Genomic DNA, 115,343 nt, shown 5'->3' with positions numbered 1-115,343 from the left:
CCGCAGCGGTCCGCCGCTATAGTGCAAAGTAACCCGCTACTGTCTGCCGAAGCCCCGTAGCAGTGCGGTCTTTTTCGCATAAATCCCCCGACTTTGGCACAACCTTCCTGCATGGATGTCATTTGTTCAGGGAAGGTGGATGGGGCTGATGATGTGGCTCTTTGTTTTGATTGCTTTTGTGGTGCTTCTGGCGGTTGGATGGGATTTATTTCGGAAGCTGTACCCGCCTTTTGGAGGGAAGCCGTCGCCTGCAGACCTGCAGCGCTACCGGCAATCTCCGAATTATAAAGGAACGAAGTTCGAGTACCCCTTGGAAACAAAAATATATAAGCCGTCACTGGGCAGTTTCTTTACGGCGATGCGCGAATATGTGCAGCGGAAACCCGAACTGAAGCCAAAGCGGCCATTGCCCCAAGTCAAGCTCGACCGGGAGGTGATGGAAGAGATCCAGGAGGATACGGTGATCTGGTTTGGCCATTCGGCGCTGCTGTTGCAGATCGGGGGAACCCGGCTGTTGTTAGACCCGATGTTTGGCCAGACTTCGTCGCCGATTGGAGGCGGTAAAAGATTCAACCGTGAGCTGCCCTTCGGCCATTTGAACGAGCTTCCTCCGGTGGATGCTGTCGTGTTGTCTCACGATCACTATGACCATCTGGATTACGGGACGATCCGGCGAATTAAGGATCGGGTCGGGCAGTTCATCGGACCTCTGGGCATCCGTTGTCATCTGGAGCGGTGGGGCGTCAAGCCTGCTCGAATCAGCGAATACGATTGGTGGGAGGAGCTGGAGCTTCATGATGTCCGGTTGGTCTGCACGCCGGCTAGGCACTATTCAGGCAGAGGGCTGCTTAGCCAAAACGGCGGGCTCTGGTGCTCCTGGGTCATTACCACGCCGGAGAAGCGGGTTTATTTTAGCGGGGATAGCGGGTATGGCCCGCATTTTAAGGAAATTGGCGACAAATACGGCCCCTTCGACCTCACTTTGATGGAATGCGGTCAGTATGACGACCGATGGTGGGATATCCATATGCTGCCGGAGCAAACGGTACGGGCTCATCAGGACGTGAAGGGGAACGTGTTGCTTCCCATTCATTGGGGGACTTTCTCGTTGGCGATGCACAGTTGGTATGATCCCATTCGCCGGCTAAGTATAGAAGCTAGGTTGCGGGAGATATCGTTAACGACGCCTAAAATCGGGGAGCCGGTCCGGATTGGGAGTTCGGAATACCCGACCGAGGTTTGGTGGCCAGCCGTCAGCGCAGCGCGAAAGACTCCCAAGTTTCGTGGGGCTCGTCCCTCCGGTACAATGGAGTAGGGAACGATGAACGTCTTGCGGGGAGATCCGTCAGGGGTAACCTTGCAAGGACGATGAGAAGGAGAACGTGATGAACGAACCAAGCGCAAATCCGAACGCCGGATGGAATTTCGATCATAGTTACGCTAGGTTGCCGGAGTTTTTCTACACGAAGCAGGAGGCCAAGCCGGTTCGGGCCCCCCAGCTGATCGTGCTCAACGACAAGCTGGCGGCAGAGCTTGGGCTGAATGCGGAGGCGCTGCGAAGTGAGGAGAACGTGGCCGTCTTTGCCGGCAACCGGCTGCCGCCGGGGGCGGAGCCGCTGGCCCAAGCTTATGCGGGCCACCAGTTCGGGTATTTCACGATGCTGGGGGACGGCCGGGCCCTGCTGCTCGGGGAGCAGATCACGCCTGGCGGCGATCGCTTCGACATCCAGCTCAAGGGCTCCGGCCGGACGCCGTATTCGCGCGGCGGGGACGGGCGTGCCGCGCTGGGGCCGATGCTGCGGGAGTATATCATCAGCGAGGCGATGCACGCGCTGGGCATTCCGACGACCCGCAGCTTGGCGGTGGTGACCACCGGCGAGACGGTGGTCCGCGAACAGGACTTACGCGGGGCGATTCTCACCCGCGTGGCGTCCAGCCACGTGCGCGTCGGCACGTTCCAGTACGCCGCGCAATTCGGCGAGCTGACGGACGTCCGCACGCTCGCCGACTACGTGATCCAGCGCCATTACCCGCAGCTGGCAGAGCTCGCCGACACCGGCGAGGCTGGCCGCTACCTGGCGCTGTTACGGGAGGCGACCCAGCGCCAGGCCGCCCTGATCGCCCAGTGGCAGCTTGTCGGGTTCATCCACGGCGTGATGAACACCGACAACATGACCCTCAGCGGCGAGACGATCGACTACGGGCCTTGCGCCTTTATGGACGCGTACGACCCCGCGACCGTGTTCAGTTCCATCGACCGTCATGGCCGCTATGCCTACGGCAATCAGCCATCCATTGCGGTATGGAACTTGTCCCGGTTCGCCGAAAGCCTGCTGCCGCTGCTGCATGACGAGGAGGAGCAAGCCGTCCGGCTCGCCGAAGAAGCGCTGAAGGGCTTCGCCGGACAGTTCGAAGCGGCATGGCTGAAGGGGATGCGGTCGAAGCTGGGCTTGTTTGGCGAACAGGCGGAGGACGCCGCCCTGATCCATGATCTGCTTGGCCTGATGCACCAGCACCATGCCGACTACACCAATACGTTCCTCGCTTTGACCTTTGGCCGGTTGGAGGAGCCGCCGATGGCGTGCACGCCGGAATGGGCGGAATGGCTGGAGCGTTGGCGGGCACGGCTCGCAGGACAGCCGGAAACGGACGACGCGGTCCGGGAGCTGATGCACCGCAGCAACCCGGCGGTCATCCCGCGTAACCATCGGGTGGAGGAAGCGCTCGAAGCCGCCGTGAAGCGGGAGGATTACAGCGTGATGGAGCGGCTGCTCCAAGCGTTGGCACAGCCTTTCGCCCATACGCCGGAGCAGGCGGACTACGCCGAGCTGCCGCCAGCCAGCGACCGGCCGTACCGGACGTTTTGCGGGACATAACCGTGCGGCGGGTACGCAACTTTTTTACGTTGAGGAGTGATTTTTTTCGTTATGAGCCTGATTGCGAAACTGGATAAATCCGATGTCAAACAAGCGATTCTGGAGGCTTATCACTTCCGTCATGCCTGCAAGCAATTCGATCCGGACCGAACCCTTCCGGAGGAAGATTTCCGGTTTATCCTGGAGGCAGCCCGCTTATCCCCCAGCTCGGTTGGCTTAGAGCCGTGGAAATTCGTTGTGCTGCAGAAGCCGGAGCTCCGCGAGAAACTTCGCGCCGTCTCCTGGGGGGCTCAAGGGCAACTGCCGACCGCCAGCCATTTTGTCGTGATTTTGGCTCGGACGATGAAGGATCTGAGATATGACGCCCCTTACGTCACGCATATGATGAAAGAGGTCCACCACATCCCCGACGAAATTGTGGACCAGATGCTGATGGGGAATTACCGGACCTTCCAGGAGTCCGATTTCCGGCTGCTCGAAAGTGACCGTGCGATGTTCGACTGGGCGTGCAAACAGGCTTATATCGCCCTCGGCAACATGCTGACAGCCGCGGCGCTGATCGGCGTAGATTCCTGTCCGATCGAAGGCTTTGATCGAGACAAGGCAGAGCAGATCCTCCGGGAGGAAGGTCTGTTGGAAGATGACCGGTTTGGCATTGCTTGCTTCGCCGCCTTTGGCTACCGCGTGAAGGAGCCGCGTCCCAAATCGAGGCAGGCGCTGGACGACATCGTGACCTGGGTGCGGTAACCGCCTATCCTTCGTCTACGCCTTGTATAAGTTCGGCAGGATTAGTAACATTATCTACAAAGAAAAATCAAGAATAGAAGCAGAAAGCTTAGGAGGCGGCTAACATCCTCGGCTCTGCACACGAATTACGCCTATCGGCGTTCGGCTTCCTTCTTGGTGCTGTACGATCAGAAATAGACCGTTTCCTTGGTGAGTGGGCGGTCTATTTCTTTTTTAAGTAGCCTCATACCCCCCATTTGGCAACGCCCCCCGCAATGCAGTATACTCTGCTTGAATCCTTCGATCATCCACTCTTCACATAGGAAAAGGCGGTATCCTACATGTATATCACTTTAGGTATTTTACTTGTCATCTTCATCGGCGTTACGCTCTTTCTCCGACTGCACCCGGCCTTTGGCGGGAAGGCCTCTCCTGCGGAGCTGGCGCGTTACTCGCAATCTCCGAACCGGCAGGGAAGGAAGTTTGTGTACACCGCACCCACTTCCTTGCTCCAGCCTGCTTCGGGCAGCATGGTTTCGGTGCTGCGGGATTACCTGCGGGGGAATCCGCGGGTAAGGCCGGATCGGCCGCTTCCGGTCGTGCAGCTGACGCCGGAGACACTGGGGAACCTGGACCGCGACATGGTCGTTTGGTTGGGCCATTCGGCACTGCTCCTGCATTTCGGAGGTAAGCGTCTCCTGCTTGACCCGATGCTCGGCCCGTCGCCCACGCCGGTCCCTCCGTTTGGCGGCAAGCGGTTTAACCAGCAGCTGCCGTTTGATCTGGAGGACTTGCCGGCCGTTGATGCGGTGATCTTGTCCCATGACCATTATGATCATTTGGACTATGGGACCATCAAGAAGTTGAAGGATAAGGTGGGGCGGTTTTTCGTCCCGCTAGGGGTGGGCAGTCACCTGGAACGCTGGGGCGTGGATCCGGGGCGGATCAGTGAGCATGACTGGTGGGAAGAGCTGGAATGGAACGGCTTGAAGCTCGCCTGTACGCCAGCTCGTCATTTCTCGGGTCGGGGCCTTGCGAATCGGAACGGCACGTTATGGTGTTCCTGGGTGATTGCGTCGGCGGAGCGTAAAATATTTTTCAGCGGGGACAGCGGGTATGGTCCACATTTCAAGCAGATTGGTGAGAAGTATGGGCCGTTTGATTTGGCTTTGATGGAATGCGGACAATACGATCCACGCTGGATCGACATCCATATGCTCCCCGAACAGTCGGTGCAAGCCCATGTGGACGTACAGGGCGGCTTGCTCCTCCCGATTCACTGGGCGGCGTTCACGTTGTCGCTGCATGATTGGAACGACCCTATTCGCCGTGCGACAGCAGAAGCCGAACGCCGGAACGTGCCCATCGCCACGCCGAAAATCGGCGAATCGGTCTATATCGGAGACCCGGCCTATCCCAAAGAGGCCTGGTGGGCTTAATGCAGGCCATAACGAACATGAGGCTTTCCCGAGGTGGCGGCCATTCGGAAAAGCCTCTTTTTGCTAAGAATCTACTTATACCCCCGGAACGTCTGCTTCATGATCTTCTCTTCCAGCCGAATGCGGTTGAACAAGGTGATCAGATGCAGCACGAACAAAGGTGTAAACACGACCCAGCCCTGCGAAATGATCGCGAAGCTAAGCACCTCCGGGATGATGTTCAGGTAATAATTGGGGTGCTTGACGCGCCTGAACAGCGGGGTTTCAATCAACTGATGGCCCTTGGCAATATAGATTTTGAAGGTCCAAAAGCGTCCGAGCGTTCGCCTGAGGGAGTGGATGCCGTCAGCCGGTTGGTCGCGGCCTGTACAGCGCTGATCAATCCGCATACTATAGTGTTCTGCCATGATGAGGTGAGTGTCTCTTTGTTGAACGAAATCAAAGTGCAAAGCGCGCAATACGTGCCGGCCGAGCATCTGCCCCGGCTGATGATGAGCGACTGGCGGCGGGATTATTTGACCGGCTTGCAGCAGTTGGGACTTCATCTGATGATATCAACCCGTGGATAGGAGAAGGAGATCCAAACAGATGGCAACATTCTTTCTATTGATCATTTATTTAGCTTTCATCAGCTTGGGGCTGCCCGACTCGCTGCTCGGCTCGGCCTGGCCGATCATTCGCGGCGAGTTCGGCGCTCCGCTGGGGACTGCCGGCGTCTTATATATGATCGTTGCCGCCGGCACGATTGTATCCAGCTTGGCCAGCGGCTCGTTGCTGGGCCGGTTCGGCACGGGCAAGGTGACTCTGGTCAGCTGCCTGATGACGGCGGCGGCCTTGCTTGGTTATTCGGCGGCACCGTCGGTGGTCTGGTTTGGCGTCTTTGCGATTCCGCTGGGGCTGGGCGCTGGGGCGGTGGACTCCGGGCTCAACAACTATGTGGCTGCGCACTACAAAGCGCATCATATGAGCTGGCTGCACTGCTTCTGGGGCGTTGGCGCAACGCTGGGGCCGGTCATCATGGCCGGGTTTATCTCCGGCAGCGGGCACTGGCGCAGCGGTTATTTGACCGTGTCGATGATTCAATTCGCGCTGGTGGTGATTTTGCTCTCCTCCTTGCCGCTCTGGGATCGTGTGGCCCGGATCGCCGGCGATTCACGGAAGGAAGAGTTGCGTGAGATGGAAGCCGAGCAGCCGGACGAACGCCCGGTGAAGCCGCTATGGATTCCCGGCGTCAAGCTGGCCCTCGCATCGTTTCTGTTCTATTGCGGGGTGGAGTCTACGGTCGGCTTATGGGGCAGCAGCTATCTCGTTGGCATTAAAGGAGTGGATGCGGCGACGGCAGCGAGCTGGGTTTCGTTGTATTTTGCCGGGATTACGGTGGGCCGCTTCATTGCCGGGTTCGTCACGTTTAAATTAAGTAACCGTGTGATGATCCGCGCAGGCCAGATTATCGCTTTGTTCGGCGCCGTTGTGCTGGTGCTGCCGCTCCCTGCGGCTCTGTCTCTGGTCGGCTTACTGATCATCGGCCTTGGCCTTGCTCCGATCTTTCCTTGTATGCTGCATGAAACGCCGGTTCGCTTCGGCAAGAAGCAATCTCAGAAGATCATGGGCTATCAGATGGCCATGGCATACACCGGCAGCACGTTTATGCCGCCGTTGCTTGGGTTCCTGGCTTCACATTCCACGATTGGCGTGTTCCCGGTGTACATCGTGCTGTCGGCAGCAGCGATGTGGCTCTTCTCTGAGCGGTTGAACGTTTTCTTGAAAACAAGAAGCCATGCCCCGCAAGAGAGTGTGGCTTCTCCGCAATAGTCTGTCTTATCAGAAGCTAGCTTCGTTAGGTACGTATAACCTATGAGCTAGCTTCTGGATTCTCATTGTTCCCAGCGGGGAATAGGGACAAACCCGTATTTTTCCGTCAACCGGCTTTCTTGGCTAGAAACACGCCATAGGATAAATGCTTCCGGTAACGTTGCAGGAAGGCTTCATTTTCTCTGAAAAATATGCCCACGGCGGGATCCTGCAGCGCCTCTAAATCAATGATACGGTACGGATCCAAAGCGTTCTGCCAATCGAAGGACATCGCTCCGTCTGCGTCCCCTTTCTCCTGCTGCTGTCCGCTTGGGTCTATTCCGGTTTCCGGTCCCCACTGCCGAACGTCCTGAAAACCGGCATCCCGCAGCATCCGCATCCAGGCAGCAGCGTCAGGCAAACGCGGATTGCCGTACAGCTCGCGCATCTCCCGCTCCAGCGCCGGATGAGGCTGCGTCCGAAACAGCTCACGGTCCCACGCTTGCCCGCCCTTACGCAGGACGCGGTGATATTCACGGAACGCCTTCACGGGATCGGCGGCGAACACCGTCACCGACTCGGCGATGACCGCATCATAGGTGTCCGAGCGCAGCGGGATGGCGGTGATATCTCCTTGAATCCATTCGATTTGCAGTTGCTGCTGCTGCGCTCTGTGCTCGGCTTTCTCCAGCATCACGATACTTTGATCCATCGCCGTGACCTGCGCTCCCATCTGGGCTAACAGGCAGGCCGTTCTGCCCGTTCCGCAACCAACCTCCAGCACGCGCATTCCAGGTGCAATGCCAACAAACTGAATAAAATCGAGGGTTCCCTGAAATCCCCCCGGATGTGCCGAGCCTTCCCCAACGGCGGCGATGATTTCGTGATAATTCATCCTATAGCTGCCCCTCCTTTATCAACTTCCCCCACTTCTCTCAACAGCAGAATATGCCGCCGCGTCTCCAGCGCGATTAAGATAGGCTTTCACCTCGGGAGGAGGCCTCGGTTTTGAAGATTTGTTTCGTGAGCAGGACATTCGCCCTGTACAAATATCCGGGTGGTGAATAGGATAAATGAGCATTCGAGAGGGGAGGCACGAGTCTATGCAACAGATCTATCCGCTTGGCGTAGAAACCTGCAAGCCGCATATCGGCAAAACCGTATGCGCTGTACTTCGGGACGGCCGCTATTACATTGGTACGATCACCGATGTGAACGAAAAGGGCATTCAGCTGAACGGAGGATACGCTTCGGGGGCCAACGTTCTCTCTACCCAACCCGCCAAAGCCAAGAAGCAGATCCAGCAGCTGAAATCCAAATCCAAAGGCAACCATAAAGCTTCAACCAAAGCGGTCCCCCAAGCCAACGACCAGGCACAAACGAAGGCGTACGGCTATGGGCCGGGGTTTCCGGTTTATGGAGGATATCCGGGGTACGGTTTTCCGGGCAATCCTTATGGCGCCTATGCGCTGGATTGGGCGGCGATCGCTTTGCTGTTCCTTATTCCGTTTTTGTTTATCTGATGAAGCCTGTGCCGTCATGCGGCGATCCGAGTCAATTTCGTCTTTACGCGAAAATTGGCTCTTTTTTTATGCGCGAAGCAGAAGAAAACGCTTCATAAAAGGGCTTTCCGATGTATAATGAACATAGTTGTAGACAAGTAGACAAGATTACGCGGAAAAGAGGTTGAACCATGTTCAGAGCCACGGAGGACCAGGAATTCTACGAGTTGCTAAGTCCTACACTTCTGCCTAAAGCGTCGGGATTCCTATGGAACGAAACGATGATGATTCACATGAACTGCCGGGGATATGCTGTTGCCCAATTCATGCAGCCGGAGCCGGCCAAGTATTCGCATGCCCCGAATCTGGAAGCGAAGACGTTTATGCAGCCGGAACAGCCATATTATGCGCATCATCCGGGCCGTTTCGTGTTTGTGAAGGACGAGGAAGATCAAAGTCTGTTTTCTGCGCCGTATGAACCGATGCGGGTCAAGACCGACAGCTATGCCTTTGCCTTGGGACAGAGCCGGATCGTCTGGAAGGTCGAGCATCAGGGCGTGTTGATCGAAATGAGCCTCAGCTTGCCGAAGAAGGATCCGCTGGAGCTTTGGCGGGTGAAGGTGACGAATGTGTCGCAGCGGGCGCGGAAGCTGAGTATCTACCCTTACTTCACTGTGGGTTATATGTCTTGGATGAACCAATCCGGCGAATACCATGAGGACCTGCAGGCAATCGTCTGCTCTTCGGTGACGCCGTATCAGAAATATCAGGATTACGATAAGATCAAGTTTTTCCGTGACAAAACGTTCCTGATCGCCGAACAACCGCCGGTGTCCTGGGAAGTGAATCAGGAGGCGTTCGAGGGAGAAGGCGGGATCACCCGTCCGTCCGCCTTGGAACAAGCGGAGCTCGCGAAGGGAGATGCGCGGTACGAGACGCCAGTAGCCGTTATGCAATACCGGATGGAACTGGCGGCAGGGGAAACGCGGGAATACCGCTTCCTGTTCGGCCCGGCCCGGGATGAGCAGGAGATTGCGCAAATTCGGGAGACATACTTCGGCAAGGCTGGCGATCTGAGAGAAGACGGATTTCTGGCTGCCGAACGCGAATACGACCAGTATATTCGGGAAGGACGGGGCTGCCTGACAATCTCCACCCCCGACAAGGATCTCGATCTGTTCGTCAATCGCTGGCTGCCGCGGCAAATTTATTATCATGGACAGACGAACCGCCTGACCACCGACCCGCAAACCCGGAACTATTTGCAGGATCACATGGGCATGAGCTATATCAAGCCGCAGGTGGCACGGGCATCGTTCTTGACGGCGCTGAGTCAGCAGAAAGCAAACGGCGCCATGCCGGACGGAATCGTGCTGCATCCGGACGCTGAACTGAAATATATCAACCAGGTGCCGCATACGGACCACTGTGTCTGGCTGCCCATCTGTCTCAGCACGTATTTGGATGAGACGGGAGACTACTCGATTCTGGAGGAAAAGGTGGCCTATGCCGACAGTGAGGAAGCCGAACCTGTATATGTCCATGTCGATAAAGCGATGCGTTGGCTGATGAACGACCGCGACGAGCGGGGGCTGAACTACATCAACCAAGGCGACTGGTGCGACCCGATGAATATGGTTGGCTACAAAGGGAAGGGCGTGTCCGGCTGGCTGACGATCGCCACGGCGTATGCGTTCCAGGTTTGGGCCGGCATTTGCGAGAACAGCGGACGGCCTGAGGCTGCACGGGATTACCGTGCGGCGGCGGAGGAGACCAACGAAGTGGTGAACCGCTACTTGTGGGACGGCGAATGGTATGCACGGGGTATCACCGATGATAACGTCGTGTTTGGGATTAGCACTGATGAGGAAGGCCGGATCTTCATCAACCCGCAGGGCTGGTCGATGTTGAGCGGCGCGGCCGACGCCGACAAACGCGAGAAGCTGATGCGTGCGGTGCGCGAGCAGCTGGAGACGCCGTACGGCGTTGAGAAGCTCGCACCTTCCTACACGAAGATGCGCGAGGATGTCGGCCGGGTCACGCAGAAGCACCCGGGCTCGGCGGAGAACGGCGCGGTGTACAATCATGCCGCTGCCTTCTACATCTACGCGTTATATACGGTGGGTGAGCGGGACGATGCCTTTCGGCTGCTGCGCAAAATGCTGCCCGGCCCGGATCTCGAGGATATCGTGCAACGGGGACAGCTGCCGGTGTTCATCCCGAACTACTACCGGGGAGCCTATCGGCAATTCCCGCGGACGGCAGGACGCTCCAGCCATCTGTTCAACACGGGCACGGTGCCGTGGGTGTACCGCTGCTTAATCGATGGGCTGTTTGGCGTGCAGGGCACGAAGGACGGCATCCGCGTGAGCCCGCAGCTTCCGTCCCATTGGAACGAAGCGGCGATCACGCGCGAATTCCGGGGTGCCACGCTGCACGTAGATATCCGGCGGGACGCAGCGGTAACAGAGACCGAGGTTTACGCGGATGGCGAGCGGCTGCCGGAAGGCGTGCTGCGGAATGTGCAGCCGGGCAAGACTTACCGCGTGCAGGTGAAGCTGCCAGCCGGAGCGTAAGCGAAAGCGGCGGAAGCAAGAAGAAGCAAGAAGCGCAAGCGTGTCGGGGAAGATCCCCTGCGCTTGCGCTTTTTTTCGCGTTGCCTGTGTTTCATGCGTCTCCCTCCTGCAATTTAAGAAAAACTTTATTTTTTCCTCCCATTCTTCTTAAATTATAAAAGTTATCCTAAGGGGGAAGAAAAGCTAGGGGGAAATCGACGTGAAAAAGTGGATAATTTGCCTAATGCTCCTGGTGCTGCTGGGATACGGGGTTTCTAAATTTAAGACCGAAACGGCCCGATCACCGCAGGATTCAGCGCCGCCCGTAGAGGACGTTGAGCCGAATGAGGTTTCGGATTCGTCGCTGGCTGCAGAAGGAATGACGATCCACGTCACCAAGGAGATGATATATCAGGGCGATTTGCTGCTGGTGAACAAGGACCATCCGGTTCCGAAGGGGCTGCACCCCGATAAGGAAGCCGTTAGTCTGGTGAAGAACCCCGAATTGATCGACGGATTTGGAGTGTTGGATAATAAAGTGCTGTTGTCGCCGCGCATGGCGGAACGTTTTGCAACGATGGTGAAGGCCGCCGGGGAGGAAGGAATCAACCATTTCCTGATCAGCAGCGGGTACCGGGACGAAGAGAAGCAGGACGAGCTGTACCGCCAAATGGGTTCCAAGCTGGCGCTGCCTGCCGGATACAGCGAGCATAACCTGGGGCTGTCGCTGGACATCGGGTCGTCCCAAGCGGAGATGAATGTCGCCCCGGAAGGCCGGTGGTTGAAGGAGAATGCATGGAAATATGGATTTATTTTGCGATACCCGGACGACAAAACGGCGATCACAGGCATTCAGTTCGAGCCTTGGCACTTCCGGTACGTGGGTCTGCCGCATAGCGCCATCATTCACGAAAACGGGTTTGTGCTGGAGCAATACTTGGATTATCTGAAGGAGCAACAGTCGGTGAGCATCACAGTACAAGGCCAGAAGTATCACGTCTTCTACTATCCGGTATCCAAAGATCGGACCATTGAGGTGCCGGCGCAGGGCAGTTATGAGATTTCCGGCAACAACATGGACGGAGTTATTGTGACCGTTCGCGAGTAATCCGGCAGCGAGGCAGGAGATCATGAAAGCGAGGGGATCCAATGGGGCCAATGGGAACGATTGCAATATACAAGAGAGGGCTGAATATGGGAATACCGGGGGCGATGATCGTTCCCTTTCGAGAGCTGCCGGATTCGGCGGCCTTTGGTTTGTTCGGCTTGTTTCGCGTGTTTGGTGAGAGCATTTGTTTTGCAAACTTTTTGTAAGTTTCTTGACAAAAGGAATCTTGGTGACTATCATTAACTCAAGTTTGATTAATTCAAATAAAGGATATTGGAGAAGTTCGGAATCGTACCTGATGGTGTAACAGCATTGTTTTGGGGCAAAATAATGTCAGGTGGATTAACGAAGCCAAGAAATCAATCGAGGAGGAAAATAGCCATGTCTAAATTGAACATCGGGATTATCCTGGGAAGTACCCGCGATGGGCGCGTGAGCCCGCAGGTCGGAGAATGGGTGAAGAAGCATGCGGATGCTCGCGGCGACGCCAATTATGAAATCGTTGACATCGCGGATTACAAACTGCCGTTGCTCGGCGAAGCCGATGCCAGCGAGCAAGCAGCGGCTTGGAATAGCAAGCTGAACAGCTTGGACGGTTTCGTATTCATCGTGCAAGAATACAACCACAGCATCACAGGTGCCCTGAAGAACGCGCTGGACTATGCGCGTGAAGCGTGGAACAACAAAGCAGCCGGGATCGTCAGCTATGGTTCCGTAGGCGGCGCTCGTGCAGCAGAACACCTGCGCGGCATTCTGGGCGAACTGCTGGTTGCGGATGTGCGTGTACACGTTGCCCTGTCGCTGTTCACCGATTTCGAGAACTACAGTGTCTTCAAGCCGGCAGACCTGCACTTGAAGAACCTGAACGACATGCTGGACCAAGTGCTTGCTTGGAGCGGCGCGTTGAAGACGCTGCGTTAAGATTCATTTCCGACTTCGATTTTGAAACCCCTGTGCCTAATGATATGGCGCGGGGGTTTTTTGCATGATTGCCGGTGCAGGTAATGCCTCGTATAACGATATCGATCTCCTGAGGCGCGCTATTGCTGTGACGTTTGTCATATCGATGAGACGGTACGTTTGCTAATTGTACCTTAGGAGGTGGACGACGCATGAAAGTCAATTATCCCTTGAAGGGAACTCCGGATCTCAAAGAGATCAAGGAATCCCTCAAACCGTTTGGCGGTCGCTGCGCAAAAATTGTCGATGGTACGTTGGAATATCAGATTAAGAATGAGAATGAGAAAGCCGCTTATGAAGCCATGAAGGAACAAGGCTACATTGAATAATTAGCAGCAATGAAAAAAAGGGTGTTCCCTGTCACGAAGTGACATGAGGGGCACCCTGCTTTTTAGTATAGATGTACATAAAATGTGGTGGATTCACCCAGCTTACTTTTGGCATAAATTTTTCCCTTGTGCTGTTCGACAATCGATTTCGCGATGGCCAGCCCAAGTCCATAACCGCCTTCTTTGCAGCAGGATCATCACCACCTGCGGAAAACGTATAGAACCTTCCGGGCTGTGACATCCAGGAAGACGAGTATATATCCGCTGTCCGTAGAGCGTACGTTGTAAATCCAGCGGCTTCCGTCCAGGCTGAATTGCCCGCTACTCTGGCGCTTGTCCACCGCCTTCTCCAACGCTTCGTTGTAAAAATCCTCATCCATGTCAAATTTGGACATGTAGGAGATCAACTCGAATTCTTGATCCGTTTGCAGCATAAATGAAATGGACCGATCAGGCGGTGCTTCTCCGGAACGATCCAGGGGCCGGTTTTTGCCCGGTGCGCCGCTTTCGACACTGCTGCTCCCGATTCCAGCGCCTATGGGGGGGCGTTGCGGCCGGGGGATTTTTCATAGGAATCCATGACTTTGTGTAAATCCATATTGATGTCGCTGTTCACGTTACCTTTAATCAACCTTAAGCTCAGATTTGGATGCGGTTGCTTCATTAATGAGCTGCGAATGATCTGATCTGCTAATGGGCTGCTTGTAGACACTTGTATGTACGTATGCGTTTGTATACACTTGTAGGCGCTCGAATGGCACGTATACGCTTGTATGCACTTGATTGTATGCCCTAACGCTGATGAGAAGCGCTAATGTGACGAAATCGAGGGTTTGGAAATTTTAACGCTGCTGAGGAGCACTATTTCAACAAAATCACTACTATTTAGTCGCAAAAAGAGGAAATAAGCACGTTGATCAGCGTTAGAGTCATAAAAAGAGCATTTTAGCCAATTTAAGCGCTGTGGCAAGCGTTAGATCCTTCGCGGTAAAGTGTCGAGGACGAATAAATTACGCCTCTCTGAGGTCCGTTACGGCTATGCTCCGCGCCGAATAGCTGTTGCTTGTCTTGCCCTTGTGCCCGGAGTAGCCGAGGTGGGGAGAGCATTTTAAACATGCCTTTCACATCTTTAAGGTTCGTTAAAGGTTAGGGGGCTATGATACAACCATGGCAAGCGGGAGATCACCTGCTGCAAGGCCGATAGCACTAGGAGAGAAAGGAAGGAACTGAAGTGTATGGCGATCAAGGTTTTCAATCGATACGAGAACAAATACCTGCTCGACGATGCGGCTTACCGACGGTTATATGCAGAGCTGCTGGAATATATGGAACCGGACGATTACAACAAACAACATGAATTTTACTCCATCAGCAACCTGTACTTCGATACCAAGGATGACACCTTGATCCGCACGAGTCTGGCCAAGCCCAAATATAAGGAGAAGCTCCGACTGAGAGCTTATGGTGTCCCGGACCCGAATGCGAAGGTGTACCTGGAGATCAAAAAAAGGTGTACGGGCTGGTGAACAAACGCCGGACGTCGTTGAGGCTGCAGGAGGCCTATGAGTTTGTACGGACGGGCATCGAGCCGGAGTACAAGGACTACATGCGGTGGATATCTCTATGTCGATGCGATGACCTTCTCGCAAACGCAGAAAGCAGGGACATTGGTCCATCTGGAGGATAAAGCAGGCAACGAAATCCTGACGTTTGCCCCGACGAAGAATTTCCAAAACGTCGTGATCAGCTCGCCGAAGTTGAAGAAAGGTAGCTATAACCTGTACACCGGCGGGACATCGACGGGCAGCGCGAAGGACGGACTTTATACAGATGGAAAGTACTCGGGTGGTACTGTTTTTGTCGAAAAATAGGGATTGACGGATTTGTATATACAAGTTAAAATGAAAACGCAAACAAAAAACATGTATATACAAGTTGAATAAAGGCGGTTTGGCATCATGTTCTATCGTTTGCTGCAAAATAAATTGATCATCTTTTAGGACATCAAGAAGGAGGAACCATCCATGAGTAACTACACGCAACCGGCAAACGATTTGCTGAAGCATGTCGGCGGCCGCGAAAATATTTCGGTTGTCACCCACTGTGCGACCCGCATGAGATTCGTGTTAAATGACCCGAAGAAAGCGGACGTCGAACAGATTCGGGCGATCAAATTGGTGAAAGGCACGTTTACCCAAGCCGGTCAGTTTCAGGTCATCATCGGTAACGAAGTGGCTTCATTTTATAACGAGTTCATTAAAATCGCCGGCGTCAGCGACACCTCGAAAGAGGAAGCGAAGGAAGCCGCCAAGCAGAACATGAACTTCCTGCAGCGGATGATTGCGCACTTGGCGGATATTTTCACCCCGCTGATTCCAGCCATCGTAGTTGGAGGTCTGATCCTCGGCTTCCGCAACATTATCGGGGACATCAAAATGCTGGACGACGGTACGAAAACCCTGGTCGAAGTATCGCAGTTCTGGGCCGGAACCCATGCGTTCCTCTGGCTGATTGGTGAAGCGATCTTCCACTTCCTCCCGGTCGGCATCACTTGGGCCGTCGCACGGAAGATGGGGGCTACGCCGATTCTCGGTATTGTGCTGGGGATCACGCTCGTCTCGCCGCAGCTGCTTAATGCTTATAGCGTTGCCGGTGCAACGGACATTCCGTTTTGGGACTTCGGGTTTGCCAAGGTGGAAATGATCGGTTATCAGGCACAGGTCATTCCGGCGATTCTGGCGGGACTGGTGTTGTCCTTCCTGGAGTTGAAGCTGCGTAAAATCGTGCCGCAATCGATCTCGATGATCGTTGTTCCGTTCTTTGCGCTGGTGCCTACCGTTCTGCTTGCCCACACGGTGCTTGGGCCGATCGGCTGGCATATTGGTTCGTTTATCTCGAATGTGGTTTATTCCGGTCTGACTTCGTCGTTCGGCTGGCTGTTCGCCGCGATCTTCGGATTCGCGTACGCGCCGCTGGTCATCACGGGGCTGCATCACATGACCAATGCGATTGACTTGCAATTAATGAGCGAACTCGGTGGGACAAACCTGTGGCCGATGATCGCGCTCTCGAATATCGCGCAAGGCTCGGCCGTGCTGGCCATGATCTTTATCAATCGAAAAAATGAAGAGGAGAAACAGATCTCCATTCCGGCAACGATCTCTTGTTACTTAGGGGTTACGGAGCCGGCGATGTTCGGGATCAACCTGAAATACGGGTACCCGTTCCTCGCGGCGATGATCGGGTCGCTGGTGGCGGCGGTCATCTCGGTTGGCACGGGCGTCATGGCCAATTCCATCGGCGTTGGCGGCTTGCCGGGCATCTTGTCCATCCAGCCGCAGCACATGGTGACCTTCGCTTTGGCGATGGCCGTAGCGATCGTTATCCCGTTTATCCTCACGATGGTTTTTGCGAAAGCAAACATCGGCAAAGTATCGTTCAAGAAAAATTAAGCTCATGGCGGAGGAACAGGATTGTTCCTCCTTTGCGATTTTTGTGGGAAAGGGCAGGTGTTGGAAATGACGGAACCTTGGTGGAAGAAAGCGGTCGTGTATCAGATCTATCCGAAGAGCTTCAACGACACGACGGGCAATGGAGTCGGCGACCTGCAAGGAATCATTCGCAAGCTGGATTACCTTGCGGAGCTGGGCGTCGACGTGATCTGGCTGACGCCAGTGTACGACTCACCGCAACGGGACAACGGATATGATATTCGCGACTATTATCGGATCTTTGAGCCCTACGGCACGATGGAGGATTTCGACCAGCTGCTGGAGGAAGCCCATCGGCGCGGTCTCCGGATTCTGATGGATATCGTCGTCAACCATACGTCAACCGAGCATCCGTGGTTTGTCGCTGCCAAGTCGTCCAAGGACAACCCCTATCGGGATTACTATATTTGGCGGGACGGGAAGGAAGGCGGGCCGCCAAACAATTGGGTGTCCAAATTCGGCGGGGACGCTTGGCAATACGACGAAACAACGGACCAATACTATCTTCATCTCTTTGATGTGACCCAGGCGGATTTGAATTGGGAGAATGCCCGGATGCGCCAGGAAATTTACCAGATGATGAAGTTTTGGCTGGATAAAGGGGTAGATGGCTTCCGGCTGGACGTTATCAATCTGCTTTCCAAGGACCAGCGGTTTCTGGACGACGACGGATCGGTGGCTCCCGGAGACGGGCGGAAATATTACACCGACGGCCCGAAAATCCACGAATATCTGCAGGAGATGAACCGCGAAGTTTTTGCCGGGTACGATATGATGACCGTCGGGGAAATGTCGTCCACTTCGCTGGAGCACTGCATTCGCTATACGCATCCGGAACGGAAGGAACTCGACATGACCTTCAGCTTCCATCATTTGAAGGTGGATTATCCGAACGGGGAGAAATGGGCGAAAGGCGAGCTTGACTTCCTGCGGTTGAAGCAGATTTTGGCCGAGTGGCAGACCGGAATGTACGAAGGCGGCGGATGGAATGCGCTGTTCTGGTGCAATCACGATCAGCCCCGCGTGGTGTCACGGTTTGGAGACGACGGGAAGTATCACCGGGAATCGGCGAAAATGCTGGCCACAGCGATGCACATGCTGCAAGGGACCCCTTATATTTTTCAGGGGGAAGAATTCGGGATGACGAATCCAGGCTTCGAGCGGATCGAGGATTACCGCGACGTGGAGTCGCTCAACATGTACCGCATCCTGAAGGAGCGCGGCATGTCCGAGGCCGACATTCTGGAGATTCTAGCGCAAAAATCGCGGGACAACGGCCGAACGCCGGTGCAATGGAATGACGGGCCCAACGCCGGGTTTACGACCGGTACGCCGTGGATTCACCCGGCGAACAATTACAAGGAGATCAATGCGGAGCGGGCGCTCGCGGATCCGGACTCGATTTTTTATCATTATCAGAAGTTAATCCGGCTGCGCAAGGAATATGAGGTGATTACAACCGGGCGGTTTGAACTGCTGGCCGAAGACGACCCGGCGGTGTTTGCTTATGTGCGTGACGGCGGGGCGGAGAAGTTGATTGTGGTGAATAACTTTTTTGCGGAGGAGACGGAATTTCGGTTGCCTGACGGAGACGGCTGGGACGAGTATGAAAGCCGGTTGCTGCTGTCCAACTACGCAGATTCCCCGGCGGACCCGCAACATCTTCGGCTAAGACCCTACGAATCTGTGGTATATTATCTTCATAGAACGTAAAAAAGTTTGGGGTCGGAAGCATGACAAACAAGTATTTGGCGATTCACAACGACATTGCGCGGCAGATCGAAGCCGGGGAGATTGCGCCCCACTCGCTGCTCCCGTCCGAGCATGAGCTGAAGGAGCGTTACAACACGTCGAGGGAGACGATTCGCAAAGCCTTAACCCTGCTGGCACAGAACGGGTATATCCAGAAGGTGCAAGGCAAGGGCTCCATTGTGATCCGCAGCAGCATGGTGGATTTTCCCGTATCCGGGCTGGTGAGCTTTAAGGAGCTGGCCGGCAAGATGGGCGAGAAGCCCCGGACCCTGGTGCATGAGCTGTCCCGGGTGAAGCCAGATGCCTACGTGAAGCAGCAGCTCAATATCTCCAGTAAGGACGAGGTATGGAAAGTTGTGCGCATCCGGGAGTTTGGCGGGGGGAAGGTCCTGCTTGATAAGGATTTTTTGAACGCGAAGTACGTGCCGTCCTTAACCCGGGAAATCTGCGAGAACTCGATCTACGAGTATTTGGAGAAGGAGCTTGGGCTGAAGATCAGTTTCGCCAAAAAAGAAATCGTCATCGAGGAGCCTACCCACGAGGACAAGCAGCTGCTTGACCTGGAAGGCTTCCACAACATGGTCGTCATCCGCAGCCATGTCTATCTGGAGGACGCCAGCTTGTTTCAGTACACGGAATCCCGGCACCGGCCGGACAAATTCCGCTTCGTGGACTTCGCGCGGCGGATCCATTCCAATGGTTGAGCGTTACCCGCGCTAAGTCAGAAAGATAGCAAAGTTTGGAGCGTAAAGTAAAGACCGCCCTGAAATGGGGCGGCCTTTTTTGATGCAGTTGGACATTCAAATCAGCTTATGCGCATACCACTTCTTCCCGCGGAAGCGCCAGAGGAAGATGGCCCCGCGCACGCCCCACTCGCTGCACATCGCCACCCAAACTCCGAGGATGCCGAAGCCAAGCGTGATGCCAAGAACGTAGCCGAGAATGACACGGAACAGCCACATCGTCAGCATCGAAGTGATTGAGGTGAAGCGCGAGTCGCCCGCCGCCCGCAAGGCGGATGGCAGAATGAAGCTGATCGGCCAGAGCGGAACCTGGGCGATGGAGCTCACCAGGAGCACGAGAAAGATGTCGCCAACGATATCGGACGGCGGCGAGAAGATGCTCACGAGCGGTCGGAACAACGGCAGCAAAATTAAGCTAATCAAGGCCAGCGATCCGGACCCCAGCCAGAGGAAGGACTTAATGAACTTCCGCGCATCACTAACGCTGCCGCTGCCAATACATTGGCCAACGACGGTGACAATCGTCAGCGAGAGGGCGCCGGCAGGAATTTGGAACACCCCGGCCAGGGAACCGCCAATCGCATTCGTTGCAATCGCATAGGTGCCAAGGCTGACAATAAACACCTGAGTCAGCAGCTTGCCGCCGTTAAAGAATAGCTGTTCGGCGGCGAACGGGATGCCAATGAAAAGAATTTTTCGCAGTATCTCAATCGGGAAGTGGAACAGGTCGATCAGATGCAGGTGAAGAGAAGCCTCCATTTTGAACAAATAATAAAGTGCACAGGCCGCACCGGCGAACCGGGCGATATTGATCGCTAGAGTCATCCCGAGAACGCCCATGTCCAGAAGCGTGATCAGCAAGAGGTTCAGCAATACGTACAGCAGGTTCATGATCAGGGAAAGGGTTAAGGACGCCCGAGTTTTACCGATGCCCCGAAGTGCGGAGCAGACGGCCTGAACGACGGCCAGCCCGACGTAGGAGATGCTGCTGCCGATCAGATAGACGCGAGCATTGTCCAATACATCGGCCGACGCGGCGCCGAACAGCAGCTTGAGCAGCGGATTGTGAAAGCCGATCAACAGCAGCCCAATTACGACGGCGAGCAGGGTTACCGCCGTAACCGTAGCCGCAGAAGCGCGGGAGACGTTACGGTCGTTGCGGCTGCCTTTGTATTGGGCGACCACCACGGTTCCCCCGGTCGCGACAGCGACAAACACGCTGATCAGGAAGATATTCAGCGAGTCCACGATGTTCACCGCGCTGACAGCGGCGACGCCGGACGAGCTGATCATGGCGGTATTGACCAGATTAAGGCCAACGATAAAAGCCTGATCGATTAGAATAGGCAGAAACAAGGCAAAGATCTGCCGATAGTCCATGGACTCGCCGGACAGATGCTTTTCGAGGAAGGCGTTATTTTGCAGACGCGAAAATAGGGGCTTCAATCGTCATCACATTCTTTTCTTTAATAATTGGTAGATCAAGCCAACACATTAATCTTATTATCGGATAATTCGTAATCAGGCTAAAGCAACTAAGCAACTAACCCGGATATCGCCGGGCAGGGTTGAAGATACCATTTCCGAAGGAGCCATGTCAATGCATTTCAGCGATCCTTGTTGCGGGGGGAGTTGGCGAGACGGGGGACATTTGGAAATTGCGGTTAGAGGTGGTACGATGTAGGGGATTGGGTGAATTTGACTTGGGAGGGGATTATTTTGAAAGCGCTATTTATTGGAGGCACGGGAACGATCAGCTCGGCGATTACCCGACAATTGGCGGAGGACAACTCCTGGGAGCTGTATCTGCTGAACCGGGGGACTCGCAATAAGGATTTGCCGCCGGGCGTACATGTCATTGAGGTTGATATTCATCAGGAAGCCGAGGTGGCGAAGAAGCTCGAAGGTTATACCTTTGATGTGGTGGCGGATTTCATCGCGTTTGAACCGGCGCAGCTGGAACGTGATGTGCGCTTGTTTGCCGGGAAGACAAAGCAGTTTATCTTCATTAGCTCGGCTTCGGCGTATCAAACCCCTTTGTCGGATTACAGAATCACCGAAGGGACGCCGCTGTCCAATCCATATTGGGCTTACTCCCGCAACAAAATTGCCTGCGAGGAATATTTGATGAAGGAGTATCGCGAGAACGGCTTCCCCATCACGATCGTGCGGCCGAGCCACACTTATGATGAGCGTTCGATCCCGTTGGGCGTTCACGGCAACAAAGGGTCCTGGCAAGTGGCCCAGCGGATGCTGTTGAACAAGCCCGTTCTGATTCATGGGGACGGTTCGTCGCTGTGGACGTTAACGCATAACAGCGATTTTGCCAAAGGCTTTATCGGGCTGATGGGCAACGTTCATGCGATAGGAGAGTCGGTGCATATTACATCGGACGAAAGCGTGACCTGGAACCAAATTTACGAAATCATTGCGGATGCGCTGGGCGTGAAGCTGCGCGCGGTGCATGTCGCTTCTGAATTTTTGGCGGAGAACGGCCCGTACGACTTCCGCGGCGGACTGCTGGGTGACAAGGCCAATACGGTTGTCTTTGACAATAGCAAGCTGAAGCGGCTCGTGCCTGGCTTTACAGCTACGGTTCGCGTGGATCAGGGGATTCGGCGAACCGTAGAGCATATTCTGGCGCACCCTGAGCTTCAAGTGGCTGACCCTGAATTCGACGCCTGGTGCGACCGCGTGGTCGGGGCGATGGAAGCCGCCGCGAAGTTCATGAAGGAATAGGCGAGAGGCCATCGATGAGTATCGTACGTCAACCTACGTTCGTGTTGGCGCCGGATTCGTTTAAGGAGAGCATGACCGCCAAGGAAGTGTGTGAGGCTATGGAAAAAGGGCTTCGCAAAGCGTTCCCCGATGCGCATTACGTCCACATCCCGATGGCCGATGGCGGGGAAGGAACCGTTCAAGCCTTGGTTGACGCCACGGGCGGCAGGCTGTGCTCGCTGGAGGTGACGGGCCCGCTGGGGGAGCCGGTCCTGGCACAGTACGGCCTGCTGGGCGACGGGGAGACGGCGGCCATTGAGATGGCCTCGGCCAGCGGGCTCCACCTGGTGCCGCCGGATCGGCGCAATCCGCTGCAGACCACGACGTACGGCACCGGCGAGTTGATCTGCGCCTGCCTGGATCAAGGCGTGCGCCGGATCATCGTCGGCCTGGGCGGCAGCGCGACGAACGACGGCGGCGCCGGCATGGCCGAGGCGCTGGGCGCGCGCTTCCTGGACGCGGCGGGCCGGCCGTTGGCGCGCGGCGGAGGCCGCCTCGGGGAGCTGGCGCGGATCGACGTGTCCGCGCTGGATCCCCGCCTGCAGCAGGCGCGCCTGATCGTGGCCTGCGACGTCGACAACCCGCTCTGCGGCGAGCGTGGCGCGTCCCGGGTGTTCGGGCCGCAGAAGGGCGCCACCGCCGCAATGGCGGAGCAGCTGGACGCCGCGCTCGCGCATTACGCGGAGGTGGCGCGGCGGCAGCAAGGTGCCCTACGGTGTCGCCCGAATCGCCAAGGCTGCCGGCAAGCGCGTGATCGCGATCGCCGGGACGATCGGCGACGGCGCAGACGCGCTTTACGCCGAAGGGATCGACGCGATCTTCGGCATCGCCCCCGGCGCGGCCGCCCTGCCGCAGCTGCTCGCTGACGGGCCGCGCAACGTGGAGCGCGCCTGCGAAAACATCGGCCGCCTGCTGCGGCTTGGCAGATGAGTGCACGGGCAGCGTCGTCGCGGCCTGCGGGGACGTATGCCGTCCACTCTCTTTGGACCATTATCCCGTTGCATCAGGGGATGGAGAAGATATCCATTCCCCGTTTCTGAACGAAAGGGATAATCGTGCAAAGAGGCGCGAGAAGAACCTTCATGCCGCCGCCCCCGCGCAGCAGCTCAAAGGGGAGAAATGTTGTATGGCCTACCTACAACATTTCTCCCTTTTTTAATATTTCGAGGTTGGAGGGGATACCAATGCAATCCGCTCTTTTTGACGATTATCCCGTTGCATCAGGGTGGAGAAATCCAACCTCCACTTCTGAATGAAAGGGATAGTGGTGTAAAGAGGAACAAAAGGGATAATCATGCAAAGAGGCGTAAGAAGGGGCATCCCCCAGGCTCCTCCAAAGGCTCCTACAAATACAGCTCAACCAGCTAGTGGACGAGTTCAGCAGTTTTTCTTTTGCTCTAATGAAAAAAGTATAGTAAAATACAAAAATATAGTTAATAAACGAAGACGAAGCGGAGGAACGAAACATGGAAATCGGGATCAGCACGTTTGTGGAGACGACGCCGGATGTTGTCACGGGTGAAACGATCAGTCATGCGCAGCGGTTGCGCGAGGTGGTAGAGGAGATCGTCCTGGCCGACAAAGTCGGATTGGACGTGTTTGGCGTAGGGGAGCATCACCGCCAGGATTATGCGGCTTCCTCGCCTGCGATGGTGTTAGCTGCAGCTGCTCCGCAGACGACGCGTATCCGGCTGACCAGCGCCGTAACCGTGCTGTCTTCCGATGATCCGGTCCGCGTGTTCCAGGACTTCGCGACGCTGGATGGCCTCTCAAACGGGCGCGCGGAGATTATGGCTGGGCGGGGCTCTTTTATTGAGTCGTTCCCGCTGTTTGGATACGATTTGAACGATTACGAGGAATTGTTTGAAGAGAAGTTGGATCTGCTGCTCAAGCTGCGCGAGTCGGAAAAAGTAACCTGGCAAGGCAAGCACCGTCCAGCGATCAACAATCTAGGCGTCTATCCGCGTCCTGTACAAAACCCGCTCCCGGTCTGGATCGGCAGCGGCGGCAATACCGAATCCGTCATTCGAGCCGGTGTGCTTGGTTTGCCGCTGGTGCTGGCGATCATTGGCGGCCGGCCGACTCAATTTGCGCCGCTTGTTAAGATTTACAAGCGTGCTGCAGCCCAAGCCGGGCATGATGTCTCGAAGCTGACCGTGGCTTCCCATTCGCACGGCTTTGTCGCCGATCGGAATGATGTGGCCGTAGAGAAGTTCTTCCCTTCGACGCAGGCGGTGATGAACATCATCGGGCGCGAACGCGGCTGGGGCCATTACAGTCGAGCTACCTACGATTCGGCTCGCAGCCTGGAAGGTGCGCTGTACGTCGGCGATCCGGAGACCGTGGCAAATAAGATCATTTACTTGCGCAAAAATGTCGGCATCACCCGCTTCTTCCTGCATTGTCCGCTTGGCACCATGCCGCATGAGGATGTGATGCGGGCCATCGAGCTTCTCGGTACGGAGGTTGCGCCGCGCGTCCGCGAGGAAGTTGCGCGCTGGGAAGCCGAGGGCGGAGATCTTCAGTAAGATCATTAGTAAAGGGGCTAGAGGATAACGGCTGCATTCCCCCCCTCGTACCTCCGCCCGAAACGTCCTCCCCAGCGGCTCCCCGAGCCCGAAGTAGTTCGAAGAATACAAACGAGTTCCCTCCCTGGTTTTCAGTGGTTTCTCGCTCATTGTATAATGGGAACATTACAATGAGGATCGAAATATGGATAACATCCTCAAAAAGGAGGAATCAATCGCCATGAGAGTTGCATCCATGCCTACACAAGCGGCGGTTATCGCCTCGCTCGTCAGCGACCCCAGCCGGTCGGCGATGCTGACGGCCATGCTGGACGGAAGATATCACGCGGCCGGTGAGCTGGCCCGGATGGCCGGGATTCAGGCGCAAACCGCCAGTTTTCATTTGGCCAAGCTGACGGAGGCCGGATTAGTTGCCGTCGAAAAACAAGGCCGTCACCGCTACTACGGGATTGCAAGCCCGGAAGTCGCCCGGGTGTTGGAATCGTTGTTGTCGATTGCACCGCCGGCCCCGGTCCAATCCTTGCGACAGGCGACGGAGGACCAGGCGCTGCGGTATGCCCGAACCTGCTATGATCATTTGGCAGGGAATCTCGGTGTTCGCCTGACGCAAAGCTTGGTGCGCGCTGGGATCCTTGCCGAAGGAGACGGCGTATTTGAAGTTACCGCAGAGGGCGAAGCCGTGCTGAACCGATTTGGAGTCGATATCGACCGAGCGAAGAGCAAGCGCCGTTCTTTTTCTCATAAATGCCTGGATTGGAGCGAACGCCAACATCACCTGGCCGGGGCGCTTGGCAACGTGATCTTGGAACGGCTGCTGGAGCTGGGGTGGGTGGAACGAAGTCCGCAGAGCCGGGCCGTTAAGCTGACCGCGAAAGGGCGGGCAGGGTTAAAAGAAACCTTTGCTCTAGATATGGACACAGAGGAAGGGATCGGCTAACGCATACAAGCCGGTACAGGCGGTACCGGCTTAGTCGTTCCAAAGGACCCTCGATGCTGGCTTATTTTATCCGCCTAACTAGGCTCCACGCATCAAAAAACGGGCTGCCCAGCCGTATTCGGCCGAGACAACCCGCTTCTGTTTAGATTTTGTCCTGCAAAAAAACCTTAATCTTCGCCAGCGTCTCGGCGGGATCGATGTTTTGCAGTAGATAGTCGGATTCCTTCTTGTAAATCACCTGCTCGGAGTAGTTCCTTAAATACTCTTCGACGACCTCGGGTGGCGCCCCTTCCCGTTCCTCGCGCAGTCGAATGTCCTCCTTCGTCACGTAGAGGAAAATCCGAATCGCCTGCGGGCCAAACCGTTTCCGCAGCGTCTGCATGCCTTCATGATTCACGACGACGACCGCCGCGCCATACTGCTCCAGCGCTTCGCTTAGATCGCGCTCCGCGATGCCGTAGCTGCCTCGCTCCAAGCGAACGCTTTGGCTGAACTCCTGTCGGCTGGCCATCGCCTGAAAGTCCGCTTCCGCAATAAAACGGTAGTGCTCGCCGTCCCGTTCCCCCGTACGTATAGCACGGGTTGTATAAGGCAGCACATAAGGAAGGCCCAGGTCAGTGCTCAGCTGCTTGGCGATGCTCTTGCGGCCGGAGCCGCTTGTCCCGGTAATAATGATGACCTTGGGCTGCGGGGGGAGATCATCCGTCAGGGGCGCGTCAGCTTGGGTTGCCGCGGCGGCTTCGCTGCGGGCAGGATCAGAGGTTGCTTTCGAGCCTTTCAGCCATTTCCACATCGCGTCTCCATGCGCCTTATCCGGCTTAATTAGTTTGTACGTCGCCGGCAAAACCGCACGGATTCACCTCCTTTGCCAACTCTTTAATTATTATGTCGGCAAACCCGGAGGAAAACTGAATGTACTCGATCTAGAACCAGCAGACGTCTAGAGCACCCGCCGCGCGGTCACAAACCGCTTTTTCCACTGGCCGTCAAACGCTTCGATATGGACGCCTTTCTCTTTGGAGTAGGTGTGCAAAATTTGATTATCCCCGATGTAAATGCCAACATGGCCGATGTCCAGCCCGCGTGCGCTGAAGAACAGCAGATCCCCTTTGCGCAGTTCGTCTAGACTAACCTCCTTGCCCTCTTTGGCTTGGCGGATACATAACCGGAGCGCCCGTCGGGGGTACGCACCTCCAGCCAGAGCGCGCTGGCCTCACGAACGACATGCAGCTTGCTGCCGGCAGGAAGCAGTTCCTCGCTGACCGTAGCGCTGCTCACATCCTGTATAGCATGGTTTCGTCATCATAAATCACCTATTTTCTGGATGGATTTATATAGTTGGACGAAACCCAAGCGGATATGTTTTGTGGAAAATGTTACCTATCCCTGCAGGTCCAATGGTGTCAGGCGTTCTAGTCCATTCATATATTTACGAAGCGCCAGCGGAATCCGGATGCTGCCGTCTTCTTCCTGATGATTTTCCAGCAGCGGGATCAAGATTCGCGGCGAGGCCACCATGGTATTGTTTAATGTGTAGCAATATTGCAGCTTACCGTTGCGGTCCTTGAAGCGGATGTTCGAACGCCGTGCCTGAAAATCCAATAGCTGCGATGACGAATGGGTCTCCCCGTAAGCGCCGCGGCTAGGCATCCACGTTTCGATGTCGTATTGTTTATACGTTTTTTGCGACATGTCGCCGGTACATACCGCCATCACCCGGTAAGGCAGCTCCAGCAGCTGAAGCATCTCTTCGGCGTTTTGGGTGATTTCCTGAAACAGCTGCTCCGACAGATCCAGATTGTTTTCACAGAGCACCACTTGCTCGACCTTCGAGAACTGATGCACGCGGTATAAGCCATGCACATCTCGGCCTGCCGAGCCGACTTCGCTGCGGAAGCATAACGAGGCCGCTGCAAGCTTGATCGGCTGGGTGAGTTCAACGATTTCGCGGTCGTAATACGACACGAGCGGAACCTCGGCGGTGCCGACCAGCCAGCGGTCGTCCTCCGCCATCCGATACGTCTGATCCGCACCCAGCGGGAAGAACCCGGTGTTCACGAGCGCCTCCGAGCGCACCATTAACGGGACCTCCAGCAGGGTGAAGCCTTTGGCTGCGAGGAGATCCATCGCGAGCTGCTGCACCGCCCGGTGGAGCAGGACTCCTGCGCCGCTCAGGTAGTAGTTGCGTGCGCCAGCCGTTTTGACTCCGCGCGGGATGTCGATCATCCGGTGGAGCTCGCCTAAAGCGACGTGGTCACGCGGTGTAAATTCAACATGAAATCGGAATGTGGATAACTCAGGCCTGTGGATAACCCGCCATCGCACTACGGAATGCCTGTTTCAATGCGTTTTTGGAGCCGGGCTTTTAAGTCTTCTTACGTTCTGATGTGATCCTGCGTTTTTTTGCACAACCCAAAGAAGACCTGATTTTTACAGGTCGAAATGCCGTTATGGCCAGGGATGAATCGAACCGTTAGGCCGCATGTAGAGTCGGAATGAAGCTTATGGCCAATGCTCTGAGCTTTTGCTGCATCGCATCGACGATTCCAGCGAGCGTCGGATTCGGCGCAAGCCGGATATGCTGGTAGCGACCGGAGCCGACCACATTGCCGGGTACCCGGATCACCGCTCGGCGAATCGTTTGGACTTCGCACCGCTGCAAGGTTTCCGGCATCAGCGTCTGTTTGAACCAGACCATCACGTTGTAGGCAATGGCCTTGATCCAGCTGAACAGCAGGTTGCGGAGCATGGAATGTTGGCTGTTTTGTTCCACCGCATAACCTTCTTTCAATTCATCGATGCGATTCTCGATGTTGGCACGCTTGTTGTACGAGCGAAGCAGCATGAGCGGCTTGAGATCGGTATTGGTGACAATGGCTTGGAAGGAATAGGTCGTGAGAGCCATCGTCAATTGGCCATCGGTTGTACGCTCGGTTTCGTGGGCTTCCCGGTAGATGACACAGCGCCTGGCTTTCTCCCAGTTGGTAAGGAGAATCGGGATGTCGGCAGCAGCCCAACGATCATCCTCGTCTGCGAACGTAATGTGCTCTTCCTTTTCGTTCAGCGTCTCCCAAAAGGCGGGATGCTGCTGCAGATAAGCGATGGCCTTCTTGACGGTCGCTTTCTTCGGGAGCTTGAAGATGTACTGCCAGCCGCGTTCTTCGGCGTACGCCATGACAGCTTCGTCGGCAAAACCGCAGTCGGCCCGGATGCCTTCGACGATCCATTCCGGCGGCAGCATCGCTTCGACTTCTTTAACGAACGAGAGCAAATCCTTCATGCCGTTCATGTTGCCGGGATTCAGTTGCAAGTGGATCAGCTCGCCGCTTCCGGCGATGAAAGCAACCCGGATCTTGTACGAGGGACGTCCGTGGTAACGCGGATTGTAGCCGTTTGTCGCGCCTTCCTGCTCCCCGAACAGCGTGATGACCGTGTCGTCGATGTCGATCCAGACCAGGCGCTTTTCGCCCGTCCGCGCCTTATGTGCCAGCAAATCCCGGTTTAACGCGACAAGCTGAATCAGATGGCTCCAGGTGAGTTTGCCCAGGAAATTGCGAAAGGTGCTTTCGTCAGGAAAACGCTCGATGCCGGTAACGATCTGGTAACCAGGGTCCGACTGCAGGGCATTCATATGTGAAAAACGTGTGTGGCCGAGTAGCGCGCAGTCCAGCAGGTGATCGACGAGCTTTTCGGCCGTGTAGACACAGTTGGCTGTTTGTTCCAGATGAACGTGACTCTCGATAAGGGTGTCCAGACCGATGAGTTCCTTGAACCTGGCAAGGAACTGGAAGTTCCCGGCTTCCGTGACGGTGTTGTTGTCGAATGTGACCGGTCTCAACTTCTTCATGATCTGCTTGATTCGGCGACGCTCCGCAAGAATTTCAATTCGGCGTTCGCGGCGTGATTTTCGTTCTGGCGCATGGTTCGTTGCTTGTGGTACCATGTTGCTAGGGACACTTCCTCTCGTTGGTTATTCGTGGTGGTTTAACCTTTGACAAGAGGCTTGCAGTGTCCTGTTTATTTTGCAAAAAAATTGGCAACTTTTTATGACGAAAATGCCTTGTCACAACGTGAATCTCTCAGATTTTGGCTAGGCTACATTCCGAATTCATGTTCAAATGTTGGAGGTGCGCCGACCCGCTTCACCTCAACATTGTCGAGATCCGACCGGCCCTTGGGCGTATCGGGAGAGACCCGGTTAGGGACGAGCAGCATCAGTCGTCGATACTCGTGTTCGGCTTCCTCCAGCTCTTTCTCCAATCCGTTCAACCGCCGGTTCAGCTGCTTGACTTCGTCTTTTAATGCGGCGGCGGCCTCCGGCTCTTGCTCCCGAATTAGTGCCTCTATTTGCGGCGTCAGCCGGTTGCGCTCCTGGCGCAGCCGCTCCGTCTCCTGCAGCAACGCCCGGCGTTGGTCGTCCCAGCGCAAGAGCTCGGGAACCGACAACTCGATGCCCTTTTCCTCCGCCACCGTTTGAACCTGTTCTTGATGCTCACGAATCCATTTGATGTCTAACATAGGTGATCCGCTCCTTTTTTCGATATGAATACAAAAAAGCGCCCTTCGTCCGATTGGGACGAGGAGCGCTTATCGACTCGCGGTGCCACCCAAATTGATCAAACCGGCAGGTCCGGTTCAATCCCCTTTAGTTCCGCGGTAACGGGCGGACCCGGTTAGCTTAGGGGGAAGGGCTTACGCATTTAACGCGATGTTCCCCTTGACGAAAACGCCTCCGAGTTGGATGCTCTTCATAGGCATGATTCCGAGATTTGATTTGTTTAGCAGTATAACGTAAGCGACCATCGGTTATCAAGAGGGAGAGGAAGATCCAATGAAAAAATTATTGCTTACCGGCTTCGAACCCTTTGGCGGCGAACCCGTCAATCCGGCGGTTGAAGCGGTGCGCCGGCTGCAGGGCCGTGTGATCGGCTCCTTTGAGATTGTAGGTCTGGAGCTGCCCACAGTGTTCGGACAATCCACCGAGCGACTGCTGACCGCCATCCAGCAATACGAACCCGAGGTGGTAATCGCGTTGGGACAGGCCGGCGGCCGAGAGGGGATTTCGTTCGAACGGATCGCCGTCAACTTAAACGACGCCAACATCGCCGACAATGCCGGATACCAGCCGGTTGACGAGCCGGTCGTGCCAGTGGGCCCGGCGGCTTATTGGACCACGCTGCCGGTCAAGCGCATGGTCGACCGTCTACGGGGCGAGGGGATTCCCGCGTCGCTTTCGCTTTCGGCCGGTACCTTCGTGTGCAACCACCTTTTTTACGGGCTGATGCACCACCTCGCCGTCAGCGGGAAGTCAATCCGCGGCGGGTTCATCCATGTCCCTTACCTGCCGGAGCAAGCGGAACGGCATCCCGGCGCCCCCAGCATGTCGCTGGAACAGCTGGTTATCGGCTTGGAACGGGCGATCGAAGTGTTGGGGGAGTAACGTTTAGATCACCCTCTGCGTTTACGGCCGTGTTTCTTATGGCGTCCGCGACCGTACTTGTTCGCAGCCACGCTGCCGCTGCCGCCGCCGACGGCGTGCTGCTGGCGCGTCCCGGGGCTGCTGATGGCGGAGTTGGTGCCGCCCGTGCTATATCGTCCGCCGCCGCTGGCCACCTGCGTGGCGGCGGCGCTTTGCTGGCCGCGGGGCAGCTTGACAACTTGGTCGTTCACCACGATCACGACCTCCTTGCCGCGGTGGATCAAGCCTCGCCCATCGCGTTGGCTTCTGTGGTACCACCCAGGCGGGTTGGCGCAGCCCCCATCATGCGGGAGAACGCATCCCGGAAGCCGCTGCTCGATTCATATCCCGTGGAGAGCTGAGCATCGATGACCGGCCGGCCAGCGCGAATGTTCCCCAGGGCTAGTCCCATGCGCCGGGCACGGGCGTATTCCACGAAGGTCATGCCGAAGCGCTTCTTGAATTGGCGGCGCGCTGTGGACGCATCGACGGAGAGCTGCCGAAAATCCTCGTCCCTCCAGCGCTTCTCCGGATTCGCTTCTACAGCTTCCACCAGCATGCGGACCCAATCAGACACGTGGTTTGGATGGGACAACGGGCGGCAGAAGACGCCGGTCGTTTTAACGCCGACGTAAAAGACTCCTTCATACTCCGAGTTTTTCTCCAGCAACGCTTGATAATATTCTTCTTTTCGCTCAGCGGGAATCATGCGGGACGAAAGCCTCCTTGACGTGTTGATTGATGCCCCCATTATAGCGCTTGCGACGAGACGATGTCGCCGAAAATCAGGCATTGATTTTTCGGACAACACTTCCATTTGTAGGCGCGGAAAATTTGTTATATGATATCATGGTAAATTGGGTGAACGCGCTAGAATTTCAGGGTAATCCGCAAGTCTAACGCTTGCCGCAGCGCTTAAGTCGGCTCAAATCGCTGAGATACCATTTTAACGCTGCTCACCGCGCTTAAATCCGATTTTTCGAGCCGGAATCAAGCGGTTTGATGAAAATAGCGATCCACAGCATCGTTAGAAATTGAACAACGCGAAAATCCGTCCAATAGCGTTTCTCATCCGCGTTAGGGCATGGGAAGCAGCACCCATGGGGGCATCTCATGGAGAAGCAGCGATGAGGACAGTCCCGGATTTAGCTCGAAAACGATAAATTATTTTTTAGTGGAGGAAACGATGTATCCAAAAGATTTGAACTATAAAATGCCGGCCGAATGGGCGCCGCATGAACGTACTTTTATCTCCTGGCCGGTGCAGGCGTCGATGGTCTATCCGGATCGGTATGCCGAGGTATGCGACGGATATGCCGAATTTATTACGGCGATTGCTGAGTTTGAACCGATCACCGTGGTTGTGAATCCGAACGATTTACCTCAGGTGAAGGCTCGCTTTGCGCAGGATCCGAACACGGAACGGATCTCTTTTATGCCGATCGAGCATAACGACGCCTGGCTGCGTGACAACGGCCCGACGTTCCTCGTGAATCCGGAAGGCGAGCTGGCCGGGGTCAACTGGCGCTTTAACGCTTGGGGCGGCAAATATTCGCCATGGGATCTGGACGATGCGGTAGCGCCGCAAATTCTGGAAGCCCTGAACGTCAAGCGGTTTGATGCCCCGCTGGTGCTGGAGGGCGGATCCATCCATACGGACGGGGAAGGTACGCTGCTGACGACCGAGGAGTGCTTGTTAAACGAGAACCGGAATCCGCAGCTGAGCCGGGAAGAAATTGAGGCCGCTGTGAAAAACTATGTTAACGTCGACCAAATCATCTGGTTGAAACGCGGTCTAGACGGGGATGAAACGGACGGTCACATTGACAACGTGGCCTGCTTCGCCGCACCGGGTAAGGTCATTTTGCAGGTATGCGATGATCCAAGCGACGAGAACTATGCCATCACCCAGGAAAATATCGCCATCCTCAGCGCAGCAACGGACGCCCAAGGCCGCAAGCTGGAGATCATCCCGATCCCGCAGCCGCCGAAGGCTTTTTATGAGGATAGCCGGCTGACGCTGAGCTATTTGAATTTCTATTTCGTCAATGGCGGCATCATCTTGCCGATCTTTGGCGGCGCAGCGGAGGCAACCGACCGCAAGGCCATTCAGGTGCTGAGCGACACCTTCCCGGATCGCAAGATCCGCACCGTCGACGGGATGGCGATCATCCGTGAAGGCGGCAACGTCCACTGCACAACGCAGCAAATGGCGGCAAGACGCGCATAAACGAGAATGAAGGAGGTTCGACCAACGACATGAGAAACGTAAAAGTTGCGGCTACGCAAATGAGCTGTTCATCCAATAAAGAAGAAAATATCGCAAAGGCGGATCGACTGGTCCGGGAAGCGGCCCGGCAGGGGGCACAAATTATTTTGTTGCAGGAGCTGTTTGAAACGCCGTATTTTTGCCAAAAAGAAAAGTCTGACTACTACGTCTACGCAACTGAACTGGAGGAGAATGCCGCGATTCAGCACTTCCGCAAGGTCGCCAAGGAGCTGGAAGTGGTTCTGCCGATCAGCTTCTATGAGAAAAAAAACAACGCACGCTACAACTCGCTGGCGGTGATTGACGCGGACGGCGAAGTGCTTGGCCTTTACCGCAAAAGCCATATCCCGGACGGCCCGGGGTATGAGGAGAAATTTTATTTTAATCCGGGAGACACCGGGTTTAAAGTGTGGAAGACGCGTTATGCCAAAATCGGCGTTGGCGTATGCTGGGATCAGTGGTATCCGGAAGCTGCCCGCTGCATGGCGCTGATGGGCGCCGAGCTGCTGTTCTATCCGACGGCGATTGGTTCGGAGCCGCAGGACAGCTCGATCGACTCCAAGGATCACTGGCAGATGTGCATGCTTGGACATGCCGCTTCCAACCTGGTGCCGGTGATCGCCTCGAACCGCGTTGGCGTTGAGTCCGACGAGGATTCGAGCATCACGTTCTATGGCTCGTCCTTTATCGCCGGGCCGCAGGGCAACAAAGTTGCAGAAGCCAACCGTACGGAGGAGACGGTGCTGGTAGCGGAATTTGACCTCGATCAGCTGGAGATCCAGCGTATTGAGTGGGGGATTTTCCGCGACCGCCGGCCGGACCTCTACAAAATCATTACCTCTTACGACGGCGAGCTTCGCATCGACTAAACCACATAAGCAACGCTAGATGAGATAGCCCCCAATTGCATCGTACTTTGTGATTGGGGGCTTATTGCTGATGTGTCGGGTTCGGCGAGTCAAGCCGAGCCGGGTTTGATAGCGGGGTTGGCGTCCACGATGGCCTGCGCAACGGCCATGAGGCGGGGGAGATAGCGGAGCACCTCATCTGCTCGCTGCAGTAAGGCCGCCGTGGTTCCGACGCCAAGGTCGGCCAGCAAGGCGTGGAAATCCGGGGCGAGCCGCTCCCCTTCCTCCGGTGCGTCGGCTGCCAGCATCTTATGGCAACGCGCAAACGTGGCGGTGATCCAGAACACCGCCTCTTGATGGCGGCCGCGCTCAATCAGCTCGCGGCTGCCGTCAATGGCGACCGAACGCGCGCCGGGTGTGATGTCGCTTAAGAAGGGGAACGGCGTGGCAACCCGCGCTGCCGCCGTGTCATACGTACGCTCCAGCGCCTTCAAATGCTCCTCCGTCCTTTGGGCGGTGAGCTGTGAGCAACCCAGGAGCGGCAGCAGTTCGGCATAGGTCTCGCTATGCCCATACGCCTCGAGCACCTCGCGGGCCGCTAGGTAACGAAGCCGTATGGTGGGGTTGCGAAGGGCCGCGGTCAGCAGCACATGGGTTGTCACCCCGGTTGGGAACAACCATCCTAAGACTTGGTCCTGCCGCGGCGCCTCGGGATCGATACTGCGGAGCCCGCGTTCGATCCGATCGTGCGCATGCTTGCAGCGTCGCAGGACCCAAGGCTTCTCGGCGAAGCGGGGGGCCACTTCCGCTTGCAGCCGGCGTAGCCGCCCCGTAGGGTCGGCGATGATCGTATCCGTCCGGAAGCTCCCGGCCAGATGATAATCTGATAGTACCGCTTCCGCCGATGCCAGCTGGCTCCAGGACAGGTAGGTTGCTTCAAGTAATGCTTGCTCGTAACGGAATTTTCCCAGTTTCGGCGGAGGCTCTGTCGGCTGAGTTACAACGATCAGATCGATGTCGGAGCTTTCCGGCAGATCTGCTTCTCCCGGTAATCCCACCGTGGAGCCGCTGAAGTAAGCACCTAGGAAACCGGCTTCCCGGCTGGCATGTTGGTCGACCCATCGGGCGGCAGCCTTTCGAGCTTCCTCGACTTTCATCCATACCTCCTCAAATTTGCAGGCATGCTTCGATGAACATCGAGGCATCCTCGTGATACAATCAAGATCATTAGAGATCCGGGTTACGTTATTAGATATGCCCGAGAGATCCTAGAAAGAAGGGATAAGAGTGGGACGTACGCTGTATTTTGCCTTAATTATGCTTAGTTTAATTTGGGGCGGTTCGTTTTTCTTCATCAAAATCCTGCTGCCCGACTTCGGCCCCTGGACCGTAGCGTTCCTGCGATCTGCCTTCGGGCTGGCAACGATTACGGGCGTCATGCTCGTCTTGCGCAAGCCGTTTGGGTTCCGCTCGATTCCTTGGCTGGCGATGGTCATCATGGCGCTGATCAACACGGCGATTCCGTGGGCGTTGATCGGCTTCAGCGAGACGCGGCTGACGAGCAGCCTGGCGTCGGTGCTCAACGCCACGACTCCGCTGTGGACGCTGGTGGTAGGCGTCATCTTCTTTCGCGTTGCCACGAGCCGGATGCAGTGGGCCGGGATGGGAATCGCTTTCCTCGGCTTGCTCGTACTTGTAGGCGTCAGCCCAACTTCGCTTGCCTCGGTAGACATGCTTGGGTTCGCCTGCATGCTGGCGGCAACGTTGTGTTATGCCGTCGGCACGCACCTGTCCAAGCGCCTGTCCGGCGGGTTGTCGATGTATCAGGTGACCTTCGGCACCTTGATCAGCGCGATGGGCGGCAGCGGTCTTATGACGCTGATCGCCGAGCGGGACTCGCTGGCCCCGCTGGCTAAGCTCCCTACGCTTGGCGCGGTGATCGGGCTGGGCGTGTTTGGCTCGGGGGTGGCGTATATTTTGTTCTACTTTATGGTCCAAAAAGGAACCCCGCAATTCGCCACCACCGTCACGTATCTCGTTCCGGCGAGCGCGATTATTTGGGGGTTCACGCTGCTGAACGAGCCGGTGAGCTGGCGCTTGCTGGTCGGGCTGGTGTTCATCCTCGGCGGGGTGTACTTGGCGAACCGAAGCGGCTCGGGCAGTGCCGGGCAGGAGGCCAAACGCCAGGAGCTGCCGGTGGTCTCCGACCCGGATGCAGCAAGCATCCCTGATGTACCGCGATCTTTATGAAGGAGGAGAAGCGATGCTGCATGTGGTGAACGGTCTTGGCTGCGTTGAGCAAACGGTGTTGGAACTGGTCGCGCAAGGAGCCGAATACCCCAAGGACCTGTTCCGCCAAGTTGAACATCTTCTGAATCGCCTTGGCTTAGGGGATGTGAAGTTCCGCTATCGTTTGGCGGGGTTCATCTGCAAGGATTCCCTTGCCCTTGGCGCTGGGATCCGGCAAGCGAAACCATTCGTCGAGGTTGATCCGCGGTTCTCCGCGCCGATGGGACCACTCATTGGTTCGGGGATCGTAGCTGTAATCTCTAGCCCAATCTTGGCCTCGGGCGGCCACCTGACGGAGCGCGTATCCGATAAAGGCGACCTCGTCGGCCGTCATGATCGGATGCAGGGAGATCCGGATCCAGCCAGGTTTTGCGGTGAAATCGCCGCTAGCGATTCGGCGGGCGATCCGTTGCGAGGTAGCCTGATCGATGCCCAGCAGATAATGGCCATACGTTCCCGCGCAGGAGCAGCCGCCGCGGGCCTGGATGCCAAAGTGGTCGTTCAGCAGCTTGACGGCCAGGTTATAGTGAACCTGATCCAGGGTGAACGAGACGATCCCCAGACGCTCGCGGCTAGGCCCGCCCAGGATGGTCAGCCCTGGGACGGTTTCCAGCTCCGACAGCAACCGGTCGGTTAGCTCCCGTTCCCGGCGGAGCAGGCGGCCTGCGCCCATCTTCTCTTTGAGCCGCAGGCATAGCGCCGTGCGTGCCGCCTGCATCACCCCCGGCGTCCCGCCATCCTCCCGTGATTCGGCGTCGGATAGATACTGGACTAAGCCCCACGGGCTGGTCCAGGACACCGTGCCGCCGCCCGGGCGGTCCGGCGACGCCCCCGCGCTGAGCCCCGCATTCATCACCAGCACCCCGCTCGTGCCGGGGCCGCCCAGAAACTTATGCGGGGAGAAGAGGATGGCGTCAAGCCGCTCCTCCGGCGCTCCCGGCGGATGCATATTGATCGGGACGTAAGGGGCGCTGGCGGAGTAATCCGCCACGCAGATGCCGCCGTGCCGATGCATCACCCGCGCGAGCTCATGAATTGGCGTCACGAAGCCGGTCACATTGGAGCAGGCGGTAAACGCGCCGATTTTGACGCGGCGCTCCCGGTAGCGGCGGAGCAGGAAGTCCAGCCAAGCCGGATCCACGCGGCCGTCGGCCCCCGGCGGGAGGCAGACGACCTCGCCGATCGTTTCCGCCCAGGAGATGTGGTTGGAGTGATGCTCCATATGCGTGATGAAAACAACCGGCCGCTCCCGTTCGGCCATTCCGCTCCGGTAAGCTGCCCGCCAAGCGGCGGGGACCTTTAATCCAAGCAGGCGCTGCAGCTTGTTCACCGCCCCCGTCATCCCCGTTCCCTCGAATAACAGGATGTCGTTGGGGCCGGCGTGGACATGGTGCTTGATGATCCGCTTCGCCTCCTCATAAGCGGCGGTCATGGCCGTGCCGGTCAAGCTGGCGGCGGTGTGGGGATTGCCCGCCAGCGGGCCGATCTCCTGGGCTAGCTTCTGTTCAATCGGCCGATATAGGCGGCCGCTGGCGGCCCAATCGGCATAGAGCAACGTTTGCGTCCCGTACGGCGTAACAAAAGGATGGCGGTAGCCGATCGTATTTTTCCGGTAAACCTCAAATTCCAATTCCTCTATCTCCAGCAAACCAAGTCTCCCCCTGTTAGGTTACTGTAATAACGCTTTAGGTTATGTGCATTCGCCTAGGGGGGTTAGGGCTGCGGGGGAAAGTTCAGAAAACCTCCACAAAGCGGACAGCGGCGCGCCTTACGTAGGCTTCGTCTTCAGATAAACAGCTGAATATCCGATTCCAAGGCATCGCGCAGGTACGTTTGGGCATCGATGATCTCCACCTCCGGGAGGAATTCCTCCGGCTTAAAGCCCATAATCTCCACCGACAGCTTGCAGCCGTAGAACTTGATGTTTTTCTTGCGGGCTCCTTTGAGAAAGTGGATCAGACGGGGGGCCTCCTGGTCCTCGATCATCTCATCCAACATCCATTTGCCCAGCCCGCTGTAATTCATTTTGGAGAGCGGCAGCTCGTCCGGCCCTTTGGGGGTCATCCAAGTCATCAGCTTCTCATACAGCGTTTTGTCCTCCAGCGTCATCTTCTCCGGATCGCGCACGAGAAACAGGCCCCAGAAGGCAAAAAACATCGTCACCTCCACACCGATATCCCGCGCGCTGTTCGCCAGAATCAGCCCGGCCATTGCTTTGTCGTAATCCCCGCTGAACATCAGCAGATTCATTCTTTTTTGCGCCATTACGGTCCAGCCTCCATCGTTGATGATTTGGATAAAGCTGGTATTAGTATGGTTCCGGGAAGGCAGCCTATCCTCGGTTCACAAATCGCTCAAAAATGGCGGTTGTCCATGCGCGTTCATCCGCGGGCTGACCGAGGGTCCTTGATTTCGAGGGTGCCTTTAGGGTACCCTTTCTTTAAGATTTAAGAACGTCCTTCTGCAACAAAACAGGCGGGATGTCGTCTTTCATTTTGAGGTGATGCGGATTGAGGAAATACGCGTTAGGTTTGACCGTGATGCTATTGGCGCTCCTGCTTGTCGGATGCGGCACCTTCGATCCGGTGAACAAAGCGATCAATAAGCTGAGACCGGCCGTACCCGAAGATCCAGCGCAGGATGCGGAAGGTCCTTTTACCGTAGAGTTGTCTGTTCCGAAGCGTGCTGGGATAGACGAGACCTTTACGTTAATCGCCAGCCTGCATAATTTGTCCAAAACCGAATATGAGCTGATGAGTCGCCCTCGGGTGTTCCATTACCTGATCGTGGACAGCTTGGGCAACCGGGTGAACACGATCACCCAGGTGGACAGTGCGGTGGTTCGCAGCATGGGGGGAGAAACGGATATTAACGAGTTTTTCGAGACCCGGATCGATCGGATCGGAACGTATGAAATATATGCGGTCGCCGAATTTTCGATCAAAGAGAATGGAAAATACAAGAGTCTCACCTATGAGACCGAGCATCATTACATCGAAATCGGTCCCTACAGCTGACAAAGAGCAGACCCGAAGGATCCAGCGGATCCACGGTATCTGCTCTTTTTTGGTAGGCTTAGAAATCAAAGTTGTCGGGGTCCGGACCCACGCGAAGGTTCTCGTTAAGCGCGCTGATCCGTGCCATATCCTCTTCCGTCAACGCGAAATTAAACACGTCTGCGTTCTCGGCAATCCGATCCGGCTTGGTCGATTTCGGAATCGTTACCACGCCGTTCTGAAAATCCCAGCGAAGGATGATTTGGGCGACCGATTTTCCATATTTACGGGCAAGCTCTTGTAACACAGGATGATCCAGCAGTTGCCCTTGCATGAGCGGGGACCATGCCTCCATTTGAATGCCGTGTTCGCGGCAGAAGGCTTGCACTTCCTGCTGCGTCAGACGAGGATGGTATTCGACCTGATTGACCATCGGCACGATTTCCGCGTCTTCCATCAAGTCCTTCAGATGGTGAACTTGGAAGTTGCTGACGCCGATCGCCTTGACCTTTCCGGCTTGGTAGAGCGTTTCTAACGCACGCCAAGCTTCTTTATATTTACCGGCGACGGGCCAGTGAATCAGATACAGGTCCAGATAGTCTAGTCCCAGCTTCTGCAGGCTGGTTTCATAAGCAGCGAGCGTCTCTTCGTATCCGAGGTCGGCGTTCCATACCTTCGAAGTGACAAACAGCGCTTCACGCGGGATACCGGCTTCCTGCAAGCCTTCGCGGATGCCTTGTCCGACGCCTTTTTCATTCGCGTAGATTGCTGCGGTATCGATGCTGCGGTAGCCGTGGGTAATTGCGAACTTCACCGCGTCTACCAGCTCCTGTCCTTCCTCGACCTTGAATACGCCAAGGCCAAACCAAGGCATCTTCACTCCGTTGTGCAGGGTGGTGGTATCTTGCAAATGGGTAATCATATCAAAATAGCCTCCTATGAACTTTGAAGTTGAGTTTGGTGATGAAATAGATGATTAGTTATGTTGAAGCGATGGTTGTGAAATGATCGTCTCCTGCCGGTCTTTTCTTTCCAGAGCACGGCTCCAGCCCGTGAGAAGTACGGCAGCTGCGACCATCAGTGCGCCAATCCACGAGGTATGGATCAGACCCAACGAATCGGTGATGACCCCGCCCAGGTAAGACCCCAGGGCAATCCCGGCGTTAAAGGCCGCGATGTTGATCGCGGAGGCCACGTCGACGGCGGACGGGACAAACCGCTCTGCCAGCATCACGACGTAAACCTGCAGCCCCGGAACGTTCATGAAGGCCAGCAGTCCCATGAGGAAAATGGTCACCAAGCCGGCGACTTTGAACGGAGCCGTGAACAGCAAGGCCAGCAGGATCAGCGCCTGTACGATAAACATATAGAACAAGGCCCGAATTGGCTGACGATTGGACAACTTGCCGCCCACCATGTTGCCGATGGCAATCGCGATGCCGTAGACCAGCAAGATGACGGCGACCGCGCTTTCCTTGAAGCCTGTAATTTCAAGAAGGATCGGCGATAAGTAGGTATAAACGACAAAGGTGCCTCCATACCCGAGGGCCGTGATCAGGAACAATAGCAGCAGCCGTCCGTTCGTCACCAGCTTCACCTGGTCACGGAACGCGGTTCGCCCCCCTTTCCGCAAGCCGGATGGCACCAGCAGGCTGTTGGAGATAAAGCCAATGAGCCCCACGACGACGATCAGGATAAAGGCGGCGCGCCAGCCGAGCTGTTGACCGATGAAGGTGCCAAGCGGCACGCCGGTGACCGTCGCAACGGTCAAGCCGGTGAACATGATGGAAATCGCGCTGGCCCGGCGGTGTTCCGGCACTAAGTCAGCGGCAATCGTTGAACCGATCGACATAAACACGCCGTGTGAAAAAGCAGAGATCACCCTTGCCGCGAGCAGCATGACAATGCTAGTTGCCGCCGCAGCCAAGGCATTGCCGATCATGAAGACGACCATGATCCACAGCAGCAGTGTTTTGCGCGACATTCGTGCGGTTAGCGACGTGAGTACCGGTGCTCCAAAAGTGACGCCTAACGCATATAAGGAAACCGTCAGCCCTGCGGTGGTCGTAGAAATGTGCAGGTCCTCGGCGATCAAAGGCAGCAGACCGACGCTGATAAATTCGGTTGTCCCGATGGCAAAGGCACTAATGGCCAAGGCGAGCAGCGCCAAGGTGCTTCTTTGATGATTCATGAGTCAATCTACCTCCCAAAAGATAATGGTTTGCAGGTCGCCGCTGATCTGCCGGGGAATGATGCAGAAGCGAGCGACAAATGCTATTATGGGAGATAGGGTAGTTTTTGAGAAGTACGCACTTTGAAGTAATATAGGAACCTAAAAGTAATGTAGGTACTTTTTTGTGCCTATTAAAAAGAAGGAGCAATCTCAATGAAAGAGAAGAAATATAATATCTCCGTAGAAGCGACGCTTGAGGTGATCGGCGGGAAGTGGAAATGCGTGATCCTGTGCCACTTGACGCACGGTCGGAAACGAACCAGTGAATTAAAACGCCTGATGCCCGACATCACTCAGAAAATGTTGACCCAACAGCTTCGCGAACTGGAGGCCGACGGCGTTATTCGCCGGATCGTCTACCAGGAGGTCCCGCCTCGGGTCGAGTATGAGCTAAGCGAATACGGGGAGAGCTTACGGGGAATTTTGGATGCGCTGTGCGCCTGGGGAGAGCAGCATATCCACAAGGTGTATGGCAGCTATGATGTTCTGGAAGAGAACGTGCTGAATGAACATTTGAAATCGTAAGGTCTCTTCGGTTATGCTGTCCATGAAAAGGAGCGATGATCGATGAAACCTATCACGGTATTGATTGCGGACGATGAGCCGGAAATCGCCGACTTGATCGAGCTGCACCTGGCCCGGGAAGGATACCGCTGCATCAAAGCGTCCAACGGGCAGGAGGCGCTGGATGTCATCCAGACGCAATCCGTGGATCTTGCGATCTTGGACATTATGATGCCGAAGATCGATGGGTATGAAGTGACCCGGCAAATCCGGGAGAAGCACCATCTGCCGATCATTTTCTTAAGTGCAAAAGCAACCGATCTGGATAAAATCACCGGCCTGGTACGCGGGGCGGACGATTATATGACGAAGCCGTTTAATCCGATGGAGCTGGTGGCCCGGGTGAACGCCCAACTGCGGCGCTTTATCCAGCTGAACCCGTCGGTTGCCGGTCCCCCGGATGAGCCGGTGCTGGAGGCCGGAGGGCTTGTGATCCATCCCGAGCACCGGACAGTGTTCCTCTACGGCGAACCGGTAGAGCTGACGCCGAAAGAGTTTGATATCTTGGTCCTGCTGGCCAATCATCCGAAGAAGGTGTTCAGTTCGGAGCATATTTTTGAGAAGGTCTGGGGCGAGGCTTATTATGAAGGCGGGAATACGGTCATGGTGCATATCCGAAGCTTGCGCAAGAAGCTGGGGGAAGACCGGCACAAGAACAAGCTGATCAAAACCGTCTGGGGAGTAGGGTACACGTTCAATGGATAATCACACCGACAAACCGAAATTTCGCAACTTTCGCTTCCAAATGATCCGGTTGTTCGGGCTGAGCATGATATTGTCTGCAGGGACAACCTTTCTGACTTATCTGGCGCTGCGGGAGTATTATCATACGCTGCTGCGTGAAGACCCGTTGTATAACGTCCGCCGGATGATGCGTGAGATCGGTGACATCAACGTGTTTCTAATTATCTTTATCCCGCTCTCGTTCTTATACTTCTATTTGCTGACTCGGCGTTATGTCGCGTATTTCCGGGAAATTTCCCGGGGAATCAATCAACTGGCGGGAGGAGACTTCACCCATCGGGTTCATATTCCTTCCGGCGACGAGTTCGGAGAGATTGCACGGGACATCAATTTGGCCAGCGAGAAGCTGCAGCAAGCCGTGGAACGGGGCGACTTTGCCGAGAACAGCAAGGAGCAACTTGTGCTGAACCTGGCCCATGATCTTCGAACCCCGCTAACTTCTGTGATTGGATATCTGGATTTCATCCTGCAAGGGAAAGACCTCACCGCCGAGCAGATGAAGCATTACACCACGATCGCCTACACCAAATCGCAGCGTCTGGAGAAGCTGATCGACGAGTTATTCGAAGTTACGCGAATGAATTACGGTAAGCTGAACATCCATCGCCGGCCGCTTGATTTGAGCGAGCTGCTGAGTCAATTAACCGAAGAGATGTACCCCGTGTTTGAAAAAAATGAGCTGGCCGTTCGCCTAAAAACCGAACCGCAGCTGATGATCTCCGGCGATGGCGATCTGCTTGCCCGCGTCTTTGAGAACTTGCTGTCCAATGCCGTTCGTTACGGCAAAGACGGGGAGTACGTTGACGTCCATGGGAAGATGGACGGGGAAGAGGTTGTCGTGCGCGTGACCAACTACGGGGACTCCATTCCGCCGGACGAGCTGCCGCATGTGTTTGATATGTTCTTCACCGGCGATCGTGCGCGTACGTATCAGGAAGGCAGCACCGGTCTTGGCCTGTTTATCGCCAAAAATATCGTGGAGCAGCACGAAGGTACCATCTCGGTGCAAAGCGATCTGATTCGGACCGAGTTTGAAGTGAGGTTGCCAAAGCTTAGAAACTTATGAGTTGAAATCCTGTCTCGTTGTGAGGCGGGATTTTTTGTCGTTAGGGCCTCCGTAGGGCACCTATGCCAGCCGCCTTCCCTTGATGATTATCCCGTTGCCTCAGAAAGTGCGCATCTCATTACCAGTCACCAGGTAACCTTATCTTGCCCTCCCTTGCTCTCCTCATTTTTCCGCTGAACGAAAGGGATAATCATGCAAAGAGGCGCGAGAAGGACCCCTTGGGGAGACGACACACAGTATACGAAAAATAATTTCCTTGATCACGCAGCTCCGTCGCGGAACGTTGACCTTGGCGGTGCTAAGCCAGTTGCGAACGCCGCAATACGGGTATTCGCTCGTTCAACGGCTGGATCAATCCGGGATCACCATTGATCAAAGCACATTGTATCCGCTGCTGCGCCGGCTGGAGAAGCAGGAACTTACTCACCGGCTGCCGGAACGGAGCCGGGAGGACATCGCGCTGGAGCTGCGCTCCACGATTGAGAATATGCTGGCGGAGGAACCCAGCGAAGCCGAAGTGAAGGAGGCGCTGACTCAATTGGGCGATCCGGCCGTGTTGGCCGCTCAGTATCGGGACCAACCAACGTTTTTGATCGGGCCTCGCTTCTATGAAACTTATGTTCAGGTCTTGAAAATGATTGTCCCGATCGTGGTCGTAATTACCCTCCTTTCGCTGATTGCCAACCAAATCATTACGTATTCTGGTGAAGTCGTTCCGGCGGAGGCCGCGGCAGTCCTGCTCAGCAAAGCTATAGGGACGGTGTTTAGCACGGGGGTGCAGACCGTATTTTGGATTACCCTGGCGTTTGTCATTCTGGAACGGACGGGAACCGGCAATGAACTGCCGCTGAACGGCAAGTTCAAAGCTTGGACGCCGGATGATTTGAAGGATACCCGATATGTCCCTGCGAAGAAAGTGATCAAGAAAAGCGAGGTATTCGCCAGCCTCATGTGGACGGCGATATGGGGAAGCGTCTATTTTAACGCAGATCGGTTGATTGGCGTATATGAGAAAGGCCGAAACGGCATAGAAATGACGACTCCGATCTTTAATCAGGAGGTACTGCTTTCGTATTGGCCGTTTATCGCGGTGGTTCTTGCGCTGGATGTTGCTCTGGCGATCTACAAATGGATCGTTGCCCAATGGAACGTGAAGATCGCGTTCCTGAACGTGGCCAACCACGTCCTTTCGTTGGTGGTGTTCGGCACCATCATCGGAAATGCAGAGCTGCTGTCCCCCGGTTTTATCGCGAAGTTGGAGGATATTTTCGGATTGGGAGTTTCCGGCTTCAACTCCGGATGGATCATGTGGGTGGTGTTGTTTGCTTACATGTTGTTCGCAGCCTTGGACAGTTACTAAGGGTTCCAGAAAGCTAACCTTTCCAAACCGGCAAAATAAACAATCGTCAAAAAATCCCCACTCTCTTGGTGAAAGAGGGTGGGGATTTTCGTTTAGAAGCTCACTTAGGCGGTCGTTTTCCGGGACCGGTACAGCAGCAAGCCCGTCAGAATCGCGAAATACAGGAATAGGGCGCCAAAGGTGTACAGGTACATCACCGGTTGATTTTGCAGATACCCGACGATGGGGATGTTCAAAATCAGCAACAGTGGAAATCCGAACATAATTGCGGACGCGCTGCCCATGACCAAGTTGTCCGTCGTATTCGACTGAAATTTCGAATCGACGGCTTTGACGAGCGCAAGCCCGGTAGAAATCGTTCCGGTCAGCATCCCGTAAAAACCGAGAACGTTTGGCAATTTGTCCTCCGGCAACACCCGCGGCACTAACCAAACTATAAACCATACCGTTACTAACCCGCCGACTGTCGTTAGGATGAGTACCGGCGTCAAGTATTGCTTCAACGCGTAGATCGAGATCGCAGCGATCGAGGCGGCGATCATGTAATCGAAGGAAAATCCGGAGATCCGCTGCAACAGGTAGTTGTTCGGGGAATGCTCCAACTGGAAGCCCGCTTGCTTCCAACGGTTGAGAATCCACCGGAACAACATGGCGTACAGGCTGCCGATGAGGAAGTGGAAGCCAATCAGCAGTTGGGCCAATGTTTCCCCATAGGTCCCGAGTGGAGTCAGCACCGCCTCCAGTCCACGTAACGTCAAGTAAGTGACCAGGTAAATAAAGCCGATCAGCGCGATTTGGTAGGTCAGCTTGTCGATCGCGTCACTGAGCGGAATTTCGCCTTCTTCTGATTTTTCCGTGACCTCGGTGCGTTCTTTGAGTGGGCGGGATGCCGCCTGTTTAAATTTCGGATGGCGGATCAGGAAGTTCATCAGAATGATTCCGGGAATCACGGCCCAGATGAAGCCGAACCCGGCAATGGTTAGGCCGAGGTTCCCGCCGCCTTCAAGCCCCAAAGCCTCCCAACGGCTGCCGATCGAATAGGCTTGTCCCGGACCTTGTCCATACCCGAGAGGGAGCAGCAAGCCGATGCCTGGGAACATGTCGGGATAGAAAAGCTCTGTCAGGATCAGGAGCAGACCAAATCCCACCAGCCCTTGGATAAGGTACGTCGAGACGATGAGCATCCCAGATTTCATGACCGCCGGGCTGTTGGACACCTCCCGTTCTTTGAGGGAGAGGGCAATGAATCCGATCGCCATCAGATGGTAGACCAGTTGCCCCAGACGATCGAGGTTGAAATTCAGCCACCCGAGCAGCTCCGGACCCACGATCAATCCGAGGATGCCGGCGACCATGGAGGTGGGGACGATGATTTTGCGCAACAGTGGAATGCGCGCCTTGAGGACGGCCGATACGACCATCAGCAGCGAAAGCAGCGTAAAGTCGATCACGAAAGACCATGAATTATCCAAAGGGAGAACCTCCTATTTTCTACCGGAGTGCACGCTGTTTCAGCGCGGTCATAAATTTGAGCCATTTGTAAGCCGAGGTTCGCGGTTGGTAAAACAGGAACCGATACAGCTTATCGCCGACATAAAATTCAAACTTGTGGTGAAGCTGTACGTTGATCCCCTCCAACTCGGTAAATGGGAAGGAATACGGCTGTCCGTTATCCCCTTGAAACGTAAGAGAATCTTCGTGATCAGCGTTCCAGCGCAGTTGTCCCGTTCCCAGCGATTGAAAGGGCTGCTCTCTTTCCGACACATACATATGCACGGGATCCTGCATGACGGATTCCCAGGAGGTGAGCTGTTCCGGTTCTTGTATTACTTGATTCAGCCGTTCCAGCTGCCAGCGATTCCAGTCCCGCGTAGTCGAGAAGCGCAGCGGATGGGTAAACTGCGCGAATTTGCCCTGCGGCGTGTAGCGAACGGTATAGCCGCAGGCCGTGCAGCCGAACAAGTCTTGTTCGGAGCGGAGGCGGCCTGGTACTTCGCAGTGCGGGCAGATAAACAGCAGGCGCTCCAGGTAATGCGCCGGGGCTTTACCGTAATAGGCAGCCCCGGTTTGGGATTGCCACTCTGCATCGTCATGCGCCAACGCCTCCGTCAGCAGGTGATGGATCTCATCTGGGGTATGGTTGGCGAATGCGCCAGCGTCCCATTTTTTCTCGAAGGAGAGGTGAATGGGTCCCCTGCGATGGTTCTCCGCCCAACGGGGAGAGGACAGATGACCGCCGGAAATGGTGGCGATGACCACCGGAACATCCAGCAACTTCACCAGCTTGGCCGTGGAATAGAACAACGGCTCGGTCGTCCCGTCCCAGTTCCGGTTCCCTTCCGGGAAGAGACCGATGACGCGTCCGCTCTGCTTGGCTTTGATCATGCTGCGGATCGTCCGCGTATCGTTTTTATTTTTCATTTTGGGGATTGCCCCGGTGTAATTCAGCAGCTTGGCCAGCAACGTGTTCCGGAACAGGGAAGCTCCGGTCACGAAGCTGATCGGCTCGTCCACGTAACAGTTGATATAGAACGGGTCCCAGTTGGTTACATGGTTCGCCAAAATCAGATACGGCGGCTTCAAGCCCACGGTATCGTTGCGCTCCACCTTGATCTGGGAACGGCTTTGGAGGAATGCGCGTAGGGCCGACAACACGAGCCGCTGCGCGATTTTTCCCGGTTTTTTCTCAATGCTCACAGAGTCACATCCTGAAGGATTAATTTCAAAAAACACATTAATATTGTTATATCATATTTTGGATAAATTCGTTGGCGGGAACTTGTTGGTGTAGAAAAAAAGAACGGCCAGGGGGCCGTTCTTGGGGTGGGGCTTTGAAAGATTAGCCTTCAAGAGGCTCGGAATCAATAAATTCGACGGGGAGACGCCGCTCCTCACCCACTGGAAGGCATAATCGGCAATCTCAAATTTTCCGTCTCCTTTTCCGTTAATGATCCCCTTGTTGACCAGCTCCATAATGGCATCTTTCGCATAGGAACCGTCAATGTCCGACATTTGAGTTGCTGCATGCAATCAAATTTTGAACTATTGATTTGGGAACATAATAAAGCCCTTGCTGCCAAAGACAGAAGGGCCAAAAGGGAAGTATAGCAGGATGAGGTATCCACTTACGCGGCGTCACCGGAAATCCGGCGGAATGCGCCGGGACACACCGGTGGCAATGGCCGCGTTGATGACGGCTTTGCGCACGAGCGGGACGACCTGATCATTAAAAATACTCGGGATGATATACTGCTCGTTCCGCTCCTCGTCAGTAACGGCGGAGGCGATAGCTTGTGCTGCGGCCAGCTTCATCGCTTCGTTGACCACGCGGGCCCGACAATCGAGCGCGCCGCGGAAGACGCCGGGGAACACAAGCACGTTGTTGATCTGGTTCGGATAGTCGCTTCGGCCGGTCGCGAAGACAGCTGCGTGAGCCAGCCCTACCTCCGGATCAACCTCCGGGTGCGGGTTGGCGAGGGCAAACACGATCGGCTGCTCGTTCATCGTCCGCAAATGTTCACCGGTCAGCAGATTCCCCGCAGAGACGCCGATGAACACGTCAGCACCAGGCAGGACATCTTGCAGCGAGCCGGGCTGACTTTCCACCTGCGGCTGCTCCGCGAGCCACTGCCACATCGGGTGGCTGTACGTTCCACCGCGGACAATCGCTCCCTCCTTGTCCACCGGCACAAGCTTAGTTACGCCTGCGGACAGCAGCATTTTGCAAATGGAGACACCCGCTGCCCCAACACCGCTTACCACGACCCGCACCTCGGACATCGATTTGCCGACGACCTTCAGCGCGTTAATTAACCCGGCGATCACGACCACCGCTGTTCCGTGCTGATCGTCATGGAAGACCGGGATGTCCAGTTCCTCCGCCAGCCGCTGCTCAATTTCGAAGCACCGGGGGGAGCTGATGTCCTCCAGATTGATGCCGCCAAAAATCGGACTGATCGCTTTAACGGTACGAATGATTTCTTCCGTATCGCTCGTATCCAGGCAGAGCGGAAAAGCATCAACCCCGGCCAGCTGCTTAAACAGCATCGCCTTGCCTTCCATCACCGGCGCCGCGGCGTACGGACCGATATTGCCAAGCCCCAACACGGCGGTTCCGTCCGTGATGACCGCCACAGTGTTGCGTTTAATCGTCAGCGAAAACGCCTTGTTTCGACTTTCGTGGATCGCCGTGCAGATTTTGGCGACCCCTGGCGTATACACCTGCGACAGATCGTCGCGGTTGCGAATTGGCATCGTTGGCTCGATGGCGATTTTACCGCCGAGATGCATGAGAAACGTGCGATCGGAGACGTTGATCAGCCGGACACCATGCAGCTTGCGAAGCGCCTTGACGAACGCCGTTTCGTCTTGGTCGCCCGTATCGACGGTAATGTCGCGTACCGAAGATCCTTTAGCCGAGGAGATCACGTCGATCGACGTAATGTCGCCTCCGGCACCGCTCACCGCAGCAGCGACATCGCCGAAGCTGGCCTTCTTATGGTCGAGCTCCAATCGGATAATAATTAACGTACGTGCCATAACTTAAATCCACCCCCGCCATTTTACCGCCTCGGTCATTCGCTTCAGCCCCACGATATATGCGGCAAGACGCATGTTCACCCGGCGTGTCACCGAAGTCTGATAAACCTTGTGAAAAGCGTCCACCAACAGCTGCTCCAGCTTCGCGTTCACTTCCTCCAGCGGCCAGTAGTAACCCTGATTGTTTTGCACCCACTCAAAATAGGATACGACCACGCCGCCCGCACTCGCTAGGACATCCGGCACAATCAGAACCCCGCGCTTGGACAAAATTTCCGTTGCTGCATACGTCGTTGGACCGTTGGCCGCTTCGACGATCAGCTTAGCTTGGATGTGCGGCGCATTTTCCTCGGTGAGTTGGTTTTCGATCGCAGCCGGCACGAGGATATCGCATTCCTTCACAAGCAGTTCCTGATTTGTGATCCGGTTGGAGTAGAGGTGGGTCACCGCGCCAAAAGAATCCCGCCGATCCAACAGCTCGAGGATATCGAGCCCGTTTGGATCGTACAGCGCGCCGCGCGCATCCGCAATGCCAACGATGATGGCCCCGGCGTCATGCAGAAACTTCGCCAGGTAGCTGCCGGCATTGCCAAAGCCTTGGATGATGACCCGCGAGCCTTCCACCGCCATGCCGGCCATCTTTGCGGCCTCCTTCAGCACGATCGTGACGCCAAGGGCTGTCGACGATTCCCGTCCGTAGGAGCCGCCGAGCACCAGCGGTTTGCCGGTGATGAAGCTGGGCGAATCGAATTCGCGGATCCGGCTGTACTCGTCCATCATCCAGGCCATCACCTGCGAATTGGTGTACACGTCAGGCGCCGGGATATCCTTGGTCGGCCCAACCAATTGGCTGATCGCCCGGACGTACCCGCGGCTTAAGGCTTCCAGCTCGCGCATCGACATCGTCCGCGGGTCGCAGGCGATTCCGCCTTTACCGCCGCCGTAGGGCAGCGACACGATGCCGCATTTGATGCTCATCCACATCGACAAGGCCTTCACTTCCTCCGCCGTCACGTCGGGGTGGAACCGCACGCCGCCTTTGGTCGGCCCGACCGCGTCATTGTGCTGAGCGCGGTAACCGGTAAAGACCTGGACCGAGCCGTCGTCCATCTTCACCGGAATCCGTACGGTCAGCATCCGCAGCGGCTCCTTGAGCAGGTCAAACATCGCCGGCGGCTCGTTCATCGTCTGGAGCGCCATGCGAATGACCTGTTGGGTGCTGGTCAAAACGTCCATATTTTCCGAAAGTGTTCGTTTCCCGTTCATAATCATGGGTTACCCTTCTTCCGTCCGTATTGGAGAAATATTTGAAGTCTGCTAAGTTCGCTGCCGCAGCTCTAACGCTTGCCACAAACCTTATTGCAGCAAAAATCGCCTATTTGCGAATCTAACGCTGATCACGGAGCTTATTTCACCATTTTTCGGGTGAATTGAGGTGTTTTTGCCCAAATAGCGTGGCTCAGCGTCGTTAGAATTTTTGACATGCCGTTTTTGCAACAATAGCGTTCTGTATCAGCGTTAGAGCAGGGAGCACCGGCCTCGCGATCAACGAGCAAATGACCAAACGAGCTAGAGAGCAAGAGACCAAACAACCAAGCGACCAAGCGAACAAGAGAGAAAATTATCGCGAGCAAAAGAACAAGAGAGTAAGAGATCGCGAACAAGAGAGCAAAAGAGCATCCAGCAATCGTGCATCGCCTACAGCTTCCGGGAAGTCAGCTTGGCTTGGGTGAACAGCAGCAGGTAGTCATAGCCGCCGGCTTTCGAGTCGGTTCCCGACATATTAAAGCCGCCAAACGGGTGGGCGCCGACCAACGCCCCGGTGCATTTGCGGTTCACGTACAGATTGCCGCAGTGCATTGTTTCCAGCGCTTCGCTGATGCGATCCTCATCCCGGGAAAAGAACGACCCCGTCAGCCCAAACTCAGTATCGTTGTACAACGCGATCGCTTCGCGCCAATCCTTCGCTTTGCCGATCGCCAGCACCGGCCCGAAAATCTCCTCCTGCATAATCCGCGCCTTCCCATCAACGCCGGCGAACACGGTGGGTTCGATATAATAGCCGTTGCCTTCGGCTTGCTGTCCGCCGGTAAGGAGCTGCCCTTCCTGTTTGCCGACCTCAATATAATCGAGGATTTTGCGGAAAGAAGCCTCGTCGATCACCGGTCCAACCGCTTTATTGTGCTCGGGGAGGCCAATCTCCAGCTGCTTCGTCAAAGACACGACTTTCTCCACCACTTCGTCGTAGACGGACTCTACGATGAAAGCGCGGGATCCGGCGGAGCATTTTTGTCCCTGGAACCCAAAAGCTGAGGTCACGATGGCCTGAGCAGCCGCATCCAGATCTGCAGTTTCATCAACGACGATGCCGTCCTTGCCGCCCATTTCGGCGACCAGCCGCTTGATCCAGATCTGCCCGGGTGCCGTATCGGCTGCCAACTTGCTGATGCGCAGTCCGACCTCCTTCGAGCCGGTGAAGCTGATGAACCGGGTTTTCGGGTGCGTGGTCAGATAATCGCCAACCTCAGAGCCGCTGCCGGGGATGAAGTTCAGCACTCCGGCCGGCAAGTCAACCTCCTCCATCAGCGCAGCGAACTTGTAGGCGATGACCGGGGTGTTGGAGGCGGGCTTGAGCAGCACGGTGTTGCCAGCCACAATCGCCGCCGAGGTCATGCCCACGCAGATCGCCAGCGGGAAATTCCATGGCGGAATGATGACACCAACGCCGAGCGGGATGTAGGTCAGCCGGTTTTGCTCCCCCGGGACTGGCGTCAGCGGCATCGTTTCGTTGATCTCGCTCAGGCGGATCATTTCCCGTGCGTAAAAATTCAGAAAATCGATCGCCTCCGCCGTATCGGCGTCCGCTTCAGCGTAGTTCTTGCCGGCTTCGAGCACCATCAGGGCGGAGAACTCATGCTTCCGTTCGGTCATGAGCTTGGCGGCTTTCAGCAGGTACTGTGCGCGTTCGCGGGGCGGCACCTTTTTCCACGATTCAAACGCCGTAAGTGCAGCCTGCATCGCTTTCTCGGCCAGCTCCTGATCGGCTTTGCTGACCCAACCCATCGTTTCATCGAGATTGCCGGGGTTGATTGAACGGATTTTGGCCTCCGTAAAAATCTTCTCACCGCCGATCTGCAGCGGAATCTCCCGTCCCAGCTCCGATTTCACTTGGGAAATCGCGGCTTCCATGGCCTGGCGGGCCGATTCCTGACTAAAGTCGGTAAACGGTTCGTTGCGGAAAGCTTCCAGTTTTGCGGTTGTGCTCATAGGGGCGCGCTCCTTACGAATAAGATTTTGGATATTTACTTAAATAAGTTCTTTAAGACAAACCATACATTGGCGGGACGCTCCGCGAGGCGGCGCATAAAGTAGCCAAACCAATCGCTGCCAAACGGGACGTACACCCGAACCTTGTAACCTTCGCGAACGAGCGCAAGCTGTAAATCTTCGCGAATGCCATATAACATTTGAAATTCGTAGCGGTCCGGCGGAATGGCTAAATCTTGAATTGTTTTCTTAGCGTAGTCGATAATCTGGGAGTCATGGGTTGCTATGGCGGCATAACCGCCGTTCATCAGGTGGGTAGAGATGAGGCGTTTGAAATTTTCGTCGACGTCCGGCTTGGCCGGGTATGCGACTTTCGGCGATTCCTTGTAAGCTCCCTTCACGAGGCGAAGGTTCGGCTTAAGGGGCTTCAGATCCTCGACGTCTTCCAGGGAGCGATAAAGGTAAGCTTGGATGACGATGCCAACGTTGTCGGTTTGTTCGCGCAGTTGCTTGTAGATCGAGATGGTTTTTTCACAGTGGGCAAAATCCTCCATGTCGATGCGCACAAACAATCCGTACATTCGGGCCCGGTTCAGGATCGTGGTCAGGTTACGTAAGCAGATTTCGTCGCTAATCCCAAGCCCCAGCGAAGTGAGCTTCAGCGAGAGATTGGCTTCGACTCCGGCTTCGTTGATGGCGTCCAGCGTCTTGAGGCACATCCGCATGGATAGTTCTGCTTCGGCTTCCGTGGACACGAACTCGCCGAGATGATCGAGGGTGGCTACCCGACCAGTCGCATTTAATGCGCGTACAGCTTCAATTGCACCATCAATGGTTTCTCCGGCCACAAACCGACCGGCACCAAAGCGCAGTCCGTATCGGCGGGCCATACGTCCCACGGATTGGCTTTTGGCGAAGGATTGAAACAGGGTGCGGAGTAACGCGTCCATAGGCATCCATCCTTTTCCATTTCTCATTGTACACAAAATATACAATATTTTAGATTTTTGAACAATATAAGTTGAAAAAATAAACAAAAAAATTTTAATTTAAAGAAAAAATGTTCAATATTGAACAGTTCCAGGCTGAGTGAAGGTCCAATCTTTATGACGGGAATATTGAACCTCGCCTGCTTTCGTGTTAGATTTACAAGTAAAATTTCATTACGCGTGAGGTAATTATGTTTAATCATGAACGGATATCCTTCCGGCAGGACTTGACCCGTTTCAAACCGGAAGAAAATACAAGTGCATTACTTGCAGCGTTACAGGGCGGTCAGGCGGCGGCAGTCGAGCTGGACGGAGCGTTGTATCTGTTGACGCCGGATGATGCCGGGCGGCTTGAAGCTTTTGGCGAAGGGAGTATCGGCAAAGGACTGCGGCTTGACGGGATGAAGTTTGTCGTTTCGGTTGTGTTCAAGGAGTCGGAGCTGGCGCTTCCGATCAGCGAACTGGCATCCCGATGGTCCGGCGCAGATACGAGCGGGCGGCCGGCGTTGGTGGTCAATGATGGACAGGAGCCCGTTGGGTATCTTCCGATGATCGACCTGCTTAAAATAGCGGCGGACCGGCAGCAGCGGGCGGAGGCGTATTTTGACGCCCTGCTGGAGACGGTCAGTGATGCGGTAACGGTCGTGGACCGCAACGGTACGGTGATCGGCTGGAACACGGTGGCGGAAGAAGTGTACGGGATCGCCAAAGCGGACATCGTTGGCCGCACGATCGGTGAGCATTTTGATCCCGACGCATTGGTTGTGCTGGGGATTCTGGATGAAGGCCGGCGGCTGCGCGGGGCCTACCATCGTCCGCGGGAAGGCACGCATGTGCTGATCAATGCGTCGCCGATCGTGGAGCCGGGCGGGGGGATTATCGGCGGCGTGGCGACCGAGCAGGATATTACGCATCTTGTGAAGCTGAACGACGAATTGACGGTAGCGACGTCCCGTCTGTTGACCCAGCGGATCGGCGACGAGGATCCGTTTGGCTTAATCAGCGGGCGTGGCGAAAGCATGGGCAAAGTGATCAAACTGGCCAAAAAGCTGGCCGAAACCGACTCCACCGTGCTCCTGATCGGGGAGACTGGAGCGGGCAAGGAGCAGCTGGCCAGGGTGATCCATCGCGCCGGCGCGCGGCCGGAGGGGCCGTTCCTGTCGCTGAGCTGCGGGGCCGTCCCGGCGGGATTGGTCGAAGCGGAGCTGTTTGGCTATCAAGGCGGCGCCTTCTCGGGACAGCCGTCGGGTCAGGCTGGTCGGCTGGAGGCGGCGGACGGCGGCTCGATTTTTTTGAATGAGATTGAGTGTTTACCTTTAGACGTACAGGAGAAGTTAGCTCATTACATCAAGCACCGGACGATCACGCGGATTGGGGCCGCGGAAGCCGTGCCGGTATCGGTGCGAATCTTCGCCGGCACCAGCCAGGATCTGGGCCAGCTCGTGCGGGAGGGCAAATTCCGTGCGGATTTGTATTACGCGCTGAACGTGGTGTCGCTGAAGGTGCCGCCGCTGCGTGAGCGTCGGGAGGACCTGGGGCCGTTGGTGCAAATGTATTTGCGCGTGTATTCGTTGCAGTATCAGAAGCCGCTGCCGGCCGTTTCGCCGGAGGTGATGCTGGCGTTTGCGAATTACGACTGGCCGGGAAACGTAAGCGAGCTGCGGGCGGTGATCGAGCGCTGTGTGATTTTAAGCGAGAACGAACAAATCACGCTGGAGCACTTGCCGGAGGTGTTGCAGCAGCGGCAAGCTCAGCTGGAGTTCGCAGCGGCGGACTCTGCGGTGGGCATGCCGGTTGGCAGCGGAGCCGTTGCCGGTTCCGACTTCGGGCGGGGAACGAAGCTGTCCTCTGTGGAACAGGCGGATCGTCTTGACAAGATGCTGCGTCCGCGCATCACCCCCGAAGAGGAAATGGAGCTTATGAAGGAAGCGCTGGAGCGAACGGCGGGGAATAAGAGCAATGCAGCCAAGCTGCTGGGTATTTCCCGTGGGACGCTATATAAAAAGATTCGAGATTATAATTTGGTATAGCCATTTTTTCAGAACAGGCGGGGCCTTTGTGATAGAACACAAAGGCCCCGCTGCTTTGAGTAATCTATAGAGTGTATTCCTCATAAAAGGCAATTTTTGGCCTTAGTAAACATTCCCTCAATATTATATACATGGTACTATTACCTTGGAATATTATACTAAATGGGGGATTCTATCAATGAAAAAGAAAGTGTTACTCAGTTCTTTTTTACTATTATTTGTTTTGTCTAGCACTGTAGCTAATGCACATCCAGGTCGAACGGATGCTAATGGCGGTCATACGTGTCGGACAAATTGCGCAAAATAGGGATTAACAACGGGCGAATATCATTACCATAATGGGGGAAGCTCTTCTTCTAGTTCTAGTAAGAAATCCTCTTCTTCCTCCTCATCCTCTAAAAGTTCTACCAAACACTCTTCCAAAGGTTCCTCTGCCCCCAAATCGACAGAGCCAACCTATAAGAAATCTAAACTGACTGTATTTATTAATGGGGAGAAAGCAAATTTTAATAGTGATTTAATCATTTATCAAAATACAAACATGGTTCCTCTGCGTGAAATTTCTGATCTACTAGGTGCAACCTTTAATTATGATGCCAAAAGTGGTGTCATTACTGTAAGTAAAAATTCTAATAAGGTCACATTTACAATAGGAAGCAAAAAAGTGTATTACAATGGGGAAGCTGAAACGATTAATGTGGCTCCAATGATTGTCAAAGGAGTCACTTATGTACCGTTGCAAAGCCTTGTTAAAGGTCTTGAAGCGAGCTTAAAGGCGGATAATTCTAATAAACTTAGTATCACAATTAAGTAACATGTAAAGTAGCCATGAATCGGTTGCTCTATACCTCGACATGGGCCGAACCCTTGCTTGGGCTCCTGCATAGCATATAGCACACTTGCAGGAAGAGGGGCGTGACTCCATGATAGGGATAGAGTTGTCGGCGATTCACTATGTGTATCTGGCGTTTATCGTCTTCATCATGGCGTTGTTGATCAAGCGGCGCGATACGACGATGATTTGTGTGGCGGGGATTTTTACGTTGGGTCTGCTTGCGACACAAACGCTCAGCGGCTCGGTTTCGGGCATCTTTAATTCGTTTATTTATGCGACCAAGGAGCTAATGGGGACGATCATGATCATCTCGATCATCGTGGCAATGAGTCGGGTGCTGATCCGCACGGGCATCAATGAAACGATGGTGTCCCCTTTGACGCGGTTTATTCGCACGCCATCGATGGCGTATTGGGGCATCGGGATTATCATGCTGGTGACTTCGCTGTTTTTCTGGCCCTCGCCTGCGGTTGCGTTGATCGGCGCCGTTTTGCTGCCCGTAGCGATTCGCGTTGGGCTGCCGGCGTTGGGGGCGGCGATGGCGATGAATTTGTTTGGGCATGGCATCGCCTTGTCCGGCGACTATATCATCCAGGGAGCGCCGAAGCTGACGGCGGACGCCGCGGGCCTGCCCGTCTCCAGCGTGATGTCGGCCAGCGTGCCGCTGGTTCTCGTCATGGGCCTGGTGAGCACGGTGACCGCTTTTTGGATGATGCGCCGTGATCAGCGGAACGGCACGTGGCGCGACGGCCTGGTGGCCGGAAAAGGCACAGGTGGTGTGCTTAGCGAGGATCGTCCGACGAGCAAAGAGGATCGCGCAGCCATTTCCCCTCAAGCGAAAAAATGGCTGGCCCTCCTGATCCCGCTGCTGTTCGCCGCCGACGTCGTTGCCATGTTCCTGCTGAAATTGCAAGGCGGCGATGCGACGGCGCTGGTTGGCGGCACGGCGGTGCTGATCCTGATCGGCGTGACGCTGCTGGCACACCGGAACCGGGGCCTGGAGAAGGTCACTTCGTATTTGATCGAAGGGTTGACCTTCGGCTTTAAGGTGTTTGGCCCCGTGATCCCGATCGCCGCGTTCTTTTATCTTGGCGACGCGGCGTTTCAGGAGCTGTTCGGGCAGGTGCTGCCCGAAACGTCGCATGGGATCGTGAACGACCTCGGCGTGGCATTGGCCGACGTCGTTCCGCTGAACGGCATCATCGGCGCCGTGACCCTCGCCGTTACCGGAGCGATCACCGGCCTGGACGGCTCCGGCTTCTCGGGCATATCGCTGGCCGGCTCGATCGCCCAGCTGTTTGGCACCGCCATCGGCTCCGGCACGGCCGTGTTGACGGCGCTGGGGCAGGTCGCCGCCATTTGGGTCGGCGGCGGCACGCTGATCCCGTGGGCGCTCATCCCGGCCGCCGCCATCTGCGGCGTGAGTCCGTTCGAGCTGGCCCGCCGCAACCTCAAGCCGGTGCTCATCGGCCTCGTCGTGACCACCGTGGTGGCGATGTTCCTGGTGTAACACCAGGGAGAGTATTTGGTTTGTGCTCGGTGAAGGAGGCGGGGGCCGCCTCCTTTGCTTTTTTGGCGGGGATAGTCCTTCTCCAACCTGTGCCGACATCCCGTAAACTAATTTAGCTCCAAAACCTACCGTTAATTTCGCAAGTTTGAGCTCTCCGCACAAATTACATGTAAAACCCACCGTTATTTTCGGCATATTTGCCCCATATCGCGGTTTTTGGCTAAATTAACAGCAGGATTTACCGCTAATTGTGACAAAACCCCGCGATCCGCCTAAATTAACAGTAGCTTTTACCGTTAATTCATTTAGCCCCATCCCCCCGTCCACTTTATCCCGCCACATTACCTCCTAATCACTCACTAATCACTCACTAATAACTTTTTAGCCACCCCCTCACTGCCCCTCATTCCGGTCATCCCACCGTTCCACTACAGCACCCTCCATCACAAATAGTTCACCACCCCACGCACCAGCTCATATTTGACGATGCGTTCCCCCTTTCCGCGGTAAACCGGTCTCATCCATCCTTTAGCAGTAACTTTCTGCAGCATTTGAACCGCCGTTTTATGGTTTAACTCGAAATGACGTTCGACATCCACCGGACGAATTGGTCGTGCGAGCTGCACGGCAAGCCGGATGAGCTCCTTTTCCGCCAGCAAACCGCGCGTCACGGGGATATGTTCCGGGTGGTATCGGCTGAGCACCATGCGCAGCAGGTTGATGCAGAGCTCCGGGCGTTGCTCAACGTCGTCGTACGCGAAGGAGATCACCTGGTAGCCCATGGCGTGCAAGAACGTTTCGCGGTTAAGTTCGTGGCAGTATTTTTGCCGGTCCATGTCGCGGACGTGTGTAGCGTAGCCCTTAATCTCAAATAGCAGCTTTAACTCTCCGTTCCCCGGCAACCAGGCGAAGTCGGCAAAGTACGATCGCCCCCGCCAATCGCTGACCTCGTATTCCGGATGAAGGTCTTCAAAGTTGCTGCGCAGCGGCCACCATACATTCCGCAGGAACAATGCTTCCGCATGGGCATGTCCACGTTCGAGCCTGCCTCGGCGTTCCCCGGATCTCCGGGCCAAATGATACTCCAGAAATGCCGTGTACTTTTCCTCAAAACTCATAGAACTCATCAGCCAATCGCCTCCTCCAATAAAAAACGCCCCGCATTAGCCCTTGCAGTTTGATCCTTAATCGCCAGGCGCGCCATCAACCTAAAGGTCATGGTGCCAGCCCTTGAATTTGGTTCAAACTTGAGCTATACGGGACGTGCTTCGTCTTAGCTTCAGTATAGTGCCGGCAGATGGTTCCGTCCAGCGTGGGAGTACGTTAGGGATATGACCCACAGATTAATGGTGCTCGCGCCCACCCATTTTAACATTGCATTTCTCCAGTAACGGACGTAAGCTAACGGAAGGGTTTTCCAACTGAGAATTTCAACTGTTGCTTAGCGGGTTGTTTACGGTCACCTGGCGCCGAACCTTAGAGCTGAACAAGTCCACTCCCTGGTTCATTCCCACCTTCTCCCTGCATAAAGGATGAAACGAAGCGGGAATGTGCGCGTAACAATATTTAGTGTGTATAACGAAAGGGTGAACTGCATTGGAGAACGGCATGAGTGTGAAGTTGTACGAAAAATTGCCGGACGGCGAGCTGCGGGAGCTGGAAGAGCGCGTCTGGAACGCTAATATGGTCGCTGCGTTGGAGCATGTCAACTATTTGGTCGTCGGCAACCGGGAGTTTGAAACGGTGGAAGGTCGGCTGAATGTCGACGAGGGCAAGCTGGAGCTGCTGCTCGTTCCGGTTGTGCACGAATAAGCTGAGTTTTTTTCGTAGGAGGGAATGGGTCTTGGCAAAAGAAGAGGAAGCCACACGAACGGAAATCACTGCCGCACAAGAGACAACGGCGAAGGAGCCGTTCGCATCCAAATTTCTGACCCCGGAAGGGAAGCCGATCCGCGTCTTGTCCACCTCGCTTGGCATCGCGCTGTTGGCGAACGCGTTTCTGATTCCGGGGGCCGGGGCTACGGCTGCGGGGAGCGATACGTCGGCCGACGAACCGAAGCTCGTTGCCTGGTCGACGGAGGAAGTAAAGCAATATTTCGACAAAAATGTAGACTGGAACATCCCGCTTCCGGCGGAGGAAGATGAAGAGGCATCTGGGGAGACCTCGGGGGGCGGCAGCGCGGACGGCGCAAACGCCTCAAACGGCTCCGGAGGCACCACCGTCATCAATCATTACGGCGGGGGATTCGGTTGGGACGATATGCTGCTGTATCACCTGCTGTTTAACAGCGGGTCCAGCTATTCGTCCAGCCGCTGGTATGACAACCACCGCGGTTATTATGCCGGAACGTCGACGCCGTACAAGCCGAAAACGTACTCCAGCGAGACGTTCCAAAATAAACAGATGGCTGGCTCCGTCGTTCGTCCGAAGACTTCGACCTCGTCGACCGGCTCCATCGTCCGGCGCTCGACCTCCTCGAAGGCGGGCGGCATCGGCGGGAAATCCAGCTCGCTGGGCTCGTCGTCGAGTTCCTCGTCCGGCTCTTCCAAGAGCTCGATTTCCGGTTCGAGATCCAGCGGTACCAGCAAGGGGTTCTTCGGCGGATGACGGACGGGAACAACATTTTCGAAGTCGTGGGCCGGCCGCATCCTGACCGGAGCGAGCGGGTGGCGAAGCTGGCCGAGCTGGGGTTTACCTGGGCGGATCTCGAGGAAGAGGAGTATTGGATCGATCAGCTGGTGTTGATGCCAAAGGAGACCTATGCGGAGCTCGAGCAGGCCGCCGCTGCGCTGTGGCGCATTCTCGACAAAGCCGCACGCTACGTCCATCGCCGGCCGGATCTGTATGAGCTGATCGGGATTCCGCCGATTCTGTGGACGATGCTTGATGAGCTGCCGATCCCGGAGCCGGGATTGATTAGCCGTTACGCGCGGTTTGATTTTGCCGTGGCCAACGACGGCACGATCAAGCTGCTGGAGCTGAACGCGGATACGCCGACCGGTTACGTCGAAGCCTCGATCGCCACCCCGTGGCTGATGGAGCAGGCAGGATACGACTCGCCAAATGCGCGGATGAAAGACCTGGTCGCGGAAGCCTGGGCCATCGAGCGGCCGGATACCGTGGCTTGCGTCGATTACGGCTGGCATCTGGAGGATTCCGGAACGATTGAAGCGTTGGGACGGCACAGCGGACTGGATTTGCACTATGAGGATTGCCTGGAGCTGTGGATTGACGAAGGCAACCTGAAAAATAAGGACGGTCGTACCATTGAGCGCATGTTCGCGTTGTACCCGAAAGAATGGATGGCGGTGGACGATGCCGGCGAGGCGCTCAGCTACGCGATTGAAACCGGTCGCCTGACCATCTTCAACGGGCCGCACAGCATTTTGCTGCAATCCAAAGGCTTGCTTGCCGCCGTCTGGGGGCTTTACGAGCTGGGCTTGCTGTTTGATGCGGAGGAACGCCAGGCGATAGCAAAGTACATGCTGCCGACCTACAACAAGCCAGTCTTCGCCGGCGGCTTCGTATCCAAGTCGATGTTTGGGCGTGAAGGCGGTTCTGTCCGCTTGTTTGATGAGGAGGGCCGGCTGGAGCTGGAGGATCAGGAGGGCTTTGACAGCAGCGTCTTGTTCCCTACGGTGTATCAAAAAAGAGCCGAGCTGGCGCGAATCGATACCGTCTTCGGCGAGCGCCATTTGCTGACCGGTCTGTTCGTCCTGAACGGGACGCCTTGCGGCTTGTTGGGGCGGGCCGGCGGACCGATTACGGGCAATACCAGTCATTTTATCGCGTTAGGAGTGAAATAGATGCATAGTTCGAAGCAGCCTTGGGCGCGGCGTTTCCTCGTTACGTTGATGCTGGTGTTGTCGGTGGGCTTACTTGGAGCCTGCGGGGATACGACCAGCGTCTTCTCTACCGAGAGCGGCTCGGAGTCGGAGTTAACGACCGCTCGCGTACCTTGGGATTATAAAATCGTGGAAGCGACGGTCGGCGATCTGGTGGGCAGTGATATGACGATTTTGCCCGATAACGATCTGCTGCCGAATGACAACAATTACGCCACTGGGGATAAAATTTGGATCCTGCAGTTTATGGACGCCGAGTTGACCACGGACGCAAACCAGAAAAACGAAGTGCGCTTATCCTCCTGGACGACGCTGAAGTCTTATCCGGATCAGGCGTCTGCCGAGAAAGACCTGACCGAGCTGAAGGTATCGGTTACGACCGACGTCGACCTAGTTGGCGTGTACAAAACGGAATATCAAGGCAAAACACGGTGCTTCGCCGTGTTGGAGCTGCCAACCGGGAACCGGATCAAGCAGCCGATCGACGAAGAGCGGTATGCGGCATTAGAGAACGCGAAGACGGTGTCGGTTGTGCTGGAGGAAGTGCATGATTTTGCCGATTATGATTTGGCGTTTGCGAAATTTCGGGGGTGGGCGAATTGACGATCGTTATCAATATTGTGGTTAGTGTCGTCGTGATGATTTTGCTGCAATTGCTGGGGATGGTGGTCTTCAATTGGATGACCCCGTACCGTGACATGGAGGAGTTGAAAAAAGGCAATGTCGCCGTAGCCCTGGCGCTGGGCGGCAAATTCCTGGGCACGGCGATCATTTTGGGGGTGTCCGCCTTTACGAACACTTTCATACTACATATGGTCCTGTGGTTTGCCGTAGGTTATGTGTGCCTTGTGGCGTCGTACTGGATTTTTGAACTGGTAACCCCAGGATTTAAGATTTCCGATCAGCTGAAGCAGGGGAACGTTGCGGTAGGCACCTTGCTGTGCTTGGTGTTTATCGGCATGGCGTTTGCCGTGAGCAGCCTAATTATCTGAAGCAGGGGACAAAGTCCCGTCCGTGATCCAGCCGATCAGATAGTTGCCGATGACATTGCCCACCACCATCAGTGTAACGATGAAGGTAATGGTTGAATCGCTGGAAGAGCGATACTTCTTGGCGATCAACGCCATGACGGTCGGATAGATCGGGGCGATACCGATGCCGGCCGCTGCGAACAGGAAAGCTCCGGGTTCGCCAGCCCAGATGGCAACAAAATCAAGGAGAGCGTAAACCCGATCTTATCGGTAACCGGTCCCACCGCCAGCCGCGCGAACGTAAAGCAAAGGAAAAAAGCGGACAGCATCCCGGATGCGATTGTGGTGTTCCAGTGATATGCTCTTTCCAAAAAAATTAACCAGCCAGCCGCCTACCGCCAGCTCCGACACTACGCCAAACGAAAGCACCAGCACGATCAACCAGATCGCCGGATCGTGCATCAGCTGTGTGAACGGAACCCGCTCGCCGCCCTGTTCTTCTTCGCCGGGGAACCGGCTTAGCAGCGTTGGGATCATCGGGATCACCGAGAGGGACAGCATGATTAAGTACATGCCGCTCCAATCAAGTGTATGCCCGCCAATCGAGACGGTCATCAGCCCCGAGGCGATCAACGGTGCTACCGTTGAACTCAGCCCGTAGAAGAAGTGGGCGAGGTTCATCATCGTACCGGTGTTGCCGACAAAAATGCGGGCGGCCAAGATAGCGAGCGCGATCTCGAGCATCCCGTTGCCGATGTACATCAGGAAATAGGAGCCCGATAACGCCGGGAAGCTGCGTGATGCAAAGATGAGGATCCCAGCCGCGGCCATGGAACCAAAGGCGAGCATCGTCACCGTTTTGGCGCCCCATTTGCGTGTTAAATAAGCCGTGAAGGAGCAAGCCAGCAGATACCCCAGCGAGTTGAGCGACAAGAGCGTGCCAATCTGCATCTCGTCGAGGCCGAAGTCGGTTTGGATGCGCGGGATCGCGGGTCCTTTAATATTTTCCGAGAAGCCAAAGATCAAGAAACCGATAAAGACCGTTAACAGTTGGAATACATAATTTCGTTTGGAAGAAGCGGCGCGGGGGTTGGCGTCGGCGGAAGCGGCCGGTGTTTTCTCCGCATCGAGCTGTGTTTGCGCTTTCAAGGGGAAGCCCTTCTGATGTCAGGCAAATCGTAACACACTTTTGGGCTTCGATCTATCCCCGGCCCCCAAAACACCCGCCTACCACACGCTTGTTCAGCGGCGTAAACGGGTGCTTTACCATCTTAATGGTTAATATCGCATTTGTTCATGATAAACTTGATTTGGTTTTCGAGCCGGTTGATTTTCTCCTGCGTCTCCTGATCGGCGTGGCCCAAGCCTCGCATCTCGGCAAGTTCTTGCTTCAACCGGTGCAGGTCCTCGCCTGCGTTGGCGCAGTTATAGTCACTCTCGAGATTTTCGAGCATGCTGATCTCCTCCATTGGTTACTCCGTGATTCTTTCCTATTATGGAGGGTTTAGGTTGGGCTTATTCAGATTGTTCGGGTTGAACGGAGCCGCCGCCAATTTTGCGGAGAAACTCGTTGATGTGTCGGTGCATGGAAATGACGTCCTCCACCTCGGCATGGGTGCCTTCAAACAGCCGCATCGGTACGGTGCAGGCTTTGTCCTTCAAGGCTTTGCCCTCATCGGTTAACGCGATGATGACGTTGCGTTCGTCGGATTTGTCGCGCGTCCGGGTGACCAGGTTCATGTGCTCCAGCTTTTTGAGCAGCGGAGTTAAGGTGCCCGAGTCAAGGTATAGCATCGAACCCAGCTCCTTCACCGTGATCCCGTCCCGCTCCCACAACGCGAGCAACGTAATGTATTGCGTATAGGTCAAGCCGAGTTCCGACAGCAAAGGCCGGTACAGCTTCATAATCTCCCGGGAGCAAGTGTAAAAAGCAAAGCAAAGCTGATTCTCCAGCTTCAACATTTCGTCTGTATTCATCCATATCCACCTGCCATTTAATTGCATACAATGTAATTGCTGTTGAGCCATTATAGCATTGCTTCTTCTTTTACGTAAAGAGAAGAGGTCGAAATTGACACGCGCATATAGATTGTATACAATTAAATTACACTTAATTAAATTGGTGATGGAGGTGTCATGGATGTCATTATTCGATATTGAAGTCAAAACAATTCAAGGCCAAGTGCAAACGCTGGAGCCTTATCGCGGCCAAGTGATGCTGATTGTGAATACGGCGACCAAATGCGGGTTTGCTCCGCAATTTAAAGGGCTGCAGAAGCTGCACGATACGTACAAGGACCAAGGCTTCACGGTGTTAGGTTTTCCTTCAAGCCAGTTCGCCAACCAGGAGCTCGGGACAGATGAAGAGGTGGCACAGGCTTGCGAGCTGAATTTCGGCGTGTCGTTCCCGTTATTTTCGAAAATCGATGTGAATGGAAAGAACGCTCATCCGCTGTTCAAGCATTTGACCAAGGAAGCCCCGGGCTTGCTGGGCTCCAAGTCGATCAAATGGAACTTTACGAAGTTCCTTGTGGATCGGGACGGCAAGGTCGTTAAGCGTTTCGCACCAACAGATGAACCTGAGAGCATCGAGGGGCAGATTCGCGAGCTGCTTGGGGTTTAAGTCAACGTGGCGCAGCGCGGAAACGACCGAGATCCTATTGCGTAACTTTTTCTCCTGTGTCACACTAGTATCAATAGAGCAACTTACGTGAGGCAAAGCCTGCCCCGTTTCCTTTCTAAGATGGAGAGGAGCGGGGCTTTTTATTTTTTACTATGGATATGTAGGGAGGGTTTCAAATGGGATTCGAAGCGGAACATGATACCTGGCTGCAAGAGCATATGAAACGAAGAACGGGGGAGCGCCTGGATGCACTTCGGCGAGGGCATGGTTATGGGAATCGGTTGTTCGTCGAGCGGATTTGGTGGCCGCTGGTGGGACACTTTGACGGATTGCATCCCGAATACGAGGTGAAGGATTGGCGGGGGAGATCCTACTTTGCAGATTTTATGTGGGAGGTTGGAACTGCACGGGTCGTGTTTGAAATTATGGATTACGGCTCTCATGGCACGGATCGAACGAAATATCGGATGGATTTGAACAGGGGGCTGTTTTTGCAGTCCCAAGGCTTTCAGATCTACTACATTGCATTGGATGAGATGAAGGAGAACCCTGCGTTTATCCTCTCCTCCTTGCGGAGTATTCTGGCACCGTATTTATCTGTCGTTCAGGGGGGATCCCTGGATGTGACGCCGCGGGCCTACACTAAGATTGAAAGGGAGCTCATGCGTGCCGCCATTCGCCATCATCGGGTCATTCGCCCAACCGAGGTGGCGCGAGAACTGGAGCTGCACACGTTGACAGTCATTAAGTACTGCCGAATCCTCGTGGAAAAAGGGAAGTTCCGCGCCATAGCCAAAGGGAGCTCCGGACGCGTCACTTCATATGAGTATGTGGGTTCGTTGCTGAGCCCGGATTTGGTGTGAGTGGCGGGGTGGCGCTGATTTGGGGAAATGTATTCGAAAAATCATATACATTTGGGCCTCAGTGGATGGAAATGGCCCAATATATATGAAAAATCATATATATTAGGCCGAATTGAGAGCGAAGTGGTGAAATGTATTCGAAATTTCATATAGAATGAGCGATTTGGCGGGGATTCGAGGAAATGTATTCGAAAAATCATATAGAATGAGGGCCAGATCCAGCATCAGTTCAGAGACGGCGTCAGCACCAGAGCGGAACAAGAGCTGCACCAGAGCGACACCAGAACCCACGCCAAGGCCAGGTCCATACCAAGACCTAGTTCAAGCTTAGGGCAAGACAAAGTATACTGGCCGGGGATGGCTGCTGATGATTTAGGGCTAGACCAGCTTCTTCCGCAGGTAACCGGACATCCAGTCCACGAGAGTGATCATCGCGATGATTCCGAGCAGGATGATGCCAACGCGCTCCCAATCCCGCGAGCTCAGGGCGAAGATCAGCGGGGTGCCGATGCCGCCGGCACCGATGACGCCAAGGATCGTCGCGGAGCGCAGGTTGATCTCGAACCGGTACAGCGTGTAGGACAGGAATCCCGGCAGCACTTGGGGGAGCACAGCAAACCACAGGATTTGCTGGCGGTTCGCCCCGGCTGCGATCAACGCTTCGGCGGGACCGTGATCCATGTTCTCGATTTCGTCGGCGAACAGCTTGCCGAGCATGCCGACCGAGTGCAGCCCAAGCGCCAGCACACCAGCAAAAGCGTTAGGTCCCACCGCTTTGATGAACAGCAGCGCCATCACGATTTCCGGGAAGGTGCGGACAAAGCTGAGCAGCATTTTGCCTGAGCCGGATACGAAACGCGACTTGCCCCGATTGGCCGCCGCCCAGAAGGCGAACGGCAGGCAGACCAGTGTGGAAACGAACGTGCCCAGGATCGAGATGGTTAGGGTCTCCAGCAGGCCGCGCAGCAGATCCTCCCCGTCCGGCAAATAGACGTAATCCCAATCTGGCGAGAACAAGCCCGAGAGGATCGACTTTGTAATTTGGCCGGCCGTTTGTTTGATTCCGTCAAATGGGATTCCAGCAAAAGCCCATACATAGAGAAGAAGGAGCAGGATATAGATCAGCCAGCGGTAACGGTTCTTTTTGGGCTTCGGCACTTTGTGCTGCCAAGTCGTTGTGTTTGTCGTCATAATAATTTCTCCCGCAGTTTAGTGCTTGCATAATCGATCAACAGGACGACCGCGAGCGTAAACAAGATGATCATGCACGTCTTGTCATACTCCAGGAAACCTAAAGTGACTTCGTAATAATGTCCGATCCCGCCGGCCCCAACCAGACCCAGCACCGCCGCGGCGCGAATGTTAATTTCGAACGTGTACAACACGTAAGAAATAAAATGGGCCTGAATCTGCGGCACAACGCCAAAGGCGATCCGCTGGACGGGCGTGGCCCCGACGGCCGTCATCGCTTCCAGCGGCCCGCGGTCAATCGTCTCCAGCGCTTCGTATGTCAGTTTGGCGATCAGGCCAAACGAGAAGACGGTCAGCGCCATGATGCCGGGAAGCGGGCCGAGCCCAAAGATGGCGACGAAAATGGCCGCCAGCAGCAGGTCTGGAATCGTCCGCACGAGGTTCAGTAAGAAGCGGACGGGCTGGTAGATCCAAGCGCTGCGGCTGAGGTTAGAGGCGCAGAGCAGCGCCACCGGTACGGCGAGGATCGCGCCAGACGTCGTGCCGATCAGCGCCATGCGGATCGTCTCTAGCATCGCCGGAACGATATTGTCGAAGTAGCTCCACTTCGGCGGGAACATCTCCCGCAGCAGATCCAGCATGTTCGGCGAGCCCTGGATCAGCTTGCCCCACGAGGCGTCGGTGTCCACAGCGCTGCCCCACAGCAGGAGCAGAATGATCACAGCGGTCAAATAATGCCTCAGCTTGCTGGGGGCCTGGGGCCAATTCTGATTAAAGCCGGCTTGGCCGGACGGGTTAGTGCTTAGACTGGCGTTAATGTTAGCGTTGGTGTAGGCGTTAGTATTGGTCTTAGTGTCGGCGCTCGTACTGACATGGGCATCAGCGCTAGGAGCAATATTTGCTCCAGCTTTGGCCTTCGTATCGGTGCTTGGACGTGGATTCGTGTGCATCAAGCCTGCGCCTCCAGCACTTGCGGCCCCGGGAGTCGGCTGGCCAACAGCTCTTCCCGGTCGATCGCGCGGCCGTAAATTTCCGCGAACCGCTCGTCCGTCGCCTCCGACACAGGTCCGTCGAAGACAACCTGGCCCGCGCGGAGCCCGATAATGCGCGTGGCATAGCTGCGCGCCAAGTTGATAAAATGCAGGTTAACGACCGTCGTTATGCCAAGCTCGACGTTAATGCGCTTCAAATCATCCATGACCTGCTTGGTCGTCAAGGGATCCAGGGACGCCACGGGCTCGTCGGCGAGGATGATTTTGGCCTCCTGCGCCAATACGCGGGCGATCGCCACCCGCTGCTGCTGTCCGCCGGAGAGCTGGTCGGCCCGGACGTAGGCTTTTTCCACGATGTTCACGCGCTCCAGCGCCTGAAAAGCTAACTCCACATCCGCCTCCGGAAAACGGCCAAACAGGGTGCGCAGCGTGGAATGGTAGCCGACCCGGCCAGCCAGCACGTTGCGCAACACGGAGGAGCGCTTTACGAGATTGAAGCTTTGGAAGATCATGCCGATGTCGCGGCGAATCATCCGCAGCGACTTGCCGGCGGCTTGCGTGATCGACTTGCCGTCGATGAGGATATCGCCTTCCGAAATGTCGTGCAGCCGGTTGATGGACCGCAGCAGCGTCGATTTGCCGGCACCGGACAAGCCCACGATGGCTACGAATTCGCCGGGCTCGATTTTTAGGTTGATTTGATCCAGACCTTTGGTGCCGTTCGGATACGTTTTTGTTACATTGCGCAGTTCTATCACGTTTGGGCTCCTTTTTCACAAAAAATAATCTGGAAAAACGCACAGCCAGCCGGGAGCATACAGTGCTCCGACTGGCTTGCAGGGGCTATTCGTCAAATTTCGTACAATTGCCTATTCCGTTTTCACTTTCTCGTTATACTCGCGGACGATGTCGAACACGCTGTCGTTGGAATCGACATAGCCTTCATGCGTGTAGATATCCGCGATGATTTGGTGCCCTTCCGGATCTTTGCCGATCTCGATAAAGGCATCCTTCAGCTTTTGCGCCCATTCGGCGCTCATGTCGGAACGGACGGAGATCGTATCGTTTGGAATCGGCTCCGTGTACGTCAGCACGCGAGTGTCTTCGAACACGGTTGGATAATCCTTCACGACCGTGTTCCGGGCATCCTGGAAGATCGCCGCAGCATCGACATCGCCGTTCAGGACCGCGATAACGCCTTGGTCATGGCCTTTCACCGTGATCGGCTCCACGTCGGACAGCGGATCCAAGCCAGCTTCTTGGAGCTTGGCGGCCGGCCAGACATAACCGGCGGAAGACGTTACGTTTTGGTAGGCGATTTTTTTGCCTTTCAGGTCGGCCACGGACTGGATGTCGGAATCTTTCTTGACGATAATCATCGCTTTGTAGAAATCTACCAGTTCATCCGTTGGTGCACCGGTCTCATCTTGTACCCCGAAACGCTGTGCTTGCAAAATGACCTCGGCGGCACCTTTTTCTTTGGCCAGCACGTAAGCCGTGGGAGGCAGGAAGCCGACATCCACTTGCTTGGAAGCCATCGCTTCAATGATCGTATTGTAGTCAGTCGACACGCTGACTTTAACCGGAACGCCCAGACGGTCGGACAGCAGCTTCTCGAGCGGCTTCGCTTTAGCTTCCAGCGTATCAGCGTTTTGCGAAGGCACAAATTGGACGGTCAGCGTTTCAGGAACGTAGCCAGTATCTGCGGACGTGTCAGCCGCATTCGTGGATGCGTTGGATCCGGCATTGGAAGACGCAGCATTCGATTGACCGGATTCGGCCGATGCATTTCCGCTAGTGTTCGCCGGAGCGTTGCTTGCACAAGCGCTCAGGATCACGGAGATTGTCAAAAATAAAGGCAAAACAAACTTACCCATCTTCTTCAAGCGTATGACCTCCACTATTCTCATTTTTAGGTTCGTGACTACTATAAAAAAGATTTATTAACCTGCCGTCAGCGGAATGGTGGAAGTATGTAAAAATTCCATTTTTTCAGGAGTTTACAAAACTCGCGATCTTCGTTGCTAGAATGAGGAGTGCAATGAATTGGAATCCGAGGTGAAGGTGATGGAACAACATACGGAACGTGGTGCTGGTGCGATCTCATCGAGGCAGGAGGAAGTTCTCTGTAAAATCCTGGTCACCAGCGACATCCACGGCTTTATTTATCCAACAGATTACCGTACGACGGAGGAACGGCCGCTGGGTCTGGCCAAGCTGGCTACGCTCATTCGGCGCGAGCGCGCCCATACGCCCGGCTTGCTGCTGATCGATAACGGGGATGCCATTCAGGGGACGCCGCTGTGCACGTTTCACGTCAAAAATCACCCCCACGACGTTCATCCGTCCATCACGGTGATGAACCTGTTGGGGTATGACGCCGCGGTACCAGGGAACCACGAGTTCAATTACGGGCAAGAGTTGCTAGGGAAGGCGATAAAGGATGCCCGATTTCCGTGGTTGTCGGCGGGGATATTGGATGAGGGGTCGGGAGAACCGGCGTTTGGTAAGCCCTACGTGATAAAGACCACCCAGGAGGGCGTGCGAATCGCCATCTTGGGTGTCACAACCCACTATATCCCGCATTGGGAGCACCCCCGGCACATCCCGGGTTGGACGTTTCAGGATGCACTCGAGACGGTGAAAGCCTGGGTTCCCCGCATCCGGGAAGCGGAGCAACCGGATTTGCTGGTGGTCAGCTATCACGGCGGGTTCGAGCGGGATTTGGCGACGGGAGCGCCAACGGAACGGTTAACCGGAGAAAATCAGGGCTACGCGATGTGCCTCGAAGTGCCGGGCATCGACGTGTTGATCACGGGCCATCAGCATCGGATGATCGCGGGCGAAGTCGGCGGGGTCACGGTGCTCCAGCCGGGGACAGGCGGACAAGCGTTGGGGCAAATCACCGTCCGCTTCAAGCGCGGGGCTGACGGACGCTGGATCGTCCGCGAGAAAACGGCGGAGCTGCTCGTTCCGGATGCCGCCGTGGAGGCGGATGCAGAGGTGCTGGAGCTGGTGCGGCCGCTGGAATCGGCTACGCAGGCTTGGCTCGACCAGCCGATCGGCCGGGTGGAGGGGGATATGACGATCGAAAGCCCGCTCGCCTGCCGCTTGGCGGATCATCCGTTTATGGAGTTTGTTAACCGGGTTCAGATGGAGGCAGCTGGAGTAGACGTCTCCAATGCAGCGTTGCTGAGCGAGGCATCCAAAGGGTTTGCCGGCAGCATCACGTTGCGGGACGTGCTGACGAACTTCATGTACCCGAACACGTTAACCGTCCTGCGTTTGACCGGGAAGGATATCCGGGAGGCGCTGGAGCAGACGGCGAACTATTTTGTTATGGGTGAGGATGGCGAAATCGCGGTGAATCCGGCATACTCTCGGCCGAAGGCGCAGCATTACAATTACGACATGTGGGAGGGCATTGAATACGAGCTTGACATCACCCGGCCTGTAGGGCAACGGGTCGTGAAGCTGACCCGGAACGGAGCGCCGCTGCAAGACGACACCGTGGTTGACGTCGTGATGAACAATTACCGCGCCAGTGGGGGCGGCGATTACGAGATGTACCGAGGCAAGCCGGTGATTCGCGAGATCCAGACCGACATGGCGGAGCTGGTGGCGGAGTACATTCAGCTGCACGGTACGATTTATGCGTCATGTGATGGGAACTGGAGAGTGATTAAGGGATCGTCTACCGGAGCTGGCGAAACGGCATTTCGCCCACGCCCACTTCCGCTCCCGTGAGGCAGGCGGTCATTACGGAAATGAAGCAGCTGGAACGGGCCGCTGCCCTTGCGGGAGTGGCTCTGCAGGCCCTCATCAACCCCATCGTTGAGGTGGGAGCGGGTTGGGGAACATTGGCCTTGGCCCTAGCGAAGGCGAATCCGAATTGGAGATGGATTATTTAACGGAGCAAGGACTTGCCGGATCCATCGATTAGCCTGAAAAACCGTACCTCTCTGCCGTGCCTTACATCACCTTCTCCATCCCCAATTGCCCAAATTTCCGGAACAGTGACGCGCGGCTCATCACCAGCTTCACCGGAATCAGCTTGTCCGCATGGCCGGTGATCCGTTTGCGATGGCTCGGATGAAAGACGGTGAGCAGCAACCGCAGATAGGTGGTCGTCAATGTCCGGAAGGCCCCCTGTTCAACGTGGTGCGTTTCGAAGCCCAACCCATGCGTGATGCCCCGATGCAGCAACGTAATCCCTTGCAGCGCCTTCACCTGACTAAGCTGCGGGTTTCTTTGCATTTCGACGCAGATTTGCGACATCGCGTTTTTTGCAAGCCGGGCGACCTTCAAGGCGACCCGGTTCGCCTCATTGGATTGCAGCATGGCGAGGATTTGGCGGTTATCCAAATGCAGCTCCCCAATCCAATCCCCATCCTGAATCCACGTCCCGTCCTCGCATTGCATGCTTTTGCCGCGGTATTGGGTGACAAACATTTTGCAGATGCCGAACTCTCCGGCGTACTTGGAGCGCAGTCGGCTAAACAGCTCAAATACCCGCTCCCAGCCCATCCAAACCGTTTGGACGGATTGCTTCATGATCGTTTTCACTTGCATGGAATGTCCTCACTTTCTTTTTTAAATCGTGAAGTGCTTAGATGTCTGCATCTAGACCAGCCCGGCGCTTAAAACAACGAGGAGGGCAGTCATGGCTCCAAGTAAGCCGCCCGCCAGCACATCGGAGGGGTAATGGACGCCAAGGTAAATTCGCGACAGGCCAACGATAAAAGCAAGCGGCAGAAGCAGTTGCGCCAGACCCGGAGCCGCGTATAGGAGCGGGATAAACGTCGAAAAAGCGGCCGTTGTGTGCCCGGATGGGAACGAGTAGTCCTTGAGCGGGTGGATGGAGATCCTTGCATTCTGCAACGCTTCGTATGGGCGCGTACGCTGGAATCGCTTCTTAATCACTACCGCAAGCAGATGGCTAACGGTTAGAGCGATCAGGCTGTGCCATCCTGCCCGTTGCCATGAACCCGTGGTGAAGAGGACCACAGAAAGGGTTAAAGCGATCGTAAACGCAGCACTCCCCAGATGAGTAAGTCCTTTCAGAATCCGATCCAGCCACGGGTGACTCAGCGAATGATTGCACCACCGAAACAGCCGGTTATCGTACTCGCGCAGCCGAAGATAATAGCGATGTTTCATACCAACCCCTCCAATCCCTGAAAAAGAACACGTTCTACACGCCCCAAACCACTTACTCCAACCATTTAAACCAAACCTCCAACTCAACTACGCTGCCGGTATTGTCCCCGTTGATGCTGCCGCACGGGACGAATCCAGTAAAACAGCATGATGCCGAACAACAACAGTGAGCTGATCCCAACCGTCACCGTGACGTCGAAGCTTTCTGCCATCCAGCCGCCCAGAATGGGGCCGAGGATGACACCAATCCCTTCGATGCCGGAGAGGACGCCCCAGCCGGTCGCTTTTTGTTCGGCAGGAACGTAGTGGGACAGGATGGCGTTCCATGCCGGGAGTACAGCGGCATACGCCGCACCAAGACAGACGGCGAGCAGCATCGTGCTGAAGATCTGCCGGGAGTAGATCAGCAATCCAAGGCAGGCGGCTAAGGCGCCAAAACCGGCGATCAACAGCCATTTGTAACCCCATTTGTCGGCAAGCCGGCCCATCGGAACGAGCAGCAGGACGGTCATGCAGCCCCCAGCCATCAACACGATGGAATAATCCGAATAATCCAGCGCCAAATACTCGGAGGCAAAGCTCGGCAGGACGGGCACCAGCAGACCGGCGGCAAGCGTTTGCACAATCATGCCGGGCACAAGCGGCTTCATTTGCGCAAGCTTGCTCCCGATTTCACGTATTTGCTGTTTAAATGGGACCGTAGACTCCAGCAAGCGTCGGGATGAGAAATCCATCCGTTTCAGGGCGGCCAGCAGCCACCCCGCGGCCCAGCATCCGGCCAATAGCCAGAACGATAACACATAGCTGCGGTCGATCAGAAAATTGACGCCAACTGGGCCTAGCCCCAGCGAGACGAGCCAAATCGTATAAATCGATCCCATCTGTGAGCCGCGGCGGTCCTCCCGGATCTCGGAGAGGCAGAGCAGCCAGACGGGCGAGACCCCAATCCCGATCAGGCCCGCCCCAAGTACAATCGCCCAAGGAGCATGAACTCCGTAAGAGACGAACAGGCCGAGCAGTCCGAGCAGCAGGAAGATATTCAAGATCACCCGGGCGGGGAACCGATCCAGCACGTATCCTGCGAGAACCTTAATCAGCGTGTCGGCCAAATAATGGACCGAGATCGCTAAACCAACCGCCGCCAGCGTAATCTGGCGTTCTTTGGCATAGGCGGGCAGGAATGAGATAAGAAAGGCGCTGCGGGCGATTTCTGTGAAAAACAAAATGGCCGCGCAGTGCAGAAATGCTGGAGTAAGATGATGACTGGATATCCATCGGCGAGTACTTTTCATATGTGTAAGACCCCTTGCTTCTTATTCGTGCCTTCATCGTCAACGGTGCGGCTCGTTGAATCATTAGCCGTCCGCCAACGCCGGCAGTCGGCCCGTCAGGCGCAGTACGTCCCGGACGATCGTCTCGGTGGCGCAACCCGCGGCCAGTTCGTCGTATTGCTGGAGCATCCGGGCCCGGCGGACCTCGGAATCAAGCAGCTCTTGCACCTGCTCCGCCAAGGTTCGCGGCGAGGAGGCCACTACGGCTGCGCCTTTGCGCTCCAGGTACCTCGCGTTTTCCCGCTCCTGGCCGGAGAACGGCTTGTAGACCACGATCGGCGTGCGGATCTGGATCGCTTCCGACAATGTGATACCGCCAGCCTTCGTCACGATGCAAGCGGCTTCCCGCATGCGGTCGTGGATCGTTTCGACGTAACCGAATAGGCGGAGCCGTTCGTAACCGGCAAAACGCCGTTCCAGGCGACGCCGCAGCTTCTCGTTGCCTCCGCAGACGAGGTCCACTCGCACGTCCGGCAGCGCCAACAGCTTGGCGGTGATCCGCTGGGCGTCGGGCAAAGGAATATGCGCCCCCATCATGACCAGAATGGAGCGGGATCTCTCCAAGGATCGCCTTGCCTGGGTCTGCGTCAGCGGATTTGAGGATCGCCCCGGCTCATAAAAATGCTCCCGCACGGGGATGCCGCTGACCACAATCGCCTCTGCCGGCACGCCGCGCTCCATCATCTCCCGCTTCAAATCGGCGGTCGCCACATAATAACGGTCCGGCTGCGTGAACAACCAGCGGTTGTGCAGGCTGAAGTCGGTCACAACTGTAAAGACCGGCCCCCGAATGCCGTGTTTTCGCAAGTGTTCCGTAATGCCGCCGAAGGGGAAGGTGTTGATGATCGCGTCTGGCCGCTGCTTTTGGAGCAGGGCGATGAGTTTTTTCATGCCCAGCTGGTTTCCCCATTTCGCTATAGCGCTCGTCTGCTGGAGATCCTTCGTTGCGTAATAACTCCAACCGTAATAATCTAAGCCGTAGGTTGAGAACCACGGGCTGTATAAGTAGAGATGCCGGGAAATAGAATTGAGTCCCGGATGGGCTTCACGGTACAGGTCGATCACGCTGACCGAACGGACGCCCGAACGGGTCAGGGATTGCTCCAGCGTCCGCGCTACCTGGATATGGCCGTTGCCGTATCCGGCGGTCAGGATGACGATATGCATGTTTTGCTTCATGATAGCTGCCGCCTTTCCACCGAAATCGAAAATGCACGGTTCATTCCGTTGATTTATTCCGAGTTCCAGTATATAGGAAGGTTGGAAGAATCAAACCGGACGTTCGGCGTGATTTCATTCCGACCTTAGTCCAGTATGCGGGCCGGACCGCTTGGGATTATAACCCCCCTAGGACATCCGAGTAACCCAAATGAATATACCTTCACTTTAGAGTATTAATGTTAACGTTCGTTTAAGGGGGATAGGTATCTGTGTAAATGGGCGTTGAGGTGAGGCGATGGGATTCGTTTTTTTACCTGTGGCATTCGGGATGGCGGATTAGGTATAATTAAAAAATGACTTGAGTTCGTTTAGAAAGAGGATATGGATGAATAAACAATCGATTTATGGTATGACGAAGGATCAGCTGGCCGCTTGGCTGCTGGACCGTGGACATAAACGAGGCCGGGCCGAGATGGTATGGGAGGGTCTATACCGCAAACGGGTTACTGCGTTCGATGCAATGGAAGGCGTTCATCCCGAATGCCTCGCCCTGCTGAAGGAACAGTTTGTTATCGAAACCTTGGAGGAGCATGTCCGCCAAGAGTCGATCGATGGGACGATCAAGTTCCTATTCCGCTTGCAGGACGGCAACCTGATCGAGACGGTGCTCATGCGCCATAAATTTGGTCTGTCGGTTTGCGTGACAACCCAGGTTGGATGTAATATCGGCTGCAGCTTCTGCGCCAGCGGGCTGTTGAAGAAGAGCCGGGATCTGACGAGCGGAGAAATCGTAGAGCAGGTCATGAAGGTGCAGATGCATTTGGACCGGCAGGGCAAAGGTGAACGCGTCTCCCACATCGTGGTGATGGGGATCGGGGAACCTTTTGATAATTACGACAATATGGCTGATTTCCTGCGGGTCATCCAAGACCCCAAAGGACTTGCGATTGGTCCGCGCCACATTACCGTGTCGACCAGCGGGCTGGCGGACAAAATCATCGAGTTTGCCGATTCCGATCTGCAAGTGAATTTGGCTGTGTCGTTGCATGCCCCAAACAATGAGCTGCGCACGCGGATCATGAAGATCAATAAGGCGATTCCGATTGAGAAGCTGATGGCGGCGATCGACTATTACCTGGAGCGGACGAACCGGCGGCTTACGATTGAGTATATTTTGCTCAAGGGCGTGAATGACGGGACGGAACATGCGCAGGAATTGGCGGATCTGCTGGGAGACCGGTTTGTGAACGTCAACCTGATTCCGTATAATCCGGTGGATGAGCACAGCCAGTATCAGCGGAGTGAACAGAAATCCGTGTTGGCCTTCTACGATGCGCTCAAAAAACGCGGCCTCAGCGTCAGCGTCCGGCTCGAGCACGGGGCCGACATCGATGCGGCCTGCGGACAGCTGCGCAGCAAGCAGCTGAAGCAGCCGAGCTGAACTAAACTGAGCGAGCGGGATAATGGCAGGACTTGGAGAATTGCTCCAAGTCCTTTTCTTTTGGGCTGTCGGAGGTTGGCGCTGGAATAGGACCAACTCGTATCCGTCCGTTCGTTCAACTGCAAAAGTACATCTGAAACGGGGGTTTTTTGAAATTTAGGGCGATTAGCTGTAAAAGTACAGTTGAAAATGAGACCTAGGATGGATTTCGGCTGATATTCGGAAAATGAACTGCACTTTTACACTTGAACCTTCAAAAATGCCCGGTTTTGACGCAAATGAAATGTACTTTTGCATTTCGTGGAAAGGTGGCGTACCGCGCTTGCGACAAGCGGGTGGTCGCCCCGACCGAATCTCCACTAGAGATGTCTTCGGATAACGTCCTCCAGTAAGCTGGCCACCGCATGCGGACTGCTCTGGAGTACCTCTCTCGACAGAGGCAGTCGTACGAACCGTTCATCCAGCTCCAGCGCCTCGGCGAACAAGCCGCTTAAGCCGCGGGCCCGGCGATCGATCTGCATCACCAGTTCCAAGGCGTCGCCCCGCGGGAAGAACAGGATCTCCAGCTCGTCGAGGTATCCGCGGAACTTGGTGCCGGGGACATATTCAAATTCCTGCACGAACGGCAGAGCGCCGCCAAGTCTTGGGGCATAGTCATTGGTCACTTCGCGCAACCGAAAGCCCAGCAAATCGACGGCATCCAGCACGGTTTGCATTTTTGCGTCCGGCAGGACACGAATCAGGTCCTCATCCTTTGGATCCAAGGCCATCTCGATGTCGAGTCCGTTTTCTACCCAGATCGGCACGTTATGCAGCGTCACCGGCATTTGCTCTGGAAGCAGGAACCGGAACGGGATCTGCTTCCGCTCCCCGGGCCGCAGCTCGAAGCCTTCGGTGACAAGGTATTTGGCGATCGTGCCGGTTGTTCTTATTTTGCGGTCATTGGATTCGCGCAGGTAGTTGGTTTTCAGCTTCAAGTAAATGTTACCGATCGATTGCTCAGTCTGTCCGCCATCCACATAAACGGTACCGCTGATCTCACCGCCCAGCCGGACTTCGTCGACATCCAGCTCCGTATTGATCTGCGCCGAGCCGATCCCCACACTGGCTAGCATTTTCTTGATAAACGACATAGTTCAACCTACCTCCAACATGGATTTGGTTCTGACTGATTTTGTAAGTATGAGTGCGATTCGGAAATTATTACGTATTCAGGATGGTTGTGGTTTCATTCATTCCCAATGATCCTTTATAAACGGTTTGTTATTTTTTCATAGACAAGCTAACATATGGGGTACAATCGTAATCCTCGAGGTGAAGGAGGTATTCTGGTGCTGCTAGAGGTTATAGCAACCTGTGTGGAGGACGCCATCGTGGCGGAGGCGAATGGAGCGGATCGGCTGGAGCTGATTACGGCGATCACGGAAGGGGGACTGACCCCCGGTATTGGCTTGGTTCAACAAGTGGTGAAGGCGGTGGCCATTCCCGTTCACGTGATGGTGCGCCCGCATAGCCGGTCTTTTGTGTACGGAGAAGCCGATTTGCTGACGATGGAAGCCGAAGTCCGAGCGATTGCCGAAGCGGGGGCGGCGGGCATCGTGTTTGGCGCGCTGACGGCCGATCGTAAGATCGACGAGGCTGCGCTGGAGCGGATTTTGGCGCTGACCGGCGGGCTTAACGTTACGTTTCACCGGGCGTTTGACGAGTTGGCCGATTTGCCGTCCGGATTGCGCACGCTCATGAAGTACCCGCAGGTAAACCGGGTGCTGACATCGGGCGGACCGCGCTCTGCGCCGCAGGCGGTTTCCGAGATTCGGGAGCTGGTGGAGCTGGCACGCGGCAGCTCGCTGCGCATTTTAGCTGGACACGGCTTGACCCTGGAGACGGTCTCGCAAGTCATTGCCAATACGGGCGTGACCGAAGTGCATTTCGGTTCTGCCGTACGAATCGGCGGGGACGGGCTGGCTCCCCTCGACCCCTCCAAGCTGCTGAGCTTATCTCGTTTATTGCGTGGCATAAATCGACAGGGAACACCATAATATAACAAAAATTTACTGGATACGACACCTCTTCGGGAGATAAGATGTCATTATATCCCATAAAGAGGAGCGTTTCCTGAATTTATGTCAATTCATCCCAAGAACCAACAAACTTTTGCTCAACGATGTGTATTGGCTTTCCTGTGCGTACTGCTAATGCTTGAAACGGTGGGCGCGTCAACTTCGGCGATGGCAGCATCAACTTCAACTGCATCTCCCGTATCTTGCGGGCCGGGCTGCAATCGTTATGACATTGTCATGATCGGCAGCGAAATTGAAGGGGTGCTCTTGGCAAAGCGAGCGCATGATGCCGGGCTAAGCGTACTGATCCTCGATCCGCGCGAGAAGCCGGGCGGGGAGCTGATCCAAGGGCAGATGCTCGTGCTGGACGAACCCAACGACAATCGCAAGCGCAGCTTGGTGCAAGGCGAAATGAAATCCCTGTACGACGGCTACAATGCCGGGACGATTCGCAAATTGTCCGCCTTTGAAAGCTATTACCGCAAGCTGATCCGCGGGATTCCTATGCGCAGCGGCATCGCCATCGACGGCGTGGAGATTGAAGAGACCGGCAAGTCTGGGAAAGGGAAAACGCTGAAATCGATCACCTACCTGGCCAAAGACGGCAAGTTGTATCAAGTACAGGCGGGGTATTTTGTGGAAAATACCGATTTTAACGCACTCACCGTCCATCTTGGCAATAAACGGATCCCAGGGATGGAAAGCTTGTACAACGGCAAGAAGCCGGATTATATGGCGGCTACTTATATGCTGCGGTTCAAGGGCGTCAACTGGGGGAAGCTGCATCAAGCGGTGCTGGAGGATTATCCGCTGACGAATGTCGTCAAGAAATACGGCCCCAATACATATGTCGATTGGGATTTTGCCACCGGCTTCAGCAACATCACCTACCAGTACAAGCCGCGGGATTCCCAATTACTGCTGAGAGGACTGAATGCCACCTATCAGAAAGACGGCGAAGTGATCGTCAATGGCTTGCTGATTTACGATGTCGATCCGGCCGATCCGAAATCGGTCCGTTCCGCCGTGGCTAAGGGCAAGGCCGAAGCGCCGTATATCGCCAAATTTTTGCGTCAGCATATTCCCGGCTTCAGCAAAGCTGAGCTGAACGGGTATCCCGAATATTTGTACATCCGCGACTATAACCGTTATGAAACGGAGTACGTGCTGACTTATAAGGACGTGATGTCGAGCCGGATGTTCTGGGACAATGTGACGCTTGGAGGATATCCCGTCGATTTGCAGGCGACCCGCGCCGTGAAGAAGGGCATCGGTTACGGCAAGCCGGATCGCTACGGGATTCCCCTGCGTTCCTTTGAGTTGAAGTCCTACGACAACGTCCTGGTAGCTGGCAAAAATATCGGTGCGGATATCAAAGCCTACGGAAGCGCCCGCATCATTCCAACCACCGCGCTGGCCGCGGAAACGATGGGCATCCTGCTCGCGCGCGAATGGAAGAAGGGCCATAAGCGGTTAAGCGAGCTGACCCCAGCTGATTTCCGCCGAATCCACCAATATTTGAAGAAGGATTACAACATCCGGATTGATCAATGATCTGCGCACGGAAGTTCACCGCTTTGCATGGCGATCCCTGTCATATCGTGATATACTGATGGAACAAATGTTCCCTAGGGATATCGGCGGGTGACACAAAGAATTATGGCAAAAGAGTCCACGGTTACGATCGCGGTGCGCCCTCTGGTGGAGTATGTGTTCCGCAGCGGCAGCTTGGAAGGCGGCTTTCGTGCCGCGGTTTCGCTGACGGAAGGCACGAAGGCGCATCAGCAGGTGCAGAAGCAATACGGCGAAGGAGACCAGAAAGAAGTGTATTTGAAGGCGGAGATTCCCTGCGGGGATCTCCTCTTCGTCGTGGACGGGCGTTGCGACGGGCTGCTGGCCGGTGAGGACGGAAGCTTGACCGTGGACGAGATCAAATCGACAGCCGGCGATTTGTCGGCCATCGACGAGGACACCTATCCCGTGCATTGGGCCCAGGCGAAGTGCTATGCCTACATGTACGCCAAAGCCAACGGGCTGAGCGAGATGGGCATCCAGCTGACTTATGTGCAGCTGGATACGGGGGAGCGGAAGCAGTTTCGGACGCGCGCCGGGATCGACGAGCTGGAGACGTTTATGTATGACGTTGTTCAGCGATATGCCCCGTATGCCCGGCTGCTTCGCAACCATCGTCGCGAGCGGAACCGGAGCATCGTGGAGCTGGCGTTTCCGTTTCCCGGATACCGGGCCGGGCAACGGAAGCTGGCGGGCGCGGTGTACAAGACGATCGAGGAAGCCGTTGGTTTGTTTGCCCAAGCGCCAACAGGCATTGGCAAGACGATCTCCACCACATTTCCGGCGCTTAAGGCGATGGGGGAAGGCAAGCTGAATCAGCTGTATTACCTTACCGCCAAGACGATTACCCGGACTGCGGCGGAGAACGCCTTCGCGCTGATGGAAGCGCAGGGTCTGCAAGCTTGGGTCGTCACGCTGACCGCCAAGGAGAAAATTTGCTTTCGCGAAGAAGTCCGCTGCACCAAGGAAGACTGCATGTATGCCGACGGATATTACGATCGGATTAATGGGGCGATCCAGGATATTCTGGCGAATGAGACCCAGCTTGCCCGCCCGGTGATTGAGGCATACGCCCGGAAGCACCGGGTGTGCCCGTTTGAATTTTCGCTGGACCTCTCCTATGCCGCCGATGTAACGATCTGTGATTACAATTATGTGTTTGATCCCAAAGTGTCCTTGCAGCGCATGTTCGCCGAGCAGAAGAAGGAAACCGTGCTGCTGATCGACGAGGCGCATAATCTGGTCGACCGGGCCCGGGAGATGTATTCCGCTGAGCTGCTGAAATCCAGCTTCTTAACGCTGCAACGGGCCTATAAAGCGAAGAGTCCCTCCGTCGCGAAGGCGGCTAAGGCGGTAAACGCCGGGTTCATCGAGCTGCGGAAGCAGGCGGAAGGGTCGTTTTGGGTTGATCGGGCCGCGCCAGAGCTGCTGCTGCAGCGGGTGGAAGCTTTTGCCAAGGCTGCCGAACGGGAGCTGGCGATTGATCCCTCCGCCGCCGGGCAGGCGAATGCTCCAGGCAGTTCGGAAGCCGAGGCGCGGGAGCTGCTGCTTCAGGCTTATTTTGACGCCCTGCATTTCAGCCGAATGGGCAAGCTGTACGATGAGCGGTTCGTCACCTACGCTGAGATCACCAGGGAGGACGTGCGGATCAAGCTGTTTTGCTTGGATCCTTCTCATTTGCTGCAGGAGATGAGCAAGGGGTTTCGCTCGCGGATTTATTTCTCGGCGACGTTGTCGCCGATGGGGTATTATCGCGACATGTTGGGCGCCGGGCCGGACGATTATTCGATATCGCTGCCTTCTCCCTTCTCCCGGGATCAGCTGGAAGTGGTGGTCGTGCCGCTGTCCACCAGGTATCAAGACCGGGAACAGACACGTGGTCCGCTCGTTCGTGCTTTACAGGAAGTGACCCGCGGCCGGCCGGGAAATTATTTGTTTTTCTTCCCTTCCTACGCCTATATGAACATGATTTACGAAGAATTTGCCGCCTCCAAGGACAAAGGGACAGAGCTGTTGCTTCAGCAGGCGGGGATGACCGAGGAGGATCGGGAGCAGTTTTTAGCCGCTTTTGTGCCAAACCCTGAACCGGGCAGGACCTTTATCGCCTTTGCCGTCATGGGAGGCTTGTTCTCGGAGGGCATCGATCTTGTTGGCGACCGGTTGACAGGCGTGGCGATCGTCGGTGTCGGCTTGCCGCAAATCGGTCCGGAACGCAACTTGATTCGCGACTACTTTCAGGCGACCGGACGAGATGGCTTTGATTATGCTTACGTGTACCCTGGCATGAATAAGGTGTTGCAGGCCGGCGGGCGCCTGATTCGCTCGGAGACCGACTATGGCCGCTTGGCCCTGATCGACGACCGTTACCTTCAATCGCATTACGCACGGCTGCTGCCGGAGGAATGGCGCTAGAGCACTCCGAATATTCCCTTCAATTGTGACATATTTTGAACATGTAAGGATAACTTGTTCCGGTTGGGGGAGGCGACGGTTTGGGGATCACGTATATTAAGGTTTCGGTTGTTTATTTTGTCATCGGTGTATTGCTAGGCATGTACATGTCCATGCAACATGACTATACTTTATCGGGCGTTCATGCCCATGTGAATTTGCTGGGATGGGCGTCCTTTGCGTTGGCTGGCGTCATTTATGTGTTGTTTCCGGGAGCAGGGGAAAGTCTGCTGAGCAAAATCCAGTTCTGGACGTACTCCATCGGGCTTCCGGTCATGATGATCAGTTTATCTCTGGTGCTGAACGGTTCCGAACAACTGGAGCCTTTGGTAGCGATTGGCGGAACCCTTGTCGTGATCAGTGTCATCATATTTGCAGTCAACGTGCTGACGAACGTGCGGACCAGCGCGTCGGCTCGCGGCAGAAAGTAACTATAGCACGAGTGAAAGAGGTGCATTCTTCATCAGCTGCCCGGGAGATCGATCTGGTCGGCTGTTTTTTTTTGCAAAGGTGGGTTGACACTTATCTCGATATCATGTATCTTAATATCAAGATATCTCATATTAAGAATTATTCAAGACGCTTGAGGCTACCCTATGCTATAGTTATCATAGTCCGAACACGACATGGAGGTGAGTTCACAGATGGATCCAACGAAGAATGAGGCGCTGCATTTGTTCATCGTCTTGTCCCGGGCCAGCGAGTGGGTACATGCGCATGCGGATAAGGAGATTCGGAAATACGGATTAACCCGGACCGAGTTTGGCGTACTAGACTTGCTGTATCATAAAGGCAGACAGCCGATTCAGCAAATTGGCTCTAAGGTGTTGATGAGCAGCGGCAATATTACGTATGTCGTGGATAAGCTGGAGAAGAAGGGGTACGTCACCCGGAAGGATTGCGTGGAAGACCGACGGTTAGTTTACGCAGAACTCACCGAGCAGGGACGCGAGTTCATCGAAGAGGTGTTCCCGCAGATTACCGGCATCATCGAGGAGGCAGTCAGTGGTCTTTCGCCGGAAGAGAAGCAGATCGCGGGGATGCTGCTGAAGAAGCTTGGGAAATCGGCGCAGGCCGGCTTTAAATAGCGGCAAGGGATTAAGGGGACCCAAATCATTGCTCGCGAAAGAAATTGACTTAACGAAGCTCCGACAGGCGGCGGAAAGGGCGTCAGAGGACGTCTTTTCAGGTCTAATATCTTAATATAAAGATTCTATACATTAAGAGATATCTGATAGGAAAGTATGTCAGGTACGTACACAAATAAAATCAAAAAACAAAGGAGTTAAACATGAATTTGGAATTGGCGTTATTAATTGTTCGTTTGGTGTTGGGATTGACGATGATGGCGCATGGTGCGCAAAAGCTGTTTGGTTGGTTTGGCGGTCACGGCCCTAAAGGAACCGGCGGTTGGTTTGAAACGATAGGGATGAAGCCCGGGGTGCTGATGGCCGTGTTAGCGGGTCTCGCTGAATTTGGCGGCGGATTGCTGGTGGCGGCAGGTTTATTTACGCCTATAGGTACGGCGCTGTTGATTCTTACGATGATCGTGGCGATCGTATCCGTTCATGGTAAGAATGGGTTCTGGTCGACGTCAGGCGGCTTTGAATACAATTTGCTGCTGATCGCTGTTTTAGTTGGCTTGATGTTGTCCGGGGCCGGGGAATACTCTCTCGATGCTCTGCTATAACAAATCAGATTACTATGAACGCAATAAAGGTTTAATTGAGGAGGAAGTTATCGATGAATTCGCATGAGCATGATTTTACCACGGTTATCAAATCCCGCCGGTCGGCGAATAAATTTATCCCGGGTGTAGAAATCCAAGACAAGGAACTGGAAGAAATCTTTCATCTTACGAAATTCGCGCCGTCGGCGTTTAACTTGCAGCATACCCATTATGTGGTGGTGAAGGATCCCGAATTGAAGGAGCAAGTGTATGAGGCTGCGGCCAAGCAATATAAAGTCCGAACTGCCTCCGCGGTGATCCTGGTGCTGGGAAAATTGGATGCCCATAAGGATGTCGGGATGATGAATGAAGGCCTTCTGAATTTGGGCGTTCTCAGCAAGCAGGAGTACGACATGCTCGTGTCGGATACGATCGGGTTCTATGAAAGCCGGGGCGAAGCGTTTATGCGGGATGAGGCGATTCGCAGCGCCAGCCTATCGGCCATGCAGATGATGCTCATCGCGAAGGACCGCGGCTGGGATACATGCCCGATGATCGGGTTTGATCCCGACGCCATGCGCCGCCTGCTGAACGTTCCGGACAATTACGTGCCGGTGATGCTGATAGCGATCGGCAAAGAAGACAGCTCGAGCTTCCGTCCGCGCGGCTACCGTAAGCCGGTTGGCGAGTTCGTCAGCTTTAACCGTTTTTGAGCATGCTTATCACCCAAAACAAGGAGGAGCTACACATGGTACATCCAACTTCAGGGATTCATCATATTACCGCATTTGCTACCGATCCGCAGGCGAATGTCGATTTTTACGCAGGAGTGCTGGGGCTTAGATTGGTCAAAAAAACGATCAACTTCGATGCCCCGGAGGTGTACCATTTGTACTTCGGCGATGAGGATGGGAATCCGGGAACGATTATGACCTTCTTCCCGACGCCCGGGGCTCGGCGCGGCCGGGTTGGCGGCGGCCAGGTCGGCGTCACTACCTTCGCCATACCGGTTGGCACAATGGGGTTCTGGCAGGAGCGTCTGCACAAATTCGGCATCTCCACGACCGAAACCCGCCGATTCGGTGAATCCTATCTGCATTTCCGTGACAAAGACGGACTCCAGCTCGAGCTGGTGGAACGCGCTACCGGTCCGCTAAGCACTTGGTCGTTTGGCGGCATTCCAACCGACAAGGCGATCAAAGGCTTTGGCGGCGCGGTGCTCTACAGCATGGCCCCGGAGAAAACTGCCGCGTTGCTCGAAACCGTCATGGGCTTACAGAAGCTTGGCACAGAGGGCGATTATACCCGTTTTAAAGCCGAGGGTGACCTTGGCGATGTGATCGATGTAAACGTCAAGTCGATGGAATACGGCGCGGGCGGAGCCGGAACGGTGCATCACATCGCCTGGAGAGCCCGGGACTTCGCGGAACATGAAGAATGGAGAGTTCGGGTTGCCGAGCACGGCTACCATCCGACACCAATCGTTGACCGGCAATATTTTCACGCGCTTTATTTCCGGGAGGAAGGCGGCATCTTGTTCGAAATTGCCACGAATCCGCCAGGGTTCGCCAATGACGAGTCGCCGGAGCATTTGGGTGAAAAGCTGATGCTTCCCGCTTGGTATGAACCGCACCGTGAAGCCATTGAACAAAACCTCACCCCGTTTGAAGTCCGGGTGCTGAAGGAGGACCTGCTGGGATGAAGCTAAAGCATATTTACAAGCCGGGGATAACGACGACTAGCGGTGAATCGGCGGCACCTCCATTGCTATTGCTTCACGGAACCGGCGGTACGGAGCGGGACCTGTTGCCGCTGGCAGAGATCATCTCCCCGACTTCCGCCGTGCTTAGTGTCCGTGGGAATGTGTTGGAGAACGGGATGCTGCGCTTCTTCCGGCGGCTGGCAATGGGCGTATTTGACGAGCAGGATCTGGTGCTGCGCACGAAGGAGCTGCACGATTTCCTGGACGAGGCGGCGGCGCACTACGGCTTCGATCGGAGCCGCATCGTTGCGGTGGGGTATTCGAACGGAGCAAACATCGCAGCGAGCCTCCTGTTCCACCATGCGGCCGCACTAAGCGGGGCTATTCTGCACCATCCGATGGTCCCGCGGCGGGGCGTGCCGCTGCCGGAGATGGCAGGAATCCCTGTCTTCATCGGGGCGGGGCGGAATGACGCGATGTGTAAGCCGGAAGAAACCGAGGAACTGGAAGGGGTGCTCAGAGGTGCGGGTGCCCAAGTGCATGTGCATTGGGAGCCCTATGGACATCAGTTGACCGAAACCGAGGTTCAGGCTGCGGCAGAGTGGTTTCAGGACCATCTGCTGAACCAATAAGACAGGTATCATCAAAGGCAGTTCGGAGCACATCGCTCTGGACTGCCTTTGTTTGTTGGATAAATTAAGTGCCCACAAATAAGAGATTTTGTGCTAGCATAAAATGTGTGCGCTTACATGGAGGATATTGGTTGAACTATAGATGCATGGAATTTACGTAAAAGGGGAGGGATGGCAGTCATGCTGCAAGTGCTTCTGGTCGATGATGAGCCTTGGGTGCTGGAAGGTCTTCGAACTATGGTGAATTGGGAAAAGCACGGCTTTCAAGTCTGCGGCGAAGCGCTGGACGGTCCGGAGGCCTTAACCAAGATGCAGGAGCTGCGGCCTGAGCTGGTCGTCACGGATATCCATATGCCCGTCATCAGCGGCTTGGAGCTGATTGAACGGAGTAAACAGCTGCTCGCAAGGCCCCCTAAGTTCGTTATTTTAAGCGGATACGACGATTTTAACTACGCACTTACGGCGATGCGGCAACGGGTGGCGGAGTATCTGCTAAAACCGATTGACGAAGACGAGTTCGGGGCGATTCTGGACCGTCTCGGTCAGATGATCGTCGAGGAGCGGGAAATGGAGCAGTCCAAGCTAAGGAAGCAGACGTTGTTTAAAAATAACCTCCTGAACCGATTGATTCAGGGGGAAGAAGGCGCCCGGCTGGAGCAGGAGGCGGCAGCCGCGCTTCAGCTCGGGGGCGAGCCGGAGCTGCGGTGTATGCTGTTCGACGCCGGGATTGATCCGCAAGCTCTAAAGCAGCGGGTGCTTGGTTATTTCTCGAAACCTGCGGATGCGGATCGTTCCTTCCTGGACGGCTCAGGCCGGGTCGGGATGATTATTCGGACAGATGAAATACCGCAGCCGCGTATCGAAGAGATGGGACTGGCGATCAGCAGTGAGCTTTCGGAGATAGGTTCGCCGGCAGTGATCGTCGTCAGCCGCGCCGGGAAGGGGATCCGCTCGATCCGGGAGCTGTATCTGCAAACGATGGAGACCGTCAAAGCGAAGCGTGAGAAGGGGAGAACTGGCTTCTTCTTGCCTTGCCATCACCCGCAGCTCCAGAGTACGGAGGATGTGTTGAAGGGAAAGGTCGAGCTGCTGCTGGACGCCGTGCTTCAAGGGGATCCCGGAACAGCGGGGGCGGCGGTGGAAGAGGTGTTTGGCGCACTTGCCTGCAGCCAGATCGGCGTGGAAACCATGCGGGCCTTCGCAGCCAATATGGAGCTGACGTTATGCCGCAGGATCAAGAAAGCCGGCGGTGATGCCGACGCCTTTATGGTCCGCATGCAGGGGGACGAAGGGGATTCGAACTGCATCAGCGACTACCTGGCGCTCAGGCAGTATCTTCATAGGCTGTGCCAGGAGGCTTCGTTGCTGCTGGCCGGATTGCGCCGGAAGAACGAGAATAACACGGTATTTCAGGTCATTCAGTACGTAGATGAGGAGTTCCGCAGCAAGCTGAAGCTGCAAACCCTCGCCAAGAAGTTTCACATGAATCCGACCTATTTGGGGCAGGTGTTCAAAAAAGAAACGGGCAAAGGCTTCAACGAATATCTCAACGAGAAACGGCTTGAAGAGGCCAAACGCCTGCTGAAGCGCACCTCGATGAAAATTTCCGATATTGCGCTGCAGGTGGGGTATCCGAATACGGACTATTTTATCAGCAAATTCAAACAGTCGATCGGTATGCTGCCCTCTGCCTACAAATCCGAGTTTCAAAATGACGGATCCAAGAAAGTGGAAGGGTCCAGATCGGCCGAATAAGCCCAAGGTGGTGCGAGCATGGGAAGATGGAGATTCCGGGGAAAAGTGAACGATATTCCGCTGAAGACGAAATTTTTGCTGATCTACTTGATTGGCGTACTGCTGCCGATCCTGGTCATTAACCTGATGTTTATGGGGCGGATGACCGGTTTTATTAAAGAACGCGAGAAGCAGAACCTGGAGATTTCCATGGAGCGTGCCCGAAAGGACATTCATGATTTTATCGACGGCGGGGTGGCTGTCAGTCATGCCCTGAACACGGATAAGACGCTGTATGAAAAGATGGATCGGACCTACTCGGACCCGGTCGATTTTTACGAAACGTTTGATGAGCAGCTGCGCAATCGGGTTACCAGCTACATTCCGGTCAATAATCAGATTCTGCGGATCGGGATATACACGACCAATCCGACGATCGTCCCCGGGGGCAATTATCATTTGATCGATGATGAGGTGAAGAACAGCGAATGGTACCGGATCTGGAGCAGCTCGTCCGACCCGGTGGTCGTCGCTGCGTACCGTGCCTCTCAAGCCTTTAACCGGGCGAATACCGAGTCTTATTTCAGCGTGATCGAGGAGATGGACTACTACGATTCCTATAACACCTTCGACAAGCTGCTAAGGATCGACATTGACCTCAGCAAAATTTACGACGTGATCGTCCGGGAGCGGGACTACCTGGATTTGTATCTGGTCAACGGGAACGATGAAATCATCGTGTCGGCGGACAGCGGCTATCGGCAGGACGCAAGCGTCGGTTATCCCAAGCTTGAATTGTCTGCCGAGGATCGGGAGAAGGGCGTAGTGTCCGTTGCCATCGGCAATGCCAAATATGTGAAAGGCTGGCGGCTGATCGGGATTCCGCAGGGAACCCGGGTATCGAAGGCGATGCTCGATATGCGCCTGTTCGTCGGGATGTTGGCGGCAGCGATCACTTTATTCACGTCGCTCTTTATCTACGTGATGCTCCGATCTTACCATTACCGGGTAAAGCGGCTGTCTCGCCATATGCAGAAGGTCACCAACGAGAAGTTCGATTTGATCAACATCGATGAAGGACGCGATGAGATCGGCGGCTTGATCCGCAACTTTAACATGATGACCGCCCGTATCAACGCGTTGATCAATAACGTTTACAAGCTGGAAATCCAGCAGAAGAGCCTCGAAGCCGAGCGGATGCGGGCAGAGCTGAACTTCTTGCAGAGTCAGATGAACCCTCATTTTCTGTTTAATACGCTGAACGCGATTTTGGTTGTCTGTACGAAAAATAACTACTCCGATGTTACGGACATCATTAAAAACCTGTCCAGGCTGCTGCGCCGGCTGCTCCGCTGGAAGGAGGACCTTGTCACGCTGGAGGAGGAGATTCGGTTTATCGACATGTATTTGAAAATCGAAAAATTCCGCTTCCGGGATAAATTCGAGTACGTCTTCGACATTGAGGAGGCAGCGTTGCATTATACGATTCCGAAGATGAGCATCCAGCCGCTGGTCGAGAACGCCTGCAAGCACGGAATTCAAGCGGTGCAGGGCAATGGGCTCGTTACCGTTAAAGCCCGCGTGGAAGACGGACGGCTTCGCATCGTCATTTCGGATAACGGCAAAGGCATCAAACCGGAGCAGCTGCGGGAAATGCTGCTAACCGTACGGAGCGAGAACACGTCCGGGAACAGCATTGGCATTCGCAATGTGTATCGCCGATTCGAGTTGTACTACAACGATCAGGTTCGCTTTAACATCGACAGCAAGCCGGGACAAGGGACAAAAGTGTGTATCGAAATTCCGGTCAAACGGCTTCAACACCAGGGAGGATAATCAGGGGGGAAAGAGCCATGAGATTCAAGGTGTTATTGGTGGATGACGAGCCGGCAGCATTGGAGGGGATGCAGCTGTGGATCAACTGGCCGGAGCTGGGCTTTGAGATATGCGGGACTAGCAGCAACGGCGCGGAGGCGCTGGAGAAGATCGGCCAGCTGCAGCCGGACCTAGTTGTTACCGATGTGCGGATGCCGGGAATGGATGGACTGGAAATGATCGAGGCGTGGCAGAAGCAGAATACCCGACAGGTCAGCTTTGCGATCGTAAGCGGATACAGTGAATTTCAATATGCACAAAAAGCGCTCCGCTTTGGTGTCACCCGGTATTTGCTGAAGCCGATTGACGAGGAGATCGCCGCCGAAGAGCTCGGGGCGATCTATCAGGAGCTGGCGGAGGAGCAGGAGCGTCAACGCATCAGCCGGATCGCTTCCTATGAGGAGACAGTGGGTCTGCTTAAGGGATGGCTCCATCCCTCGCCGGGGCTCCCTCGGGATGAGGGGCGGATCGCTGCGCTTTCGAGCCTGCGGAAGGCGTGGAATGTGTGTCTCATTCAGCCAAGAGACAGCTGCTTTGCCGAGACCCGGGAGCAAGTTGCCGCCTATGTCGGGGAGAGGGAAGCCATGTATCTCATCGATCTGGACTATAGCGGCTTGGATGAGGGCCTTCTGGCCCTGGTGTACGGATTTCATCCCGGCGAGGATGGGCCGGACGGCGCTAAATGGATCAACGAACTGGAGAGATTATGCCGCAGTCTTGGAGTCGTCGCATCGGCGGGGCAGGGCGTGACAAGCCTGCAAGAGATTCCAGCTGCGTTCAGACAGGCTCAGACAGCGATGCAGCATCAGTTTTATGCGGAAGGCCCTGCCGGGATTATGGAGTATCGTAACGTGGCTGCGCTGAAGTTCCACCGCAGGTACGATCAAACCGAGCTGGTGGATCGCATTATAGGGGCGATTCAACTGCTGGACAAAGGGGGCTTGGAGGAAGGGCTGTCCGAGGCGGAGCGTAGGTTCCGGGAACTTTACCTTACGCCGGACATCGTGCGTAAATTTGGGATTCATTTGTTTTATCTCATGATGGAACACCTGGAGGAACTCCCGGACAAGGCGGCGGAACTGCAAAGCAAATACGACATTCCCGGCACAGTTTCGGCGGTGCCAACCCTGCGGGAATTAATGGACCGGATCCAAGCGTTAGGGACAGAGTGCATCGATGGGCTTCTGATGGACAAAGCCCAACGGTCCCAGGGAGTCATTCAAGACATCAACGCCTATATCCGGGAGCATTACCGTGAGCCTTTGACGATTAAAAAGTTAGCGGAGGTGTTTTACCTTCATCCGGTTTATTTGGGCCAATTACTCCAGAAGAAGAACGGCGTTTCTTTTAACGAAATGATCCATAACTTTCGCATTGAAGAAGCCGTTGGGCTGCTCCGGGACGGAAGCTTAAATAACGGGGAGATTGCCGAGCGAGTGGGGTACGCGAACTATGGCCAATTTCTCAAGCAATTTGAAAAAAGATTGCAAATGTCGCCTAACGAATACCGAAACAGGAACTGAAATTTTGAAGGTTGAACCTTTAATTGTGAACTAGTTGCGGCTGGGTAGCGCTTTTAGAATTAAAGATAAGTTGGTGAAAGGGCTTTCAAAAAAGCTTGAACATCAACAAATCATTACGGAGGTGCTTTACATGGGGGGCAAGACCAAATCAATGCTCCGGCTCAGCGTCATCCTGCTGTTATCGCTCAGCGTCATCCTAGCGGGATGCGGCAGCGGTAATAACAACGCTACCACAGCCGAAACCAACACCGGCAATCCAGCCACTACAGGAAACAATGCCGGAGATAAAGTCGAACCGTTTGAAATCACTGCGTTTATTGGTGAAGCCGGCCAACAGCCGACGCCGGACAACAAGATTTACAAGAAGATTAAAGATGAGCTGGGCGCCACGTTTAAATTTGAATTTCTTGCCGGGGATATTAACCAGAAGCTTGGCGTTATGATCGCGGGCTCCGATTATCCCGATATTATGACCGGCAATACGAAGTTGACGGCGGCAGGCGCTTATATTCCTTTGGAAGACCTGATTGAAGAACATGCTCCGAATTTGAAGAAGCACTATGAGAAGTACTGGAACATGATGAAGGACCCGAACGACGGCCATATCTACATCCTGCCAAACTACGGGGCTTATAACGGGGAAGTCAGCACGACCTGGTATTCGGGCCCGGCGTTCTGGATCCAAAAGGCCGTTCTGGAGGAAGCGGGATATCCGCAGGTCAAAACGCTTGACGAATATTTTGATCTGCTTGTGAAGTACAAGGAGAAGCACCCGACGATCGATGGAAGCCCCACGATTGGTTTCGAAATTCTGAATTACGACTGGAGAAACTGGGGGCTGTTTAATGCGCCGCAGCATCTGATCGGACACCCGAATGACGGCGGCGTTGTCGTGAATAACGGCAAAGCGGAGATTTTCGCCGACAAGGATTATGCGATGCGGTACTACAAGAAGCTGAATGAAATGAACGCCTTAGGTTTGATCGATAAAGAGACGTTTACGCAGAACTATGACCAATATCAAGCGAAAATTTCCAGCGGCACGGTGCTCGGATTTTTCGATCAACACTGGAACTTCCAAAGTGCGGAGAACGTGTTGATTACGGCGGACAAACATGAAAGAACCTATGTGGGATTGCCGCTGGTTTATGATACAAGCATTAAAGATTACTATCTTGACCGCCCGGCGCTGAATTTGAACAACGGCTTTGGGATCAGCGTAAATGCCGGTAAGGAAAAAGCGATCAAGATCCTGAAGCTGTGGGATCGCCTGATTCAAGAAGATTGGCAAAAAATCCTCTCCTGGGGGATCGAAGGCGAAGACTACATCGTGAACGAAGAGGGCCGCTTTATGAAAACCCAAGAACAACGCGACCGGTTTACGGATGCCACTTGGAAGCTGGCCAATAAGGCGGATACGCTTTATAGCTTCAGCCCGAAAATGCAAGGTTATTTCAGTGACGGCAATGCGACGGATGCCGCCGCTCAACCGGAAGAATACAAAGCTTCGCTGGAGGAATATGATAAGAAGTTCCTTGAAGCGTACGGATACAACAGTTATGTCGATTTCTTCAGCCCGGCTCCAGAGAACCCGATCTATTATCCGGCATGGTCGGTTGACTTAGTGGAGGGTTCGGAAGCCAAGGTAGTGAACACCAAACAAAATGATCTGTCTACGAAATATCTGCCTAAAGCAATTTTGGCTGACCCAGCCGACTTCAACAAGGTATGGGATGAATACGTGGGAGAAATCCACAAGCTCAACATTAAAGCTTATGAAGACCGCATCAACGAAGTGTTGCAATGGAGAATTGACAACTGGACCGTAAAATAATCCAGGGATTCAAGCGGAGAATGGAAGGCATCCAAGCCTTCCATTCTTCGAAATCTTAGGCTTTGTGGGGAGAACAAATTATGGATGAGACCTTAATGGAAAAACACGCCGTCCCGAAAGCGAAAAAACGAAAACAACAGCAAATAACCTGGTCCCTGATCAAGAGTCAACGGCAGTTGATCTTCATGTCGGTCCCGTTATTGGCTTATATTATATTGTTTGCTTATGTCCCGGTGTGGGGCTGGACGATGGCGTTTCAAAATTATAAGCCGGCAAGAAGCTTTGGCCAGCAGGAATGGGTCGGGTTCAAGCAATTCAAGTTCCTGTTTACGGACGACAGCTTCCTTCGGGTGCTGCGCAATACGCTGGGAATGAGTATCATCAACCTGGTGCTAGGCTTTGTCACCGCAATCGCTCTGGCCTTGCTGCTGAATGAAATCAAGAAGATTTTCTGGAAAAGAACTGTCCAAACCATCTCGTATCTTCCGCACTTCCTGTCCTGGATCATCGTCACCGGGATCGTCGCAACCTCCCTTGCCTCCGATGGCATCGTCAACGACGTCCTGATGCGGCTGCATCTGATCAAGGAGCCGATCCTGTGGCTCAGCGAAGGCAAGTATTTCTGGGGTGTCGTTGGTGCATCCCATGTCTGGAAAGAGGTTGGCTGGAACACGATCATTTATTTGGCTGCGATGGCGGCGATTGACCCGGCATTATACGAAGCTGCGGATATCGACGGAGCCAGCCGATACCGGAAGATGCTTCATGTCACACTTCCCGGCATTAAGCCAACGATTGTCATTCTGCTGATCATGTCCATCGGTCATATTCTGGAAGCCGGCTTCGAGGTCCAATACCTGCTCGGGAACGGTCTGGTGGTTGACTGGGCGGAAACGATTGATATCTTCGTGCTGAAATACGGGATTGCCCAAGGCAACTACTCCCTGGCAACCGCCGGCGGGATATTCAAAACGGTCGTTAGCGTAACCATGCTGCTCTTTGCGAACTGGATCGCCAAACGGCTAGGGGAAGAGAGGCTGTTATAGAGATGGCAAACCAAACGATCACCCCAGAGCGAGTATCTGCTGCTGCTTTGCAAAGACGGGTCGGACGAGGCAAGGTGGAGCCGGTGATTTTTCATACACTGAATACCATCTTCATGATCTTTCTCGTCGTCGTGACGTTGTATCCGTTTCTGAACACCATCGTGGTTTCGTTTAACGCGGGGAACGATACGATCCGCGGCGGGATCTACCTGTGGCCGAGACAATTTACGCTTCAGAACTATAAGGCGATCTTCGTCTCCGGCACGATCTACGATGCCTTCCTGATTTCGGTGGCGAGAACGGTGTTGTCCACGATTCTGAACATCTTCCTGACAACGATGCTCGCCTATACGCTGAGTCGGCGGGAATATGTGTTCCGCAAGCCGATCACGTTGATTTTCGTGCTTACGATGTATTTTAATGCGGGGTTGATTCCAGGGTATTTCCTGATAAAGGATTTGCATTTGATCAACACGTTTTGGGTTTACGTTGTTCCCTCGATGATCAGCGCATTTAACTTGATCGTCATCCGGACGTATATCGGCACGATTCCCGAGAGCTTGGTGGAGTCGGCGAGAATTGACGGGGCAGGCGATTTCAAAATCTTCTGGTCCATCATCTTCCCGCTGTGCAAACCGGTATTAGCGACGATCGCGTTATTTGTGGCCGTAGGGGCCTGGAACTCCTGGTTTGATGCGTTCCTGTATACGTCCTCGAGACAGGAGCTCAGCACCCTGCAATATGAGCTGATGAAACTGCTGTCTTCCAGCATGAATGCCAACAGCAATCCGGCCGTTGCCAACGGGGCGGGCATGACCCAGGATACGGCGGCTTCCATGGTCACTCCGTTATCGATCCGGGCGGCGGTTACCGTGGTGGCATCTGTTCCGATCCTGCTCGTATATCCCTTCATGCAAAAATATTTCGTGGTAGGCCTTAATGTAGGGAGTGTCAAAGAATAATCGTTTTTATTTCGTGAACCGCTCGTTTGAGTATTTTCCCAGCGTGGCAGAGGAGGGGATCCATCATGAATCCAACATTCAGTTCCGTACCGGCATTAAAGGAGCTGTTTGCGGCGGACTTCAACATCGGGGCGGCGGTGAATCCGACGACGATCCGGACGCAGGAGGCGTTGCTGGCTTATCATTTTAACAGCCTGACTGCGGAGAACGAGATGAAGTTCGTCAGCGTGCATCCGGAGGAGCAGACCTATACCTTCGAGGCGGCGGACCGGCTGGTCGAATTCGCCCGAGAGCACGGCATGGCCATGCGGGGACACACGCTCGTATGGCATAACCAGACGTCCGATTGGCTGTTCCAGGATCGCCAAGGCGGGAGGGTAAGCAAGGAGGTGCTGCTCGGAAGGCTCCGGGAGCATATTCATACCGTTGTGGGCCGGTACAAGAACGAGATCTACGCCTGGGACGTCGTCAACGAGGTCATCGCGGACGAAGGGGAGGCGCTGCTGCGCACTTCCAAATGGACGAAAATCGCGGGACATGAATTTATCGCCAAAGCGTTCGAATATGCGCATGAAGCCGATCCGCAGGCGCTGTTGTTTTATAACGACTATAACGAATCGAACCCTCTGAAACGCGATAAAATTTACACGCTCGTCCAATCGCTGCTGGAGCAAGGGGTGCCGATCCATGGGATCGGATTGCAGGCGCACTGGAACCTGTACGATCCATCGCTGGATGAGATCAAGGCGGCGATCGAGAAGTATGCTTCGCTTGGGCTGCAGCTGCAGTTGACGGAGCTGGATCTCTCGATGTTCCGCTTCGATGACCGGCGAACCGACTTGACTGCGCCGGAGCCGGCGATGCTGGAGCGGCAGGCCGAACGTTATGAGGCCGTATTCCGGCTGTTGCTGGAGTATCGTGACGTCATCAGCGGAGTCACCTTCTGGGGAGCGGCGGACGATTACACCTGGCTGGACGATTTTCCGGTGCGCGGCCGCAAGAACTGGCCGTTTCTGTTCGACGCCAAGCACCAGCCGAAGGAGGCGTTCCATCGCGTTGCGGCCCTGGCTGCGGAGCAGCGGGCATAAAGGCAGCGCATGGGGGAAAACAACGATAACGGAAAACGCTTTATTCTGGTGGCGTTTTCGGTGTAAAATGGTAGAGGCCCTTCTGGTTGGAAGGGCCTCTTTTGAAGTATGGCGTGCCCAGCTAAGCACGCATCTTCTAGCCGGTGAAAGTCCGGTCGCGGGAAGGGCCAAGCCCCCGCGTAGCTAGGATACCTACGTATGGCGAAATCTGTACGTAGAAGCGTATCGACGAAAGTACCTGTCAGAGGCAGGGCGAGCAACATACCAGGCCGTAACATGAAAGTGAATCCTGCCGCGTCGTCAAAAAGGCCTCGCAAGAGGGAAAAGAGGAAGCCGAGTCCCGCGTACATGGACGAAGGCCATGGAAGCTGCCTAGAACTTGGAGCGGCAGTGAAGAATCCTCCGGCGTAGAGGGAACGGCATGGTATGAAAGAGGATGCAGTGAACTGGGGAGGCCCTCCCCTGCACGGTTGCAGAAACCGTAAAGAGGCCTTCTATAAGCCCCAGAGGTGAAGTGAACGGTCTGCAGGAAGGGAGTCCGAGGGGCTCATAGTACCGTGGAACGCAGGACAACACAACCTGCGGGAGGGAAGGAGCCCTGCTTTGTTCAAGTTTCTTGAGGAGGTACGAGTCAGTGAATGCCAAACGGCTAACAACACCAGAGGAAAACGTTCAAGAACTCCAAGGGAAACTCGGTCATGCGGCCAAGGAGAACAAGAAGCGAAGATTTCACGCGCTGTACGACAAGGTCTATCGGGTAGACATCTTATGGGAAGCGTGGCGAAGGGTACGAGCCAACGAGGGCTCGGCAGGAGTGGATGGAGAGACGTTGGCAGACATCGAGAAACAGGGAGAAATGCGTTTTGTGCTTGAATGTCAACGGCTACTGAAAGAAGGGAAGTACCATCCACAACCCGTTAGACGCCACTACATCCCGAAGAAAGATGGCAAACTGCGACCGCTGGGGATCCCGACGGTGAGAGACCGCGTCATCCAGATGGCGACCAAACTCGTCATGGAACCCATTTTCGAGGCGGATTTTCAGGACACGTCTTTCGGTTTTCGGCCTAAGCGGAGCGCGAAACAGGCGTTGGAGCGAATCCGGAAAGCATGCAACCGCAAAGGAAATTGGGTGGTCGACGTCGACATCCAAGGCTACTTCGACAACATCAATCAGGAGAAACTGATGAAGCTGATCGAAATGCGGATCAGTGACAGGCGAATCTTGAAGTTGGTGAGGAAGTGGTTAGGTGCGGGAGTGATGGAAGAAGGAAACATCCGACGCTCAGACTTGGGTACACCGCAAGGGGGAGTGATCTCACCACTGCTGGCGAACATCTACCTGAATTACTTTGATCTTCTGTGGGAACGACATGGCGGTAAGCTTGGGGAACTGACGCGTTATGCAGATGATCTGGTGATCATCTGCAAGACGAAGAAGGACGCACAGCGGGCCTATGAACTCATACGAGCGATTATGGAACGCCTGGAATTAACCCTGCACCCCACGAAAACGCGCATCGTTGGACTTTGGACTGGGGAAGAAGGCTTCGATTTTCTGGGCATGCATCATCGAAAGACGAAGGCCGAAACATCCAAAGGCCAAGTGTACTACACAACCCAGCAGTGGTTGTGCCGGAAGGCGGAAGAGCGAATACGGGAAGGGGTAAAAGAGCGATTAGCTCCGCCAGGTATGCGACGCCTGAGTTTCGAAGAGCACGTGGAGTACCTGAATCCAAAGATTCAAGGCTGGCGCAATTACTACTACACAGCTTACAGCCAGAGGAAGATGGCGAAGTTGGATTGGTATATCCGGCAGCGGTTTGCGAAGTGGTATGCTAAGAAACACAAACGCAGACGATGGTTGAGTTCGCTGCGCGAAGTGAAGTCTTTGTCTATTCAATATGGACTTAAAACGCTCTTGTAATCTGCATGCTCATGATGACGAACATCGGAAAGCCGTATGAGGGAAAACCTCACGTACGGTTTGATGAGGAGGGGCTGGGCCCCGCCCAGCCTTTCACTCTAGTTGAACCTATTTCGGATTAGACCTATCGAACCTTAGGAGGAGAATCGATGAAATATCGGGAGCTTGGTAACACGGGTCTTCAAGTCAGCGAGGTGAGCTTTGGCACTTGGGCCATCGGCGGAAGCTGGGGCAACACGAATGATGACGAGGCCCTGAAGGGCTTGGATAAAGCGATTGGAGAAGGTGTCAATTTCTTCGATACGGCGGACGTTTATGGCGACGGACATGCGGAGCGTCTGCTTGCCAAAGCGACCAAAGGGAAGGAAGACGAGATCTATATCGCGACAAAATTTTGCCGCGCTGGCGATATTCATGATCTGGAGACGTATTCCGAAGCGCGGGTGCGGGCTTATTGCGAAGCCAGCTTAAAACGGTTGGAGCGCGAGCGTATCGATCTGTATCAGATTCATTGCCCGCCGTTGTCCGTGTTGAAGGACGGCCGGGTATTTGAAGTGTTGGACAAGCTGCAGGCGGAGGGAAAAATCCGCCACTACGGCGTGAGCGTAGAGACGGTGGAGGAAGGGTTGTTCTGCCTGGGGGTGCCGGGGGTTAAGGCGCTGCAGGTCATCCTGAACCTGTTCCGCCAAAAGCCGCTCGCAGAGTTGCTGCCGAAGGCGCAGGAAGCCGGCGTGGGCATCCTTGTGCGGCTTCCGCTGGCCAGCGGCCTGCTGACCGGCAAATTCACGCCGGACACGACGTTTGCTGCCGACGATCACCGCAACTTTAACGCGAACGGTGAGCAGTTCAACGTCGGTGAGACGTTTGCAGGCTTGCCGTTCGTCAAAGGTGTCGAGCTGGCAGCGCAGCTCAGCTGGATCGCGGAAGGCCGCGGGGACATGGCCCGCGCGGCGATGCGCTGGATTCTGGACCAGCCGCAAGTCTCCTGCGTGATCCCCGGCTTCCGCAACGTGCGTCAGGTCGAGGACAACCTCGGCGCGATCGACGTGCCTTCCTTCAGCAAGGAAGAGTTAGAGCGGCTGGCCAACTTCTACCAAAACGAAGTTGCGCAGCATATCCGCGGGGCGTATTAAAGCGAAATCCCCTTATTCACCGAGCGTGGCCATCAAATTGGCGTGATTCCCGGGAATAAGGTGAATGATTCGAGAAAGCCTCCCATCATTCGCCTTGAAATCAGGCTTGATGGGGGGCTTTTGCGCGTTCTGCGGCGGCCGATTGCTCCAAGCGCAGCGTGTCGCGCCAACTGCAGTAAGTCGCCCATGGACTGCCGTCGTCCAGAAGGGCCTTGCAGGTGTAAATGCCCTCTTCGATCGAATCGACGCGCCCGGCGAGCTCCAGGCGAACCGCTCCGTTCAGCAGCACCTGGTTTACGTAAGCCGGGTGCGCTTGCCCTTGCAGCACCTGTTCGGTAACGTGCAGCTGTTTGGCTGCGTTCCAGGCGGTATCGTCTTCTTCGGGCAGCGGGGTGTCCAGCCCGTACGTTTCCGGATCGATAATGTTCAGCTTCGCTTCACCGTTGCCCACCACATAGGTGCGGGTCGGCCGATCGATAAACAGGTCCTCTGAGCCTTGTGCCCCTTGGACGATCAACGCTTTCCGGTAATCCAGCTGCTCGATGAGCTGGGCCATCCGGTCGAACACAGTATTATGGTATACACCATACACCAAATAAGGCGAATCGCTGAAGTCCAGCAGCTTCTCGATCGTATTCAAGATCGTCCGCAGACCCAGCTCTTCGCGGATCGGACGAAGCTTCTCCAGCGGCGGGCACCAGACCTCAGACGGCACGAACCGGACGCCGGAGAAGTCTGCCGGGCGGGCTGCCGGCGCCCACTCCATCAAGCGGCTGTCCACGCCCAACTCGTCAAGCAGATCGGTCAGGGTCACGCCCCACTTGGGCGGGAGCGACGGGGTGCCGTGCAGCGTGACGGGTAAACCTCCTGAAGCCAGCAGAAAGGAGGTGGCAAACGTCGCCATAAAGGAGGTGGTGCGGCCGTCATAAGGTCCGGCACAGTCGAGTCCCTGAGGAATCGGCGAGCGACGGGCATGTTTGCGAAAGACGGTCACAAATGCTTTCAGTTCCGCCACGCTCTCCAGCTTGATCCGCTGTGCCATAAAGAAGGCGCCAATCTGCGCCGGAGTCGCTTGGCCGCTGATCATCAATTCGGCGGCTTCGGTTGCTTCCTCATAGGTCAAGTCGCGGGCGCCTCTTTTGCCTCGTCCTACTTCCTTCAGGATTTCTGTCATCGTCATCGGGAGCCCCCCTTTGTTTGTAAGATCGGTTCAAAATTTTAATTGCTGATGGGCTTTGACGACCGAAGTCGCCACATCCACCATCCGTTTCCGTTCATTCATCGCCCGCTTGCGCAGCATGTCGTAAGCCTCGGCTTCGGACACTTTGTTCACGTCGCACAAGATACTCTTGGCCATGTCGATCCACTTCCGTTCCTCCAGCCGGGAGACCAATTGCGCCCGTTCATTCTGCCAGGTTTGCCTCTCAAAAAAATGCCTAGCGCTGAAATGCAGCGCCCAATGCAGCTCCGATGCCGTCATGGACGGGGAGAGCAGGCCGTCAACGGGGACCTCTGTCTCACATGCCTCCAATGAGGAGCTTGCCGTCTCGGGGCTACACCACCAGAGGAGCGGGAGGGGCTTCCACTTGAGCAGCATGTTGCCCCAGCGCTGCATCCCCTCAAGCGGCATATCCAGCACCGCAGCGTCAACCTCCTTGATCCGTTTGCGAATTTGCGGCTCCTGACAGGAGGCGAAGACTTGATACCCGCTCGTTTTGAGGAAGGTTTCGGGATCAGCCAAGGGCAAAGACTTCAGGGGATCTGTCGAGGCAGTCCCGGGTAAACCGGCTTCGCGAATGACCAATAAGAAGCGCATCGAGAGGGATCCCTCCTATCCATAACGATCTGTTTCATAATCCAAGCGGTGTTTAGCTTTAAAGTCATAAAGGATCGAGATACACGAATAACTTCAACAACTGCAACTGCGAAATTGCAGCGAGGAAAGAAAACCTTACATCACATTTCAAATTTTAAAGGATAAATGTATTTTCTCGCCTTTTTTCTGAAAAATCAATACAAATGTAATGAAAACTGACATAAAAATTTTAATCACACAATTTTATGTAATGTATATTGACATAACCTCCAACCTCCTTTATAGTTAATGTCAACTCAACACTTGATTCAAATTTGTTTATTCAAAAATTCGATCGTAATCATGCTGGGTACAATGGGGTGCCCGCTAGAAGCGGCAATGGAGCCTGTCTTCGCAATCCGTAGAAATCACGTGGTGTAGCTGCGTGTCTCTAGGGGCGAAGCAGGCTTTTTGTGTTTTCTTGGTAATTTGGGAAAAGGGGAGATGGAGATGAACCAAAAGAAAAAGATGGTGCTGGTCGGTAACGGGATGGCGGGAATCCGCACGGTGGAGCATGTGCTGAAGCTGGCTCCGGAGGCGTACGAGATTACGGTCTTCGGTGCAGAGCCGTATCCGAACTACAATCGGATTATGCTGTCTTCGGTGTTGGCTGGCGGGGCAGACATGAAGGAGATTGTAATTAACGATTTGGCCTGGTACGAGGAAAATCACATCAACCTCTATCTGGGCGATGAGGTTGTTCGGCTCGATACCGATAAGCGCAAGGTCGTATCGGCCTCCGGGGTAGAAGCAGAATACGACGCATTGATTTTGGCCACGGGCTCCAATCCATTTATCTTACCGATTCCCGGGGCACGCAAGGATGGCGTCATCGGGTTCCGCAATATCAAGGACTGCGAGCTGATGATGGAGGCCTCCCGCAAACATAAAAAAGCTGCGGTGATCGGCGGCGGTCTCTTAGGCCTGGAAGCGGCCCGCGGGTTGCTTAATCTCGGCATGGACGTCACCGTCGTGCATATCCATCCTTACTTGATGGAGCGTCAGCTCGACGAGCCGGCATCGCGGATGCTGCAACATGAGCTGGAAGCGCAAGGCATGAAGTTCCTCATGCAAAAGCAAACAGCCAGCATTTACGGCGGACGGCGGGCCGAGGGGCTGGAATTTGCAGACGGAAGCCGGTTGGAAGCGGACCTCGTTGTGATGGCCGTCGGCATCAAACCAAACATTGAATTGGCAAAAGAGGCAGGCCTTAATGTGGCGCGAGGCATTATCGTCAACGATTATCTTGAAACCAGCGCACCGGGGGTTTATGCCGTTGGGGAATGCGCTGAGCATCGCGGCATCGCCTACGGGCTGGTGGCCCCGCTCTATGAGCAAGGCAGTGTATTGGCCAAGCGGCTGGCTGGTGTCGAAACCGCCGCGTACGAAGGATCCGTCACTTCGACGAAGCTGAAGGTGTCGGGAGTAGATGTTTTTTCTGCGGGATATTTCAATGATGCGCCAGGCACGCGCTCGCTGCGCATTCAAGACGAACTGGAGGGCACGTACCGTAAAATCGTCCTGCAAGACGATCGGCTCATCGGCGCGGTACTGTTCGGCGACACAACGGACGGCCCATCGTTATTTGCTAAGATCAAAAGCGGAGAATCCGTAGCCGGGAAAGAGAAGGAGCTGCTGCTTGGGTTTACTCCGGGTCAAGCCGGGGCAGGGGCCTCGTCCCCGAATGCCCGGTTGGCCGCAATGGCGGACGACGAAATCATCTGCGGCTGTAACGGCGTCACCAAAGGCACCATCGTCGAAGCGGTGAAGGGCGGCTGCTCCAGCGTCGGCGAGATCAAAGCGTGCACGAAGGCGTCCGGCTCCTGCGGCGGCTGCAAACCGCTGGTCGAGGGACTGCTGCATCTATATGCAGAAGGCGATGTCAAAGCGGTGAAGGAAGGCATCTGCGGCTGTACGCCGCTGGGCCGTGACGAAATTGTCGCCAGCATCAAGGAGATGGGGCTCAAGAGTGTGCACGAGGTGATGAACGTGCTGGAATGGCGCGAGCCGGAGGGCTGCTCGAAGTGCCGCCCGGCGTTGAACTACTACCTGGGGATGCTGTGGCCGGCTGAGTATGTGGATGAGAAAGAATCCCGCTTCGCCAACGAACGTTACCATGCCAACATTCAAAAGGACGGAACGTTCTCTGTGGTGCCTCGGATTTACGGCGGTGTAACCTCACCGGCTGAACTCAAGCGAATTGCGGCGGTTGCCGAGAAATACCAAGTGCCGATGGTGAAGTTCACCGGCGGACAGCGGCTTGACCTGCTGGGCGTAAAGAAGGAAGATTTGCCGAAAATGTGGGAGGAGCTCGATATGCCGTCCGGTCATGCGTACGGCAAGGCGCTGCGGACGGTGAAGACCTGCGTCGGCTCCACGTTCTGCCGGTTCGGGACCCAAGATTCCATTAGCATGGGCATTCAGCTGGAAAAAACGTTTGAACGCCTGAACACCCCCGGCAAGGTTAAACTGGCGGTATCGGGTTGCCCGCGGAACTGCGCCGAAGCCACGATTAAGGACCTTGGCGTTGTGGCTATCGACGGCGGTTGGGAGATCTATGTGGGCGGTAACGGCGGTGTGAAGGTTCGGGCGGCAGATTTGCTCTGCGTAGTGAAGACCGAAGATGAAGTGGTCGAATGGACCGCAGCGTTCTTGCAGCATTACCGTGAGCAAGCCAGCTGGAACGAACGGACAGCGCAGTGGGTTGAGCGGGTAGGATTGGACGCCATCAAGGCAGTGTTGGAGCAAGCCGATGAACGGAAAGCACTGGCTGAGCGGATTCAAGACACCTTAAGCCGGACGACAGACCCGTGGAAAGAAATTATTGAAAACCAGGAGCTGCGTAAAAACTTCGAACCGCTGCAAGACGTACAACTGCAAAATTCGTGATCTTTTTTGGGGGGCAGATACCATGATAACTAAAATTCAAGTGGCACGGTTGGACGACATTGATCGGCTTGGTTCACGTACGGTGTTTGTTGAGGGGAAGGAGGTTGCGATTTTCCGCCTCAGCGACGGCAGTGTTCACGCCATTGAAAACCGCTGTCCGCACAAAGGCGGCAAGTTGTCAGAAGGGATGGTGTGCGGTTCAGCCGTGCACTGTCCCCTGCACGATTGGAAGATCAATCTGCGGAGCGGACGTGTCCAAGAGCCCGACCATGGGGAGGTCACGGTCTATGAGATCGAAGTGGATGAAGCGACCGGAGCTATATATATTTCACTGTAGCGTATAGGGCGTATAGAGCGTATAGAGAATCGCAGTGCGAATAAAGGAGTGGACGAACCATGGATTACGTCAAACCAGGAGAAGTACTAGGGAGCATGATTGAGACCGGGAAAAATAAAGCCAACCTCAGCATTCTGCAGTTGCTGGTCAAAGGATTTTTGGGCGGAGCGATCCTGGCGTTCGCCACCACCTTGGCGTTTACCGCGACGCAACAGACCTCGCTGGGGATCGTGGGGGCGGTGATTTTCCCGGTTGGCTTTGTGATGATCGTCCTGTTGGGCCTGGAGCTTGTCACTGGCAGCTTCGCCTTGATCCCGCTGGCTGTGATGGAACGGCAGGCTTCGCCGGGGCGGATGTTGTCCAGCTTTGGATGGGTGATCCTCGGGCATCTCATCGGCTGTGCTGTGTATGCTGTTCTCTATGGGCTGACGATTACGAAAATGGGCACGGACCTGTCCCACCCGCTTGTGCAGATGTTGATCCAGACGAGCGAAGCGAAGACGCTGGCTTACAAGCAGATGGGCGGCAGCGGTCTCGCGCTGGTCACCATCAAGGCTGTTCTGTGTAACTGGATGGTTACGCTGGGCGTGGTGATGGCGATGACCTCGAAGTCGACGGCAGGCAAAATCGCAGCGATGTGGTTGCCGATCCTGATCTTTTTTGCACAAGGGTTCGAGCATGCGGTCGTGAATATGTTCGTCATCCCGGCTGGCATGATGCTGGGAGCGGACGTCAGTATGGCCGACTGGTGGCTGTGGAACCAAATTCCTGTCTTGATCGGCAACTTCCTGGGCGGCGTCGTGTTCACCGGTTTGATGCTGTATGTGGCGCAAAAAGGCAGCTTGCGGCGCGGAGTAGCCGCGCAGGTTGCAGGAACGGAAATGGCTGAGCCGGATGGCCGCGCGTTGTCCGTGGCAGGGGAACGCCTATGAAGCACCCCGGGATGGTAAGTATTATCGGAGCGGGACCCGGCGACCCCGAGTTGATCACGGTCAAGGCGATGAACCGGCTGCGGGAAGCCGAGGTCGTGTTGTATGACCGCCTCGTCAGTGAAGAGCTGCTGGCATACGCCGGGCCGTTCGCGGAGCTGGTGTACGTCGGCAAGGCGCCGGGACGCCACGCGATGCCGCAGGAGGAAATCGAGCGCTGGCTGATCCGCTACGCCATGGACGGGAAGCGGGTCGTGCGCCTGAAGGGCGGCGACCCGTTCGTCTTCGGGCGCGGCGGGGAGGAGGCGCTGGCGCTGGCCGCTGCGGGAATCCCCTATGAGGTGATTCCCGGCATCACATCAGCGCTGGGCGCGGCGGCTTCCGCCGGCGTGCCGCTGACGCATCGCGGGGCGGCCGCCTCGTTCGCCTGTGTGACCGGCAGCCGCTGCCACGGCGATCAGACGCCGATCCGCTGGGACCTGCTGGCGCATAGCGTCGACACGCTGGCGATCTACATGGGCGTCAGCCAAATCGGCGCCATCCGCGAGGAGTTGCTCCGCCATGGCAAGTCGGCTTCAACGCCGGTGGCGTTGATCGAACGCGGCACGACCTGCCGGCAGCGCACGTTCACTTGTACCTTGGACGACATGCACAAGCTGGCCGCCGCCGTGAAGCTGAGCAATCCGGCGCTGATCGTCGTCGGCGAGGTGGTGCGCGTCCGCGAGCAGCTGCAGTTGTTTGAGCATCAGGCGGAGGTGTACTACGGGTCGTGAAGCGAGGGAGGTCATGGGTGGTTGCTAACTTACTACCGCCCCACTATCCCTTGCTTATAGACTAACTGCAAAAGTGCAGTTCATTTTGAGGAAAATCGGCTTTTCTGCGAGATTAAGTGTAAAAATGCAGTTGAGTAAGCGGGTTTTGAAGAAAAATGGGCCCTAGGCGGTTAAATGAACTGTACTTTTGCATTTCATCCACCGATACAAGGTACATTCGACAAGATTCGCCTGCACTTTTACATTTCGTTATACATCCGAACAGAAAAAAGGCCAAAAAGACCGCCTCATTCGTGAGGTTCCTTTTGGCCTTTTGCCTTATTCCAACGCAGCTCTGCTTAACGTCAGCAGCTCGCTGACCGTCACCAGCCGGTATCCGGCGGCCGTTAGTTCGGCAGCCAGGATGCGCACGGCTTCCACGGTTTGGGAACGGTCGTCGAAGCCGTCGTGGAACAGCAGGATGCTGCCTGGGCGGACCTGCTCCCGCGTCTTCTCCACAATGTGCGCCACGCCGGGCATCTCCCAGTCCATCGCCGCGCCATTCACCGCCCCAATCGCGGGATAGCCGAACTCACCGGCGGTGATGGCGGCCACCTCCTCGGAGGTGGCGAGGTAAGGCGGGCGGAAGACCTTCGGTTTCGCGCCAGTGACCTGCTGGATCAGCTCCTCCGTCAACTGCAGTTCCCGGCGGCATTCCTCCGGGCTGAGATCGGGCAGGTGCGGGTGCGTGTACGTGTGGTTGCCGATCTCATGGCCTTGCTCGTGGACGGCCTTGGCGGTTTCCGGGCTTTTTCCCATCTGCGTGCCGATCATAAAGAAAGTTGCCTTGCCCTGCACCTCCCGGAAGATCTCCAAGACTTGCGGGGTGTACAGCGGATTGGGGCCGTCGTCGAACGTGAAGGCAATCGCTTTGTCCCGGACGGGAAGCTCGTTGATCACTTGAAAGTCAGCCATTTTCTAACCCATCTCCTTCTTCATCGAGTCCCGCGTACCTTTTAAACACCCGAATAAGCCATGAATCCGCCGTCGACGGGAATCACCGTTCCGGTCACAAATCCGGACGTTTCAGCATCTGCCAGCCACAGCAGCGTACCCAGCAAATCCTCCGGCACGCCGAATCGGCGCATCGGGGTATGGGTGATGATTTTGTTCGAGCGTTCAGTTAACGACCCGTCCGGGTTCGTCAACAAGCTGCGATTCTGCTCAGTCAGGAAAAATCCCGGGGCAATCGAGTTCACGCGAATGCCGGATTCCGCCAGATGCACGGCCAGCCACTGCGTCAGGTTGTTGATCGCCGCTTTTGCCGCGCTGTAGGCAGGAACCTTCGTCATTGGGCTGTACGAGCTCATGGAGGAGATGTTGATGATCGTAGCGCCGGGGCGCCCGATCATGTCTTTGGCGAAGATTTGTGTCGGGATCAACGTCCCCATGAAGTTTAAATCCAGGACGCCGTGCACGCCGGGGATGCTCAGGTCAAAAAAGCTGGTGACCTCTGGATTCGTGACATCTTCCGGCCGAAAAATCTCATTTGTCGTATTGGCGCTGGCATTGTTGCCGCCGGCTCCGTTGACGAGGATATCGCACGGGCCAAATAGCTCCCGCACCGCGGCCTCCGCCGTCTTCACGCTCTCGACATCCGTCACGTCGCAGGCAAATGCCGCAGCCACGCCGCCGTCGGTGCGAATTTGATCCACCACGGCTTCGGCTTTGGCGAGCGTGCGGTTCAAGATCGCCACCTTCGCCCCCTGGCGGCCCAGCTCACGGGCCATCGCCCGGCATAACACCCCGGCGCCGCCGGTAATGACGGCCGTTTTGCCGGCCAATGCAGGATGTACTGGCAAGTTGCTCATCGGTTGCTTCACTCCTTTTTTCACCATAAATAAAGGATGATCCTGGATTAGTTCAATTGGCCGGCTTGCTTGGCATAGGCGTCCCACAAGCCCCACAGATACATGATGCCGAGCGCCCGGTCATACAGGCCGTACCCCGGTCGGCATTCTTCGCCCCAAATGTGGCGGCCGTGATCGGGACGGGCATACCCCGTGAAACCGGTGTCATAATACGCTTTCACAATGCCGGCAATATCGACGGTGCCGTCCTGGGTCCGATGCGACGTCTCCATAAAATCGCCGTTATCAAACACGCGCACGTTGCGGATATGGGCGAACGGAATCCGGTCATGGAATTCATGGATCATAGCGATGATATCGTTGTCCGGATTCGCCCCAAGCGATCCGCTGCACAAGGTAATTCCGTTGGATGGACTATCGACGAGCTTCAGGAAGCGGCGCAGGTTTTCCTGATTCGTGATGATGCGCGGCAACCCAAAGATCGACCACGGCGGATCGTCCGGATGAATAGCCATCTTGATTCCATGCTGCTCAGCCACCGGAACGATTTCCTTCAGGAAATACTCCAGGTTCCGCCACAAATCCTCTTCTGTGACGCCCCGGTACGCCTCAAACAGGGAGGTCAAATGCTCCAGCCGCTCCGGCTCCCAGCCGGGCATCGTCAGCGCGCTGTTTTGGTTGATGACCTTCACCAGCTCAAACGGGTCGATATTGTGAATGCGGGCTTTTTCATAAAATAACGCCGTCGAACCGTCCGCCCCCGGCTTATGCAAATCCGTCCGCAGCCAGTCGAAGATTGGCATGAAGTTGTAGCAGATCACCTTGACGCCCACCTTGGCTACTTTCTCGATCGTCCGTTTGTAGTTTTCGATATACTGGTCGCGCGATGGCAAGCCCAGCTTGATGTCCTCATGCACGTTGACGCTTTCCACAACATCGAGGTGAAACCCGTAGCGGTCCGCTTGCCGCTTCACCTCTTCGATTTTGTCCATGGGCCATTCTTCTCCGGCAGGGACGTCGTGCAGCGACCACACGAGGCCCTCGACTCCGGGGATTTGCTTGATCTGATCCAGCGTGACCGTGTCGTTGCCTTCGCCGAACCAACGAAATGTCATACGCATACTTTACCTTCACCGCCTATCTTGTTATTTGGGGTAGAGATGTTTTTTTTTAACTTTGCTTAAAATAGTCCGGATACCGCTCCTGCAACACCGGTAAATTGGAGATGCTGAGCTGCAAATGCTCCATCATCAGCCGGTCGGCCCGATGGGCGTCGCGGGCAACCATCGCATCGTACATGGCTTGATGCTGCTCGTAAAGATTTTCCCAATGCGGATCGGTCGTCAGCCACAGCACCCGCGTCCGGTTCAGATGGGCGTTCATCTGTTGGATGACGTCCCAGGTGCCCAGCTTGCGGCAGCCGGCGAACAGAATGCGGTGGAACTCCTCGTCCAGCGCAAACATCGCATGGTTGTCGTGCCGGCGGATGCTGTCCTGTTGGCGGGCCAAGTTGTCGGCCAGCTGGGTCAGCAACGCTTCCGGGAACTGTTCGCAGGCGAGCCGGATCACGGCGCGCTCCAGCTGTTCCCGCATAAACCGCGCTTCCTCCACGAGCTCGGGGTCGATCAGCGATACCCGCGTGCCGCGCTGCGGCAGGACGACCACCAGCCCTTCCTGCGCCAGCCGCACGAAGCTCTCCCGAACCGGGGTGCGGCTCACCTGAAAGGCTAGAGACATCTCTTTTTCAGATAGCGTTGTCCCTGGAGGCAGCTCTAGCGTGACGATCTGCTCCTTCAGCTTGGCATATACCGCGTTGCCCGCCGATCCCGTCTGTGTTAGCCATTTGTCGCTCATCCTTTCACCTCCTTTAGGCCGGGGCCTTGCTCTAGCAGTTGTTCTAGTTCAATCTTGTTCTTGTTCATGCTCTTCTTTGATGCAGTTAATCTACCATACTTGTATGGTAGTATGGAAACCGCTGGTTAGCAAGAGGAAATCGATGCACGCCGCATGTTTCCTTCCGTATAAATTTGCAAACATCGAAAATACAACAATTGCGCGGTTGAGGTAGGAATACCCCTTGATCCAATTTTAGGTGCAGGAATTGATGGACGTCTTTCATGTCTCAAAGCGGACGATTTACTATGATATGGACAAAATCAATCACTGGCTTCGCCAAGGCGGGCTAGCTCCCGTGCAGTATGTGCGCAGCCGGGGCTTCTTGCTCCCCGAATCCTCGCGATCCCAGCTTCCGAGCATGGCCCAATCCATGCAGCCGCAGCAATGAAGCTTACGCGCTGAGCATCCAGTTCGACAGAAAACAGGGCTATTTTATTCAGGGGAATGAGAAAGACATTAGGGCCGCCCTGTCACGCTTCTTGTTCGAGCAACTGCTGTATGCCGACTGGAATCCTTCGTCTCCCACCATCGACGGCCTCATCCACGCGGATTTATTCCGGCGTCACTTTTCAGCGTTCCGGGAAGAGGAGCTGGCCTCCGTATACCGGATAATCGTCTCCACGGAGCAGCGGATTGGCATGGAATGGACGGACGAGACGATTATGCATTTGACCCTGCGCATCTGGTTGTCCGCCAACCGCATGAAGCAAGGTCACACGGTTCAGTTGGATGAAGAGGAGAAGGCGGCCTTACGGGAAACGCTCCAGTTCAAGGCGGCGACGCAAATCGCCGAAGAGCTTGGGGAATTGTTCGGAAGGGGGCCGATTGGCATCACCTCGCTCCAGTATTCGCAGAGCCAACTGTCTCGGCATGTCAGCGGGAAGCATTTATACGAGGCCGTCGACTTGGCCATCGATAATTATGCTGTGAAGGGCGACGCCGTGCTGTCCTATCCGGGAGTGCCGGATCCGTTTGCGCCGACGTCAACGGTGATCGGGGCTGCCGTTCTGAACGGCATCTTTGCTGAGGCGATCGTGATGATGATCGATCAGGGCTATGAGCCTTCCGTATTCTTAAGCGAAAATATCGACGGGGCTGATGAGCGAAACCGACAGTTGATCGCTCGTTACCGCGATCGGATTCCCTTGTTATCCTAATCGAACCGCACAGTAATGGGAGGAGTTGATCCGACCTTGACTGTGCGGCTTTTTTTTCATGATGGCTCGATTTGGATAAATATAAGCGCGAAATGCACATGGAATTGTGCGGGGGAGCGTGTTACCTTAACGTTGAAATCACGACAAAACCAGCTGTACTCGAGGAGGAGGCGAAGGGATGATGGAGCGTCAAGGGGCTTACTATACGGGAACGTACCGGAACTTGTTGGCCGAATACGGTTATGGGGAAGAGGCGATTCAGCGCCGGTTGGATGAAACGTGGAAGCAGTTATTTGAAGGAGACGAGGAGACGCGTATCTATTACCCTTCCGGCGAGGATATGGGCTATATGTTGGATACCGGCAATCTGGACGTGCGGACGGAGGGAATGTCCTACGGGATGATGATGGCCGTTCAGTACGACCGCCAGGATGTGTTCGACCGGCTTTGGAAATGGGCGAAAACCTATATGTACCTGACTGAAGGGGATAACGCCGGGTACTTTGCCTGGTCCTGTGCGCCGGACGGCAAGCGTCTATCGAACGGGCCGGCGCCGGACGGGGAGGAATATTTTGCACTGGCGCTGCTGTTCGCGTCCCATCGCTGGGGCGACCGGGAGTCGCCATTCGACTACGGCACCCAGGCTCGGGACTTATTGCGAACCTGCCTGCATAAGGGGGAAGACGGAACAGGTTATCCGATGTGGAATCCGGACAACAAGCTGATCAAATTTGTTCCGAACTGTGAGTTTTCCGATCCTTCCTACCATCTTCCTCATTTCTATGAACTGTTTGCGCTGTGGGCTTATCCAGAGGACCGTTCGTTCTGGAAGGAGGCGGCCGAGGCGAGCCGGCAATATTTGCACCTTGCGTGCCACCCGGTCACCGGCCTTGCGCCGGAGTATGCATATTATGATGGAACGCCGAATAATGAGCGGGGGTACGGCCACTTCTTTAGCGATGCGTATCGGGTTGCGGCAAATCTTGGCCTGGACTGGGAATGGTTTGCCGCCGATCCTTGGCAGCGGGAGACTGTGGGCAAGATTCAGGCGTTTTTCGCTGATAAAGAACCGGAGGATTATCGCCGCTACACGATCTCGGGGGAGCCGTTTGAGGAACCGGCTTTGCATCCGGTTGGGTTGCTGGCAACCAACGCGATGGCTTCGCTGGCGGCCGAAGGCCCCCAAGCCAAAGCATGCGTTGAGCTGTTCTGGAACACCCCGGTCCGCACCGGCAAGCGCCGCTATTACGACAATTGTCTGTATTTGTTTGCGCTGTTGGCGCTGAGCGGGAACTACCGGATATGGATGCCGCAGGGTGAGGCGTAAGGCTAAACCAGAACGGTGGCAGTAATGGGGCGGGAGCAGTCGATCTAGTGGACTCCAGTGCCTTTATTTCCCCTGATCCGTGGGGAATCGGGTTCTAACGGACTGAGATGACGTTATTGGGGCAAATCTCTGTCCTACACCATCGTGTTGCGGCAAATAAGGGCTGGAGTGTCCGTTAAATCGGGAAATGGTCGGGAAATAGAGAAATAACGTCATTTCGGTCCGTTACAGTAAGTACAAAAAGCGAGCCCGGAATTCCTTCCCTGGCTCGCTTCAAAAGTGACGATCAGCCCTTCACCGCGCCGGCCGTGAGGCCGCTGACGATGTATTTTTGGCCGAACAGATAGAGAATGAATACCGGAAGCGAAGTCAGCACGAGGTTGGCGAAGATCAGGTTCCACTCCCGGCTGTACTTGCCGTAGAAATTGTAGATCGACAGCGGCATCGTCCAGGTCGAGCTGTCGGTTAGGAAGTACAGCGGAATCGTGATGTCGTTCCACACCGACATGAACACCATGATCGCAACGGTAGCGTTGACCGGGAGGATGAGCGGCGTAACGATCCGGAAGAATACGCCAAGCACGTTGGCGCCTTCCAGGAACGCCACTTCATCGAGCGCTTTTGGGATCGTCTTAATGAACCCGCTGTACAGAAACACGCTAAAGGCGGTGTTCAGCGAAGCGTAGATCAGAATAACGCTGGTGATGCTGCCATAGAAGCCCAGCGCCTGCACGATCCGGATGGTCGTGATCGTCGACATCGGGGCGATCAGGCCCATAAAGAAATACATGTACAGCGTATTGGCGAGTTTCGTCTCGCGCCGCGCCAGAATAAAGGAGGCGGCCGAGGAAGCCACGATGTTGATGATCGAGGAAATGCCGGTAATCAACACGCTGTTCCAGAACGCCCGGGCGAGCCCGCCTTCTTCAAAAACGCGCACGTAGTTGGAGAACATCCACTTTTCGGGCAGTTTAAGCGAGAAGTCCAGCACTTCGGCGCTGGTCTTAAAGGAACCAAAGATCATGATTAAC

The 115,343-nt window shown here is 55.3% G+C and carries 107 protein-coding genes and 7 pseudogenes (1 of these 114 only partly in view); 69 read left to right on the top strand and 45 right to left on the bottom strand.

Features of this window, described 5'->3' with window-relative positions; all coding sequences use genetic code 11:
- Positions 1-148 precede the first annotated feature (148 nt).
- The 4 genes from ACL02P_RS16980 to ACL02P_RS16965 all read left to right on the top strand — a co-directional run bounded on the left by ACL02P_RS16980 (position 149) and on the right by ACL02P_RS16965 (position 5,041).
- Complete coding sequence (locus ACL02P_RS16980) at positions 149-1,315, top strand: MBL fold metallo-hydrolase (protein ID WP_412837755.1); 1,167 nt, start codon at positions 149-151, stop codon at positions 1,313-1,315.
- Between the two features lie 70 nt (positions 1,316-1,385).
- The gene (locus ACL02P_RS16975) at positions 1,386-2,876 is read left to right on the top strand and encodes a protein adenylyltransferase SelO (protein WP_260070138.1); all 1,491 of its coding nucleotides are present in this window, start codon (positions 1,386-1,388) and stop codon (positions 2,874-2,876) included.
- Positions 2,877-2,927: 51 nt separating this feature from the next.
- Entirely contained in the window at positions 2,928-3,623 is a 696-nt protein-coding gene (locus tag ACL02P_RS16970) for an NAD(P)H-dependent oxidoreductase (protein WP_009223490.1), read from the top strand.
- 320 nt (positions 3,624-3,943) lie between these two features.
- A complete protein-coding gene (locus ACL02P_RS16965) occupies positions 3,944-5,041 on the top strand; it encodes an MBL fold metallo-hydrolase (protein ID WP_009223491.1) in 1,098 nt (365 codons plus the stop codon).
- A gap of 71 nt (positions 5,042-5,112) precedes the next feature.
- On the opposite strand, the gene ACL02P_RS16960 is transcribed toward ACL02P_RS16965, so the two are convergent.
- Positions 5,113-5,448: an isoprenylcysteine carboxylmethyltransferase family protein gene (locus ACL02P_RS16960; RefSeq protein WP_412837754.1), complete on the bottom strand. Its 336-nt coding sequence runs from the start codon at positions 5,446-5,448 to the stop codon at positions 5,113-5,115.
- Positions 5,449-5,466: 18 nt separating this feature from the next.
- Between ACL02P_RS16960 and ACL02P_RS16955 the strand changes: the two genes are divergently transcribed.
- Positions 5,467-5,610, top strand: coding sequence for a hypothetical protein (locus ACL02P_RS16955; RefSeq protein ID WP_412837753.1), 144 nt, complete (start codon positions 5,467-5,469; stop codon positions 5,608-5,610).
- 19 nt (positions 5,611-5,629) lie between these two features.
- Complete coding sequence (locus tag ACL02P_RS16950) at positions 5,630-6,853, top strand: MFS transporter (RefSeq protein ID WP_412837752.1); 1,224 nt, start codon at positions 5,630-5,632, stop codon at positions 6,851-6,853.
- 106 nt (positions 6,854-6,959) lie between these two features.
- On the opposite strand, the gene ACL02P_RS16945 is transcribed toward ACL02P_RS16950, so the two are convergent.
- The gene (locus tag ACL02P_RS16945; RefSeq protein WP_260070140.1) at positions 6,960-7,727 is read right to left on the bottom strand and encodes a class I SAM-dependent methyltransferase; all 768 of its coding nucleotides are present in this window, start codon (positions 7,725-7,727) and stop codon (positions 6,960-6,962) included.
- A 208-nt stretch (positions 7,728-7,935) separates the two neighbouring features.
- On the opposite strand from ACL02P_RS16945, the gene ACL02P_RS16940 reads away from it, so the two are divergent.
- The 6 genes from ACL02P_RS16940 (at position 7,936) to ACL02P_RS16915 (ending at position 13,286) form a co-directional block, all read left to right on the top strand.
- A complete protein-coding gene (locus ACL02P_RS16940; protein ID WP_412837751.1) occupies positions 7,936-8,355 on the top strand; it encodes a hypothetical protein in 420 nt (139 codons plus the stop codon).
- A gap of 170 nt (positions 8,356-8,525) precedes the next feature.
- Positions 8,526-10,910 (top strand): GH36-type glycosyl hydrolase domain-containing protein, encoded by a 2,385-nt coding sequence (locus ACL02P_RS16935; protein ID WP_009223496.1) that lies wholly within the window; start codon positions 8,526-8,528, stop codon positions 10,908-10,910.
- Positions 10,911-11,109: 199 nt separating this feature from the next.
- A complete protein-coding gene (locus tag ACL02P_RS16930; protein ID WP_260070142.1) occupies positions 11,110-11,997 on the top strand; it encodes a D-alanyl-D-alanine carboxypeptidase family protein in 888 nt (295 codons plus the stop codon).
- Between the two features lie 41 nt (positions 11,998-12,038).
- Complete coding sequence (locus tag ACL02P_RS16925; RefSeq protein ID WP_412837750.1) at positions 12,039-12,203, top strand: hypothetical protein; 165 nt, start codon at positions 12,039-12,041, stop codon at positions 12,201-12,203.
- 175 nt (positions 12,204-12,378) lie between these two features.
- The gene (locus tag ACL02P_RS16920) at positions 12,379-12,918 is read left to right on the top strand and encodes an NADPH-dependent FMN reductase (protein WP_009223499.1); all 540 of its coding nucleotides are present in this window, start codon (positions 12,379-12,381) and stop codon (positions 12,916-12,918) included.
- 191 nt (positions 12,919-13,109) lie between these two features.
- Positions 13,110-13,286, top strand: coding sequence for a hypothetical protein (locus tag ACL02P_RS16915; RefSeq protein WP_009223500.1), 177 nt, complete (start codon positions 13,110-13,112; stop codon positions 13,284-13,286).
- 62 nt (positions 13,287-13,348) lie between these two features.
- On the opposite strand, the pseudogene ACL02P_RS16910 reads toward ACL02P_RS16915, so the two are convergent.
- A pseudogene (locus tag ACL02P_RS16910) lies at positions 13,349-13,465 on the bottom strand (ATP-binding protein); the annotation flags it as partial.
- An 18-nt stretch (positions 13,466-13,483) separates the two neighbouring features.
- A complete protein-coding gene (locus ACL02P_RS16905) occupies positions 13,484-13,681 on the bottom strand; it encodes a hypothetical protein (protein ID WP_198136153.1) in 198 nt (65 codons plus the stop codon).
- A gap of 840 nt (positions 13,682-14,521) precedes the next feature.
- On the opposite strand from ACL02P_RS16905, the pseudogene ACL02P_RS16900 reads away from it, so the two are divergent.
- The 5 genes and pseudogenes from ACL02P_RS16900 to treR form a co-directional block, all read left to right on the top strand.
- Positions 14,522-14,895 (top strand): annotated as a pseudogene (locus ACL02P_RS16900) (VTC domain-containing protein); the annotation flags it as partial.
- Entirely contained in the window at positions 14,855-15,157 is a 303-nt protein-coding gene (locus ACL02P_RS16895; protein ID WP_311202253.1) for a hypothetical protein, read from the top strand. The pseudogene ACL02P_RS16900 and the gene ACL02P_RS16895, both read left to right, overlap by 41 nt.
- A 153-nt stretch (positions 15,158-15,310) precedes the next feature.
- The gene (gene treP / locus ACL02P_RS16890) at positions 15,311-16,738 is read left to right on the top strand and encodes a PTS system trehalose-specific EIIBC component (RefSeq protein WP_260070143.1); all 1,428 of its coding nucleotides are present in this window, start codon (positions 15,311-15,313) and stop codon (positions 16,736-16,738) included.
- A 66-nt stretch (positions 16,739-16,804) separates the two neighbouring features.
- A complete protein-coding gene (gene treC / locus ACL02P_RS16885) occupies positions 16,805-18,490 on the top strand; it encodes an alpha,alpha-phosphotrehalase (RefSeq protein WP_339300669.1) in 1,686 nt (561 codons plus the stop codon).
- A gap of 20 nt (positions 18,491-18,510) precedes the next feature.
- Positions 18,511-19,233, top strand: coding sequence for a trehalose operon repressor (treR, locus tag ACL02P_RS16880; protein WP_009223506.1), 723 nt, complete (start codon positions 18,511-18,513; stop codon positions 19,231-19,233).
- 96 nt (positions 19,234-19,329) lie between these two features.
- Here treR and ACL02P_RS16875 read toward each other — a convergent pair whose 3' ends face one another.
- Positions 19,330-20,718: an MATE family efflux transporter gene (locus tag ACL02P_RS16875; RefSeq protein WP_009223507.1), complete on the bottom strand. Its 1,389-nt coding sequence runs from the start codon at positions 20,716-20,718 to the stop codon at positions 19,330-19,332.
- 273 nt (positions 20,719-20,991) lie between these two features.
- Between ACL02P_RS16875 and ACL02P_RS16870 the strand changes: the two genes are divergently transcribed.
- The 4 genes and pseudogenes from ACL02P_RS16870 (at position 20,992) to ACL02P_RS16855 (ending at position 25,515) form a co-directional block, all read left to right on the top strand.
- A complete protein-coding gene (locus tag ACL02P_RS16870) occupies positions 20,992-22,011 on the top strand; it encodes an SDR family oxidoreductase (RefSeq protein WP_412837749.1) in 1,020 nt (339 codons plus the stop codon).
- 14 nt (positions 22,012-22,025) lie between these two features.
- Positions 22,026-22,980 (top strand): annotated as a pseudogene (locus ACL02P_RS16865) (glycerate kinase).
- A 536-nt stretch (positions 22,981-23,516) separates the two neighbouring features.
- On the top strand, positions 23,517-24,578 hold the full coding sequence (locus ACL02P_RS16860) for an LLM class flavin-dependent oxidoreductase (RefSeq protein WP_009223511.1): 1,062 nt from the start codon (positions 23,517-23,519) through the stop codon (positions 24,576-24,578).
- A 220-nt stretch (positions 24,579-24,798) separates the two neighbouring features.
- Positions 24,799-25,515 (top strand): winged helix-turn-helix domain-containing protein, encoded by a 717-nt coding sequence (locus tag ACL02P_RS16855; RefSeq protein WP_323078151.1) that lies wholly within the window; start codon positions 24,799-24,801, stop codon positions 25,513-25,515.
- Between the two features lie 142 nt (positions 25,516-25,657).
- On the opposite strand, the gene ACL02P_RS16850 is transcribed toward ACL02P_RS16855, so the two are convergent.
- The 6 genes and pseudogenes from ACL02P_RS16850 to ACL02P_RS16825 all read right to left on the bottom strand — a co-directional run bounded on the left by ACL02P_RS16850 (position 25,658) and on the right by ACL02P_RS16825 (position 30,033).
- Positions 25,658-26,359 carry a guanylate kinase gene (locus ACL02P_RS16850; RefSeq protein WP_260070147.1) on the bottom strand — a complete coding sequence of 234 codons (702 nt, stop codon included), beginning with the start codon at positions 26,357-26,359 and terminating at the stop codon, positions 25,658-25,660.
- A 96-nt stretch (positions 26,360-26,455) separates the two neighbouring features.
- Positions 26,456-26,614 carry an NlpC/P60 family protein gene (locus ACL02P_RS16845; protein ID WP_260070202.1) on the bottom strand — a complete coding sequence of 53 codons (159 nt, stop codon included), beginning with the start codon at positions 26,612-26,614 and terminating at the stop codon, positions 26,456-26,458.
- Positions 26,615-26,637: 23 nt separating this feature from the next.
- Positions 26,638-26,793: an SH3 domain-containing protein gene (locus ACL02P_RS16840; protein ID WP_260070148.1), complete on the bottom strand. Its 156-nt coding sequence runs from the start codon at positions 26,791-26,793 to the stop codon at positions 26,638-26,640.
- A 102-nt stretch (positions 26,794-26,895) separates the two neighbouring features.
- A pseudogene (gene serS / locus ACL02P_RS16835) lies at positions 26,896-27,783 on the bottom strand (serine--tRNA ligase); the annotation flags it as partial.
- A 205-nt stretch (positions 27,784-27,988) separates the two neighbouring features.
- Positions 27,989-29,458 (bottom strand): IS1380-like element ISPaen1 family transposase, encoded by a 1,470-nt coding sequence (locus tag ACL02P_RS16830; RefSeq protein ID WP_009225442.1) that lies wholly within the window; start codon positions 29,456-29,458, stop codon positions 27,989-27,991.
- Between the two features lie 152 nt (positions 29,459-29,610).
- Entirely contained in the window at positions 29,611-30,033 is a 423-nt protein-coding gene (locus tag ACL02P_RS16825) for a hypothetical protein (protein WP_412837748.1), read from the bottom strand.
- A 313-nt stretch (positions 30,034-30,346) separates the two neighbouring features.
- On the opposite strand from ACL02P_RS16825, the gene pcp reads away from it, so the two are divergent.
- Complete coding sequence (gene pcp, locus ACL02P_RS16820; protein WP_009223515.1) at positions 30,347-30,955, top strand: pyroglutamyl-peptidase I; 609 nt, start codon at positions 30,347-30,349, stop codon at positions 30,953-30,955.
- A gap of 8 nt (positions 30,956-30,963) precedes the next feature.
- On the opposite strand, the gene ACL02P_RS16815 is transcribed toward pcp, so the two are convergent.
- Together ACL02P_RS16815 and ACL02P_RS16810 are read right to left on the bottom strand one after the other, a co-directional pair.
- Positions 30,964-31,188, bottom strand: coding sequence for a hypothetical protein (locus ACL02P_RS16815; protein WP_232282221.1), 225 nt, complete (start codon positions 31,186-31,188; stop codon positions 30,964-30,966).
- A gap of 62 nt (positions 31,189-31,250) precedes the next feature.
- Positions 31,251-31,682: pseudogene (locus ACL02P_RS16810) on the bottom strand (helix-turn-helix domain-containing protein); the annotation flags it as partial.
- A 477-nt stretch (positions 31,683-32,159) separates the two neighbouring features.
- Between ACL02P_RS16810 and ACL02P_RS16805 the strand changes: the two are divergent.
- Together ACL02P_RS16805 and aguB are read left to right on the top strand one after the other, a co-directional pair.
- Positions 32,160-33,203 (top strand): agmatine/peptidylarginine deiminase, encoded by a 1,044-nt coding sequence (locus ACL02P_RS16805; protein ID WP_036644135.1) that lies wholly within the window; start codon positions 32,160-32,162, stop codon positions 33,201-33,203.
- A gap of 29 nt (positions 33,204-33,232) precedes the next feature.
- On the top strand, positions 33,233-34,111 hold the full coding sequence (gene aguB / locus ACL02P_RS16800; RefSeq protein WP_009223518.1) for an N-carbamoylputrescine amidase: 879 nt from the start codon (positions 33,233-33,235) through the stop codon (positions 34,109-34,111).
- A gap of 89 nt (positions 34,112-34,200) precedes the next feature.
- Here aguB and ACL02P_RS16795 read toward each other — a convergent pair whose 3' ends face one another.
- Entirely contained in the window at positions 34,201-35,247 is a 1,047-nt protein-coding gene (locus ACL02P_RS16795; RefSeq protein WP_260070152.1) for a hypothetical protein, read from the bottom strand.
- Positions 35,248-35,377: 130 nt separating this feature from the next.
- Here ACL02P_RS16795 and ACL02P_RS16790 point away from each other — a divergent pair, with 130 nt between their 5' ends.
- Positions 35,378-36,340 carry a DMT family transporter gene (locus ACL02P_RS16790; RefSeq protein WP_412837747.1) on the top strand — a complete coding sequence of 321 codons (963 nt, stop codon included), beginning with the start codon at positions 35,378-35,380 and terminating at the stop codon, positions 36,338-36,340.
- 136 nt (positions 36,341-36,476) lie between these two features.
- Here the strand turns inward: ACL02P_RS16790 and ACL02P_RS16785 are convergent, their stop codons facing one another.
- Together ACL02P_RS16785 and ACL02P_RS16780 are read right to left on the bottom strand one after the other, a co-directional pair.
- Positions 36,477-38,027, bottom strand: a complete 1,551-nt coding sequence (locus ACL02P_RS16785) for an aminotransferase class V-fold PLP-dependent enzyme (protein ID WP_323078144.1) — start codon at positions 38,025-38,027, stop codon at positions 36,477-36,479.
- Between the two features lie 137 nt (positions 38,028-38,164).
- Entirely contained in the window at positions 38,165-38,644 is a 480-nt protein-coding gene (locus ACL02P_RS16780) for a DsrE/DsrF/DrsH-like family protein (protein ID WP_036644137.1), read from the bottom strand.
- A gap of 245 nt (positions 38,645-38,889) precedes the next feature.
- On the opposite strand from ACL02P_RS16780, the gene ACL02P_RS16775 reads away from it, so the two are divergent.
- Positions 38,890-39,396 carry a hypothetical protein gene (locus ACL02P_RS16775; protein WP_009223523.1) on the top strand — a complete coding sequence of 169 codons (507 nt, stop codon included), beginning with the start codon at positions 38,890-38,892 and terminating at the stop codon, positions 39,394-39,396.
- Between the two features lie 58 nt (positions 39,397-39,454).
- Here the strand turns inward: ACL02P_RS16775 and ACL02P_RS16770 are convergent, their stop codons facing one another.
- Positions 39,455-40,297, bottom strand: a complete 843-nt coding sequence (locus tag ACL02P_RS16770) for an aldo/keto reductase (RefSeq protein ID WP_412837746.1) — start codon at positions 40,295-40,297, stop codon at positions 39,455-39,457.
- A 54-nt stretch (positions 40,298-40,351) separates the two neighbouring features.
- The gene (locus ACL02P_RS16765; protein ID WP_323078142.1) at positions 40,352-41,566 is read right to left on the bottom strand and encodes an MFS transporter; all 1,215 of its coding nucleotides are present in this window, start codon (positions 41,564-41,566) and stop codon (positions 40,352-40,354) included.
- A 195-nt stretch (positions 41,567-41,761) separates the two neighbouring features.
- Here ACL02P_RS16765 and ACL02P_RS16760 point away from each other — a divergent pair, with 195 nt between their 5' ends.
- The 5 genes and pseudogenes from ACL02P_RS16760 to ACL02P_RS16740 all read left to right on the top strand — a co-directional run bounded on the left by ACL02P_RS16760 (position 41,762) and on the right by ACL02P_RS16740 (position 45,342).
- A complete protein-coding gene (locus ACL02P_RS16760) occupies positions 41,762-42,133 on the top strand; it encodes a winged helix-turn-helix transcriptional regulator (protein ID WP_009223526.1) in 372 nt (123 codons plus the stop codon).
- 42 nt (positions 42,134-42,175) lie between these two features.
- Positions 42,176-42,877, top strand: coding sequence for a response regulator transcription factor (locus ACL02P_RS16755; protein WP_260070156.1), 702 nt, complete (start codon positions 42,176-42,178; stop codon positions 42,875-42,877).
- Positions 42,870-43,982 (top strand): sensor histidine kinase, encoded by a 1,113-nt coding sequence (locus tag ACL02P_RS16750; protein WP_412837745.1) that lies wholly within the window; start codon positions 42,870-42,872, stop codon positions 43,980-43,982. The genes ACL02P_RS16755 and ACL02P_RS16750 overlap by 8 nt, the downstream gene beginning before the upstream one ends.
- A gap of 238 nt (positions 43,983-44,220) precedes the next feature.
- Positions 44,221-44,403, top strand: a pseudogene (locus tag ACL02P_RS16745) (PadR family transcriptional regulator); the annotation flags it as partial.
- Positions 44,377-45,342 carry an HAAS signaling domain-containing protein gene (locus ACL02P_RS16740; RefSeq protein WP_412838258.1) on the top strand — a complete coding sequence of 322 codons (966 nt, stop codon included), beginning with the start codon at positions 44,377-44,379 and terminating at the stop codon, positions 45,340-45,342. The pseudogene ACL02P_RS16745 and the gene ACL02P_RS16740, both read left to right, overlap by 27 nt.
- A gap of 104 nt (positions 45,343-45,446) precedes the next feature.
- Here ACL02P_RS16740 and ACL02P_RS16735 read toward each other — a convergent pair whose 3' ends face one another.
- The 7 genes from ACL02P_RS16735 to ACL02P_RS16705 form a co-directional block, all read right to left on the bottom strand.
- Positions 45,447-46,814 carry an S-layer homology domain-containing protein gene (locus tag ACL02P_RS16735; RefSeq protein WP_323078135.1) on the bottom strand — a complete coding sequence of 456 codons (1,368 nt, stop codon included), beginning with the start codon at positions 46,812-46,814 and terminating at the stop codon, positions 45,447-45,449.
- Positions 46,815-46,833: 19 nt separating this feature from the next.
- Positions 46,834-48,039, bottom strand: a complete 1,206-nt coding sequence (locus tag ACL02P_RS16730) for a lysophospholipid acyltransferase family protein (RefSeq protein WP_339300647.1) — start codon at positions 48,037-48,039, stop codon at positions 46,834-46,836.
- A 51-nt stretch (positions 48,040-48,090) separates the two neighbouring features.
- On the bottom strand, positions 48,091-48,354 hold the full coding sequence (locus ACL02P_RS16725) for an S-layer homology domain-containing protein (protein ID WP_323078131.1): 264 nt from the start codon (positions 48,352-48,354) through the stop codon (positions 48,091-48,093).
- 123 nt (positions 48,355-48,477) lie between these two features.
- Positions 48,478-49,881 carry an NAD-dependent malic enzyme gene (locus ACL02P_RS16720; RefSeq protein WP_323078129.1) on the bottom strand — a complete coding sequence of 468 codons (1,404 nt, stop codon included), beginning with the start codon at positions 49,879-49,881 and terminating at the stop codon, positions 48,478-48,480.
- 3 nt (positions 49,882-49,884) lie between these two features.
- The gene (locus ACL02P_RS16715) at positions 49,885-51,153 is read right to left on the bottom strand and encodes a Glu/Leu/Phe/Val dehydrogenase (protein ID WP_323078128.1); all 1,269 of its coding nucleotides are present in this window, start codon (positions 51,151-51,153) and stop codon (positions 49,885-49,887) included.
- Positions 51,154-51,579: 426 nt separating this feature from the next.
- Positions 51,580-53,148 carry an L-glutamate gamma-semialdehyde dehydrogenase gene (gene pruA / locus ACL02P_RS16710; protein WP_009223533.1) on the bottom strand — a complete coding sequence of 523 codons (1,569 nt, stop codon included), beginning with the start codon at positions 53,146-53,148 and terminating at the stop codon, positions 51,580-51,582.
- Between the two features lie 35 nt (positions 53,149-53,183).
- On the bottom strand, positions 53,184-54,098 hold the full coding sequence (locus ACL02P_RS16705) for a proline dehydrogenase family protein (protein WP_036644142.1): 915 nt from the start codon (positions 54,096-54,098) through the stop codon (positions 53,184-53,186).
- Between the two features lie 230 nt (positions 54,099-54,328).
- Between ACL02P_RS16705 and ACL02P_RS16700 the strand changes: the two genes are divergently transcribed.
- The 3 genes from ACL02P_RS16700 (at position 54,329) to ACL02P_RS16690 (ending at position 58,512) form a co-directional block, all read left to right on the top strand.
- Positions 54,329-56,167, top strand: coding sequence for a sigma-54 interaction domain-containing protein (locus ACL02P_RS16700; RefSeq protein WP_339300639.1), 1,839 nt, complete (start codon positions 54,329-54,331; stop codon positions 56,165-56,167).
- 541 nt (positions 56,168-56,708) lie between these two features.
- Positions 56,709-56,981, top strand: coding sequence for a copper amine oxidase N-terminal domain-containing protein (locus ACL02P_RS16695; protein WP_412837744.1), 273 nt, complete (start codon positions 56,709-56,711; stop codon positions 56,979-56,981).
- A gap of 112 nt (positions 56,982-57,093) precedes the next feature.
- Entirely contained in the window at positions 57,094-58,512 is a 1,419-nt protein-coding gene (locus ACL02P_RS16690; protein WP_412838257.1) for a hypothetical protein, read from the top strand.
- A gap of 443 nt (positions 58,513-58,955) precedes the next feature.
- On the opposite strand, the gene ACL02P_RS16685 is transcribed toward ACL02P_RS16690, so the two are convergent.
- Positions 58,956-59,630 carry a hypothetical protein gene (locus tag ACL02P_RS16685; protein ID WP_036644286.1) on the bottom strand — a complete coding sequence of 225 codons (675 nt, stop codon included), beginning with the start codon at positions 59,628-59,630 and terminating at the stop codon, positions 58,956-58,958.
- A 490-nt stretch (positions 59,631-60,120) separates the two neighbouring features.
- On the opposite strand from ACL02P_RS16685, the gene ACL02P_RS16680 reads away from it, so the two are divergent.
- Genes ACL02P_RS16680 through ACL02P_RS16660 form a run of 5 tightly spaced genes read left to right on the top strand, consistent with a single transcriptional unit; the run spans position 60,121 to position 63,350 of the window.
- A complete protein-coding gene (locus ACL02P_RS16680) occupies positions 60,121-60,324 on the top strand; it encodes a hypothetical protein (RefSeq protein WP_036644144.1) in 204 nt (67 codons plus the stop codon).
- Between the two features lie 31 nt (positions 60,325-60,355).
- Positions 60,356-61,120 carry a hypothetical protein gene (locus ACL02P_RS16675; protein WP_412837743.1) on the top strand — a complete coding sequence of 255 codons (765 nt, stop codon included), beginning with the start codon at positions 60,356-60,358 and terminating at the stop codon, positions 61,118-61,120.
- Entirely contained in the window at positions 61,117-62,319 is a 1,203-nt protein-coding gene (locus ACL02P_RS16670; RefSeq protein WP_412837742.1) for a glutathionylspermidine synthase family protein, read from the top strand. The genes ACL02P_RS16675 and ACL02P_RS16670 overlap by 4 nt, the downstream gene beginning before the upstream one ends.
- Complete coding sequence (locus ACL02P_RS16665) at positions 62,320-62,961, top strand: signal peptide protein (protein WP_323078123.1); 642 nt, start codon at positions 62,320-62,322, stop codon at positions 62,959-62,961.
- On the top strand, positions 62,958-63,350 hold the full coding sequence (locus ACL02P_RS16660) for a DUF350 domain-containing protein (RefSeq protein WP_412837741.1): 393 nt from the start codon (positions 62,958-62,960) through the stop codon (positions 63,348-63,350). The genes ACL02P_RS16665 and ACL02P_RS16660 overlap by 4 nt, the downstream gene beginning before the upstream one ends.
- Positions 63,351-63,365: 15 nt before the next feature.
- Here the strand turns inward: ACL02P_RS16660 and ACL02P_RS16655 are convergent.
- The 3 genes and pseudogenes from ACL02P_RS16655 to ACL02P_RS16645 all read right to left on the bottom strand — a co-directional run.
- Positions 63,366-64,379, bottom strand: a pseudogene (locus tag ACL02P_RS16655) (MFS transporter); the annotation flags it as partial.
- A gap of 221 nt (positions 64,380-64,600) precedes the next feature.
- Positions 64,601-64,783 (bottom strand): hypothetical protein, encoded by a 183-nt coding sequence (locus ACL02P_RS16650; RefSeq protein ID WP_036644291.1) that lies wholly within the window; start codon positions 64,781-64,783, stop codon positions 64,601-64,603.
- Between the two features lie 61 nt (positions 64,784-64,844).
- Positions 64,845-65,306 (bottom strand): MarR family winged helix-turn-helix transcriptional regulator, encoded by a 462-nt coding sequence (locus ACL02P_RS16645; protein WP_009223547.1) that lies wholly within the window; start codon positions 65,304-65,306, stop codon positions 64,845-64,847.
- A 163-nt stretch (positions 65,307-65,469) separates the two neighbouring features.
- On the opposite strand from ACL02P_RS16645, the gene ACL02P_RS16640 reads away from it, so the two are divergent.
- Together ACL02P_RS16640 and ACL02P_RS16635 are read left to right on the top strand one after the other, a co-directional pair.
- A complete protein-coding gene (locus ACL02P_RS16640; protein WP_009223548.1) occupies positions 65,470-65,952 on the top strand; it encodes a glutathione peroxidase in 483 nt (160 codons plus the stop codon).
- A 176-nt stretch (positions 65,953-66,128) separates the two neighbouring features.
- On the top strand, positions 66,129-66,815 hold the full coding sequence (locus ACL02P_RS16635) for a hypothetical protein (protein WP_323078120.1): 687 nt from the start codon (positions 66,129-66,131) through the stop codon (positions 66,813-66,815).
- A gap of 378 nt (positions 66,816-67,193) precedes the next feature.
- Here the strand turns inward: ACL02P_RS16635 and phnE (ACL02P_RS16630) are convergent, their stop codons facing one another.
- From phnE (ACL02P_RS16630) to ACL02P_RS16615, 4 genes are all read right to left on the bottom strand, one after another.
- The gene (gene phnE, locus ACL02P_RS16630) at positions 67,194-68,006 is read right to left on the bottom strand and encodes a phosphonate ABC transporter, permease protein PhnE (RefSeq protein WP_412837740.1); all 813 of its coding nucleotides are present in this window, start codon (positions 68,004-68,006) and stop codon (positions 67,194-67,196) included.
- A complete protein-coding gene (gene phnE, locus ACL02P_RS16625) occupies positions 68,003-68,956 on the bottom strand; it encodes a phosphonate ABC transporter, permease protein PhnE (protein ID WP_412837739.1) in 954 nt (317 codons plus the stop codon). The genes phnE (ACL02P_RS16630) and phnE (ACL02P_RS16625) overlap by 4 nt, the downstream gene beginning before the upstream one ends.
- A complete protein-coding gene (phnC, locus tag ACL02P_RS16620; protein WP_412837738.1) occupies positions 68,956-69,756 on the bottom strand; it encodes a phosphonate ABC transporter ATP-binding protein in 801 nt (266 codons plus the stop codon). Before phnC ends, phnE (ACL02P_RS16625) begins: the two co-directional genes overlap by 1 nt.
- A 111-nt stretch (positions 69,757-69,867) precedes the next feature.
- Positions 69,868-70,884: a phosphate/phosphite/phosphonate ABC transporter substrate-binding protein gene (locus ACL02P_RS16615; RefSeq protein ID WP_339300629.1), complete on the bottom strand. Its 1,017-nt coding sequence runs from the start codon at positions 70,882-70,884 to the stop codon at positions 69,868-69,870.
- A gap of 181 nt (positions 70,885-71,065) precedes the next feature.
- Between ACL02P_RS16615 and ACL02P_RS16610 the strand changes: the two genes are divergently transcribed.
- Positions 71,066-72,745, top strand: coding sequence for a bifunctional metallophosphatase/5'-nucleotidase (locus tag ACL02P_RS16610; protein ID WP_412838256.1), 1,680 nt, complete (start codon positions 71,066-71,068; stop codon positions 72,743-72,745).
- A 20-nt stretch (positions 72,746-72,765) separates the two neighbouring features.
- Positions 72,766-72,909: a hypothetical protein gene (locus tag ACL02P_RS16605; RefSeq protein WP_323078115.1), complete on the top strand. Its 144-nt coding sequence runs from the start codon at positions 72,766-72,768 to the stop codon at positions 72,907-72,909.
- 61 nt (positions 72,910-72,970) lie between these two features.
- Here ACL02P_RS16605 and ACL02P_RS16600 read toward each other — a convergent pair whose 3' ends face one another.
- From ACL02P_RS16600 to ACL02P_RS16585, 4 genes are all read right to left on the bottom strand, one after another.
- Positions 72,971-73,570 (bottom strand): YkoP family protein, encoded by a 600-nt coding sequence (locus ACL02P_RS16600; protein ID WP_339300626.1) that lies wholly within the window; start codon positions 73,568-73,570, stop codon positions 72,971-72,973.
- 51 nt (positions 73,571-73,621) lie between these two features.
- Entirely contained in the window at positions 73,622-74,158 is a 537-nt protein-coding gene (locus tag ACL02P_RS16595) for a phosphatase PAP2 family protein (RefSeq protein ID WP_009223557.1), read from the bottom strand.
- Positions 74,159-74,241: 83 nt separating this feature from the next.
- A complete protein-coding gene (locus ACL02P_RS16590) occupies positions 74,242-75,450 on the bottom strand; it encodes an MFS transporter (protein WP_009223558.1) in 1,209 nt (402 codons plus the stop codon).
- A gap of 63 nt (positions 75,451-75,513) precedes the next feature.
- On the bottom strand, positions 75,514-76,668 hold the full coding sequence (locus ACL02P_RS16585; protein WP_412837737.1) for an MGDG synthase family glycosyltransferase: 1,155 nt from the start codon (positions 76,666-76,668) through the stop codon (positions 75,514-75,516).
- Between the two features lie 367 nt (positions 76,669-77,035).
- On the opposite strand from ACL02P_RS16585, the gene rlmN reads away from it, so the two are divergent.
- Positions 77,036-78,091 (top strand): 23S rRNA (adenine(2503)-C(2))-methyltransferase RlmN, encoded by a 1,056-nt coding sequence (rlmN, locus tag ACL02P_RS16580; protein ID WP_009223560.1) that lies wholly within the window; start codon positions 77,036-77,038, stop codon positions 78,089-78,091.
- Between the two features lie 359 nt (positions 78,092-78,450).
- Here rlmN and ACL02P_RS16575 read toward each other — a convergent pair whose 3' ends face one another.
- The gene (locus tag ACL02P_RS16575) at positions 78,451-79,224 is read right to left on the bottom strand and encodes a sporulation protein (protein WP_412837736.1); all 774 of its coding nucleotides are present in this window, start codon (positions 79,222-79,224) and stop codon (positions 78,451-78,453) included.
- A 198-nt stretch (positions 79,225-79,422) separates the two neighbouring features.
- Here ACL02P_RS16575 and ACL02P_RS16570 point away from each other — a divergent pair, with 198 nt between their 5' ends.
- The 18 genes from ACL02P_RS16570 to ACL02P_RS16485 all read left to right on the top strand — a co-directional run bounded on the left by ACL02P_RS16570 (position 79,423) and on the right by ACL02P_RS16485 (position 101,299).
- Positions 79,423-80,130, top strand: coding sequence for a copper homeostasis protein CutC (locus ACL02P_RS16570; protein WP_036644152.1), 708 nt, complete (start codon positions 79,423-79,425; stop codon positions 80,128-80,130).
- 84 nt (positions 80,131-80,214) lie between these two features.
- Positions 80,215-81,705, top strand: a complete 1,491-nt coding sequence (locus tag ACL02P_RS16565; protein WP_009223563.1) for an FAD-dependent oxidoreductase — start codon at positions 80,215-80,217, stop codon at positions 81,703-81,705.
- Between the two features lie 105 nt (positions 81,706-81,810).
- Entirely contained in the window at positions 81,811-84,135 is a 2,325-nt protein-coding gene (locus ACL02P_RS16560) for an ATP-dependent DNA helicase (RefSeq protein WP_412837735.1), read from the top strand.
- An 80-nt stretch (positions 84,136-84,215) separates the two neighbouring features.
- The gene (locus ACL02P_RS16555) at positions 84,216-84,605 is read left to right on the top strand and encodes a hypothetical protein (RefSeq protein ID WP_009223565.1); all 390 of its coding nucleotides are present in this window, start codon (positions 84,216-84,218) and stop codon (positions 84,603-84,605) included.
- Positions 84,606-84,818: 213 nt separating this feature from the next.
- The gene (locus tag ACL02P_RS16550) at positions 84,819-85,262 is read left to right on the top strand and encodes a MarR family winged helix-turn-helix transcriptional regulator (protein ID WP_260070181.1); all 444 of its coding nucleotides are present in this window, start codon (positions 84,819-84,821) and stop codon (positions 85,260-85,262) included.
- Positions 85,263-85,465: 203 nt separating this feature from the next.
- A complete protein-coding gene (locus ACL02P_RS16545; protein ID WP_009223567.1) occupies positions 85,466-85,864 on the top strand; it encodes a DoxX family protein in 399 nt (132 codons plus the stop codon).
- 53 nt (positions 85,865-85,917) lie between these two features.
- Positions 85,918-86,556 (top strand): nitroreductase family protein, encoded by a 639-nt coding sequence (locus tag ACL02P_RS16540; RefSeq protein ID WP_009223568.1) that lies wholly within the window; start codon positions 85,918-85,920, stop codon positions 86,554-86,556.
- Between the two features lie 35 nt (positions 86,557-86,591).
- A complete protein-coding gene (locus ACL02P_RS16535; RefSeq protein ID WP_412837734.1) occupies positions 86,592-87,545 on the top strand; it encodes a ring-cleaving dioxygenase in 954 nt (317 codons plus the stop codon).
- A complete protein-coding gene (locus tag ACL02P_RS16530) occupies positions 87,542-88,177 on the top strand; it encodes an alpha/beta hydrolase (protein ID WP_412837733.1) in 636 nt (211 codons plus the stop codon). The genes ACL02P_RS16535 and ACL02P_RS16530 overlap by 4 nt, the downstream gene beginning before the upstream one ends.
- 180 nt (positions 88,178-88,357) lie before the next feature.
- A complete protein-coding gene (locus tag ACL02P_RS16525) occupies positions 88,358-89,932 on the top strand; it encodes a response regulator transcription factor (protein ID WP_412837732.1) in 1,575 nt (524 codons plus the stop codon).
- A gap of 18 nt (positions 89,933-89,950) precedes the next feature.
- Entirely contained in the window at positions 89,951-91,747 is a 1,797-nt protein-coding gene (locus tag ACL02P_RS16520) for a sensor histidine kinase (protein ID WP_412837731.1), read from the top strand.
- Between the two features lie 17 nt (positions 91,748-91,764).
- Complete coding sequence (locus tag ACL02P_RS16515) at positions 91,765-93,309, top strand: response regulator (RefSeq protein WP_412837730.1); 1,545 nt, start codon at positions 91,765-91,767, stop codon at positions 93,307-93,309.
- Positions 93,310-93,439: 130 nt separating this feature from the next.
- Entirely contained in the window at positions 93,440-95,143 is a 1,704-nt protein-coding gene (locus ACL02P_RS16510; RefSeq protein ID WP_260070188.1) for a sugar ABC transporter substrate-binding protein, read from the top strand.
- An 80-nt stretch (positions 95,144-95,223) separates the two neighbouring features.
- Positions 95,224-96,189: an ABC transporter permease gene (locus ACL02P_RS16505; protein WP_260070189.1), complete on the top strand. Its 966-nt coding sequence runs from the start codon at positions 95,224-95,226 to the stop codon at positions 96,187-96,189.
- Positions 96,190-96,191: 2 nt separating this feature from the next.
- On the top strand, positions 96,192-97,151 hold the full coding sequence (locus ACL02P_RS16500; RefSeq protein WP_412837729.1) for a carbohydrate ABC transporter permease: 960 nt from the start codon (positions 96,192-96,194) through the stop codon (positions 97,149-97,151).
- 65 nt (positions 97,152-97,216) lie between these two features.
- Positions 97,217-98,239: an endo-1,4-beta-xylanase gene (locus ACL02P_RS16495; protein ID WP_339300611.1), complete on the top strand. Its 1,023-nt coding sequence runs from the start codon at positions 97,217-97,219 to the stop codon at positions 98,237-98,239.
- Positions 98,240-98,873: 634 nt separating this feature from the next.
- Positions 98,874-100,166 carry a group II intron reverse transcriptase/maturase gene (gene ltrA, locus ACL02P_RS16490; protein ID WP_009226730.1) on the top strand — a complete coding sequence of 431 codons (1,293 nt, stop codon included), beginning with the start codon at positions 98,874-98,876 and terminating at the stop codon, positions 100,164-100,166.
- 149 nt (positions 100,167-100,315) lie between these two features.
- Positions 100,316-101,299, top strand: a complete 984-nt coding sequence (locus ACL02P_RS16485) for an aldo/keto reductase (RefSeq protein ID WP_339300609.1) — start codon at positions 100,316-100,318, stop codon at positions 101,297-101,299.
- Between the two features lie 100 nt (positions 101,300-101,399).
- On the opposite strand, the gene ACL02P_RS16480 is transcribed toward ACL02P_RS16485, so the two are convergent.
- Entirely contained in the window at positions 101,400-102,479 is a 1,080-nt protein-coding gene (locus tag ACL02P_RS16480; protein WP_009223579.1) for an anthranilate phosphoribosyltransferase, read from the bottom strand.
- A gap of 30 nt (positions 102,480-102,509) precedes the next feature.
- Positions 102,510-103,115 (bottom strand): ANTAR domain-containing protein, encoded by a 606-nt coding sequence (locus tag ACL02P_RS16475; RefSeq protein WP_316011086.1) that lies wholly within the window; start codon positions 103,113-103,115, stop codon positions 102,510-102,512.
- Positions 103,116-103,604: 489 nt separating this feature from the next.
- On the opposite strand from ACL02P_RS16475, the gene nirB reads away from it, so the two are divergent.
- The 4 genes from nirB to cobA are packed head-to-tail and all read left to right on the top strand — an operon-like array spanning position 103,605 to position 108,082.
- Positions 103,605-106,043 carry a nitrite reductase large subunit NirB gene (nirB, locus tag ACL02P_RS16470; protein ID WP_036644158.1) on the top strand — a complete coding sequence of 813 codons (2,439 nt, stop codon included), beginning with the start codon at positions 103,605-103,607 and terminating at the stop codon, positions 106,041-106,043.
- Positions 106,044-106,065: 22 nt separating this feature from the next.
- Positions 106,066-106,380 (top strand): nitrite reductase small subunit NirD, encoded by a 315-nt coding sequence (nirD, locus tag ACL02P_RS16465; RefSeq protein ID WP_009223582.1) that lies wholly within the window; start codon positions 106,066-106,068, stop codon positions 106,378-106,380.
- Positions 106,381-106,439: 59 nt separating this feature from the next.
- Entirely contained in the window at positions 106,440-107,312 is an 873-nt protein-coding gene (locus ACL02P_RS16460; RefSeq protein ID WP_028540337.1) for a formate/nitrite transporter family protein, read from the top strand.
- Positions 107,309-108,082, top strand: coding sequence for a uroporphyrinogen-III C-methyltransferase (gene cobA, locus ACL02P_RS16455; RefSeq protein WP_127575225.1), 774 nt, complete (start codon positions 107,309-107,311; stop codon positions 108,080-108,082). Before ACL02P_RS16460 ends, cobA begins: the two co-directional genes overlap by 4 nt.
- A 318-nt stretch (positions 108,083-108,400) precedes the next feature.
- Here cobA and ACL02P_RS16450 read toward each other — a convergent pair whose 3' ends face one another.
- The 4 genes from ACL02P_RS16450 to ACL02P_RS16435 are packed head-to-tail and all read right to left on the bottom strand — an operon-like array spanning position 108,401 to position 111,786.
- A complete protein-coding gene (locus ACL02P_RS16450; RefSeq protein WP_412837728.1) occupies positions 108,401-109,036 on the bottom strand; it encodes a polysaccharide deacetylase family protein in 636 nt (211 codons plus the stop codon).
- A 41-nt stretch (positions 109,037-109,077) separates the two neighbouring features.
- Entirely contained in the window at positions 109,078-109,932 is an 855-nt protein-coding gene (locus tag ACL02P_RS16445; RefSeq protein ID WP_260070195.1) for an SDR family oxidoreductase, read from the bottom strand.
- A 47-nt stretch (positions 109,933-109,979) separates the two neighbouring features.
- Complete coding sequence (uxuA, locus tag ACL02P_RS16440; RefSeq protein ID WP_260070196.1) at positions 109,980-111,053, bottom strand: mannonate dehydratase; 1,074 nt, start codon at positions 111,051-111,053, stop codon at positions 109,980-109,982.
- A 49-nt stretch (positions 111,054-111,102) separates the two neighbouring features.
- Positions 111,103-111,786: a GntR family transcriptional regulator gene (locus ACL02P_RS16435; RefSeq protein ID WP_260070197.1), complete on the bottom strand. Its 684-nt coding sequence runs from the start codon at positions 111,784-111,786 to the stop codon at positions 111,103-111,105.
- 250 nt (positions 111,787-112,036) lie between these two features.
- Here ACL02P_RS16435 and ACL02P_RS16430 point away from each other — a divergent pair, with 250 nt between their 5' ends.
- The 3 genes from ACL02P_RS16430 to ACL02P_RS16420 all read left to right on the top strand — a co-directional run bounded on the left by ACL02P_RS16430 (position 112,037) and on the right by ACL02P_RS16420 (position 114,312).
- Positions 112,037-112,216, top strand: coding sequence for a hypothetical protein (locus tag ACL02P_RS16430; RefSeq protein WP_260070198.1), 180 nt, complete (start codon positions 112,037-112,039; stop codon positions 112,214-112,216).
- 91 nt (positions 112,217-112,307) lie between these two features.
- The gene (locus ACL02P_RS16425; RefSeq protein ID WP_412837727.1) at positions 112,308-112,985 is read left to right on the top strand and encodes a hypothetical protein; all 678 of its coding nucleotides are present in this window, start codon (positions 112,308-112,310) and stop codon (positions 112,983-112,985) included.
- A gap of 178 nt (positions 112,986-113,163) precedes the next feature.
- Positions 113,164-114,312, top strand: coding sequence for a glycosyl hydrolase family 8 (locus ACL02P_RS16420; protein WP_323078090.1), 1,149 nt, complete (start codon positions 113,164-113,166; stop codon positions 114,310-114,312).
- Between the two features lie 286 nt (positions 114,313-114,598).
- Here ACL02P_RS16420 and ACL02P_RS16415 read toward each other — a convergent pair whose 3' ends face one another.
- Positions 114,599-115,343, bottom strand: partial view of a carbohydrate ABC transporter permease gene (locus ACL02P_RS16415; RefSeq protein WP_009223597.1) — the 3' portion only. The gene runs 86 nt beyond the window's last position; only the last 745 of its 831 coding nucleotides appear in the window; the start codon falls outside the window, past its right edge; the stop codon is at positions 114,599-114,601.

The sequence above is a fragment of the Paenibacillus sp. MB22_1 genome (assembly GCF_047200555.1).
In the GTDB taxonomy this organism is placed as follows: domain Bacteria; phylum Bacillota; class Bacilli; order Paenibacillales; family Paenibacillaceae; genus Fontibacillus; species Fontibacillus phoenicis.
Note: the sequence above shows the minus strand (reverse complement) of the source record. Positions and strands in the feature narration are given on the sequence as shown.

Excerpts from the sequence above, each read along its gene's own strand:
- ACL02P_RS16970 (WP_009223490.1), top strand. The coding sequence starts at position 2,928 with ATGAGCCTGATTGCGAAACTGGATAAATCCGATGTCAAACAAGCGATT.
- ACL02P_RS16700 (WP_339300639.1), top strand. The coding sequence starts at position 54,329 with ATGTTTAATCATGAACGGATATCCTTCCGGCAGGACTTGACCCGTTTC.
- ACL02P_RS16560 (WP_412837735.1), top strand. The coding sequence starts at position 81,811 with ATGGCAAAAGAGTCCACGGTTACGATCGCGGTGCGCCCTCTGGTGGAG.
- ACL02P_RS16650 (WP_036644291.1), bottom strand. The coding sequence starts at position 64,783 with ATGCTCGAAAATCTCGAGAGTGACTATAACTGCGCCAACGCAGGCGAG.
- ACL02P_RS16665 (WP_323078123.1), top strand. The coding sequence starts at position 62,320 with ATGCATAGTTCGAAGCAGCCTTGGGCGCGGCGTTTCCTCGTTACGTTG.
- ACL02P_RS16610 (WP_412838256.1), top strand. The coding sequence starts at position 71,066 with ATGGAACAACATACGGAACGTGGTGCTGGTGCGATCTCATCGAGGCAG.
- treP (WP_260070143.1), top strand. The coding sequence starts at position 15,311 with ATGAGTAACTACACGCAACCGGCAAACGATTTGCTGAAGCATGTCGGC.
- cobA (WP_127575225.1), top strand. The coding sequence starts at position 107,309 with ATGAAGCACCCCGGGATGGTAAGTATTATCGGAGCGGGACCCGGCGAC.
- ACL02P_RS16770 (WP_412837746.1), bottom strand. The coding sequence starts at position 40,297 with ATGATTACCCATTTGCAAGATACCACCACCCTGCACAACGGAGTGAAG.
- phnE (WP_412837739.1), bottom strand. The coding sequence starts at position 68,956 with ATGCACACGAATCCACGTCCAAGCACCGATACGAAGGCCAAAGCTGGA.
- rlmN (WP_009223560.1), top strand. The coding sequence starts at position 77,036 with ATGAATAAACAATCGATTTATGGTATGACGAAGGATCAGCTGGCCGCT.
- ACL02P_RS16585 (WP_412837737.1), bottom strand. The coding sequence starts at position 76,668 with ATGAAGCAAAACATGCATATCGTCATCCTGACCGCCGGATACGGCAAC.
- treR (WP_009223506.1), top strand. The coding sequence starts at position 18,511 with ATGACAAACAAGTATTTGGCGATTCACAACGACATTGCGCGGCAGATC.
- ACL02P_RS16825 (WP_412837748.1), bottom strand. The coding sequence starts at position 30,033 with ATGTTAGACATCAAATGGATTCGTGAGCATCAAGAACAGGTTCAAACG.
- ACL02P_RS16935 (WP_009223496.1), top strand. The coding sequence starts at position 8,526 with ATGTTCAGAGCCACGGAGGACCAGGAATTCTACGAGTTGCTAAGTCCT.
- ACL02P_RS16780 (WP_036644137.1), bottom strand. The coding sequence starts at position 38,644 with ATGGCGCAAAAAAGAATGAATCTGCTGATGTTCAGCGGGGATTACGAC.
- ACL02P_RS16765 (WP_323078142.1), bottom strand. The coding sequence starts at position 41,566 with ATGAATCATCAAAGAAGCACCTTGGCGCTGCTCGCCTTGGCCATTAGT.
- ACL02P_RS16460 (WP_028540337.1), top strand. The coding sequence starts at position 106,440 with ATGGATTACGTCAAACCAGGAGAAGTACTAGGGAGCATGATTGAGACC.
- ACL02P_RS16670 (WP_412837742.1), top strand. The coding sequence starts at position 61,117 with ATGACGGACGGGAACAACATTTTCGAAGTCGTGGGCCGGCCGCATCCT.
- ACL02P_RS16600 (WP_339300626.1), bottom strand. The coding sequence starts at position 73,570 with ATGCAAGTGAAAACGATCATGAAGCAATCCGTCCAAACGGTTTGGATG.
- ACL02P_RS16430 (WP_260070198.1), top strand. The coding sequence starts at position 112,037 with ATGGACGTCTTTCATGTCTCAAAGCGGACGATTTACTATGATATGGAC.
- ACL02P_RS16945 (WP_260070140.1), bottom strand. The coding sequence starts at position 7,727 with ATGAATTATCACGAAATCATCGCCGCCGTTGGGGAAGGCTCGGCACAT.
- ACL02P_RS16500 (WP_412837729.1), top strand. The coding sequence starts at position 96,192 with ATGGCAAACCAAACGATCACCCCAGAGCGAGTATCTGCTGCTGCTTTG.
- ACL02P_RS16715 (WP_323078128.1), bottom strand. The coding sequence starts at position 51,153 with ATGATTATGAACGGGAAACGAACACTTTCGGAAAATATGGACGTTTTG.
- ACL02P_RS16595 (WP_009223557.1), bottom strand. The coding sequence starts at position 74,158 with ATGAAACATCGCTATTATCTTCGGCTGCGCGAGTACGATAACCGGCTG.
- ACL02P_RS16920 (WP_009223499.1), top strand. The coding sequence starts at position 12,379 with ATGTCTAAATTGAACATCGGGATTATCCTGGGAAGTACCCGCGATGGG.
- ACL02P_RS16960 (WP_412837754.1), bottom strand. The coding sequence starts at position 5,448 with ATGGCAGAACACTATAGTATGCGGATTGATCAGCGCTGTACAGGCCGC.
- ACL02P_RS16705 (WP_036644142.1), bottom strand. The coding sequence starts at position 54,098 with ATGGACGCGTTACTCCGCACCCTGTTTCAATCCTTCGCCAAAAGCCAA.
- ACL02P_RS16635 (WP_323078120.1), top strand. The coding sequence starts at position 66,129 with ATGGGATTCGAAGCGGAACATGATACCTGGCTGCAAGAGCATATGAAA.
- ACL02P_RS16855 (WP_323078151.1), top strand. The coding sequence starts at position 24,799 with ATGAGAGTTGCATCCATGCCTACACAAGCGGCGGTTATCGCCTCGCTC.
- ACL02P_RS16535 (WP_412837734.1), top strand. The coding sequence starts at position 86,592 with ATGGTACATCCAACTTCAGGGATTCATCATATTACCGCATTTGCTACC.
- ACL02P_RS16445 (WP_260070195.1), bottom strand. The coding sequence starts at position 109,932 with ATGAGCAACTTGCCAGTACATCCTGCATTGGCCGGCAAAACGGCCGTC.
- ACL02P_RS16680 (WP_036644144.1), top strand. The coding sequence starts at position 60,121 with ATGAGTGTGAAGTTGTACGAAAAATTGCCGGACGGCGAGCTGCGGGAG.
- ACL02P_RS16485 (WP_339300609.1), top strand. The coding sequence starts at position 100,316 with ATGAAATATCGGGAGCTTGGTAACACGGGTCTTCAAGTCAGCGAGGTG.
- ACL02P_RS16480 (WP_009223579.1), bottom strand. The coding sequence starts at position 102,479 with ATGACGATGACAGAAATCCTGAAGGAAGTAGGACGAGGCAAAAGAGGC.
- ACL02P_RS16965 (WP_009223491.1), top strand. The coding sequence starts at position 3,944 with ATGTATATCACTTTAGGTATTTTACTTGTCATCTTCATCGGCGTTACG.
- ACL02P_RS16925 (WP_412837750.1), top strand. The coding sequence starts at position 12,039 with ATGGGGCCAATGGGAACGATTGCAATATACAAGAGAGGGCTGAATATG.
- ACL02P_RS16725 (WP_323078131.1), bottom strand. The coding sequence starts at position 48,354 with ATGTCGGACATTGACGGTTCCTATGCGAAAGATGCCATTATGGAGCTG.
- ACL02P_RS16475 (WP_316011086.1), bottom strand. The coding sequence starts at position 103,115 with ATGCGCTTCTTATTGGTCATTCGCGAAGCCGGTTTACCCGGGACTGCC.
- pruA (WP_009223533.1), bottom strand. The coding sequence starts at position 53,148 with ATGAGCACAACCGCAAAACTGGAAGCTTTCCGCAACGAACCGTTTACC.
- ACL02P_RS16980 (WP_412837755.1), top strand. The coding sequence starts at position 149 with ATGATGTGGCTCTTTGTTTTGATTGCTTTTGTGGTGCTTCTGGCGGTT.
- ACL02P_RS16495 (WP_339300611.1), top strand. The coding sequence starts at position 97,217 with ATGAATCCAACATTCAGTTCCGTACCGGCATTAAAGGAGCTGTTTGCG.
- uxuA (WP_260070196.1), bottom strand. The coding sequence starts at position 111,053 with ATGCGTATGACATTTCGTTGGTTCGGCGAAGGCAACGACACGGTCACG.
- ACL02P_RS16530 (WP_412837733.1), top strand. The coding sequence starts at position 87,542 with ATGAAGCTAAAGCATATTTACAAGCCGGGGATAACGACGACTAGCGGT.
- ACL02P_RS16860 (WP_009223511.1), top strand. The coding sequence starts at position 23,517 with ATGGAAATCGGGATCAGCACGTTTGTGGAGACGACGCCGGATGTTGTC.
- ACL02P_RS16590 (WP_009223558.1), bottom strand. The coding sequence starts at position 75,450 with ATGAAAAGTACTCGCCGATGGATATCCAGTCATCATCTTACTCCAGCA.
- ACL02P_RS16760 (WP_009223526.1), top strand. The coding sequence starts at position 41,762 with ATGAAAGAGAAGAAATATAATATCTCCGTAGAAGCGACGCTTGAGGTG.
- ACL02P_RS16550 (WP_260070181.1), top strand. The coding sequence starts at position 84,819 with ATGGATCCAACGAAGAATGAGGCGCTGCATTTGTTCATCGTCTTGTCC.
- ACL02P_RS16420 (WP_323078090.1), top strand. The coding sequence starts at position 113,164 with ATGATGGAGCGTCAAGGGGCTTACTATACGGGAACGTACCGGAACTTG.
- ACL02P_RS16575 (WP_412837736.1), bottom strand. The coding sequence starts at position 79,224 with ATGTCGTTTATCAAGAAAATGCTAGCCAGTGTGGGGATCGGCTCGGCG.
- ACL02P_RS16695 (WP_412837744.1), top strand. The coding sequence starts at position 56,709 with ATGGTTCCTCTGCGTGAAATTTCTGATCTACTAGGTGCAACCTTTAAT.
- ACL02P_RS16915 (WP_009223500.1), top strand. The coding sequence starts at position 13,110 with ATGAAAGTCAATTATCCCTTGAAGGGAACTCCGGATCTCAAAGAGATC.
- ACL02P_RS16540 (WP_009223568.1), top strand. The coding sequence starts at position 85,918 with ATGAATTCGCATGAGCATGATTTTACCACGGTTATCAAATCCCGCCGG.
- ACL02P_RS16520 (WP_412837731.1), top strand. The coding sequence starts at position 89,951 with ATGGGAAGATGGAGATTCCGGGGAAAAGTGAACGATATTCCGCTGAAG.
- treC (WP_339300669.1), top strand. The coding sequence starts at position 16,805 with ATGACGGAACCTTGGTGGAAGAAAGCGGTCGTGTATCAGATCTATCCG.
- ACL02P_RS16950 (WP_412837752.1), top strand. The coding sequence starts at position 5,630 with ATGGCAACATTCTTTCTATTGATCATTTATTTAGCTTTCATCAGCTTG.
- ACL02P_RS16940 (WP_412837751.1), top strand. The coding sequence starts at position 7,936 with ATGCAACAGATCTATCCGCTTGGCGTAGAAACCTGCAAGCCGCATATC.
- ACL02P_RS16545 (WP_009223567.1), top strand. The coding sequence starts at position 85,466 with ATGAATTTGGAATTGGCGTTATTAATTGTTCGTTTGGTGTTGGGATTG.
- aguB (WP_009223518.1), top strand. The coding sequence starts at position 33,233 with ATGAGAAACGTAAAAGTTGCGGCTACGCAAATGAGCTGTTCATCCAAT.
- ACL02P_RS16830 (WP_009225442.1), bottom strand. The coding sequence starts at position 29,458 with ATGGTACCACAAGCAACGAACCATGCGCCAGAACGAAAATCACGCCGC.
- pcp (WP_009223515.1), top strand. The coding sequence starts at position 30,347 with ATGAAAAAATTATTGCTTACCGGCTTCGAACCCTTTGGCGGCGAACCC.
- ACL02P_RS16795 (WP_260070152.1), bottom strand. The coding sequence starts at position 35,247 with ATGAAAGTCGAGGAAGCTCGAAAGGCTGCCGCCCGATGGGTCGACCAA.
- ACL02P_RS16975 (WP_260070138.1), top strand. The coding sequence starts at position 1,386 with ATGAACGAACCAAGCGCAAATCCGAACGCCGGATGGAATTTCGATCAT.
- ACL02P_RS16450 (WP_412837728.1), bottom strand. The coding sequence starts at position 109,036 with ATGGCTGACTTTCAAGTGATCAACGAGCTTCCCGTCCGGGACAAAGCG.
- ACL02P_RS16720 (WP_323078129.1), bottom strand. The coding sequence starts at position 49,881 with ATGGCACGTACGTTAATTATTATCCGATTGGAGCTCGACCATAAGAAG.
- nirD (WP_009223582.1), top strand. The coding sequence starts at position 106,066 with ATGATAACTAAAATTCAAGTGGCACGGTTGGACGACATTGATCGGCTT.
- ACL02P_RS16685 (WP_036644286.1), bottom strand. The coding sequence starts at position 59,630 with ATGAGTTTTGAGGAAAAGTACACGGCATTTCTGGAGTATCATTTGGCC.
- ACL02P_RS16435 (WP_260070197.1), bottom strand. The coding sequence starts at position 111,786 with ATGAGCGACAAATGGCTAACACAGACGGGATCGGCGGGCAACGCGGTA.
- ACL02P_RS16505 (WP_260070189.1), top strand. The coding sequence starts at position 95,224 with ATGGATGAGACCTTAATGGAAAAACACGCCGTCCCGAAAGCGAAAAAA.
- ACL02P_RS16805 (WP_036644135.1), top strand. The coding sequence starts at position 32,160 with ATGTATCCAAAAGATTTGAACTATAAAATGCCGGCCGAATGGGCGCCG.
- ACL02P_RS16605 (WP_323078115.1), top strand. The coding sequence starts at position 72,766 with ATGAAGCAGCTGGAACGGGCCGCTGCCCTTGCGGGAGTGGCTCTGCAG.
- ACL02P_RS16645 (WP_009223547.1), bottom strand. The coding sequence starts at position 65,306 with ATGAATACAGACGAAATGTTGAAGCTGGAGAATCAGCTTTGCTTTGCT.
- ACL02P_RS16755 (WP_260070156.1), top strand. The coding sequence starts at position 42,176 with ATGAAACCTATCACGGTATTGATTGCGGACGATGAGCCGGAAATCGCC.
- ACL02P_RS16750 (WP_412837745.1), top strand. The coding sequence starts at position 42,870 with ATGGATAATCACACCGACAAACCGAAATTTCGCAACTTTCGCTTCCAA.
- ACL02P_RS16525 (WP_412837732.1), top strand. The coding sequence starts at position 88,358 with ATGCTGCAAGTGCTTCTGGTCGATGATGAGCCTTGGGTGCTGGAAGGT.
- ACL02P_RS16640 (WP_009223548.1), top strand. The coding sequence starts at position 65,470 with ATGTCATTATTCGATATTGAAGTCAAAACAATTCAAGGCCAAGTGCAA.
- nirB (WP_036644158.1), top strand. The coding sequence starts at position 103,605 with ATGAACCAAAAGAAAAAGATGGTGCTGGTCGGTAACGGGATGGCGGGA.
- ACL02P_RS16905 (WP_198136153.1), bottom strand. The coding sequence starts at position 13,681 with ATGTCCAAATTTGACATGGATGAGGATTTTTACAACGAAGCGTTGGAG.
- ACL02P_RS16515 (WP_412837730.1), top strand. The coding sequence starts at position 91,765 with ATGAGATTCAAGGTGTTATTGGTGGATGACGAGCCGGCAGCATTGGAG.
- phnE (WP_412837740.1), bottom strand. The coding sequence starts at position 68,006 with ATGACGACAAACACAACGACTTGGCAGCACAAAGTGCCGAAGCCCAAA.
- ACL02P_RS16510 (WP_260070188.1), top strand. The coding sequence starts at position 93,440 with ATGGGGGGCAAGACCAAATCAATGCTCCGGCTCAGCGTCATCCTGCTG.
- ACL02P_RS16565 (WP_009223563.1), top strand. The coding sequence starts at position 80,215 with ATGTCAATTCATCCCAAGAACCAACAAACTTTTGCTCAACGATGTGTA.